Origin of the sequence: Massilia scottii (assembly GCF_030846495.1) — a bacterium.
GTDB classification, from domain to species: Bacteria; Pseudomonadota; Gammaproteobacteria; order Burkholderiales; family Burkholderiaceae_D; genus Telluria_A; species Telluria_A violaceinigra.
The window spans coordinates 113861-229203 of record NZ_JAVCWM010000011.1; the positions used below are offsets into that span (position 1 = coordinate 113861).

At 62.9% G+C, this 115343-nt stretch carries 93 protein-coding genes and 2 pseudogenes (1 of these 95 cut by a window edge); 37 read left to right on the forward strand and 58 right to left on the reverse strand.

What is annotated here, in order from left to right; translation table 11 throughout:
- The first annotated feature begins 245 nt into the window (after window positions 1-245).
- Window positions 246-701 (forward strand): SRPBCC family protein, encoded by a 456-nt coding sequence (locus RBA41_RS17180; protein ID WP_229413260.1) that lies wholly within the window; start codon window positions 246-248, stop codon window positions 699-701.
- On the opposite strand, the gene RBA41_RS17185 is transcribed toward RBA41_RS17180, so the two are convergent.
- The 10 genes from RBA41_RS17185 to RBA41_RS17230 form a co-directional block, all read right to left on the reverse strand.
- On the reverse strand, window positions 698-1153 hold the full coding sequence (locus tag RBA41_RS17185; RefSeq protein ID WP_099873536.1) for a hypothetical protein: 456 nt from the start codon (window positions 1151-1153) through the stop codon (window positions 698-700). The two genes, RBA41_RS17180 and RBA41_RS17185, sit on opposite strands and share 4 nt — an antisense overlap.
- A gap of 16 nt (window positions 1154-1169) precedes the next feature.
- A complete protein-coding gene (locus RBA41_RS17190) occupies window positions 1170-1628 on the reverse strand; it encodes a DUF2721 domain-containing protein (RefSeq protein ID WP_306625339.1) in 459 nt (152 codons plus the stop codon).
- A gap of 62 nt (window positions 1629-1690) precedes the next feature.
- Complete coding sequence (gene pip, locus RBA41_RS17195) at window positions 1691-2647, reverse strand: prolyl aminopeptidase (RefSeq protein WP_306625340.1); 957 nt, start codon at window positions 2645-2647, stop codon at window positions 1691-1693.
- Between the two features lie 96 nt (window positions 2648-2743).
- Window positions 2744-3370: a hypothetical protein gene (locus RBA41_RS17200; protein ID WP_306625342.1), complete on the reverse strand. Its 627-nt coding sequence runs from the start codon at window positions 3368-3370 to the stop codon at window positions 2744-2746.
- On the reverse strand, window positions 3351-4343 hold the full coding sequence (locus tag RBA41_RS17205) for a DUF1993 family protein (protein ID WP_306625344.1): 993 nt from the start codon (window positions 4341-4343) through the stop codon (window positions 3351-3353). Before RBA41_RS17205 ends, RBA41_RS17200 begins: the two co-directional genes overlap by 20 nt.
- A gap of 19 nt (window positions 4344-4362) precedes the next feature.
- Window positions 4363-5079, reverse strand: coding sequence for an AAA family ATPase (locus RBA41_RS17210; protein WP_306625345.1), 717 nt, complete (start codon window positions 5077-5079; stop codon window positions 4363-4365).
- 69 nt (window positions 5080-5148) lie between these two features.
- Window positions 5149-5889 (reverse strand): acetoacetyl-CoA reductase, encoded by a 741-nt coding sequence (gene phbB / locus RBA41_RS17215; protein ID WP_306625346.1) that lies wholly within the window; start codon window positions 5887-5889, stop codon window positions 5149-5151.
- A gap of 149 nt (window positions 5890-6038) precedes the next feature.
- Window positions 6039-7217 carry an acetyl-CoA C-acetyltransferase gene (locus RBA41_RS17220; protein WP_099881931.1) on the reverse strand — a complete coding sequence of 393 codons (1179 nt, stop codon included), beginning with the start codon at window positions 7215-7217 and terminating at the stop codon, window positions 6039-6041.
- Between the two features lie 64 nt (window positions 7218-7281).
- Entirely contained in the window at window positions 7282-7626 is a 345-nt protein-coding gene (locus RBA41_RS17225; RefSeq protein ID WP_306625347.1) for a hypothetical protein, read from the reverse strand.
- A 129-nt stretch (window positions 7627-7755) separates the two neighbouring features.
- Window positions 7756-8664: a LysR family transcriptional regulator gene (locus RBA41_RS17230; protein WP_306625349.1), complete on the reverse strand. Its 909-nt coding sequence runs from the start codon at window positions 8662-8664 to the stop codon at window positions 7756-7758.
- Between the two features lie 109 nt (window positions 8665-8773).
- On the opposite strand from RBA41_RS17230, the gene metE reads away from it, so the two are divergent.
- A complete protein-coding gene (gene metE / locus RBA41_RS17235) occupies window positions 8774-11077 on the forward strand; it encodes a 5-methyltetrahydropteroyltriglutamate--homocysteine S-methyltransferase (RefSeq protein WP_306625351.1) in 2304 nt (767 codons plus the stop codon).
- Between the two features lie 39 nt (window positions 11078-11116).
- Here metE and RBA41_RS17240 read toward each other — a convergent pair whose 3' ends face one another.
- Window positions 11117-11998 (reverse strand): hypothetical protein, encoded by an 882-nt coding sequence (locus tag RBA41_RS17240; protein WP_306625352.1) that lies wholly within the window; start codon window positions 11996-11998, stop codon window positions 11117-11119.
- The gene (locus RBA41_RS17245) at window positions 11992-16260 is read right to left on the reverse strand and encodes an RHS repeat-associated core domain-containing protein (RefSeq protein WP_306625354.1); all 4269 of its coding nucleotides are present in this window, start codon (window positions 16258-16260) and stop codon (window positions 11992-11994) included. Before RBA41_RS17245 ends, RBA41_RS17240 begins: the two co-directional genes overlap by 7 nt.
- Window positions 16261-16717: 457 nt before the next feature.
- Here RBA41_RS17245 and minC point away from each other — a divergent pair, with 457 nt between their 5' ends.
- From minC to minE, 3 genes are read left to right on the forward strand one after another with little or no spacing between them, the layout of a single operon-like run.
- Complete coding sequence (gene minC / locus RBA41_RS17250; RefSeq protein ID WP_306625356.1) at window positions 16718-17467, forward strand: septum site-determining protein MinC; 750 nt, start codon at window positions 16718-16720, stop codon at window positions 17465-17467.
- Window positions 17468-17494: 27 nt separating this feature from the next.
- On the forward strand, window positions 17495-18310 hold the full coding sequence (minD, locus tag RBA41_RS17255; protein WP_099873512.1) for a septum site-determining protein MinD: 816 nt from the start codon (window positions 17495-17497) through the stop codon (window positions 18308-18310).
- A gap of 1 nt (window position 18311) precedes the next feature.
- On the forward strand, window positions 18312-18563 hold the full coding sequence (minE, locus tag RBA41_RS17260) for a cell division topological specificity factor MinE (RefSeq protein WP_306625357.1): 252 nt from the start codon (window positions 18312-18314) through the stop codon (window positions 18561-18563).
- Window positions 18564-18602: 39 nt separating this feature from the next.
- Here minE and RBA41_RS17265 read toward each other — a convergent pair whose 3' ends face one another.
- On the reverse strand, window positions 18603-19094 hold the full coding sequence (locus tag RBA41_RS17265; RefSeq protein ID WP_306625359.1) for a hypothetical protein: 492 nt from the start codon (window positions 19092-19094) through the stop codon (window positions 18603-18605).
- Between the two features lie 243 nt (window positions 19095-19337).
- On the opposite strand from RBA41_RS17265, the gene RBA41_RS17270 reads away from it, so the two are divergent.
- Window positions 19338-20027, forward strand: a complete 690-nt coding sequence (locus tag RBA41_RS17270) for a response regulator transcription factor (RefSeq protein ID WP_306625361.1) — start codon at window positions 19338-19340, stop codon at window positions 20025-20027.
- Between the two features lie 43 nt (window positions 20028-20070).
- Here the strand turns inward: RBA41_RS17270 and RBA41_RS17275 are convergent, their stop codons facing one another.
- Complete coding sequence (locus tag RBA41_RS17275; protein ID WP_306625363.1) at window positions 20071-20700, reverse strand: hypothetical protein; 630 nt, start codon at window positions 20698-20700, stop codon at window positions 20071-20073.
- Window positions 20701-21068: 368 nt separating this feature from the next.
- Here RBA41_RS17275 and hemA point away from each other — a divergent pair, with 368 nt between their 5' ends.
- From hemA to RBA41_RS17320, 9 genes are all read left to right on the forward strand, one after another.
- Window positions 21069-22343 (forward strand): glutamyl-tRNA reductase, encoded by a 1275-nt coding sequence (gene hemA, locus RBA41_RS17280; protein WP_306625365.1) that lies wholly within the window; start codon window positions 21069-21071, stop codon window positions 22341-22343.
- Between the two features lie 89 nt (window positions 22344-22432).
- The gene (gene prfA / locus RBA41_RS17285; protein ID WP_306625367.1) at window positions 22433-23509 is read left to right on the forward strand and encodes a peptide chain release factor 1; all 1077 of its coding nucleotides are present in this window, start codon (window positions 22433-22435) and stop codon (window positions 23507-23509) included.
- Window positions 23510-23603: 94 nt separating this feature from the next.
- Window positions 23604-24077 carry a disulfide bond formation protein B gene (locus RBA41_RS17290; RefSeq protein ID WP_306625369.1) on the forward strand — a complete coding sequence of 158 codons (474 nt, stop codon included), beginning with the start codon at window positions 23604-23606 and terminating at the stop codon, window positions 24075-24077.
- Complete coding sequence (gene prmC / locus RBA41_RS17295) at window positions 24077-24898, forward strand: peptide chain release factor N(5)-glutamine methyltransferase (RefSeq protein ID WP_306625370.1); 822 nt, start codon at window positions 24077-24079, stop codon at window positions 24896-24898. The genes RBA41_RS17290 and prmC overlap by 1 nt, the downstream gene beginning before the upstream one ends.
- 48 nt (window positions 24899-24946) lie before the next feature.
- Entirely contained in the window at window positions 24947-26719 is a 1773-nt protein-coding gene (locus tag RBA41_RS17300) for a DUF885 domain-containing protein (protein ID WP_306625371.1), read from the forward strand.
- Window positions 26720-26924: 205 nt separating this feature from the next.
- A complete protein-coding gene (gene gshA / locus RBA41_RS17305) occupies window positions 26925-28532 on the forward strand; it encodes a glutamate--cysteine ligase (protein ID WP_306625372.1) in 1608 nt (535 codons plus the stop codon).
- 11 nt (window positions 28533-28543) lie between these two features.
- A complete protein-coding gene (locus RBA41_RS17310; protein WP_306625373.1) occupies window positions 28544-29587 on the forward strand; it encodes a histone deacetylase family protein in 1044 nt (347 codons plus the stop codon).
- Between the two features lie 21 nt (window positions 29588-29608).
- Window positions 29609-30106: a DUF3291 domain-containing protein gene (locus RBA41_RS17315; protein ID WP_306625374.1), complete on the forward strand. Its 498-nt coding sequence runs from the start codon at window positions 29609-29611 to the stop codon at window positions 30104-30106.
- A gap of 14 nt (window positions 30107-30120) precedes the next feature.
- Window positions 30121-30573 carry a GNAT family N-acetyltransferase gene (locus RBA41_RS17320; RefSeq protein ID WP_306625375.1) on the forward strand — a complete coding sequence of 151 codons (453 nt, stop codon included), beginning with the start codon at window positions 30121-30123 and terminating at the stop codon, window positions 30571-30573.
- Here RBA41_RS17320 and RBA41_RS17325 read toward each other — a convergent pair.
- From RBA41_RS17325 to RBA41_RS17345, 5 genes and pseudogenes are all read right to left on the reverse strand, one after another.
- The gene (locus RBA41_RS17325) at window positions 30548-31651 is read right to left on the reverse strand and encodes a PEP-CTERM sorting domain-containing protein (protein WP_306625377.1); all 1104 of its coding nucleotides are present in this window, start codon (window positions 31649-31651) and stop codon (window positions 30548-30550) included. The genes RBA41_RS17320 and RBA41_RS17325 overlap by 26 nt on opposite strands.
- A gap of 62 nt (window positions 31652-31713) precedes the next feature.
- The gene (locus tag RBA41_RS17330; RefSeq protein WP_306625378.1) at window positions 31714-32787 is read right to left on the reverse strand and encodes a PEP-CTERM sorting domain-containing protein; all 1074 of its coding nucleotides are present in this window, start codon (window positions 32785-32787) and stop codon (window positions 31714-31716) included.
- Window positions 32788-32902: 115 nt separating this feature from the next.
- Complete coding sequence (locus RBA41_RS17335) at window positions 32903-33352, reverse strand: FKBP-type peptidyl-prolyl cis-trans isomerase (RefSeq protein WP_306625379.1); 450 nt, start codon at window positions 33350-33352, stop codon at window positions 32903-32905.
- Between the two features lie 123 nt (window positions 33353-33475).
- A complete protein-coding gene (locus tag RBA41_RS17340; RefSeq protein WP_306625380.1) occupies window positions 33476-35356 on the reverse strand; it encodes a potassium transporter Kup in 1881 nt (626 codons plus the stop codon).
- A gap of 402 nt (window positions 35357-35758) precedes the next feature.
- Window positions 35759-36812: pseudogene (locus RBA41_RS17345) on the reverse strand (IS5 family transposase).
- Window positions 36813-37356: 544 nt separating this feature from the next.
- On the opposite strand from RBA41_RS17345, the gene RBA41_RS17350 reads away from it, so the two are divergent.
- From RBA41_RS17350 to RBA41_RS17360, 3 genes are read left to right on the forward strand one after another with little or no spacing between them, the layout of a single operon-like run.
- Window positions 37357-37632, forward strand: a complete 276-nt coding sequence (locus RBA41_RS17350; protein ID WP_306625382.1) for a hypothetical protein — start codon at window positions 37357-37359, stop codon at window positions 37630-37632.
- A gap of 54 nt (window positions 37633-37686) precedes the next feature.
- A complete protein-coding gene (locus tag RBA41_RS17355) occupies window positions 37687-38403 on the forward strand; it encodes a sensor histidine kinase (RefSeq protein WP_306625384.1) in 717 nt (238 codons plus the stop codon).
- On the forward strand, window positions 38400-39032 hold the full coding sequence (locus tag RBA41_RS17360) for a response regulator (protein WP_306625385.1): 633 nt from the start codon (window positions 38400-38402) through the stop codon (window positions 39030-39032). Before RBA41_RS17355 ends, RBA41_RS17360 begins: the two co-directional genes overlap by 4 nt.
- Window positions 39033-39111: 79 nt before the next feature.
- Here RBA41_RS17360 and RBA41_RS17365 read toward each other — a convergent pair whose 3' ends face one another.
- From RBA41_RS17365 to RBA41_RS17450, 18 genes are all read right to left on the reverse strand, one after another.
- The gene (locus tag RBA41_RS17365) at window positions 39112-39861 is read right to left on the reverse strand and encodes a thioesterase II family protein (RefSeq protein WP_306625386.1); all 750 of its coding nucleotides are present in this window, start codon (window positions 39859-39861) and stop codon (window positions 39112-39114) included.
- Between the two features lie 27 nt (window positions 39862-39888).
- Entirely contained in the window at window positions 39889-42270 is a 2382-nt protein-coding gene (locus tag RBA41_RS17370) for a penicillin acylase family protein (protein ID WP_306625387.1), read from the reverse strand.
- A 106-nt stretch (window positions 42271-42376) separates the two neighbouring features.
- Window positions 42377-44098: a carbamoyltransferase family protein gene (locus tag RBA41_RS17375; RefSeq protein WP_306625389.1), complete on the reverse strand. Its 1722-nt coding sequence runs from the start codon at window positions 44096-44098 to the stop codon at window positions 42377-42379.
- Between the two features lie 83 nt (window positions 44099-44181).
- A complete protein-coding gene (locus RBA41_RS17380; RefSeq protein ID WP_306625390.1) occupies window positions 44182-62907 on the reverse strand; it encodes a non-ribosomal peptide synthetase in 18726 nt (6241 codons plus the stop codon).
- Window positions 62904-63482 (reverse strand): GNAT family N-acetyltransferase, encoded by a 579-nt coding sequence (locus RBA41_RS17385; RefSeq protein ID WP_306625464.1) that lies wholly within the window; start codon window positions 63480-63482, stop codon window positions 62904-62906. Before RBA41_RS17385 ends, RBA41_RS17380 begins: the two co-directional genes overlap by 4 nt.
- On the reverse strand, window positions 63482-64546 hold the full coding sequence (locus RBA41_RS17390; protein ID WP_306625392.1) for a GntG family PLP-dependent aldolase: 1065 nt from the start codon (window positions 64544-64546) through the stop codon (window positions 63482-63484). The genes RBA41_RS17385 and RBA41_RS17390 overlap by 1 nt, the downstream gene beginning before the upstream one ends.
- Window positions 64547-64646: 100 nt before the next feature.
- Complete coding sequence (locus RBA41_RS17395; protein WP_306625393.1) at window positions 64647-67349, reverse strand: lyase family protein; 2703 nt, start codon at window positions 67347-67349, stop codon at window positions 64647-64649.
- Entirely contained in the window at window positions 67346-68458 is a 1113-nt protein-coding gene (locus RBA41_RS17400) for a cysteine synthase family protein (protein ID WP_374709563.1), read from the reverse strand. Before RBA41_RS17400 ends, RBA41_RS17395 begins: the two co-directional genes overlap by 4 nt.
- A complete protein-coding gene (locus RBA41_RS17405) occupies window positions 68446-69093 on the reverse strand; it encodes a hypothetical protein (RefSeq protein ID WP_306625396.1) in 648 nt (215 codons plus the stop codon). Before RBA41_RS17405 ends, RBA41_RS17400 begins: the two co-directional genes overlap by 13 nt.
- Window positions 69087-70346 carry an MFS transporter gene (locus tag RBA41_RS17410; RefSeq protein ID WP_374709564.1) on the reverse strand — a complete coding sequence of 420 codons (1260 nt, stop codon included), beginning with the start codon at window positions 70344-70346 and terminating at the stop codon, window positions 69087-69089. Before RBA41_RS17410 ends, RBA41_RS17405 begins: the two co-directional genes overlap by 7 nt.
- Window positions 70347-70376: 30 nt before the next feature.
- Entirely contained in the window at window positions 70377-71276 is a 900-nt protein-coding gene (locus tag RBA41_RS17415; RefSeq protein WP_306625465.1) for a GHMP family kinase ATP-binding protein, read from the reverse strand.
- A 19-nt stretch (window positions 71277-71295) separates the two neighbouring features.
- Window positions 71296-72693 carry an argininosuccinate lyase gene (argH, locus tag RBA41_RS17420; protein ID WP_306625398.1) on the reverse strand — a complete coding sequence of 466 codons (1398 nt, stop codon included), beginning with the start codon at window positions 72691-72693 and terminating at the stop codon, window positions 71296-71298.
- Window positions 72690-73907, reverse strand: a complete 1218-nt coding sequence (locus RBA41_RS17425; RefSeq protein WP_306625399.1) for an argininosuccinate synthase — start codon at window positions 73905-73907, stop codon at window positions 72690-72692. Before RBA41_RS17425 ends, argH begins: the two co-directional genes overlap by 4 nt.
- A 49-nt stretch (window positions 73908-73956) precedes the next feature.
- Entirely contained in the window at window positions 73957-74775 is an 819-nt protein-coding gene (locus RBA41_RS17430; protein ID WP_306625400.1) for a formyl transferase, read from the reverse strand.
- A gap of 48 nt (window positions 74776-74823) precedes the next feature.
- Entirely contained in the window at window positions 74824-75924 is a 1101-nt protein-coding gene (locus tag RBA41_RS17435) for a methyltransferase family protein (RefSeq protein WP_306625401.1), read from the reverse strand.
- The gene (locus RBA41_RS17440; protein WP_306625466.1) at window positions 75924-76895 is read right to left on the reverse strand and encodes a pyridoxal phosphate-dependent aminotransferase; all 972 of its coding nucleotides are present in this window, start codon (window positions 76893-76895) and stop codon (window positions 75924-75926) included. Before RBA41_RS17440 ends, RBA41_RS17435 begins: the two co-directional genes overlap by 1 nt.
- A 123-nt stretch (window positions 76896-77018) precedes the next feature.
- Window positions 77019-77918, reverse strand: a complete 900-nt coding sequence (locus tag RBA41_RS17445) for a cupin-like domain-containing protein (protein ID WP_306625402.1) — start codon at window positions 77916-77918, stop codon at window positions 77019-77021.
- Window positions 77908-78129 (reverse strand): MbtH family protein, encoded by a 222-nt coding sequence (locus tag RBA41_RS17450; protein ID WP_306625403.1) that lies wholly within the window; start codon window positions 78127-78129, stop codon window positions 77908-77910. The genes RBA41_RS17445 and RBA41_RS17450 overlap by 11 nt, the downstream gene beginning before the upstream one ends.
- A gap of 848 nt (window positions 78130-78977) precedes the next feature.
- Here RBA41_RS17450 and RBA41_RS17455 point away from each other — a divergent pair.
- Both RBA41_RS17455 and RBA41_RS17460 read left to right on the forward strand, forming a co-directional pair.
- Window positions 78978-79121, forward strand: a complete 144-nt coding sequence (locus tag RBA41_RS17455; RefSeq protein ID WP_306625404.1) for a hypothetical protein — start codon at window positions 78978-78980, stop codon at window positions 79119-79121.
- 77 nt (window positions 79122-79198) lie between these two features.
- A pseudogene (locus RBA41_RS17460) lies at window positions 79199-79303 on the forward strand (IS5/IS1182 family transposase); the annotation flags it as partial.
- Window positions 79304-79332: 29 nt separating this feature from the next.
- Here RBA41_RS17460 and RBA41_RS17465 read toward each other — a convergent pair.
- Genes RBA41_RS17465 through RBA41_RS33605 form a run of 4 tightly spaced genes read right to left on the reverse strand, consistent with a single transcriptional unit; the run spans window position 79333 to window position 81672 of the window.
- On the reverse strand, window positions 79333-79632 hold the full coding sequence (locus RBA41_RS17465) for a hypothetical protein (protein ID WP_306625405.1): 300 nt from the start codon (window positions 79630-79632) through the stop codon (window positions 79333-79335).
- A complete protein-coding gene (gene istB, locus RBA41_RS17470; RefSeq protein WP_306625407.1) occupies window positions 79629-80408 on the reverse strand; it encodes an IS21-like element helper ATPase IstB in 780 nt (259 codons plus the stop codon). The genes RBA41_RS17465 and istB overlap by 4 nt, the downstream gene beginning before the upstream one ends.
- An 18-nt stretch (window positions 80409-80426) precedes the next feature.
- Entirely contained in the window at window positions 80427-81482 is a 1056-nt protein-coding gene (locus RBA41_RS17475) for a Mu transposase domain-containing protein (RefSeq protein ID WP_306625410.1), read from the reverse strand.
- Entirely contained in the window at window positions 81391-81672 is a 282-nt protein-coding gene (locus tag RBA41_RS33605; RefSeq protein ID WP_306625412.1) for a helix-turn-helix domain-containing protein, read from the reverse strand. The genes RBA41_RS17475 and RBA41_RS33605 overlap by 92 nt, the downstream gene beginning before the upstream one ends.
- A gap of 916 nt (window positions 81673-82588) precedes the next feature.
- Between RBA41_RS33605 and rarD the strand changes: the two genes are divergently transcribed.
- Entirely contained in the window at window positions 82589-83455 is an 867-nt protein-coding gene (gene rarD / locus RBA41_RS17485) for an EamA family transporter RarD (protein WP_306625467.1), read from the forward strand.
- Window positions 83456-83518: 63 nt separating this feature from the next.
- Here the strand turns inward: rarD and RBA41_RS17490 are convergent, their stop codons facing one another.
- On the reverse strand, window positions 83519-84292 hold the full coding sequence (locus RBA41_RS17490) for a choice-of-anchor L family PEP-CTERM protein (RefSeq protein WP_306625414.1): 774 nt from the start codon (window positions 84290-84292) through the stop codon (window positions 83519-83521).
- 315 nt (window positions 84293-84607) lie between these two features.
- On the opposite strand from RBA41_RS17490, the gene ettA reads away from it, so the two are divergent.
- Complete coding sequence (gene ettA, locus RBA41_RS17495; RefSeq protein ID WP_099873477.1) at window positions 84608-86275, forward strand: energy-dependent translational throttle protein EttA; 1668 nt, start codon at window positions 84608-84610, stop codon at window positions 86273-86275.
- 134 nt (window positions 86276-86409) lie between these two features.
- On the forward strand, window positions 86410-86874 hold the full coding sequence (locus tag RBA41_RS17500; protein ID WP_306625415.1) for an REP-associated tyrosine transposase: 465 nt from the start codon (window positions 86410-86412) through the stop codon (window positions 86872-86874).
- A gap of 165 nt (window positions 86875-87039) precedes the next feature.
- Here the strand turns inward: RBA41_RS17500 and RBA41_RS17505 are convergent, their stop codons facing one another.
- On the reverse strand, window positions 87040-87597 hold the full coding sequence (locus RBA41_RS17505) for a porin family protein (RefSeq protein ID WP_306625417.1): 558 nt from the start codon (window positions 87595-87597) through the stop codon (window positions 87040-87042).
- A 203-nt stretch (window positions 87598-87800) separates the two neighbouring features.
- On the reverse strand, window positions 87801-88394 hold the full coding sequence (locus tag RBA41_RS17510; RefSeq protein WP_306625419.1) for an alpha-ketoglutarate-dependent dioxygenase AlkB family protein: 594 nt from the start codon (window positions 88392-88394) through the stop codon (window positions 87801-87803).
- A 56-nt stretch (window positions 88395-88450) separates the two neighbouring features.
- Between RBA41_RS17510 and RBA41_RS17515 the strand changes: the two genes are divergently transcribed.
- Window positions 88451-89032: a putative pterin-binding protein gene (locus RBA41_RS17515; RefSeq protein WP_306625420.1), complete on the forward strand. Its 582-nt coding sequence runs from the start codon at window positions 88451-88453 to the stop codon at window positions 89030-89032.
- Window positions 89033-89054: 22 nt separating this feature from the next.
- On the opposite strand, the gene RBA41_RS17520 is transcribed toward RBA41_RS17515, so the two are convergent.
- The 8 genes from RBA41_RS17520 to RBA41_RS17555 all read right to left on the reverse strand — a co-directional run bounded on the left by RBA41_RS17520 (window position 89055) and on the right by RBA41_RS17555 (window position 95231).
- Window positions 89055-89417, reverse strand: coding sequence for a hypothetical protein (locus RBA41_RS17520; RefSeq protein WP_306625422.1), 363 nt, complete (start codon window positions 89415-89417; stop codon window positions 89055-89057).
- 199 nt (window positions 89418-89616) lie between these two features.
- Window positions 89617-90123 carry a GNAT family N-acetyltransferase gene (locus tag RBA41_RS17525; protein ID WP_306625423.1) on the reverse strand — a complete coding sequence of 169 codons (507 nt, stop codon included), beginning with the start codon at window positions 90121-90123 and terminating at the stop codon, window positions 89617-89619.
- Complete coding sequence (locus RBA41_RS17530) at window positions 90120-90989, reverse strand: Rossmann-like and DUF2520 domain-containing protein (protein WP_306625424.1); 870 nt, start codon at window positions 90987-90989, stop codon at window positions 90120-90122. The genes RBA41_RS17525 and RBA41_RS17530 overlap by 4 nt, the downstream gene beginning before the upstream one ends.
- Window positions 90990-91568 (reverse strand): DUF924 family protein, encoded by a 579-nt coding sequence (locus RBA41_RS17535; protein WP_306625425.1) that lies wholly within the window; start codon window positions 91566-91568, stop codon window positions 90990-90992.
- Window positions 91569-91605: 37 nt separating this feature from the next.
- Window positions 91606-92352 carry an MgtC/SapB family protein gene (locus RBA41_RS17540; protein ID WP_306625427.1) on the reverse strand — a complete coding sequence of 249 codons (747 nt, stop codon included), beginning with the start codon at window positions 92350-92352 and terminating at the stop codon, window positions 91606-91608.
- A 21-nt stretch (window positions 92353-92373) separates the two neighbouring features.
- Entirely contained in the window at window positions 92374-92640 is a 267-nt protein-coding gene (locus RBA41_RS17545) for a hypothetical protein (RefSeq protein WP_306625428.1), read from the reverse strand.
- Entirely contained in the window at window positions 92640-94448 is a 1809-nt protein-coding gene (locus RBA41_RS17550; protein ID WP_306625430.1) for an aminopeptidase P family protein, read from the reverse strand. The genes RBA41_RS17545 and RBA41_RS17550 overlap by 1 nt, the downstream gene beginning before the upstream one ends.
- Before the next feature lie 96 nt (window positions 94449-94544).
- Window positions 94545-95231, reverse strand: coding sequence for a Crp/Fnr family transcriptional regulator (locus RBA41_RS17555; protein ID WP_374709565.1), 687 nt, complete (start codon window positions 95229-95231; stop codon window positions 94545-94547).
- A 154-nt stretch (window positions 95232-95385) separates the two neighbouring features.
- On the opposite strand from RBA41_RS17555, the gene RBA41_RS17560 reads away from it, so the two are divergent.
- From RBA41_RS17560 to RBA41_RS17620, 13 genes are all read left to right on the forward strand, one after another.
- Window positions 95386-97344, forward strand: coding sequence for an AMP-dependent synthetase/ligase (locus RBA41_RS17560; protein ID WP_306625470.1), 1959 nt, complete (start codon window positions 95386-95388; stop codon window positions 97342-97344).
- A 19-nt stretch (window positions 97345-97363) separates the two neighbouring features.
- On the forward strand, window positions 97364-98194 hold the full coding sequence (locus RBA41_RS17565) for an ABC transporter ATP-binding protein (protein WP_374709567.1): 831 nt from the start codon (window positions 97364-97366) through the stop codon (window positions 98192-98194).
- Window positions 98191-99087, forward strand: a complete 897-nt coding sequence (locus RBA41_RS17570) for a branched-chain amino acid ABC transporter permease (protein ID WP_306625433.1) — start codon at window positions 98191-98193, stop codon at window positions 99085-99087. The genes RBA41_RS17565 and RBA41_RS17570 overlap by 4 nt, the downstream gene beginning before the upstream one ends.
- Window position 99088: 1 nt before the next feature.
- Window positions 99089-100147, forward strand: coding sequence for a branched-chain amino acid ABC transporter permease (locus tag RBA41_RS17575; protein WP_099873449.1), 1059 nt, complete (start codon window positions 99089-99091; stop codon window positions 100145-100147).
- A 21-nt stretch (window positions 100148-100168) separates the two neighbouring features.
- The gene (locus tag RBA41_RS17580) at window positions 100169-101497 is read left to right on the forward strand and encodes an ABC transporter substrate-binding protein (RefSeq protein ID WP_374709566.1); all 1329 of its coding nucleotides are present in this window, start codon (window positions 100169-100171) and stop codon (window positions 101495-101497) included.
- 76 nt (window positions 101498-101573) lie between these two features.
- Window positions 101574-102395, forward strand: coding sequence for an ABC transporter ATP-binding protein (locus tag RBA41_RS17585; protein WP_099873445.1), 822 nt, complete (start codon window positions 101574-101576; stop codon window positions 102393-102395).
- 9 nt (window positions 102396-102404) lie between these two features.
- On the forward strand, window positions 102405-102758 hold the full coding sequence (locus RBA41_RS17590; RefSeq protein ID WP_306625435.1) for an MmcQ/YjbR family DNA-binding protein: 354 nt from the start codon (window positions 102405-102407) through the stop codon (window positions 102756-102758).
- The gene (locus tag RBA41_RS17595; RefSeq protein WP_306625437.1) at window positions 102755-104032 is read left to right on the forward strand and encodes a phenylacetate--CoA ligase family protein; all 1278 of its coding nucleotides are present in this window, start codon (window positions 102755-102757) and stop codon (window positions 104030-104032) included. Before RBA41_RS17590 ends, RBA41_RS17595 begins: the two co-directional genes overlap by 4 nt.
- 123 nt (window positions 104033-104155) lie before the next feature.
- On the forward strand, window positions 104156-104737 hold the full coding sequence (locus RBA41_RS17600) for a hypoxanthine-guanine phosphoribosyltransferase (RefSeq protein WP_306625439.1): 582 nt from the start codon (window positions 104156-104158) through the stop codon (window positions 104735-104737).
- A 376-nt stretch (window positions 104738-105113) separates the two neighbouring features.
- Window positions 105114-106775 (forward strand): glycosyl hydrolase family 18 protein, encoded by a 1662-nt coding sequence (locus RBA41_RS17605; protein WP_306625441.1) that lies wholly within the window; start codon window positions 105114-105116, stop codon window positions 106773-106775.
- Between the two features lie 78 nt (window positions 106776-106853).
- Window positions 106854-107879, forward strand: a complete 1026-nt coding sequence (locus RBA41_RS17610) for a cupin-like domain-containing protein (RefSeq protein ID WP_306625443.1) — start codon at window positions 106854-106856, stop codon at window positions 107877-107879.
- Between the two features lie 33 nt (window positions 107880-107912).
- The gene (locus tag RBA41_RS17615) at window positions 107913-110315 is read left to right on the forward strand and encodes a glycosyl hydrolase family 18 protein (protein ID WP_306625444.1); all 2403 of its coding nucleotides are present in this window, start codon (window positions 107913-107915) and stop codon (window positions 110313-110315) included.
- 94 nt (window positions 110316-110409) lie between these two features.
- Complete coding sequence (locus tag RBA41_RS17620; RefSeq protein ID WP_306625445.1) at window positions 110410-111879, forward strand: glycoside hydrolase family 19 protein; 1470 nt, start codon at window positions 110410-110412, stop codon at window positions 111877-111879.
- Between the two features lie 73 nt (window positions 111880-111952).
- Here the strand turns inward: RBA41_RS17620 and RBA41_RS17625 are convergent, their stop codons facing one another.
- From RBA41_RS17625 to RBA41_RS17650, 6 genes are all read right to left on the reverse strand, one after another.
- Window positions 111953-112906 (reverse strand): NAD(P)H-dependent flavin oxidoreductase, encoded by a 954-nt coding sequence (locus tag RBA41_RS17625; protein ID WP_099873430.1) that lies wholly within the window; start codon window positions 112904-112906, stop codon window positions 111953-111955.
- Between the two features lie 96 nt (window positions 112907-113002).
- Window positions 113003-113947, reverse strand: a complete 945-nt coding sequence (locus tag RBA41_RS17630; RefSeq protein ID WP_306625447.1) for an MBL fold metallo-hydrolase — start codon at window positions 113945-113947, stop codon at window positions 113003-113005.
- Between the two features lie 7 nt (window positions 113948-113954).
- A complete protein-coding gene (locus RBA41_RS17635; RefSeq protein ID WP_306625449.1) occupies window positions 113955-114398 on the reverse strand; it encodes a hypothetical protein in 444 nt (147 codons plus the stop codon).
- Window positions 114399-114605, reverse strand: a complete 207-nt coding sequence (locus RBA41_RS17640; RefSeq protein WP_099873426.1) for a DUF1289 domain-containing protein — start codon at window positions 114603-114605, stop codon at window positions 114399-114401.
- Window positions 114602-115048, reverse strand: a complete 447-nt coding sequence (locus RBA41_RS17645; RefSeq protein ID WP_306625451.1) for a thioesterase family protein — start codon at window positions 115046-115048, stop codon at window positions 114602-114604. Before RBA41_RS17645 ends, RBA41_RS17640 begins: the two co-directional genes overlap by 4 nt.
- Before the next feature lie 19 nt (window positions 115049-115067).
- Window positions 115068-115343, reverse strand: the 3' portion of a protein-coding gene (locus RBA41_RS17650; RefSeq protein WP_306625452.1) for a VOC family protein. The gene runs 90 nt beyond the window's last position; the window shows 276 of its 366 coding nt (coding positions 91-366); its start codon lies beyond the right edge, outside the window — the gene reads right to left on this strand; it ends in the stop codon at window positions 115068-115070.

A 115343-nucleotide genomic window follows, 5' to 3' on the forward strand; every position in this document is an offset into this window, starting at 1 on the left:
CTGCATATCAAGACGACATTACAACCTAGTTCTGTAGATGCAGGGTTCTAATCTTCGGCCCGGCGCCGGCCGCCACCTCGCGCACGCTTGGGCGTGCCTCCCTTGTCAGGGTCGCCGCTTTCCCGTAGGCTAGCCTTATGTTTCCGCGAATCCTATTTTGTTGCTTTCTTGCTTGTTCCACGCCCGCCCTGGCCCAATCCAGGCTGGAGGTGACGGTCAAGCGCGTCGATATGGCGGACCATCACATGTTCGAGGTCGCGTCCAGCGGCGAGGTGCGCGCCGCGCCGGCGGCCGTGTGGAAGGTGCTGACCAATTACGACCGCATGTCCGAGTTCGTGCCGGACCTGAAAACGTCCAAGGTCCTCTCGCGCACCGGCAACAAGGCGATCATCGAGCAGTTCGGGGTGGCCAGCTTCCTGTTCATCCGGCGCGACATCCACCTGATCGTGCAGGCGACCGAGGAAGCGATGACGTCCATCGACATCAGCCTGATCACCGGCGACATGCGCGTCTACGAGTGCCGCTGGGAGCTCGTTCCGGTACCCGAGACGGGCGGCACGCGCATCGTCTACAGCGGCAGGCTGGTACCCAAATTCTACGTGCCCGGCATGCTGGGGGCGAACATCATCCGCTCCGACATCGAGCGCATGATGAAGGCCGTGCTGGCACGGCTCGATCGCGGCGACAAGCCTGGCAATTAAGCCTGATAGCTTTGCGGCTCGCGCAGTTCGGCGAAGGTTTCGATGCTGCCGATCTTGACCGTCACGGGATTGAGACTCATTTGCGGCGCCATGGCGCGCCAGGCGAACTGCCATTCACGTTCTTCCGCTTCGGCGCTGCTCTTGGTGAAGGCGGCGCCCAGGGCTGCGCGCGCGCCGTATTCGACGGCGCCGTCGATTCCGGCCCAACTTGGCAGGGTGCGCTGCACGGCGCGGTGCAGGCGTTCGCCGAATTCCTCGGTGTTGTGGATCACCAGGCAGCAGTCGGCCGGCGAAAAAATCTCGAACAGGGCTTTATCCCAGGCTTGCGAAAACGACAGGGTCAGGCAGTTGTTGGCCGGGACCAGGCGGAACTGCCCCAGGGTCAGCGCAGCTTCCAGTTCGGCGCGCGGCGCGTAGCGGTACAGGGTGGGAGGACGTTGGTAATCGTGCATAAGAAAACTCAATCTGTTAGTTAGCGGCCGGCGGCGAACCGCGCGGGCGCACGTGACGGCGCGAACGCAGCGTCTTGGAGGCGACAAAAATCTCGCGCAGCAGGTACACGAAGCTGCCGATCAGGCACAGCATCCCGATCACGAACAGGCCGGCGATGTACTGGTCCAGCGCGACATTGGTGGTATCGCCCAGGAACAGCAGCGCAATGACCAGGCAAATCAGCAGGCCGCAGGCGGTACTCAGGGCGATGGCGTAGTTAACCAGGTGCCAGCGCCGGTACAGGACCTCGAGTTCGTCCATGTAGGCGTCGTGCCAGGCGATGTCGAGCCGGTCTTCCAGCACGCGCGAACGGTCGATGATGCGCGCCAGGCGGTTGGTCAGCACCATCAGGTTGGTGCACACGCCGGTAAGCAGGAACACCGGCGCAATGGCCAGCTGGATGACGTGGCCGATATCGGTGAGCTGGATATTCATAGGGCGCTGTAAGTTGATAATGCGTGTACAGCCGCTAGTGTAGCAGGGCCACCCCCGCCGTCCTAATCGAAGCGTCCGCTGCGCTTGAACTGCTCGGTGGCGCCCACCAGCGCTTTGGCGATGCCCGCTTCCAGCGCGCCATGGCCGGCGTCGGCCACCATGCGCAGGCGCGCACCCGGCCAGGCCTGGTGCAGGCGGTAGGCCGACAGCGGCGGACAAATGACGTCGTAGCGGCCCTGCACGATCACGCACGGCAGGTGCGCGATGCGGCCCACGTCCTGCACCAGCTGGTCTTCGCGCAGGAAGCCCTGGTTGGCCATGTAGTGCGATTCGAGCCGGCCCACGCCCAGGTCGAGCGTGTCGGAGGCGGTATCTTCCGGCTGCGGCAGCAGGAACACGCGGCGCCCCTCGAAACGGCTCCAGGCGCGCGCCGCCGGCCAGTACACGGCCGGATCGTCGCACAGCATGCGCGTGGTGTAGGCCGTGAGCAGGTCGCCCCGCTCGGGCTCGGGAATCGGGGCCACGAATTCGTCGTACAGTTCGGGGTAGAACCAGCGCACGCCGTGCAGGAACCAGTCGACTTCGGCGGCGGTGCACAGAAAAATCCCGCGCAGGATGAAGCCGAGGCAGCGCTCGGGATGGGCTTCGCCGTAGGCCAGTGCCAGGGTCGAGCCCCACGAGCCCCCGAACACCAGCCACTTGTCCACGCCGAACTGCTCGCGCAGCGTTTCGATATCCCCGATCAGCAATTGGGTCGTGTTCTCGCGCCACTCGCCCAGCGGAGTCGATTTGCCGGCGCCGCGCTGGTCGAACAGGATGATGCGGTACTGCTGCGGATCGAAAAAGCGCCGGTGCTGCGGCGACAGGCCGGCGCCGGGGCCGCCGTGCAGGAACAGCACGGGAATGCCTTTCGGATTGCCCACTTCCTCCCAGTAGATGGTGTGCAGCGCATCGACTTGCAGCATGCCGTGCCGGGTCGGCTGGATCGGCGGGAACAGGCAGGTCGGAATGACGGGCATGGGAGTCCTCTTGTAATTGACATCCGATTGTAGCGCACTGGCGCGCCGCTGCCGCCGGGCTTGGCGCAGCCGCCGCGGCGAGCGCGCCTGTCGCGCCTATCGCGTCTGTCCGGCCAGCGACTGCACCGCCGCCAGCGCGGCTTTCAGCTCGCCCCCCACGTGCTGTTTCCACAGGACGGCGGCGGCCGAGAACTTGCGCTCGCCGGTCAGCGCCGTGATCTGGCGCCGGATGTCCGCGTCGAGCATGCCGAACTGGCGCAGCTCGGGAGAGCGCGGCGCGCCGGATCGCCCGGTGGGGTCGCGCTCCATCAGGCAGGCATGCAGCTCGGGCAGCGGCTGCGGCGCGCCGCCGCCGTGCGCCAGGCTGGCCGACAGCCGTACATCGAGCGCCTCGCCCAATTCCAGCCCCTCGTCGGGCCAGTCGATCAGCTGCGCCACGTTGTAGATGGTGTCGACCTGGGCCTCGCGCACGACATCGAGCAGATCGTGCGGGTCCACGCCGCTGGCCAGCAGCCTGCCGACGGCGCCGCCATGGCGCTGCAGCGCGTCCGGCGCGGCTTCGTCGACGACGCTGCTCCACAGAGCGCGCAGCAGCAGTTCGTGCAGCAGCGAGCGGGCGTCGCCCTGCGCTACCTCGGCGGCGATGGCGGCCGCCCGCGCGGGAGGGACGCCGATGCCTTCGAGCCGGGACGCGGGCGAACGATCAGGCATTGGAGTAGACATGAAAACCGTCGAAATCGGCCTTGCCGATCGCAACGCCGCCCTGGCGCAGGATGGCGTAGGCGGTGGTCAGGTGGAAAAAGAAGTTCGGCAGCGCGTACTGCAGCAGGAACGCCTGGCCCGGCAGGGTGACCAGCGCTTCGCCGGCGCGGTCGCTGACGACGCGGCTGGCGGCGCCCTCGAACTGCGCCGGCGTGAGCGCGTCCAGGAAGCCGAGCACGAAGTCGATGCGCTGGCGCAGGCCGTCGTAGGTCGGCGCGAACGTGCCGCTGTCGCGCAGCGCGCTGGCGGGAAAGGCGCCAGTCTGCGACAGGACGCTGCCGGCCAGCGGGGCGCAGGCGCGCACGGCGAAATTGACCGCCACCTCGGCCTGCACGGCCAGGGTCAGCATGCCCGGCGCCAGGCGCGCGCCCAGCAGTGCCTCCGCATCCGGATGCGCCTCGGCCAGCACCAGCATGGCGCGCAGATGGCGCAGGTAGCGCCGGAACACGGGCACGCTGGCCTCGTACAGGTTGTCGTTCATGGATGGCACCTCGCGTGCGCGCTGCAGCGAATACTGCACTTCGATATCGTCTTTCATCTTGCCGCGCTCCCAACCCTGCGATTCGTAAAAGATGTCGGCGCGGGTGTCGGCGCCGGTAGAGAGCACGATCTGCGCGTGCCCGTGCTCGAACAGATCGTCCACCGCCAGCGCCAGCAGGCGTTTGCCGATGCCCTGCCCTTCGCGCGCGGGGTCGATGAACAGCGCCCAGATCGACCCTTGTTCGCGGTCGGCGCTGGCAAAACCGGCAATGACGCCGTCATCCTCGCACACCCAGGTGCGGCCCAGGCGCCCCAGGTAATCGCGGTACATGGCGACGGTGACGCGGCCCGGATCGCGCAGGCGGTTCTCGGTGACGGCCAGGCGGATGGCCGACATGGCGGCGATGTCGGCTTCGGTCGCCAGCCTGAAGGTGAGCGTGGAGGTGGTATTCAAGTTGATCGTGTTCCTGTGGTCAGTCATCGGCGAGCAGCTGCTGCAGGCGCCGTGGATAATGGTTGAGAAAATCGCGCGTGACGGCGAAATGTTCGGTGTCTTCGTACTCCACTTCGGTGATGCCGCTGCCGTCGAACTGCAGGATTTTCGCGTTCGGGTACGACAGCAGGATCGGCGAATGGGTGGCGATGATGAACTGGCAGTCCTGCCTGACCAGCTGGTCGATGGCCGACAGCGCGGCCAGCTGGCGGTTGGGGGAGAGCGCCGCTTCGGGCTCGTCGAGCAGGTACAGGCCGCCGGCGGAAAACTCCAGCATCACGTCCATGAAGGCTTCACCGTGCGAACGGATGTGCTTCGATGGCTTCAGGCTGCCGACCTGGTCGATGTAGGTAAAGACGTTGAACAGGCTTTCGGCGCGCAGGAAGTAGGACCAGGCCGGCTTGCGGAAGCTCTTCACGATTTTCAGGCAGTCCTGCAGCGGCGAGGCCTCCTGCTGCCCGCGCGAGACGTTGCGGGTACCGCCTTCGCTGGGCAGGCCCATCGCCACGGCGATCGCTTCGAGGACCGTCGACTTGCCGGCGCCGTTTTCGCCGACGAAAAAGGTGACGTCGGCGTGCGGCTCGATCACGCCCATGTCGCGCACGGCGGGAATATTGAAGGGGTAACTGTCGAAATCGATCCCGGCATCATCGGCGATCGAGATTTCGCGTAAATAGGGTTTGGCGCTGAAGGCCATGATGATCCTTGTGAAAAAAAGCACCACCCGCAGGCAGTGCTTTTCGGTTCCTGCAACTGCATGCGGCGATCAGGACATGTGCTGGCCGCCGTTAATGGCGATGTTGGCGCCCGTAACAAAAGCGGCTTCGTCCGACGACAGGTAAGCAACCAGACCGGCGACTTCTTCCGGCTTGCCCAGGCGCGCCATCGGAATTTGCGGAATGATCTTGGTGTCGAGCACTTCTTTCGGAATTTCCATGACCATCTTGGTGCCGATGTAGCCTGGCGAAATGGTGTTGACGGTCACGCCCTTGCGCGCCACTTCCAGCGCCAGCGCCTTGGTGAAGCCGTGCATGCCGGCCTTGGCGGCCGAGTAGTTGGTCTGGCCGAAGGCGCCCTTCTGCCCGTTGACCGACGAGATGTTGATGATGCGGCCCCAGCCGCGCTCGACCATGCCATCGCACACCGGCTTGGTCATGTTGAAGACGGAGTCGAGGTTGGTGGCCATGACGGCGTCCCAGTTCGGCTTGTCCATTTTCTTGAACGTCATGTCGCGCGTGATGCCGGCGTTGTTGACCAGCACGTCGATCAGGCCGACTTCGTCCTGGATCTTCGATACGCAGGCCTGGGCCGAATCGTAGTCCGCCACGTCGCACTCATAGGCCTTGAAGTCGTAGCCCATGTCCTTGGTGGTCGCCAGCCATTCCACGACCTTCTTGTTACCAGGGGAATACGTGGTGACGACCCGATACCCGAGAGCGGCCAGCTTGAAACAGACCGCCTCGCCCAAACCGCCCATACCGCCGGTCACTAATGCAACTCTAGCCATTTTGTCTTCTCCTGTTTTTGTACACCAACTCCAACCAAATCGCGGGGGCGGATTGGACCCGCCCTGCTCCGCTTGAGCGCCACTGAGCGGTGCTCAGCAGCGCTCATTGTCGCGCCGTTTCACCCCATCGCGCTTGCGCGCAACGATGCTCAGTCGCGTTCCACTGCCAAGGCAACGCCCATGCCGCCGCCGATGCACAGGCTGGCCAGCCCGCGCTTGGCGTCGCGCCGGACCATTTCATGCAGCAAGGTCACCAGCACGCGGCAGCCCGACGCACCAATCGGGTGCCCCAGTGCAATTGCGCCGCCGTTGACGTTGATCTTGCTGGTATCCCAGCCCATTTCCTTGTTGACGGCCACCGCTTGCGCGGCGAAGGCTTCGTTAATTTCCATCAGGTCCACGTCTTCGTGGGTCCAGCCGGCTTTTTGCAGGCACAGCTTGGTCGCCGAGACCGGGCCCATGCCCATGATGGTCGGGTCCAGCCCGGCCGACGAATAGGCCTTGATGCGCGCCAGCGGCTTCAGACCCAATTCCTTGGCCTTGGAAGCGGACATCATGATGACGGCGGCGGCGCCATCGTTCAGGCCCGAGGCATTGCCTGCCGTTACGGTACCAGCTTTGTCGAAAGCGGGGCGCAGGCTGGCCAGCGATTCGAGCGTGGTGCCGTGCTTCGGATACTCGTCGGTGTCGAACACGACGGTGCCCTTCTTGGACACGATTTCGAAAGGAATGATTTCATCCTTGAACTTGCCGGCCTTTTGCGCGGCTTCGGCCTTGAGCTGCGACTGCAGCGCGAATTCGTCCTGCTCGGCGCGCGAGACGTCGTATTTCTTGGCGACGTTTTCGGCGGTCACGCCCATGTGGTACTGGTTGAAAGCGTCCCACAGGCCGTCCACGATCATGGTGTCGACCAGCTTGGCGTCGCCCATGCGGAAACCGTCGCGCGAGCCGTTGAGCACGTGCGGCGAGGCGCTCATGTTTTCCTGGCCGCCGGCGATGACGATGTCGGCGTCGCCGCACTTGATGGCCTGGGCCGCCAGATGGGTGGCCTTCAGGCCGCTGCCGCAGACTTTACCGACGGTAAACGCGGGCACCATGTTCGGCAAGCCAGCCTTGATCACGGCCTGGCGGGCCGGACCCTGGCCAGCGCCGGCGGTCAGCACCTGGCCGAGGATGACCTCGTTGACTTTGGCCGGATCGAGGTCGATCTGGGCCAGCAGGTGCTTGATGACGTGGGCGCCCAGTTCGGCGGCGGGGATTTTCGCGAGCGCGCCGCCAAATTTACCGACTGCGGTACGGCCAGCGGCCACGATTACGACGTCTTCCATGTGAATCTCCGATGTACTGTGTTCTGGCGCGGTGGCCAATAGGTTTCAAGTGAGCGGCCTGGCACTAGGTGCCGGTCGCCGTTCCCGGCTGAGCTGCAGCCGGCGGCGCGGCCAACTGGGGCCGACCGAAAATTGCAAACTGCCATGCATCGCGCGGAACCGGGGTCAGCCAGTTGCTGGCGCCGCCCGCACATTGCCACTGCCGGGTTGCGACGGTGGCCGTGGCGAACAGGGTTCTTATCGAATCGACATTTACTTCCGCCGCGGACACGCCGGCGTCCATGGCTGCGTGGACGCTGCGCTGATACATGCCCGCTTGGGTGTCGAACAGTTCCCGCATGGAGCGGAACAACAGGTCAGAACTTGAAAACATGGTTTCCCTTTTCGGATGGACGGTCTTTGACAGCACTGGGCGTGACAAAGTCTTCCATCTTAGTTTCCAGATTCCGTTCGAGTTTGAGCAAAATCAATCTTATCAGCTTATTCACCGAAAACAATCGGGGATTGCCCTGCGGCCGCAAATTACCCCAGCCGGATATCAGCTAAGCAAGGTAATGCCGTCGAGCGTGCGTGCGCACTGCTCGCGGATCACGCCCACGAAGTCGCTTACGTAGGCCTTGGCGGCCAGGGCTGGCGGCACCGAGACGAACAGGTCGCTCCACAGGCCGAACTCGCCCACCGGGCGCGCGAGCACGTAATCGTAGTCGACGTAGTTCTTGATGGCCCAGTTGGGCAACGCGGCCAGGCCGCGCCGGCTGGCGACGAGCTGCAGGATGGCCACGGTCAGCTCGGCCGTGCGGCGCTCGAAGCGCACATTGGCCGGGCGCAGCACTTCGCGGATCAGGTCGATGCGCTCTTCCGGCACCGGATAGGTGATCAGGGTTTCGCCCTCAAAATCGGCCGCTTCCAGGCGGCGCTGGGTGGCCAGGCGGTGTTTCTGGGCCAGCACCACCAGAATTTCGAAGCGGAACAGGGGAAACACGGTGTAGTCGGGGCCGCCCGCCGAGCCGATCACCAGGTCGGCCAGGCCGCTGCGCAGCAGGTCGACCGGTTCGCTGTGAAAGCCCGACACCAGGTCGATCTCGACGTCCGGCCAGCGCTGGCGGAACGCATCCATGACCGGCATCAGCCAGTCGAAGCAGGTGTGGCATTCGAGCGCCACGCGCAGCTGGCCCTTGTCGCCCTGCGACAGGCGCGCCACGTCGCGCTCGGCCTGCTCCACCTCCGGCAGCACCTGGTCGGCCAGATCGAGCAGGCGCATGCCGGTGGCGGTAAACGCGATCGGCAGCGACTTGCGCTCGAACAGGGGAGTGCCGTAGCGCTCCTCCATCAATTTGATCTGGTGCGACAGGGCCGACTGGGTCAGGTTCAGCAGCTGTGCGGCACGCACCAGGCTGCCGGAAGAGCGCAGCGCCGTGAGCGTGCGCAAGTGTCGGAGTTCTAGCATGGTCTCGTTCTATGAAAATTTTTCATGCGGAACTGCAAAAGGTTTCGTTTTGATTATATGACACTTTGCCGCAAACTTTACACACGAACAATGAAATCTCGATGACATGATGAAAACGCTACAAACACACGTGCTCGGCTTCCCCCGCATCGGCGCGCGCCGCGAATTGAAAACCGCCCTCGAAGCCTTTTGGGGCGGCACCAGCGGCGAGGCGGAACTGGAAGCGGCCGGCGCCGCCCTGCGCGCGCGCCACTGGGCCCTGCAGGCCGCGGCCGGGCTCGACCTGGTGACGGTGGGCGACTTCGCCTTCTACGACCAGGTGGCCAGCCACATCCAGCTGTTCGGGTGCGAACCGGCACGCTTCGGTTTCGACAGCGCCGCCACGCCCCTGACGCGCACCTTCGCCATGGCGCGCGGCGAGCGCAGCGATTGCTGCGGCGGCCGGCAGCATGACCAGCACAATCACCAGCAGGGCGGCCACGCGCTCGACATGACCAAGTGGTTCGACACCAATTACCACTATCTGGTGCCGGAATTCGGCCCCGACACCGCCTTCACCCTGGCCGCCGAGCGCCTGCAGGCGGAGGTGGCCGAAGCCCAGGCGCTCGGCCACCGGGTCAAGGTCAGCCTGATCGGCCCGCTCACCTTCCTGTGGCTGGGCAGCGCGCGCAAAAGCGGCTTCGACCGTTTGAGCCTGCTCGAAAAGCTGCTTCCGGTCTACACTGCCTTGTTGATACGTCTCAAGGCCCAGGGCGTGGAATGGGTGCAGGTCGATGAGCCCATCCTGGGCCTGGACTTGCCGCAGGAATGGCGCAACGCCTTCGAGATCGCCTACTGGCTGCTGGCGCAGTCGGGCGCGCCCATCATGCTGGCCACCTATTTTTCGCCGCTCGAAGAAAACCTGGGCCTGGCCTGCCGCCTGCCGGTGGCCGGCCTGCATGTGGACGGCGTGCGCGCGGCGCATGAACTGACCAGCGTGTGCGACTGGCTGGCCCTGCCCAAGGTGCTGTCGGTCGGCATCGTCGACGGACGCAATATCTGGCGCACCGACCTCGACGCCGCCATGGACGTGCTGGCGCCGCTGCTGGAACGCCGCGGCGAACTCTGGCTGGCGCCATCGTGCTCGCTGCTGCACGTGCCTTTGAGCCTGGCCGATGAAAGCGCGCTCGACCCCGAAGTACGCTCGTGGCTGGCGTTCGCCACCGAAAAACTCGACGAACTGGCGACCCTGAAAGCGGCCCTGGGCGGGGATGACGCGCCGCAGCTGGCCGCGTCGCGCGCGGCCATTGCCAGCCGCGCCCGCAGCACCCGCGTGCACAGCGACGCCGTGGCGGCCCGGGTCCAGGCCTTGCCGCGCGGCGCCGACCGGCGCGGCGCACCGTTTGCCGTGCGCCAGGCGCTGCAGCGCGCGCGTTTCCGGCTGCCGGCCTATCCGACCACGACCATCGGCTCGTTCCCGCAGACGGCGGCGATTCGCGCCGCGCGCGCCGCCTTCCGCCGCGGCGCCCTGCCGCTGGCCCAGTATCAGACGGCAATGCGGGCCGAAATCGCGCACGCGGTGGCGCGCCAGGAAGCGATCGGGCTCGATGTATTGGTGCATGGCGAAGCCGAGCGCAACGACATGGTCGAGTATTTCGGCGAGCAGCTCGACGGCTTCGTGTTCACGCAGCACGGCTGGGTGCAGTCGTACGGCTCGCGCTGCGTCAAGCCGCCGGTGCTGTATGGCGACGTGGCGCGTGCGCGCGCCATGACGGTGGAATGGACCGTGCATGCGCAGGGCTTGTCGGCGCGGCCGGTCAAGGGCATGCTGACCGGGCCGGTCACGATCCTGCAATGGTCGTTCGTGCGCGACGACCAGCCGCGCGCGCTGACCGCGCTGCAGATCGCGCTGGCCATGCGCGACGAGGTGGCCGACCTGCAGGCGGCCGGGATCGGCATCATCCAGATCGACGAGCCGGCCCTGCGCGAAGGCTTGCCGCTGCGGCGCGCGCGCTGGGACGATTACCTGGCGTGGGCCACGCGCGCGTTCCGCATCACGGCCGGCGCGGCGCAGGATGCGACCCAGATCCACACGCATATGTGCTACGCCGAGTTCAACGACATCCTGCCGCAGATCGCCGCGCTCGACGCCGACGTGATCACGATCGAGACCAGCCGCTCGGACATGGCGCTGCTCGACGGCTTCGGCGAGTATCGCTATCCGAACGAGATCGGGCCGGGCGTGTACGACATCCATTCGCCCAAGGTGCCGGACACGGACGCGATCGAGCGCCTGCTCAGGAAAGCGGCGCAGGTGATCCCGGCGGCCAACCTGTGGGTCAATCCCGATTGCGGCCTGAAAACGCGCGGCTGGGCGGAGACCGAGGCGGCGCTGGCGAACATGGTGGCGGCGGCGAAACGCATGCGGGCCTGATGCAGGTGGACCAGATGCGTTGCCGGCGGGCGCCGGCGATCAGAGCCGGATTTCCGGATAGTCGCCGAACCAGAATGCGAGGGCCTTCTTGTTGACGCCATCCGCGCCGGTCCAGAAATCGACGGGGTAGGCCCAGTCGGAGCTGTGCGATTTTGATGGCGCCAGCCCAGGATTGGTGAAGTGCGTGAGGTAACCCTTGTGTTCCTCCGTCTCCAGGATGCCCGCGATGCCCAACGCTTCCACCAATACCCGGCACTGATCGTTGGTGGCCTTGAAACCCTCGATTTTTTTCAGCTCTTTATGAAGATCCTTGGGTTTGGTCTTCGCATCCGCCGAGCGTAAGGTATCGAGAATGGCATTAAAAATACGGAAGTCATCCGCCGCCGGCTTTTGTTGAGCGAGCTGCAGATGCTGGGCCAGGTGGAACTGGATGACGTAAGGCACCTTCAGCAGCCCGATCGATCCATATTTGTAGCGATCCACGTTCCAGTCGGTGGTATCCATGTCCTTATAGACAGGAGCGGCGGAGCATACGGCGCAAAAGCCCGGGGCGGAGTATTTTGTAAAGCCGTGGTCAGGCATCGTCTGCATCATCGCAAATGGCGCGAGAGCGGCCCGGAAATCAGGGCGCTCCGCCGTAAAACTTGACAGGAAAAGATCGGTCACGTGCGATTTCTTGCACTGCTTCGCATACTCAAAGCACTTCCGAACCGCCTCGTCATGTTTCATGTCCACGGGGTCGAATGCCAATCCATGCTCTTTCAGGTAAGCGAATTCCTCGTCGGAAGTGACGCCCCGTATATCGATCCATTGCTGTTCGTCCGGCTCCAATGGGCGTTTTAAACGGGCATACGATTGCGATACGCTGTCATATTGCGCCAATAATTTAAGCGCTTTCTTGTCAACCGGTTTGTTCAACATTTTGTTCCCTTTAATGGTGTGCCCGACACTTGCCCCATTTGACTCGGTACCCGCCCGTTCAAAAAGGCCTTGCCCGCCTTGATTTTTGCAGGAGCGCTTTTCTTTTTGGGGTCGACCCCGCCGATTGCATTGCCCCGTACGCGATTCCCATTCTTTTTCCTGCGGCCGATGGTTCCCGTTTTATCGATGGCGATCCCCTCGATCCCCTGGGCAGTCAGCTTCGGCGTGCCCGGCGCGGTAATCCGGGTCATGGTGTCGCCCTTTCCGAAGCGAAAGCCATCCTTGCCTGTGTTATTGCCATGGCGTCGCGCCACATCCGCCATGGTCTGCTTGTCGCTCGCGCGGCCGTGGTAATACACTTTTCCCGAGCTGTCCGTTAAATGATAATTCCAGTCCCAGCCGAGCGGGTCGGCCCAGCCGGTCGGGTTGGGCACGTAGGCAAACAGATTGGTGCCGCCTTCCAGCCCGATCGGATCGGGGCTGATGTAGCGCCCGATATCCGGATCGTAAAACCGGAACGTGTTGTAATGCAGCCCCGTGCTCTGGTCGGCATACTGGCCCGGATAGCGCAACGGCTGCTCGATCCTCGACGCCATGGCCGTTTCGTCACCGATGTCGGCCTTGCCCCATGCCGTATAGCTGGCCGTCCAGGCCATCTCCCCACTTTCGTCCGTGACCTCCAGCGGCGCACCAACCAGATCCGTGTGAAAGTGGTAAATGCGCGAGCGCGGCTGCTCGCCGCCCGCCGCCGCCAGGGCCATGCCCTGGCCGATGGCCGTATCCACGCGCGCCAGCGGCGTGAAACCTTCATCCGGGCTGTAGATATAACAGCTGAGGGCGCCGTCGCGAATTTCCTGCACCATGCGCAAGCCTTGCCAGACGAAGCGGCGCCGTCCCTCAGCAGGGCTTGCTCCCGCCGTGCCGCGCAAGTCGGTCTTGGCGATGCGCCGCCCCAGAGGATCATAATCGAACAGCGTTTCCGCCGTCCCCCACGCGTCCTGCGTACTCACCTTGATCAGACGGTCGTCCGCATCGAACGAAAAATGCTGGACCTGGTTTGCGCCCTTGCGTTTGGTAAGCAGATTGCCCCAGGGATCGTAGTCGAAGCGCAGATCCTGCCATGCCTTGAGGCGGTTGCCTTCAATCCGGCCGCCGCTCTTGCGCGCCACGTCGTCGAGCAGGTTGCCCGCCGCATCCCAGGCGAAGGTTTCCAGGCGCTGCTGCGCGACCCGGTTCTGCTTGAGCATGCGGCCCGCCAGATCGTACTGATACTGGATGGCGCCGCGTATATTATCGCGCTGCTCTCCCAGTTCGCCAATCGGGTCGTAGCGGTAATTGCGCCACAAAAGACCAAGCCCGGCGCCATGCGCCTCCGTCTTGCGGGCGGAAGCCTGCCACAGGCGCCGCCCCAGTTTGTCGTAACCGAGTTTTTGCATGAGGACGCCCTGCGTGTGGGCGACTTCGCGGTGCAGGTCGTCGCGCTCGAAGTCGCTGATGACGCGCTCGCCCATGCGGATCTGGTGCACGTGGCCGGAGCCATAGGTGAGCGTATCGATACGCTGCTCATGCGGCAGGCGCAGGCCCGTGATGTTGTCGAGTTCGTCGAGTTCATAGTCGACCCGGCCTTCGGCGCCCTCTTCCGCGATCAAGCGCCCGGCGGCATCGTAGCCGAAGCGCAGTGCGCTTTCGGTGACGCCCAGCGCGGCGCCGGCCTCGGTCGGCATGCGCGCGGTTCCGGTCAGAAGGTCGCCTGCGCTCCACTCGTAACGGCTGATGGCGGTAGCGGTCTGCTTGACCAGCAGCCGGCCCACCTTGTCCCGCGTGAACAGCGTGGTGCGCAGGGCGCGCCCGGCTTGCCCCGGCGTGGGCGCACCGTGTTCGTCGAGTGCGATGATCTCGCCGGCGCGATCGTAATGGCGGTGCCGCTCGACCCCGTCCGGGCGTACTTCGCGCTCAAGGCGGTCGCCCGCGTCGTAGCTGAACAGATAGCGGGCGTCGGGGGCCGTCGCCAGTTCCACCGGGCGTCCGCGAACATCGTAGCGGTAGCGCGCGATGTGTCCGGCCGGGTCGACCGCCTCGATGACCTGGCCACGCGCGTTGCGCTTCCAGTGCCGGGTCTGGGTCGCATTGCGGCGCGCGAACGTCACCAACCCTGCGGCGTCGTACACATATTCTTCGACACTGCCGTCGGCCAGCTCGATGCGCGCCGGCTCGCCCGTTGGCAGGTTCTCGTAGCGCGTGACCTGGCCCAGTGCGTCGGTGAACGATGCAAGTTCACCGTTGATGTCGTACGTGTAGTGCGTGGTTTTGCCGGAGCAGTCGGTGTACGAGAGCAACTGGCCGCGCTCGTCCCAGCGCAGCTGCTGGCGCCCGCCACGGGCGTCCACGTGCACCAGCGGCAGCGCGCTCACGCCGGCCTCGTCGTATTCGTAGCGCTCCTCGCGTCCAAGCACATCCGTGGTGCGCAGCAGGCGCCCCGAAAAGTCGTACTCCGCCTGCCAGCGCTGGCCATCGGCGAAGGCAAGCTGGGTCACGCGCATGCTGTGGCCATCGTAGCCCGTGGTGGTGGTGCGGCCGAGCGGATCGGTTTCGCCGACGAGGCGGCCCATGGCGTCATACTCAAACACGACCTTGCGCTCGCCAGGCAGATCGAGCGTGGCCGGCGACCCCGCGTCGGTGTAGCTGATGCGGTAGACGCCGCCATCGAGGTCGGTGCATTGCACGACCTGGAAATGGGCATCGTAGATCCAGTGGGCGCTGCGTCCCAGTTCGTCGGTGGCCCGGGTCTGGCGGCCCGCCGGGTCGTACGCGAAGCGGGTGTGTTCGCCTTCGCTGTTGCCGCATTCGACAACGCGCGGCGCGCCGTCGATGATCTCCCAGCGGTATTGGCACACGAAGCCGAGCGCGCTGGTGTGGCTCGTCATCAGGCCGTCGGTATAGCTGAACTGGCGCGCCAGATTGCCGTTGGCGTCATGCACGCTGATCAGCTGGCCGAGGCTGTCGTAACCGTAGCGCACCAGCCAGGCCGGCGCGCCGCCGCGCACGCGCTCGATGCCTTCCAGGCGCCCGGACTGCGCGCCGTACGCCAGCCGCACCATCTGGCCGTCGCTGGTTTCGATCGACTGCAAGCGCTGCGCCGCGTCGCGGGCATAGTGCTGCCATTGGCCGCTACGGTCTTCGATCCGCAGCAGCGGGGCCGGCGCGCCGCCCGTCATGTCGAGCTGGCCGAAGTCGTAATACACATCGTTCACGTCGTACATGATGAAGCGGCCGTCGGCGCTGCGCGTCAAAAAGCACTGCTCGCTCTCGCTGAACTCCGCATGCCCGGGCTGCATCATGGGAAAACCGGTTTCGCGGCCCTGGCCGTCGCTGTACCAGACTTTGCCGTCACGCGCCTGCAGCCATACTTCCCAGGGCAGTACCCAGCCGCGGCCCAAGTCCCCGACGCGCTCCAGGTTGCTGCCATAAAAACGCGCGCCGGTCAGGGGAATCTGGCCGGGCAGGACGAAGTCGGTTTCCTCTTGCGCCAGCAGCAGTTTGCGGCCGGTGGTGACGTCGACCGGCTCGCCCAGCAAGCCCCCGATGGCGCGTCCGACCACGGGCGCGATGACGTAGCGGCTGAGCGCTTCGCCGGCGGCGAAGCCGGCCAGGAAGCGGGCCGCGCAGGGCAGTACCGCGCGCGTCAGCCCCCCGCCCGCCTTGCACAGCAGCTTGCCGATGCCGCCCACCGCGCCGGCGGCGGTGAAGGCCCAGTCGACCGCGGTGCGCAGCCCGGGCGGTATTTCGTCGGCCACGGGGAGATAGGGTTCCTTGCCGCCGCCGATGAAGACATTCGAGGAGCCGCCGGAAATCTTGGCGCCGCAGGTGATCGCGTCATCCTTGCGCGCGGCCGGCAAACCGTTGATGAAGACGTTGCCCGAGCCTTCGGCCACCAGCTGCACCGGGTTGTGCATGCTGCACGCCGCTGTACTGATTTTGGCGTAGGTCGCCGCCAGGCCATTGGTCCAGACGTTGAGGGAACCGGTCACCAGCGTTCCCGTCACGGTCGTACTCATTTTCCCGATCGCCTCGCCCAGACTGAGGATGCCCGACGCACCAAGGCCGGCGGCGAGGCCGGCGAGCAGGGCGACACCGAAACCGCAGGTGAAGGTGGCGAACGCCACCGCGGCGATCAGGGCAATGCCGATGAGCGCACCGATCAGAAAACCGGTCAGCGCATTGGTATGGGAGATGGGATCGGTGATGCGGGCAGCTTCAAACATGCTTTCCTCGATGTGGGAGATAAGAGCAGGCGCGACAATGTCCGGCCCGGCTGCTGGCGCAAACAGGCGTCTGGTGCCTGGACCTCCGGGCTGGCCGCGAGCAGCGCATCCCGGGTGCACAAGCACCGCAAACATTGCAATTATATAATAATAAATTTACATATAATCAATGTCTGAACGCCTGTTGCAGCAATGCCGGCCGTATCCCGCCGCACGCGCGGGGCGCATGCGAAATGAGGCCGGGCAATGACGGACTAGTCGTCCTGAGAGGCGCTACAGCAGCGTCGGCCGGGATATCCTTATTGAACAAAAGTGCTCGCTGCGCACCGCAAAAACCGGTTTGAAGTTGCCACGCGGAACATAAGTGGCAAGCCTCCCATAACCGCAATTTTCACAGTAGAATGCACGAGCCTGCGCCACTTTGGGCGGTGATCCGCCCATCCCTCACGACTCGTCTATGCTCAAAAGCCCGTCCCAACTGCCTATTGAAATCAAGATTTCCACCGTGGTGGCGATCTCCACGATTCTGTATTCGGCCGACCCGCTGGCGATCGACGCGGCACTCAAGCAGATGACGGGCGGCTCGGCCGATTTCTTCGAAGACGAATTCGCCGTGATCGATATCAGCGCCCTGGCCGAGAACGCGCCGCGCATCGACTGGGACAAGATGGTCACCTTGCTCAAGAAATATCACCTGAACGCGGTAGCGGTGCGCGGCGCCCCGGCGGCCATGCACGACGCGATCCGCGCGCGCGGCCTCTCGCTCGACGACGGCGCCAGCGGCGACAAGGAGCGCGCCGAAGCGGCAGTGGCGCCCGCGCCCGCGGCGGCGCAAGCGCCGGCGAGCGCCATCGTCACGCCCGGCACCATGATCATCGATACCCCGGTGCGGGCCGGCCAGCGCGTGTATGCGCGCGGCTGCGACCTGATCGTCACGGCGGTGGTCAACAACGGCGCCGAGATCATCGCCGACGGCAGCATCCATATTTACGCCTCGCTGTTCGGGCGCGCGCTGGCCGGTGCCTCGGGCAATGCGGATGCGCGCATCTTCGCCATGGCAATGCAGCCCGAGCTGGTCTCGATCGCCGGCGTCTACCGCACCTTCGAAGAAGGCTTTGCTCCCCAGCTGGCGCGCCAGCCGACCCAAATCCGCTTGATCGGCGACCGAATCGATATACTGTCGATCAGCCCGGCCTCCCGCGTTTAAATACCAGATACGAAAAAAGGACCCCCTGTGGCACGAATTATTGTTGTGACTTCCGGCAAGGGTGGCGTCGGCAAGACGACCTCCAGCGCCAGCTTTTCCACCGGCCTGGCCACGCGTGGCCACAAGACCGCCGTGCTCGACTTCGACGTGGGCCTGCGCAATCTCGACCTGATCATGGGTTGCGAGCGCCGCGTCGTGTACGACCTGATCAACGTCATCAATGGCGAAGCTTCGCTCAACCAGGCACTGATCAAGGACAAGCATTGCGACAACCTGTTCATCCTGCCGGCCTCGCAGACGCGCGACAAGGATGCCTTGTCGGAAGAAGGCGTCGAACGCGTGCTGCACGACCTGATCAACATGGGCTTCGAGTACATCGTCTGCGATTCGCCGGCCGGCATCGAGCATGGCGCGCTGATGGCGCTCACGTTCGCCGACGAAGCGGTCATCGTGACCAATCCGGAAGTGTCGTCGGTGCGCGATTCGGACCGCATCCTCGGCATCATCCAGGCCAAGTCGCGCCGTGCCCAGACCGGCGCCGAACCGGTCAAGGAGCACCTGTTAATCACGCGCTACTCGCCCAAGCGGGTCGAGAACGATGAAATGCTGTCGTACCAGGACGTGCAGGAAATCCTGCGCATTCCGCTGATCGGTATCATTCCCGAGTCCGAATCGGTGCTGCACGCATCGAACCAGGGCAACCCGGCGATTCATTTCAAGGGCACCGACGTGGCCGAGGCATACGAGGACGTGGTGTCGCGCTTCCTCGGCGAAGACTTGCCGCTGCGCTTTACCACCTATGAAAAACCAGGCATATTCCAGCGCATCTTCGGAGTGAAGTGACATGGCCCTGCTTTCATTCCTGTTCCCCTCCAAGCCGAAAAGCGCCACGGCGGCCAAGGAGCGCCTGCAGATCATCATCGCGCGCGAACGCGGCCACCGCACCGGCCCCGATTTTCTGCCGGCGCTGCACCGCGAACTGCTTGAAGTGATCTCGAAGTACACCCGCGTCAGCCCGGACGACATCAAGCTGTCGCTGGACCGCCAGGGCAACCTGGAAGTGCTTGAAGTAAACGTGGTGCTGCCGGATACCTGATCCGGACGCCAAGGCGGCGCGCCAAGGCGGCGCCGGACGCTAGGCGGTGCGCGCCGCCAGCAATTGCTGCGCCACCGTGGTGCAGGCGTCCACATGATCGTAGCCGAGCTTGCGGAACACCGTAAACCCGATCGCTGCCGAAGCGACCTGTCCGGCCAGCGGCACGAAGCGCGCGGCCGACTTGGCAAACACCCTCAGCCCGGTACGCTTGAGCAATTGCACCGCCAGCTGGCGCGTGATCAATTTACCCACCATCATCCCGCCCACCCCCGCGGCCGCCCCGTAGACGATGCGCTTGTAGGCCGGCTGCAGGTGCTCGACCTGCTCGGCGGTCAGGCCGAATGCCGTGTTGACGTCATTGACCAGGCCGGTCAGCATGGACAGGTCGGACATCACGTCCAGCCCCGGCACCGGCAGCGCCGCCACGCCGGCGGCGACGGCGGCGCGGTTGCGCACCATGCGGCGGCATTGTTCGCGGACTTGCAAAATCGCTCCCGGATTTTCCGGGATCAGTGTCCAGTCGACGTTCATGGCTCTCCTTTCGATATGTAAATTTCTTTCAAGACTCAAAATGTCGATTGAATTCGGCGTTTTTCCAGTGTACCGTGTTATCAGACGGGGGCATGGCACGACAGCTCAGTTCGTTGCCTCGTGTAAATTAATGTGTTTCACTTTAGTGTTGCTTTGGAAAAGTCTGTTATATTCAAAGTAACTATTCAGTAGCAATAGTAGAACGCCACCGACAACACGTTTTTACGTACGACACATGCCACCATGAGAATTGCCGTCCTAGACAATGACCGCAGCCAGGCGGACCTGATATGCCAGGTTCTTACCTCCGCTGGACACGTCTGTCAGTCGTTTGACAGTGGGAAGGATTTGCTGGGACAGCTACGCAAGGACAGCTTCGACATGCTCGTTCTCGACTGGCAGGTAGCCGACATGAGCGGCACCGAAGTGTTACGCCGGGCCAAGGAAAAGCTGCCGGGCACCACGCCGATGATGTTCCTCACCAGCAGCTCGGCCGAGGACGATATCGTGGCCGGCATCACCGCCGGGGCCGACGATTACATGGTCAAGCCGCTGCGCCGGGGCGAGCTGGTGGCGCGCGTTCAGGCACTGCTGCGGCGCGCCTATCCGGCCCAGAACGGGGCGGAACAGCTGCAGTTCGGACCCTACATTTTCGAAACCCGGCCGGGTCGCCTGCTCATGGACGGGAACGTGATCGAGGTCACCCACAAGGAATTCTACCTGGCACTGTTGTTTTTTCGGAATATCGGCCGGCCGCTGTCGCGCGCCTATATTCACGAGGCGGTGTGGATCCGCGAAACGGCCGTGCCGTCGCGCACCATGGATACCCATGTGTCGCGTGTAAGAAACAAATTGCAGTTGCGGCCGGAGAACGGATTCCGGCTGGTGCCGGTGTACAGCTATGGATATCGGCTGGAAAAGCTGGGGGCGTGAACCCGTGCGCGGCATACGCGCCATCGGCCGACTCCGCGTGGCGCTAACGCGGCCGGCAAGTGGCCCATGTGGCAGGCAGGGGATCGAAGCGAGCCAGCCATAGCACCAGTTGAGGATCAATCCACCCGATCACTTCCGTCCCCTTGGCGTGCCAATCGGGCAGGTCGGGAGTCAACCATATGAGTGGCTCGTGGTGGAATACGCGATTACGCAAATCGCGCATCTGATTCAGCGCTGAAGAGACGGCCTGCCGCTTGCGCAGCGCTTTCGGGCAGCGGGGAAAAACCAAGCGCAGATCTTTCCGGACGACCGTTGTATAGACGCCATTGAACAGCGAACTCCAAAAACCACAGGCCAACTCCGCGACAATCTTGTCGGGCGTGCCGATTTCGCCTCGCCGGTGCAGCTTGTCCTTCGCCCGCGTGACCTCGTTGGTCTGCCGCGCAAAGGCCGGATCGCCCGCCAACGCCTCCCACCAGTCGGGCCGTTGATACCGCGCGGACATGCGGCGGTGAATTCCGTTTCTGAGTGCAATTTCCAGAACACGCAACATGGGCGTCATGGCTCCCGCCAGCAGCATATTGTTCACATAGGCCGACGCGGCCTTGTGCTCATCGCCCGCGCACGAGGCCCGGTAACGTCCCAGCCGGGCAGTGGAAAAAGTGTCGCTCAAGGTCGATCCAGTTCATGTTGACCCCTGCTTGATTTTTGTGCACACGGTGCTATAATTTGTTGGCAGCCCTAGGAATGTCCTCTCCCAGCCACCCTTACTGGTGATGACACTAGGTAGGATTTTGGTCCCGTTCACCGGGGCCACCCAAATTCCAGACAAACCCGCCTTCCGGCGGGTTTGTCATTTTTTAGACCGATATTGCCAGGAACAGTTCAGTTAGCCCGGCATTGAACGCCTCGGCAACAAGCCCCCGAGGTTCCGCTTCATCGCCCGCCAGCGTTGCCCTCCCGCACCAAAACTACCCCCTTTCGGTAAGCCATTGACGCATCACGGTATAATGTCGGTATAACTCCGTACACTGTAAAGCCATGCAACTGCTCGCCGTCGGCCTCAACCACACCACCGCACCGGTCTCGCTTCGCGAGCAGCTGGCGCTCGCGCCTGACCAGCTCGGCCAGGCGGTGCAGGCGGCGCGCGGCTGGTTTGCCCGCATCGATGCCCGTGGCGGCGACGAAGCGGCGATCCTCTCGACCTGCAACCGCACCGAGATGTACGCCGCCAGCGATGTCGCCAATCCGCTCGATGCGAGCGCCCACTTCCTGGCCGATTACCACAAGCTCAACTTCGCCGAACTGCGCCCGCACCTGTACATGCTGCCGCACGATGCCGCCGTGCGTCATGCATTCCGGGTCGCCTCGGGGCTCGATTCCATGGTGCTGGGCGAGCCGCAGATCCTCGGCCAGATGAAAGACGCGATGCGCCTGGCCGACGAAGCCGGCGGCCTGGGCACCTATCTGCACCAGCTGTTCCAGCGCAGCTTCTCGGTGGCCAAGGAAGTGCGCACCACCACCGAAATCGGCGCCCACAGCGTGTCGATGGCGGCGGCCGCGGTGCGCCTGTCGCAGCGCATCTTCGACAAGATCTCCGACCAGAACGTGCTGTTCATCGGCGCCGGCGAAATGATCGAGCTGTGCGCCACCCACTTCGCGGCCCAGAACCCGAAAAACATCACCATCGCCAACCGCACCATGGAGCGCGGCGAAACGCTAGCGCACCGCTTCAACGGCAAGGCGATCCGCCTGGCCGCGCTGCCCGAGCAGCTGGCGCAGTTCGACATCGTCATTTCGTGCACCGCCTCCTCGCTGCCGCTCATCGGCCTGGGCCTGGTCGAACGTGCGATCAAGGCGCGCCGCCATAAACCAATGTTCATGGTCGACCTGGCCGTGCCGCGCGATATCGAGGCCGAAGTCGGCCGCCTCGACGACGTGTTCCTGTACACCGTCGACGACCTCGGACAGGTGGTCCAGACCGGCCTTGAAAGCCGCCAGGCCGCCGTGGCCCAGGCCGAGGCCATCATCGAAACGCGCGTGAAGTCGTTCATGCACTGGATCGACGACCGCGCCATGGTGCCGGTCATCCAGGACCTGCAGGAAAACAGCGAAGCGATGCGCCTGTTCGAACTCGAACGCGCCAAGAAAATGCTGGCGCGCGGCGAGGATGTCGACGCCGTGCTCGACGCCCTGTCCAAGGGCCTGACCGCCAAGTTCCTGCACGGCCCGCAGCAGGCGCTGCATCGCGCCCAGGGCGACGAGCGCGCCCGCCTCGCAACGTTGCTGCCGCAATTGTTCCGCGGCCGCCGTTAGCGCCCCGGCTTGTCGTTGCGCCGCGCCGCCGTCCTGCGGCCGCGGCTCCCGCCGTTCCCTGCCGTTCCTTACCATTTACCGAGCACCCTATGAAACCATCGATGCTGGCCAAGCTGGATCAACTGGCCAACCGCCTTGTCGAACTTGACGAATTGCTCATGAGCGAAGGCGCGACCTCGAACATGGACGCCTACCGCAAGATGACGCGCGAGCACGCCGAAATCGGTCCGCTGGTGGCGCTGTACAAGGAGTACCAAAGCGCCCAGAACGATATCGCCGAAGCGCAGGAGATGCTGTCGGACCCGGACATGAAGGACTTCGCGCAGGAAGAAATCGAAGGCGCCAAGGGGCGCGTGGCGCAGCTGGAGATGGACCTGCAGAAGATGCTGCTGCCAAAAGACGTCAACGACGAGCGCAACATCTTCCTCGAAATCCGCGCCGGCACCGGCGGCGACGAGTCGGCCCTGTTCGCCGGCGACCTGCTGCGCATGTACGTCCGCTTCGCCGAGCGCAATCGCTGGCAGGTCGAGACGGTGTCGGAATCGGTCTCGGACCTGGGCGGCTACCGCGAAGTGATCGTGCGCCTGATCGGCAACGGCGCCTACTCCAAGCTCAAGTTCGAGTCGGGCGGACACCGCGTGCAGCGCGTGCCGGCCACCGAAACGCAGGGCCGCATCCATACCTCGGCCTGCACCGTGGCGGTGATGCCCGAGGCGGACGAAGTCGAAGACGTCAACATCAACCCGGCCGACCTGCGCATCGATACCTACCGCGCCTCGGGCGCCGGCGGGCAGCACATCAACAAGACCGATTCGGCGGTGCGCATCACCCACCTGCCGACCGGGATCGTGGTCGAATGCCAGGACGACCGCAGCCAGCACAAGAACAAGGCCTCGGCGCTGAAGGTGCTGGCCGCGCGCATCAAGGACGTGCAGCTGCGCGAGCAGCAGTCGAAGGAAGCGGCCACCCGCAAAAGCCTGATCGGCTCGGGCGACCGCAGCGAGCGGATTCGCACCTATAACTTCCCGCAGGGCCGCATGACGGACCACCGCATCAACCTGACCTTGTATAAACTCGACTTCATCATGGATGGGGAACTGACCGAACTGACCAACGCGCTGGCCGCAGAACACCAGGCCGAATTGCTGGCGGCGCTGGGCGATTAAGCAGTTGGTAAGCTGTCCGTTGTAGACTGCGCATGCGGCGTACCCGCGCTGCATGTCAAGAGACGCCAATAAAAACACTTCTAGGACTTATCCGATGCCAAATAACCGCACGATCCTGATGTCACTCTCCGCCATCTGCTTCGCCCTGATTGGCGCGGCGCTGTACCTGCAGCACTACAAGGACATGCTGCCATGCCCGCTGTGCGTGATCCAGCGCTACGCCTTCTTCTTCTGTGGGCTGATCTGCCTGGCGGCGGCGTCGGCCAGGCAGTTCAAGCTGTGGAGCTTCTTCGGCCTGGCCGGTTCGCTGACCGGCCTTTTCTTCGCCGGCAAGCAGCTGTGGGTGCTGGCCCATCCGGGCCGCTCGTGCGGCATCGATCCGATGCAGACCATGCTCAACCAGGTCCCGACCGCGATTTACCTGCCCTGGATTTTCGAAGCCGACGGCCTGTGCGAAGATGCGGTCGACAAGCTGCTCGGCCTGACCATTCCGCAATGGTCGACCCTGTGGTTCGCCATCATCAGCGTCTCGCTGCTGGTCGTGCTGGCGCGCCGCAGCCCACGCTGATGGTCGCCGCCGGCGCCACAGTCGGCGCGCTGCAGGCACTGCTGCCGCTCGACCCGCTGGAAAACCGCATCCTGGCCTGCCATGCGCTGGGCATCACGCGCATCGGCATGATCACCCAGTCCGAACGGGTGCTCAGCGCAGCGGAGGCGGCCGCCCTGAACGCGCTGGTCGAACGGCGCATGCAAGGCGAGCCGATTGCCTACATCGTCGGCCGGCGCGAATTCTACGGCCTCGATTTTGCCGTCGACGCGGCGGTGCTCATTCCCCGTCCCGACACCGAACTGCTGGTCGAACTGGCGCTCGAACGCCTGCCGCTGCGCGGGCGCATGCTCGACATGGGCACCGGCAGCGGCGCCATCGCGGTGGCCGTGGCCCACACCCGGCCCGACGCCGGCGTCACCGCCCTCGACGTCAGCGCCGCCGCGCTCGAGGTGGCGCGCGCCAACGCGCTCGCCAACCGCGCCGCCGTGCGCTTCGTGCAAAGCGACTGGTTCGCAGCCATCGATGGCGAATCGTTCGACCTGATCGTCTCCAATCCCCCCTACATCGCCGACGGCGACGCGCACCTGGCCCAGGGCGACCTGCGCTTCGAGCCGGCGGGGGCGCTGACCGACCATGCCGACGGCCTGTCGGCCCTGCGCACCATCGTGGCCGGCGCACCGCGCCATCTGCCGCCCCAGGGCTGGCTGCTGATGGAGCACGGCTACGACCAGGCGGCCCAGGTGCGCGCCCTGCTGGCCGATGGCCGCTACTCCGAGGTGCAGAGCTGGCGCGACCTGGCCGGCATCGAGCGCGTCAGCGGTGGACGGCGCGCCGCGTAAGTTTCTGCGGTGCCGCGTACGCAACAGTGCCTTTGCTAAAATGACCAGATGCGCAAACTGATCGCCATCTGTGTCCTGATGCTCGCCCCGCTGGCCGCCGGCGCGGCACCCGTGCTTGCGGCCGAACGCACCCCCGACCAGCAGGCGCGCGCCCTGTTCGACAGCGACTGGCAGTGGCGCCTGCAAAACCAGCCCGAATACGCCACCGCCCTGGGCGACTACCGCTACGATGCCACCCTGAGCGACACCACCCTGGCCGCCAGCCGGGCCGCCAATGCGCACCAGCGCAAGATGCTCGAACAGGCCAGGCAGATCGAACGCGACAAACTCACCGGCCAGCAGCAGCTGTCCTACGACCTGTTCGTGTGGGAGAAGGAGCAGGCGGTCAAGGCGGCCGCGCTGTATCCGTTCCAGGCGCAGCCGATCAGCTATTACGCCGGCATCCACATCAACCTGGCGCAACTGGCCGCGCAAATGCCGTTCGCCACCGAGACCGACTACCGCAACTACCTGGCGCGCCTGGACGCGGTGCCGGCCCATGTATCGGGCCTGATCGAACAGCTGCGCGAAGGAATGCGTACCGGCTGGGTCGCGCCCAAAGTGTCGGTGCGCGCCGTGCCGGCGATCCTCAAGCAGCTGCGCGAAAACGCGGTCGACGGCGCGCTGGGCCTGCCGTTTCGCCAGATCCCGGCCACCATCGACAAGCCGGTGCGCGACGCCCTTGCGCTGGCCGGCCCAGCCGCGCTGCGCAACCGCGTGGCGCCGGCGCTGCAGGAGCTCGAAGAGTTCATCCGCACCGACTACCTGCCCGTGGCGCGCGAGTCGATCGCGGCCAGCGCGCTGCCGTCCGGCCTCGATTATTACCTGCTGGCGGTGACGCGCCAGACCACCATCGACATGGCCCCGGCCGATATCCACGCGCTGGGCCTGAAGGAAGTGGCGCGCCTGCGCACCGACATGACGGCGGCGATCGCGCGCACGGGCTTTAGCGGCGGCTTCGCCCAGTTCATCGTGTTCGCCAAGACCGACCCGCGCCTGTTCTACACCAGCGCCGACCCGCTGCTGGCGCGCTACCGGCGCATCATCACGCGCGCCGGCGCGGCCATGCCCAAGCTGTTCGCGGCCGTGCCCGCGCAGGAGGTGCAGGTCAAGGCGGCTTCCGGTCCGGGCACCGAGAAACAGGGCGCGGCCTGGTACGAGGCCGGCAACGCCGAGCGTCCGGCGGCCTTCGTGGTCAACACCTCGCTGCTGGAGACGCGCCCAATGTGGGAGATGGAAACGCTGGCCCTGCACGAAGCGCTGCCAGGCCATCACCTGCAGGTGGCGCGCGCCGCCGACATCGCCGACCTGCCGGCCTTTCGCCGCCATGGCTGGCACGCCGCCTACGGCGAAGGCTGGGCCCTGTATGCGGAGTCGCTGGGCCAGGAGATGGGCTTTTTCAAGGATGCGTTTTCGGCCTTCGGCCACCTGAACGCCGACATGTTCCGCGCGGTGCGGCTGGTGGTCGATACCGGCATCCACACCCAGGGCTGGACGCGCCAGCAGGCGATCGACTACATGAACGCCAACACCGCCAACGCGCCTTCCGACAACGAGCTGGAAGTGGACCGCTACATCGCCTGGCCGGGACAGGCGCTCGGCTACAAGGTCGGACAGCTGAAAATCCGCGCCCTGCGCGAGAAGGCGCAGGCTGCGCTGGGCGACAAATTCGACATCCGGCGCTTTCACAGCGTGGTGCTCGATAACGGGCCGCTGACCCTGGCCCTGCTCGAACAGCAGGTCGACGCATGGATCGCGGCGGCCAGAAAACCGGCTTCGTAAGCGCGTGATGCGCCCCCGCCCACCGCCTTGGCGCGCCGCCTTGGCCCACCGCCTTGGCGCGCAGCCCGGGCATTGCATATAAAATAAGCCTTGTAGTAAAAACCACGCCCCACCCCAGCAGGAAAATCGAGCCGCAGGCGCGCTCGCCGGATTTCGGTTAATCTCGCAGCACTTACCTATTTGGCAGTACAAGAAAGGATTCACCGTGTCGAACCAACTGACCCGCCGCCTGGCCCTGCTCGACGATGATGAACACCGCGCCCTGCTGGGCCAGGGGCTGCGCGGCATCGAGCGCGAAACCCTGCGCGTGGACCGCGCCGGGCGCCTGGCGCGCACGCCGCACCCGGAAGCGCTGGGCGCCGCGCTGACCCACCCGCAGATCACCACCGACTACGCCGAAGCCCTGCTCGAATTCATCACGCCGGCGGAACACGACATCGGCACCACCCTGCACAAGCTCGACGCCATCCACCGCTACGCCTACACCAAGCTGGGTGACGAAATGCTGTGGAGCGAATCGATGCCGTGCGAGCTGCCCGACGAAGCCGACATCGACATCGCCTGGTACGGCAAGTCGAACATCGGCATGCTCAAACACGTGTACCGGCGCGGCCTGGCGCTGCGCTACGGGAAAGCGATGCAGTGCATCGCCGGCATCCACTACAACTACTCGCTGCCGGAGCAGATGTTCCAGCTGTTTTCAAACAGCGAAGGCGTTCCCGAGGAACGGCGCTGCGCGCTGCGCGACTTCCAGTCCGAAAGCTACATCGCCCTGATCCGCAACTTCCGCCGCTACAGCTGGCTGCTGATGTACCTGTTCGGGGCCTCGCCGGCGCTGTCCACGGGCTTCCTGCGCGGCCGCGAACACCAGCTCGAAACGCTGTCCGGCGACACGCTGTACCTGCCGTATGCGACCAGCCTGCGCATGAGCGACCTCGGTTACCAGAACGATGCGCAATCGGGCCTCACGCCGCACGAGAACTCGCTCGAGAGCTACGTCACCAGCCTGATGGACGCGGTGAACCGTCCGTACCAGCCGTACGAGGCGCTCGGCACCAGGCGCGATGGCGAGTGGATCCAGCTGTCGACCAACGTGCTGCAGATCGAGAACGAATACTATTCGACCATCCGCCCGAAACGCGTGATCCGCACCGGCGAGCGTCCGGTGCAGGCGCTGTGCAAGCGCGGCGTGCAGTACATCGAAGTGCGCTGCCTCGATGTCGACCCGTTCGAGGCGATCGGCATCAGCGTCGAAACGGGGCGCTTCATGGATGCCTTCCTGCTGTTCTGCGCCCTCGACGAGAGCCCGCTGATCAACCAGATGGAAAGCCAGGTCCACGCCCGCAATTTCGCGCGCACCGTGAAGGAAGGGCGCCGTCCCGGCCTGACCCTGACGCGCCACGGCGAAGAGATCGCGCTTGCCGCTTGGGCCGATGAGCTGATCGGGCGCATCGCCCCGGTCGCGGCGCTGCTCGACAGCCAGCATAGCGATGCCCGGCATAGCGACGATGGCGTGCATGCGGCGTCGCTGGCCGCGCAACGGGCCAAGATCGCCAATCCGGCGCTCACGCCGTCGGCGCGCGTGCTCGACGAAGTGCGCGCGCTCGGTTCCTCGGCCGCTTTCGGTTTGCGCCAGAGCGCGCTGCACGCGGCGGCGTTCCGCGACAGCCCCTTGATGCCGGCCGAAGCGGCGCTGTTCGACGAGATGGCAGCCACCTCGCTGGCCGAACAGGTCATCATCGAACAGACCCAGACCGGCAGCTTCGACGCTTTCGTGGCCGCCTACAACAGCAGCACATTATGCGGCGACTGAGGTGACCGAGCGTGCTGACCTTTTATAACGAGCACCATGCCCAGCACCGCGGGCGCCACGAGATGTTCCGTGGCGCCCTGGTGCCGTGCTTCGAAAAGCCGGAGCGGGTCGACATGGTGCTGGCCGAATTCGAGCGGCGCGGCCTGGGCAAGGTGGTCACGCCGCACGGCGTGTCGCTGGTCTCGCTCGAACGCATCCACACCCCGCGCTACCTGCATTTTTTGCGCAATGCCTGGAGCGAGTGGGTGGCGCTCGACGAAGCGAACGCCGACAAGGATGCGTTTCCGTCGGTGTGGCCGATCCGCGGCATGCGCACCGATATCGAGCCCGATAATTTTGCCGCGCGCATGGGCCTCTATTCGATGGACAGCGGCACGCCGCTCACCGCCGGCACCTGGATCGCGGCCAAGACCGGGGCCGACTGCGCGGTCAACGCGGCGCATGCGCTGCGCCTGGGCGAGCGCGGCACCTTCGCGCTGACCCGCCCTCCCGGGCACCATGCGGGCGCCGATTTTTTCGGCGGCTACTGCTTCCTGAACAATGCCGCGCTGGCGGCCCAGCACCTGCTCGACGACGGCGCCAGGAAAGTCGCGATCCTCGATATCGACTACCACCACGGCAACGGCACCCAGAGCATTTTCTACGGGCGCAACGACGTGCTGTTCATCTCGATCCACGCCGATCCACGCGCCGAGTATCCGTTCTACCTGGGGCACGCCAGCGAGACCGGCGACGGCGAGGGCATGGGCTACAACATGAACCTGCCGCTGACGGCCGGATCGACCCCGGCGCAGTGGTTCCTGGCGCTGGAGTCGGCCTGCATCAAGCTGGCCAGCTTCGCGCCGGACGCGCTGGTGGTCTCGCTCGGCGTCGATACGTTCGCGGGCGACCCGCTGTCGTCCTTCGCGCTGCAAAGCAGCGATTTCCTGCGCATCGGCGAACGCATCGCGCATACCGGCCTGCCGACCGCGTTTGTGTTCGAGGGCGGGTATGCGGTGAACGAGATCGGCATCAATGTCGTGAATGTATTAGAAGGTTTTGAAACCGCTAACTGACCCTCCTCAACGAAAGAGCCCATGTCGCTTTACCAGCTGGCCCAACTCAATGTCGCCCTGATGAAAGGCCCCATCGATTCGCCCGTGATGGCCGATTTCGTCGCCAATCTCGACCGCATCAATGCGCTCGCCGAACAGTCGCCCGGCTTCGTGTGGCGCCTGCAGACCGAGGACGGCAACGCGACCGCCCTCAGTCCTCTCGGCGAAAACGAGATCATCAACATGTCGGTCTGGGACGACGTGGCGGCGCTGAACCACTACGTGTACAAGACCGCGCACGTGGAGATCATGAAGCGGCGCAAGGAGTGGTTCGAGCGCATGGCCGAGGCCTATACGGTGCTGTGGTGGGTGCCGCGCGGGCAGCGTCCCACGGTGGACGATGCCATCGCCAGCCTGGCGCATTTGCGCGCCCACGGCCCCAGTGCGCGCGCCTTTACCTTCAGCCGCGCCTTCGCCGCGCCCGACGCGCCCGAACACGCGCCGGCACCGCCGTCCGGCGACGCCTGCCCCGCACTGTGAATGAAAGGAATACGATGATCAATTGGGAATGGCGCCACTTCGACGAGCTCTCCGGCGCCGATCTGTACGCGGTGATGGCCAGCCGCCAGGATGTGTTCATCCTGGAGCAGACTTGCCTGTATCCGGACCTCGACGGCTACGACCAGGGCGCGCACCACCTGCTTGGCTGGCACACGGTCGATGGCGCGCGCGTGCTGGCGGCGTACTTGCGCTGCATTGCCCCCGGCGTGAAGTTCGATGACATGTCGCTCGGGCGCGTGCTTACCACCAAAGGCGCGCGCGGCGGCGGCAGCGGACGCGCGCTGGTGGCCGAGGGCATCGCCTGCGCCGAACGCCAGTATCCGGGCCAGCGCATCCGCATCGGCGCCCAGCAGCATCTCGAAGCGTTCTATGCCAGCTTCGGCTTCGCGACGGTGAGTGAGCCCTACGACGAAGACGGCATCATGCACATCGATATGCTGCGCTGAGGCCGCGCCGCCACGCCAGGCCCAGCAATGCCAGGCCCGCCAGCAGCATGGCCTGAGCCTGCGGCTCGGGCACGGGGCTGGTCAGCGCCAGCAGCAGGCCGCCGCAACCCTCGCTGTCATGGCAGCCGTAGGCGGCGATCTGGCCCAGGTCGTTGATGCCGGCGGCGCTCTGCACGGTCCAGCCGAGGGCCGGATCGATCAGCGTGTTCAGGTCGCTCATGCGACCATCGGCATAGATAAACGCAAAGAAAGGCACTTGCAGCGCGCCGCCCAGGTTGCCGACTACCTCGCCCCGGTTGTTGAGCGCGGTGCCCCAGGCGGCCAGGCCATACATGCTTCCCAGCACCTGCGTCATGCCGTTCGTGTACAGGTAGGCGCTTTCGGGCCCGTGCCAGTCGGTGCCGGTGATCTGGCCAGCCTGGTTGACGGCGTTGGCGGTGCTGCTGCCCGACGGTGAATAGTTGAGGGCGCTCATGACGCCGTTCTCGTACACAAAAGCGGTCTGGGGCGGATGGAACTCGTCCTGCCCCAGCGAGCTGCCCACCACGCGGCCGGCGTTGTTGATGCCGCTGGCCCAGATGCTGGCACCACCGAGGTTGCCGATGTCGCGCAGCTGTCCACCCTCCCCCACGAACGCGCCCCAGCCAGTGGCGGGCGCATGAAAATTGCCCGCCACCTGGCCCCGGTCGTTGATCGCCGTGCCGTGCGTCAGCGTGCCGCCGCCGATGGTGCCCAGGTCGGTCATCACACCCTTGCTGTAGATGAAGGCGTGTTCGTCGCCGCTGGCGGTGAGCGCGCCGCCGGTCACCTCGCCGAAGCGGTTGAGCGCCGTGCCGGTGCTGCTGGCGCCACCCAGGGTGCCCAGGTCGATGCCGCCGCCGGCCGACCACAGATATGCCTGCCCATTGCGGGTGCCGACGATCTGGCCGGCATTGTTGATGCCGGCGGGACTCATTGCATCGGGCAACACGGTCACGGTGTAGGAGCGAACCGCGGTAGGCACGGCGGCAGGGGCGGCCGCTGCGGCGCCGGCCGACAGCAGCAGCGCGAGGGCAAAAGCAGGATGGGAAGTGGACATGGCAAAATCCTCGAAGATGGACCAGCTGCCATCGTGCGCGCACGGCCGCCGCGCGCCCTGTGTTATGTCATGCGTGCGGTGCGCAGGCGGCACCAGCCGACCAGTCCCAGGCCGGCCAGCAGCATGGCCCAGGTGCCCGGTTCGGGCGTGGCACCCGGGTGCAGCAGCAGGCCGCCGCACTCGCTGCCGCCGTTGCGGCAGCCGTAGGCGGCGATCTGGCCGCTGTCGTTGATGCCGGTAGCGTTGTGGACGGTGTAGCCGAGTACCGGATCGATCAGCGTGTTCAGGTCGATCAGCCCGGCGCCCTCATACAAAAAGGCGAGCGAGTCGGCGTCGCCGGGACTGTCCGAGCGCCCCACCACCTGGCCGCCCAGGTTGACCGCATTGGCGTAGCTGCGCCGCCCGCCCAGCGTGCCCAGGTCGGTCATCTTGCCGTTGGCGTAAATGAAGGCATGCTCGCTGCCCTGCACCCAGGCATTGCCGACCACGGTGCCGGCAGCGTTGATGGCGGCGGCGGCGCTGTAGCTGCCGCCCAGGGTGCCGAGGTCGCTCATCTTGCCGTTCGCATACAGGAAGGCGTGCGCCAGATAGGGCGAGGTATCGTCCAGCGCCGACACGCCGACCACGTGGCCGGCATTGTTGATGCCGGCCGCGTAGGCGAAGCCGCCGCCCAGGGTGCCCAGGTCGGTGCTGGCGCCGCCGCTGTACAGGAAAGCCCGGTAGGCGGGCGTGGCGGTCAGGTACTGCCCTGCCACTTGCCCCGCATCGTTGATGGCGGTGCCCAGGCTGTCGGTGCTGCCGGGGATGGCCAGTTCGGCCAGCGTGCCGCCCGCATAGCGGAAAGCGCGCGCCTGCCCGCCCGGCAGGCTGGCGTGGCCGGTGGCCTGGCCATGCCGGTTGACGGCCGTGGCCGAGCTGGCGGGGCCGCCGAAGGTGCCGATCTCGGTCAAGATGCCGTCCGACCAGAGGAAGCCGCGATGGCCGCCGTCGCCGGGGCGGTCGCCGACGATCTGGCCGGCATTGTTGATGCCGAGAGGATTGGTATTGAGGGGCAGCGGCGTGACCGCATAACGCGACGCGGCAACGCTGGTCAGCGGCGCGAGCACGAGGGCAAGCAGGAAAATGCGAGGAGACATGGCTTGATCCTTTCAGGCTGTGAAAGGATCAAGCATCGGCCGACTTTGCGCGCTTTATTTGAGGCGCATCAGTCGCGCGCCGATGCGGTCAGCATCGGCGCGGCGTACACCACACTTACTTGACGGCGACCAGTTCGATGTCGAACACCAGGCCGGCGTTCGGTGGAATGGCGCCCCTGCCGCTCGGGCCGTATGCCAGGCTCGACGGAATCGACAGGGTGCGCTTGCCGCCCACTTTCATGCCGGGAATGCCCTGGACCCAGCCTTCGATCAGCTCGCCCTTGGCCAGCGTGAACTCCACCGGTGCCTTGGAAGTTTCGAAGTTCGCGCCTTTATTGTCGGGCTTGCTCGAATCGTAGAGATAGCCGCTGTAGTTCACGCTGATTTTTTTGCCGACCACGGCTTCGGCGCCGGTGCCGGCGACCGTATCCTTGGTGCTCAGGGCGGTCGGGCTGGTGACGACCGTGATCGGCGGCACCTGGACCGGGCTGTCGTCGGAACTGCCGCAAGCGGTCAGGGCAAAAGTGGCAACCAGGGCGGCGGCGAGAGTAAGCTTGAGTTTCATGAAATCCTTGGGCGGTGACGGAAAAAGTTGCCAAAGTTTAGCAGCAGTTGCCCATCGCCGCACTATTCGTCTCGCATCAAAAGTGTGGGGTTTATGTATCGACTTGTATCCTGTCGACGACTATCAGATTTCGACCTGGGTCCCCAGCTCGATCACCCGGTTGGGAGGAATCTGATAGTAGTCGGCGGCGCCGCGGGCATTGCGCGACATGGCCACGAACAGGTGCTCGCGCCATGGCGCCATGCCGCCGCCCGGAGCCGAAATGACGGTCTGGCGCGCGATGAAGAAGGACGTTTCCATCATCTCGAACGGCAGGCCGTGCTCCTCGCACTGGACCAGCACCTTGGGAATATCCGGTTCATCCTTGAAGCCGTAGAACACATTGATCTGGAAGCAATTGTGTCCCAGCGCGGTGACCCTGACCTGCTCGGCCGCCGGCACCCACGGTTCTTCCAGCATGTGCACGGTGAGGAATACCACGCGCTCGTGCAGCACCTTGTTGTGCGACAGGTTGTGCAGCAGCGCGTGCGGCACCCCGTCGCTTTCGCCGCGCAGGAAAATCGCGGTGCCGTACACGCGCGTCGGCGGCGCCACGAACAGCGACTGCAGGAACTCGTCGAGCGGAATGGCGTGCGACTGCAGGTTCTCGAACACCAGCTGGCGCCCGCGCTTCCAGGTCATCATGGCGGTAAACAGGATCGCGCCCAGCAGCAGCGGGAACCAGCCGCCGTGGAACAGTTTCAGCGTGCTCGACGAGAACAGCATGATGTCCATGACGATGAAAAAGCCGGTCGCGCCGAAGCACAGCACCAGCGGCAGATGCCAGCGGTAGCGGGTCACGAAAAAGGTCAGGATGGTGGTGCACAGCATGGTGGCGGTGACCGCGATGCCGTAGGCGCCGGCCATGTCGTCGGACGACTGGAAAATGAACACGCCGATCAAGACGACCACCAGCTGCAGCCAGTTCACGGCCGGGATGTAGATCTGGCCGATTTCGCTTTCCGAGGTGTGCAGCACGCGCATGCGCGGCATCAGGCCGAGCGCGATGGCTTGCTTGGTCATCGAGAAGGTGCCGGAAATGGTCGCTTGCGAGGCGATCACGGCGGCCATGGTCGAGAGCAGCAGCAGCGGATAAACACTCCAGCTGCCGAGCTGGTTGTAGAAGGGATTGCTCACGTGCTCGGGATGCATGATCAGCAGTGCGCCCTGGCCCATGTAGTTCAGCGCCAGCGCCGGAAAGGCGATCAGGAACCAGGCCGCGCGGATCGGTTTCTTGCCGAAGTGGCCCATGTCGGCATACAGCGCCTCGGCCCCGGTCAGCGCCAGCACCACCGCGCCGAGCGCGACGAAGGCGGTGAAGCGGTTTTCCAGCATGAAGCGCAAGGCGTGCAGGGGATTGAGGGCGGCCAGGATCTGGGGCGCCTCGATAATGTTAACCACGCCCATGACCGCCAGGGTGGCGAACCAGACCACCATGACCGGCCCGAACCAGCGCCCGATGCCGGCCGTGCCGCGCCGCTGCAGCGAATACAGGGCCACCAGCACGATGGCGGAAACGAGCAGCACCACCCAGCCGGGCAAGCCGGGAATGGCGACTTCCAGCCCTTCGATCGCGCCGAGCACCGAAATGGCGGGGGTAATCACGCTGTCGCCATAGAACATGGTGGCGCCGAACACGCCCAGCACCATCAGCGGGAAATACCATTTGGAGGCCTTGGTCACCGAGTTCAGCGCCAGCGCCATCAGCGCCATGATGCCGCCCTCGCCGCGGTTGTCGGCACGCAGCACCAGGGTGACGTACTTGAGCGAGACGATCAGGGTCAGCCCCCAGAAGATCAGGGAAATAATGCCAAGCAGGTTGGGGGTGTTCAGGGCCAGGCCGTGGTCCTCGTGGAACACGGCCTTGAGGGTGTACAGGGGACTGGTACCGATATCGCCGTAGACGATGCCGACGGCAGCCAGGGTCAGGGCCGCCAGGCTGCTCTTCTTGTGTTGCGCTGTCAAGATTGCACCATATTCTTGTTTTGGTGCATTGCACAATAGAAGATGACCATGGAAAAAGCAAGCACAATTCGTTGCATCATTAATACCCTTGGTTACAGCAAGAATGTCCCTTGCTGACGAAGACGCCATGATAAACGCAGTGCGCCGATGAGTGCGCTCCCAATGGCACACCGGCATCGCCGGCGAATCGGCGCTGGCCGGCAAGCTTCGCCTGTCTGCGAGATAATGTTTATCTAACAGGCTGTTGAAAAAGCCACCAATACCTTCGGGATTTATCGGTGAACAGCGGCAATTTTTCACTCGCAAACCCGCATGACGCCTCGGAAGCGCTTTCTGGCCGGTTTTCAAGGTGCTTTTCGCGTGTTTTCGTGCCGTTCGGCAATCTCCGGGCGGATTTCCGCCCTATACCGCCGACAAACGCCAACCAAAGATCGTCGCCATGCGCGTCAAATTGTAGGCCGCGAAGGTGAAGATTGTTTGCGCCTTGACCTTCGCCAGGCCGACGAAACGCGCCTTGCGCAGACCACCTACCGTCTTACTCCAACCGAAGATCTGCTCGACCAATTTGCGCTTGTTCAGGCTTGCTGCGTAACCGTCGTGGCGCGTCGTGCGTCCGTCGATGGCGCTGTTTTTCTTCTGGGCGACTTGCGCTGTGATCAGTTCACGCAGCTCCTTGACGAACGCGGCGACGTCGTAGCCCTTGTCGCCGCCCAGTGTGGATCCGGCCTTGGTCATGCTGCGCTTGGCCATCGTCAACGCCGCTTCGCGCTCCGCCGTTCCGGTCGCAAGTGTGGTTTCGGCATCGACCACAAGGGCCATTGCGGTTCTCCATCAGCGCATGGCTCAGGTCGCTCATCCGCGACTTGTCACCCTCGCTTTTCTTGTACAGCCGCGCGTCCGGGTCGGTGGTCGAATGATGCGTGTCGCTGGAACGCTGCTCACCCTTGAAATCGACGGTTGGATTGCGCCCGCCATCCTCGGGCGGCGTGCCGCTGCCGTCCTTTTTGACAAAACGTTTCATCGATGCCCATGCTTCAACCTGGGTGCCATCGACCGTGAAATGTTCGTCCGAAATCACGTCTTGCCATTGCGCGACGAGCAAGACCTGGGCGAAGAAACGCTGCGCCATACTTTCACCGAACAGGCGCTCGCGGCTGGCGCTGAATGTCGAGTGATTCCAAACTGCCTCGTCGATATTCATGCCGACAAAGCAGCGATAGAGCAAGTTGTATTCAATGTGCTGGACGAGCTGGCGTTCGGAACGGATCGTGAACAAAATTTGGATCAGACTGGCTCTGAGCAAACGCTCGGGCGCTATCGACGGACGTCCACGACGCGAGTACAGCGGTGCAAACTCCGCACTCATGCTCTGCAAAATTCCATCGACGAGAATGCGCAGCTTGCGCAGCGGATGCGACTCAGGAATGCGCTCTTCCAGCGATCGGTAGCTGAACATGGCGTGCTCGGTGACGTCGGACTAGCGCATGGTTTCGAAGGGGAAAGTTGCTTTCATTACACAACGTTGACGCTCACAGCCCCGTTGACAGGGCGCTGGGATTTTTCAACAGACTGTTAAATCCGCACAAAGTATCGTTGACAATTAAAAACAATGAGTGATATATTTTGCACATTGATTGGTAGCGTTACCAATCAATGTGCAGGTGGTGGAACAGCCGATCATGGATGTGTTGCCCGAGGCGGCGGCAGGGTGGAGTGCAGACGCGGCGCCGTGCCGGGCCGCGGGCTAAAAACGATCATCAAGAAAATCAACGAGGAGACGCAATGTTGTATCCGAAGACAAGAAGGACCCTGGTCAGCCTGGCCGTTGCCAGTGCGTGCGGGCTGATCGGTATGTCCGCCCATGCCCAGGCTCCGCCCCCGGCCAGCGAAAGCGAAAAGGAAGTCATTCCGGAAGTGAAGGTCACCGCCACCCGCTACCCTACCTCGTTGCTGAACCCCCGCTGGCGGTCACCGCCTACAGCCAGGACAACCTGAACCGCATGGGCGTCACCAGCGCCAAAGACCTGGCCAATGAAATTCCCTACGTGACGTTCCAGGCCACCGGCGACTCGGCGGTGCAGATCACCATCCGCGGCGTGACCTCCTCGAACACCACCGAAATCGGCGCCCCCGCCGTCGGCTTTCACATCGACGGCCTGTCAAGCTGTCTTTTTCCTGCACGCAATATGGCGGTCGACTTTTGTCCGCATGGAAAAGTATGCTTGGACGATTCAACGTGCGGTTTTTTCATTGCCGAGAAGCTATGCAAACTTTAAACGAGGCAAGCTGGCAGTTCAATATAAATACCCTTTGAAACTATACAGAATGTCATGATAATGAAAAAAAACGCTCGCATGGTTTATAACCCAATAGTCTCTCTGGAGGAATCACAACAGCAGCTACGGCAACTCGCTGCGCGTAATGAAACAGCAAGAGAGGAAAAACTGAAGTACTTGTCACGCGAGATTCATGACGAACTCGGGCAACGCCTGTCTGCCTTGCGCATGGGGATATTAGTGTTCGGAATGCAGTGTAAGCAGGATGATGCATTGCAAGCCGGGATCCAACGCTTGATCATGCTAGCCGACTCTACTGTTTTGGCGGTCAGGAACCTGATTTCATCGCTAAGGCCGCCGGCGCTGGACATGGGAATCGTGCCGGCACTGGAGTGTTTCATCAAAGAATTCAACGATGCCAACCCTACTACTGTATGTACATTGTTTGCAATTGAAAATGACATGGACCTGGATGAAAAACACACGACTGAAATCTTTCGCATAGTGCAAGAATCCTTGACTAATGTTAGCCGCCATGCCGAAGCAAGCAGAGTGGATGTGAGCTTGACGTGCACGAAAAGCCATTATTTTTTCGAGGTGGGCGATAACGGTAAAGGATTTGACCCCTCGCTGCAGAAAAAACAATCTTTCGGCTTGATCGGTATACGAGAACGGGTATTGATCTTGAACGGTCAACTTGATATTTCCAGCAAACGAGGAACAAAAATCACCGTATCCATCCCCAGAAATGCTGTATCGGGCAAGCCATGATCCGCTTGTTAATTGCAGATGATCACGCACTTATACGGGAAGGATTGAAACAGCTGTTCACCTTAGAAGATGAGGTGGAAGTTGTGGCTGAAGCATCCCATGGCGGACAAGTGCTTGATGCGTTACGCGCCGGCGGCATCGATCTGGTGCTGCTCGACATTACCATGCCGGGTATCAGTGGGGTCAATCTTATTCAAAGGATACTTGCCCATGCATCCTATCCACCAGTTTTAGTGCTCACCATGCATAATGAACCGCCCATCGCGCGGCGCATTCTGGCGGCAGGCGCATCAGGGTATCTTACCAAGTACAATAAACCTGACATCCTGATGGCGGCCATCCGCAAAGTGGCTGCGGGAGGACGTTTCATTGATCCAGAGATGGCAGAACAGATGGTGTTCGAAGCAAGCAGCCCAGCTCAGCGTTTGCCTCACGAAGTTCTGTCGAATCGCGAATTCCATATCCTGCGCTTGCTCGGTCAAGGTAATAGTGTCAACGAAGCAGCGGAAGAATTATCAATCAGCAATAAAACAGTGAGCACTCATAAAGCCAGATTAATGCAAAAAATGCGCTTCCAGAACAATGCCGAAATAGTTCGTTATGTGGTGACCTATAATCTGAAAGAATAAAACAAGCCAGCATTTAAATGGCATGCGCGACCCGGTACCGATGGTGGTGATGTTGCCATCATCGCTACCGGTTTTGCTGTCACGCCGGCTGTGATTTCCTCCACTTCCCCATCAAACAGGCAAGCACCTCGGCACTGCGTTCCTGGATAAAAAAATGCCCGCCGGAGAATTGGAACTGATCGTATCCGGCATCGGTCTCGTCCCTCCAGCCACTGAAGCTGTCGGCCTGCGCATAGTCATCCGCCGTGCCAGCCAACGCGATAATCGGCATAGACAAACGAGGTCCGCTGGAATAGGCATAAGTGTGCGCCAGTTCGAAATCAGCCCGTAACATAGGCAAGACTAATTGCATCAATTCTTTGTGCGCCAAGACTTCGGCCGGGGTGCCATTCATTTGTTTCAGGAGGTCCATCAATGCATTGTCATCGAGAACATCGCGCCGCTGCCCGCTAAAGTGCGCTGGAGCGCTGCAACCCGAAACCACTAAATGAACCGGAACCGGCAAGCCGTGGCATTGGCAGTAACGTGCAACCTCAAACGCCAGAATCGCGCCCAAACTGTGGCCGAACAGGACAAAGGGGATATCGGCATGGCATGCGACGACCCGGGCAAGGGTCTCAATTAACAGCGGCATGGCTATCCTGGGCTGCTCGGACCATCGCTCGCCACGGCCCGGCAACTGAATGGCGCAGACTTCGATATCCGGTGCCAACTGTGCCTGCCATGCCATGAAATCGGCGGAATTCCCCCCCGCATGGGCGAAACAGAATAGTCTTAGCCGCGGCCGCGCGAGCGGCTGGCCGCCCAGCCAGCGATTATTGTGCATCATATTGATCTGCTCCTTTCAGCGCTGCCATCAGGGCGAAAAAGCCAAGCGGTAGCGGGCAGGCCCAGGCAGGAACGGTGTCATATCGCCCCTGACCCAGGATGCATGACCCGCAAGGAAGAACCGGCTCAGCGGGTGGGCGCTCTGCCCGCCCGGCATATTGAAAATACCGTTCTCCTCGGCGCCGGGCGACACCACCATACGCTGCGACTGCCCGAAGTCGGGCCCGGCCACCCTTGGCATATGCGAATCGCCCGGTACGGCTTCCGGTGCCACCGCCAGCCAGCGGCCCAGCAGCGGCAGGCTTGCTGCAAAAGGGTGGGCGATCTTCAGCGTATTGCGCTCGCCCCACTTGGCCTGATTGAGCGCGATGCCTTGGTCTTTGAGGGAAGCAATTGTCCTGTCGATCGCCATCAGCTGCACCGCGCTCCAGCTATGCGCGCCGGCCGGCAGCCATGCGCCAGGCTGATCTTCAAGCAGACGGGCGACCAGGGCAGGCCAGCGCGGATTCGCCAACTCATAGTCGCCCCCTCCGTCAATCTGCTTCAAACGGGCATTGGTACCGTTAAAAATCACGTCGTACAGCTGATACAGGAAGCCGCGCGCGAGGGTATAGCCCACCGAATCCAGGCTCGCATGTCCACTCCAGCTCTCCAGAAGCAAGCGGCGGAATTCGGCCCGCTCCGGCCGTCCTGCCAGCGCGCCGCCATCGAGCACGCGCAGGGCCTGATCGCGCCAACGTTGCATGTACAGGGCACGATCATCGAGCATCAGCTGATACGCGGCCCGTTCATCGGTCTTGCCCAGCGCAGTGAGATCGTCGCGTATCTGGCCGGCTCTGGCGCCGATATCTGCGCCACCATCGCCGATCAAGCGATAGGCATCGCCAGCCAATTGCCGATTGTTGGCCGTCCACAGCTGCCCGCCGGGCGGATCGACCGCGCGCGGATAGTCGGCCGCAGGCAATAGCGACCCCCAACCAGCGGCGCCATCCGGCGGCCCGGCCAACGCAGCCCGGCGATCCGGCAGCGCGCCGGCGATGGTCCAGCCGATATGGCCGGCGCGGTCGCCCACCACGATGTTTTGGGCCGGCATGCCGGACCGGCTGGCCGCGGCCAGGGCGCCGCCGATGTCGCTGGCCTCAGCGATGTTGCCGATGCCCAGATTGACGCCACCCGCGGACTGCGCCACCCAATGCATGGCATAGTAGCGGCCGTCGATTTCCCGTACCGGGCCGAGCGAGGTCTTCAACACCGTCAAGGCAACTGGCGGCGCCCCCCGCACCTTGATCGTTTCGACCGTACTGGCCGCCACCTGCCAGGCGCCATCGACCTTGAACCTGCGGCTTGCCGCGCTCTCCCGCTCTAGCGCAACCAGATTAAAGCAGTCCGCATACGCGACCGTGAAACCCCATGCCACCTGTCCGTTGCTGCCAGCCACCATGAACGGCAAGCCGGGTAGCGTGACGCCCGCGATCCGCCTCGCCTTGCCGGTTTTGGCGGGATAGTCGAACACGGCGCGATACCAGGTATTCGGCAAACCGAGCATCAGATGCATATCGCTGCCGACAATGGCAGCGCCATGTGCGCTGCGCAGACCCGCGATGGCCCAGTTGCTACTACCGACCGAGGAGCGATAATCAAGCGACGCGCTCTTGCTCACGACCTTGCCGGCCGCGCCAAACCAGACCGGCGCGACGGCCGGCTGCGGCACCGCCGCGGCGACCACGCCAGCCGCGTCCAGCGGCGCATCGAACTGGCTCGACGATGGCAACAGCCAGGCCAGTTGTTCCGGTGTGGTTTGCTGACGCAACCATTGACGGGCGATCTGGCGCGCAGGAAGCGTGCCTTGCAACTGGAAATACATTGCCCAAATGACCAACAGGGAATCCTCCGGTCGCCAGGGCGCCGGTTGCTGGCCGAACAGCGCATACTCGAAGGGCCGCGCGGACAAGGCAGCCAAACCATCGTTGACACCCTTGGCATAGCGTTGCAAGCGGGCCTGGTCCTCGGGCGGCAGGTGCGCAAACAGCGTGCCAGCCTGATCGCGGAAGCGATACAGCCGGTGTTCACGATCGAGCTCCAGGCCAGCCGAACCGAACAGCTCGGACAGTTCGCCGGCGCCGGTCCTGCGCAAATAATCCATCTGAAAAAAACGATCTTGAGCATGCAAATAACCGACGCCATACGACAAGTCCAACTGATCGTGGGCCTTGATGGTGGGAACCCCGGCGGCATCCCGATCCACGCTCATCGCCGCACTCAGCCCAGGCACCCGGACATTGCCTTCCAGTTGAGGCAAGCTGGCGCGCAAAAAAACTGCCGCGCCCACCAGCACCGACAGCACGACCAGAAAAATAACGCCCAGCAAGTACTTCCCCCACCGCCAAGCTGTCTGTGTTTTCAATATCATTACGCATTCTTTCGATTAAATAATTGTGCGGCGACCACCGGACGGGCCGAGTCTGGCGGCGGGTCCCGGACCTGCTGCCGGACTGAAACTCAGGCACAGGTAGCACTTAATGTTTGGACACTAGATAGTTGCCGAGCGCCAGATAGTCGATATCGGTTTTCATGAAGGTGCTGATCGCATCCTGCGGCGTGCAGACGATGGGTTCCGAATCGTTGAACGAGGTATTGAGCAAGAGTGGAATCCCGGTCAAGGCCGCGAACTCGGAAATGAGCCGGTGGTAGGCAGGATGGTCCTGCGCATACACGGCCTGGGCACGCACCGTACCGTCAAAATGCACTACCGCAGGGATCAATTCGGCTTTGCCCGGCTGCACGGTGGAGGTAGTGAGCATGTACTTGCCGGCAGTGACACGGGTGCTGCCGCAAAACCATTGCTCGGCGTGCTCACCCAGGATACTCGGGCAAAATGGCCGATACAGTTCACGGTGCTTGACTTTCACATTCATCAGTTCGCGCACATCCTTGTTGCGCGGATCGGCCAGCAGGCTGCGGCTGCCCAGAGCGCGCGGCCCCCATTCCATGCGGCCGCTGAACCAGCCGACGATGCTACCGCCGGCCAGCACTTTTGCCACCTCCCTGGCGATGTCGACCTTTTTGTAAGCCAGATTAGTGCGCTTCAAGACCGTCTCGATCTCCTGGTCCGAGTATTCGGGGCCGAGATAAGCATGATTGAATACATAGTCGCGCGGCTGGCCCAGAATCTGGTTCCAGATCAAATAGGCGGCGCCCAATGCCGTGCCCGAATCGTTCGAGGCCGGCTGCACGAACACATCGTCGAATAAATTTTCGCGCACGATGACGCCATTGGCCGCACAATTGAGTGCAACACCGCCGGCCATGCACAGATTGCGGTAGTTTTCGCGGTCAAAACGGCGCAAGATATGCAGCAGGATCTGTTCGGTCAGCAGTTGCAAGCCGGCCGCCACATCGACATAAGCTTGCCAATTGCGGGCGCTAAAATCCACCGGTTCATGCCGCCTCGGCAAATCGAACAGGGCTTCCAAGGTGGAGAAATCGGGCGATTCGTGGCGCAGCACCGCCATATCGACCGTCATGTTTTCCTTGTCGGTCACCAATTTCGAAAACAGGCCGATCGTCTTGGCGCTGTCGCCGTAAGCCGCCAGTCCCATTACTTTCGACGCATCGTACTGGCTAAACCCCAGATACTTGGACAGCTTTTCCCACACAAAGCCGAGCGAGTTTGGAAACAGAAAATCGTATTCCTTCCTCAACATGTTGCCGTCACCGTAATAGAGCGAGGTACTGGCCCATTCACCGATACCGTCAATCACCAGCACTGCCGCCTTGTCAAATGGTGAGACGTGAAAGGCGCTGGCGGCATGGCAATCGTGGTGTGGCAGAAAATGAAACTGTCCGCTGAAGCCGGCCTCCTCCATCAATTGCTGTTTTGAAGACAGGACACCTTCGGCGAAACTCAAGCCGCCCTGCAAGGTTTGATAGCTTTCCTTTTCCAGGGCCCAGCCCTGCGCCCCGTCGCCGGCGGCGCGCCAGGCGGCCACGCCCTTTTGCAGCATCTCGGGGCTGAAGGAATAGCCGATATGTTCACAATCCTGCAGAGTGATGGCGGCCGCATCCAGACACTTCTGAATCGACTTCCAGGGCAATTGCCCGGTCGTCTCGGGCGTGGACAGCTTGCCGTGCTTGACGCGGTTCAGGCGCTCTTCTTCGATTGCCATGACAACTTGTCCGTCCTTGATCAGACAAGCGGCCGACTCATGATATGCAGCATTGATGCCTAATATGTACACGTGAAATCCTTATGATTTTGAACTTGAGAAATGTTTACCCGTGCCGCGCCTCGGTGCTCTTCCGACGCGCGGCAACCTACCGTTTACTCGTTTTCGATCAACAATGTCTCCAAATAACGGATGGTGGGATTCTGGTAAAACGCGCGCAGCGGAATTCTGACCCCGTAGCGCTTGTTGACCTCGGAAACAATTTCGATTGCCTTCAACGATTGACCGCCCAGCACGAAGAAGTCGTCAGTCACGCCGACCTTCTCCACCTTCAGCAAGCGTTCCCACATCGCGCTCAACTCGCGCTGCAACACGGTGCTGGCAAGTTGCTTGTCCAATCGCGCCTCGGCCTGGATCAGCGGCAGATTTTTCGCATCGATTTTGCCGCTATCGGTCATGGGCACCACCGGAATAAAGTGGATCAGATTTGGCACCATATAATCCGGCAGCGACTCTCTGAGCCAGGCCCGGATGCTGTCGCGGGTCAAGTGCGCCGGCCCGCCATGGTCGGCCGGCTCGATCATGACGGGATCCCCTGTGGCGACGCCGCTGGCGTACACCACCTGCGCCACGCCGAGCGCGGCGGCAAGCCGGCGGCACTGCTGGCGCATGAACGCCAAGGCTGGCGCCCCCTCGCGCATCGCCCCGCTCGCACCATCATCGAAGACATACAGAACATTCGGAACGGCGCCCTTCGCTTGCCGGCTCAGTTCATCCTGCACCAGGGAAGCCGGCTCGGCACTGCCAAGCAGCAGGGCGACATCGATCATCATCGGCATGGCCGCCACACTGGCCACGAGCGCATCGCTGTGGTCGGTCCATACCAGCTGGCACGCCGGAAATTGCCTGGCCAGCGTACCCCGCGCTATGGCTGGCGGCATGGTGCTGCCGGCAGACGGCGCCGTCGGAAATGCGTCGACGGCGGCCAGCAATTCGGGCCGCTGCGCCAGGGTGAAGCTGTAGTACGGCGCTGTCTTGCCCGGCACCACAAACTGATTGCTGACGCTGTCCTGCTCGACATAAGCAATCAGGCGGCCGCCACCCTGGGCATCTTCCACGTATTGAATGGCGGCAACAGCGATGCCGGGATGGCTACGCAGCGCGCTGGCGATTTCTTCCAGTTCGACCCGGTTGCCATTGATCTTGAATTGCTTGTCGTAACGGCCGTGGAAATACACCACGCCGTCCCGGTCGATCCGGCCCAGGTCACCAGTGCGGTACAGGCGGCACGGCACGCCGCCGATCTCATGCTTGATGAAGGCGCCGGCAGTGGCCGCATCATCATTCAGATAGCCACGCGCCAGTCCCGGCGAGGCAACATGGATTTCACCGATGATGCCGCGCGCCACCGCTTGCCGGTGCTGGTCCAGTATCAAGACGGTGGCGTTGCCGACCGGGCTGCCGATCGGCACGGTATCGCCAACAAACGCGCCGCTGCAATCGAAACGGCAAGCGTCGACGGTGACCTCGGTAGGACCGTAATGGTTAGCCAGCGAACAGGAAAATACCCGCGCAAAGCGCTCCACTAGCGTGCGGTACAGGGCCGCTGCGCCACAGATGACTTGCCGCAGCGACGGCAAGGCCCCTACCTGACCCTGCTCTCGCGCCTCGATCAGCGCTTCCAGCATCGCCGGGACAAATTGCAGCACGGTGATGCGTTCACGCTCGACCATGTCGCCGTAACCCTTGCCGCTTTTGGCTGCATCATCGGCCATCACCACCACGGCAGCGCCGTAGGCCAAAGGCCAGAACACATCCTGAATGAAGACATCGAAGGTGAACGGAGTATGGAACAGCACCCGGTCGTCGCCAGTCAGGCCGTAGTTCGCCTGTATGTCGGCCAACATATTAGTGACGCCGGCGTGTTCAATTTCGATTCCCTTGGGCACGCCGCTGGAACCGGAGGTGTGCAGGATATAGGCCAGTTGACCCGCCTGCGCTGCGGCAGGATTGCCGGCGGCATAACCGGCCAGGGCGGCGCCCACTTCGTCGATGCACACTACCGCGTGCGGAAAGGCATTGAAGGCGCGCCGTTTGGCGCTGTCGGTCAGCACCCAGCGCGCGCCGCTGTTGCGCAAGATCGCCGTCACCCGCTTGTGCGGATACTGCGCGCCGATTGGCACGAAGCAGGCACCCGCCTTGAGGATGGAGTAAAGCCCGGCGATCATGTCGAACGTGGGGTCGAGCATGACGGCGACCTTATCGCCCTGCTCGACGCCCAGCGAAAGCAGGTAATGCGCCAGTTGGTTGGCCCGGGTATTGAGCTGATGGTAGGTATAGCTCACCCCATCGGCAACGATGGCGGTGCGCTCCGGCGTGCTGCTAGCCTGCGCCGCCATCAGGCTGTGCATGGTGGCCTGCTTGTCGTAGGCGACCGGATCGCCACACACCACCGCGGCTTCCTTGCCGTCCGCCTCGACCATCGTATAGGCATGCAGGGGCAGATCGGGGTCGTCCAGCACCTGGCCCATCAGAACTGTCATATTTTCCAGCATCAGCTCGACGCTGGACCGATGGAACAGGTCGGCGTTGTAGATACAACTGAACATGACGTCGCTGCCAAACTGGTCCACCACAAAATTGAGGTCGAAACGGGACGATTTGTTTTCCGTATCGACCACATCCTCCAGGCTCAAGGTCAGGCCGTCGAATTGCAGCCGTCCCATCAGGTCGGTTTTATTGTTTTGCACGCCGTACATGATCGAGAACAGTTTGGGGCGCGACAGATCTTTTTCGTGCTGCAACTGCTCGATCACCAGGTTGGACGGATAGTGATAATGCTCGAACGCTTCCAGGCTGCGCTGCGATACCTGGGCCAACAGGGCGCCGAAGGTCATGCCGGCATCGATTGTGCAGCGGATCGGCATCGGCGTGGCAAACAAGCCGAATAGCGGCTTCAATTTATCGTCGGCGCGGCCCGCGATCGGGCAACCGATCACGAAGTCGGCCTGGCCGCTGATGCGGTACAGGTAATAGTCGAGTATCGCCAGCTGCAACATGAACAGCGTGACATCGTTCTTCTTGAGGAAAGCTTCGATCTTGCGTACAACCTTGCGCGGCAGCCAGGTCCGCAGCGCATCGCCCTGGTACGACATCAGGTTCGGACGCGGATAGTCGGTCGGCAAATCCAGCGGGGGCGGCAATTGCGCATACATCGTCAGCCAATACTGTTTATGCTCGTCAAACGCGCCCGAGCGCAATTGCTGATGGGTCCATTGCACGTAGTCGAAGTAACTCACTTCGAGCACTGGCACATTCGCCACCCGCCCCGCCAGGACGGCGTTATACAGTTCGCTCAATTCCAGCATCAAATTGATCAGCGAACCTTCGTCCCAGATGATGTGATGCACGACGAAAATCATCTGATGGAAATCGCCGGCGTAACTGGCCACATGCAGACGGAACAGCGGTCCGTTGGCGAAATCGAAGGGCGCCGTGCCAAAGCGCGCGCCCAGCCGGTTCGCTTCATCGATGGCGTCGCGGCCCGCCAGCGTGCTGCGGTCGAGGAAAACATCTTCGGCGCGCAGCACGATGGAGGGATCGACGATCTGCACCGGCGCGCCATCACGGTAATCGAAGGTGACGCGCAGCACTTCATGGCGGTCCAGAATATGGCTCCAGGCCGACAGGAAGGCAGCGCGATCGAGTTTGCCAGTGAAAAACAGGTCGGCGATGCTGATGTTATATACCGGGCTGGCCGGGTCCATCTGGTAGGCATACCATTCGGGAACCTGGCATGGCGCCAGTTCGTAGTGCGCGCGTGGCGGCAACTTTTCGATGGACGCCGGCACCACCACCGCCACCGTTGCCCGCAAACCGTCGATGGCATGCGCTACGGCGCGCAGCTGCGGCGTCTGGAACAGCGTGCGCAGCGGCAAAGCCACACCGAACAGAGTACGGATGCGCAATACCAGTTCGGCAGCCAGCAGAGAATGGCCGCCCAGTTCAAAGAAACTGTCCAGGGCGCCGATCCGGTCAACACCGAACTGCTCTTGCCACAGCAACACCAGGCGTTCCTCGGTGGCGCCCTTCGGCGCCACATAGTCGTGCCGGTTGAAGATATCCAGATCGCTGGGTTTGGGCAGCCGTTTGCGCTCGATCTTGCCATTGGCGTTGAGGGGAAACTCGTCCATCAGCACAAACCAGGCTGGCACCATATAGCCGGCCACCCGCTGGCCGACGAAACTGCGCAATTCTCCGCTGGTGGGCGCCGGATGCACATGCGGGATCACATAAGCGAGCAGATAGAGCCTGTCCTTGTCGTCGCGCGCAGCCACTACCACTGCCTGACGCACGTTGTCGTGCTCGCCGATGGCTTTTTCGACCTCGCCGATCTCAACCCGCTGACCGCGGATCTTGATCTGAAAATCTTCCCTTCCGACAAACTCCAGCACGTCGCCGGGCCGATAGCGCGCCAGGTCGCCTGTCTTGTAGATGCGCCGGCCCGGTTCGGCCGAGAACGGATCGGGCAGGAAGGTTTCGGCGGTGCGCACGGGTTCGCCAAGATAACCGCGCCCGACGCCCACACCGCCCAGATATACCTCGCCCACCACACCCATGGGTACCGGGCGCATCTGGGCATCGAGCAGATAGGTTTGCAGATTCGGTAACGTGCCCTGGATAGGCACGTAGGGGAAGGACCCGGTCAGCGGCGCCCGTATCCACAGGTGGCTGGTGTCGTCCGAACACTCGGTGGCGCCATAGGTATTGACCACCGGAATATGCGGCAGACAGGCAAACCAGCGCGCGCACAGGGCCGGTGTCAGCGCTTCGGCATTGCTGACGTACAGCCGCAGCCGGTCCAGCCGGTAGCGGCCGGGCGACATTTCCAGCTCGTCGATCAGAATTTTCATGTGCGAGGGCACCGACTCGAACAAGGTCACGCCATCGACCGCCATCTGGGCCAGCAACTGCTGCGGGTCCCAAGCGGCGTCGCCCGGCATCACGGCGGTACGCCCACCCACCAGCAAAGCCAGCAGATATTGCCATACAGATACGTCGAAAGTATTGACTGCCATTTCGGCGATGACATCGTTCTGGTCGACCGCCAAATCGCGTATCTTGGCAAGCAAATGGTTGCGCATGCCCTGCTGCTCGATCATCGCCCCCTTGGGTTGCCCGGTCGAGCCGGAGGTATAGATGACGTAGGCCAGCGACGATGGCGTCACCGGCAGACCGGGCAAGCTGTGCGCCGGCGCTGCGTACGGCAACGCGCCCAGCTCCAGCAGAGGCACCCTGGCCGCCAGCTGGCCGGCCTTATCGCGCGTGGCCGCTTCGCACAGCACGTAACGCACCTTGCCGATATCGACAATACGGTCGAGCTTGGTAACGGGGTCTTCCGCATTCAGGGGTGTGAACGCCACGCCGGCCTTGAGCACGCCCAGCATCGCAACCAGATAGTTGATGTTACGGCCGAGCAGCAAACCGATCAAGTCTTCATCGCGGGCGCCGCTGGCGAGCAGATTGTGCGCCACCAGCCCTGATGCGCGGTCGAGCTCGGAATACGTCATCGCTTCCGCCGCGCAGTTCACCGCGATGCGTTGTGGATGCAGGGCTGCTTGGCGCGCGAAGATATCGCGCACATAGCGCGGCTCCGGAAACACCAGCGCGGTTTGGTTCAAGCCGCGCAGCTGATGCTCCTGTTCGGCGGCACTGAGCAAAGGCAGCGCGCGCAGCAAGCTGCCTGTCTCCCTCGCTATGCCGCCCAGCAGGTTCGTGAAATGATCCGCCATGCGCCTGACGGTGGCTTCCTCAAACAAATCGGCGCTAAACTCGAAGCCGCAATGCAGACGCCGGCCCTGTCTCCAGGTGGCCAGATACAGGTCGAACTTGGCCGTGTAGTGGTCCGGCTCGATGCTGCTGGCCTCCAGTGCGTCAAATACCGGCAAGGCCAGGGCATCGGCATCTTGATACGAGAACATGGTCCGGAACAAGCCGCTGCCATCGCGTTCGCGCAGCGGGTTGATGTCGGCAGCGATTTCCTCGAGGGCGACATCCTGATGGGCGAACGCATCCAGGCAAGTCTGGCGCACCTGCTTGAGCAGCGCGGCGAAGGTGAGCGCACGGCCGGTGCGGATACGGATCACCAGCGTGTTGACGAAGAAACCAAGCACGGCTTCCCATTCGGGACGGCCACGTCCCAGGGCGGGTACGCCAACGAGCAATTCTTCCTGCCGGTCATAGCGCGCCAGCACGGCGGCATACGCTGCCAGCAGCAGCATGAACATCGACACCTGATGGCGTTCGCTCACCAGTTCCAACTGGCGCGACAAGGTTTCATCGAGTTCGAATGCGAATGCGCTGCCGCGCTGGCTCAATTGCTGCGGCCGGTTGAAATCGGTTGGCAGCTGCAAGGTCGGCAGCTGGCCGTCCAGTTGCGCACGCCAGTAAGCAAGCTGCCTGACGCGTTCTCCCTCGTCAAGCATACGCCGCTGCCACACCGTGAAATCGCGGTATTGCAGCGGGCGCGGAGCGTGGTCCGATGAGAAAACAGGCAGTGCGCCGTTTCCTGCCCGGTTGTAGTGCTCGGCCAGAGTTTGCTGGAACAGGCCGACGGACCAGCCATCGACAATGATGTGATGGAAAATCGATACCAGCACATGCACGTGCGGTTCCACGCGCACCAGGGAAAACCGCGCCAGCGGAGCTTCGGCCAGATCGAAAGGCGTTTCCAGGGCGGTCAGCACCAGCGCCGCTAGCGCCTGTTCGGCGTCCGCACGGGACAGGGCCGACAGGTCCACCTCGACCAATGGCGAGCAGTCCGGCGCGACCACTACCTGCATCGGCGTCTCGGCGTCCACCACGAAGATGGTGCGCAGGGATTCATGGGTATGCACGGTGTGTTCCAGCGCCAGACGCAAGCGCTGCCGGTCCAGCGCGCCTTCCAGGCGCAGCAGATCGGGCAGATTGTAGGCCGTGCTGTCCGGCGCCATCTGATGCAGATACCACAGCCGGTATTGGGCGCCGGAGAGCGCAAGCGACGTCGCGGCGATGCGTTCTATGACTGGCTCGGCGCGCCAGGTCGGTCCATGGCGGGTCCCCGTTCCAACCTGGGCATCGTCGCGCTGTGCGCGCAAACGGTCCACCAGCAGCGCCAATCCACGCACCGTCGGGGATTCAAACAGGGCCGCCACCGGCAAGCGCACTGCGTACAACGCTTCGACCCGGTTGTTGATGCGGATTGCCAGCAAGGAATTGCCACCCAAACTGAAAAAATTATCATCGGCACCAAAGCTATCGCTACCCAGCAGCTCATGCCACAGCGCCAGCAAGGCGGTCTCGGTCGGGTTCAGCGACGTCGTTGCCACGGCCGCGACAGACGCCGGCGGGGCCGATGGGTCGTTGGCAGCGAGCAGTAGCGCGCGACGGTCGACCTTCTGGTTGACCGTCAGCGGAAAGGCTTCCAGCACCACCACCCGGGCCGGCACCATATGCGCCGGCAGCCGCTGGCGCACATAATCGACAAAGACGGTGCCATCGGTCCCGGCGGCGACCCATTGCTCGGAAGACTTATCCAGCGTCACGTAACCGATCAGCGGGTTGCGCAGCTGGCGCCCCGCCTCGGCCAGCACAATGGCTTGCGCCACCGTGGGATGCGACTCCAGCACGAGCGCAATTTCCTCCGGTTCGATCCGGATGCCATCGACTTTGACCTGAAAGTCGGCGCGGCCCAGATAATGCAGCCTGGCGTCAAGATCGTAATGCACCAGGTCGCCTGAGCGGTACAAGCGCCCGCCTTCGCCACGCGCGAACGGATCAGGCACAAAGCGCTCGGCGGTCAGGGCCGGGCGCCCATGATAGCCATGGGCCACGCCGGCGCCACCGATATAGAGTTCGCCCGGCAGCCCGGCCGGCACCGGGTTCATGAACGCGTCCAGCACATGCAGATGCACGTTGGCCACCGGGCGGCGCAGATATACCTCGTCGTCTCGCTGGGTGTGCTCCAGGTCGATGGCATCGACAATGCTGCCAATCGAACATTCGCTGGGACCGTAGATGTTGCATAGTGCCACCTGGCCTGCCGTGGCACGCTGCCACAGGCGAATCGCCTCGATGGTGAGGCGCTCGCCGCCTACGCTGATCAGGCGCACCGGCCCCCATGCGGCAGCAGCGGGGTCTTGCGTGGCCAGATATTCGCCCAAGACGCGCCAGTACGCCGTTGGCAGCGTAAGCACACTGATCGCCTCGCTGCGGCAGGTTTCCAGCAAGGCTGGCACCGAGCGTTTGACGTCATCGTCGCCGATATACAGGGACCCGCCCGCGCATAAGGGCAGGAAAATTTCCTCGATCGAGGCATCGAAGGTCAGCGGCGCAAACAGCAGGCCACGGTCGCCGGGCCGGTACTGGAAACGCTCGATGACCGTGGCGATATAGTTGACCAGGCCGCGGTGATGCTGCACCGACGCCTTCGGCCCACCCGTGGTGCCTGATGTATAAGTAAGGAAGACGCCGTAGCCGGGCAGCACATCGACCAGCGGCGGCGCCACCGGGCAATGCCGCCATGCTTGCTCCGCCAGCATGAGGCGCTGCCCGTCGAAATCGCCAAGCGGACAATCGGACGAGGTCAAGACATGACGGCAGCCGCTGTCTTGCATCAACAGCGCCAGCCGTGCCGGTGCCAGCTGAACGTCAAGCGGGAAGCAGAGCGCCCCAGCCTTGAGCACGGCAATGATGGCGATGACCGCCTCGGCGCTGTGGGCCGCTTGCACGCCGACCACGGTACCCGGGCGCACCCCTGCCTCCAGCAGGTAATGGGCAAGCTGATTGGTCTTGGCCGCCAGCGCGGCAAAGCTGACGATGCCGGCAGGCGTGACCAGGGCCGGACGCGCTGGCCACAATACGGCCTGGCGGTCGACCAGCAGATGCAGCAGCTGCGGGCTAGCGTGAGCGCCGTCATCGCTGGCGGCGGGAAATACATTGGCATGATCGACCGGCACGCTGTTACGCAAACGTTCGACCGCATCCATTTCGTGCGGCGTCAGGAATGCCAAAGCGCCTATACCAGCTGCCGGATCGCTGGCGATACTTTCCAGCAGCAACCGGTAGTTTTCCAGCCAGCGTGTCACGGTGTGACTGTCGAACAATTCGTCGACATAATTGCACGACAATACCAGGCCGGCGGCCGTCTCGCTGAACGTCACCGACAGCGCCGCGACCGGCGCTTCCGGCGCACCATCCATGAGCGCCACGCTCAGACCGGAATGCTGCGCCGCGTCTTCCCGCACCAGCAGGGCGGACTGGAAATCGAACACCGTCTGAAAGAGCTGGTCCGCGCCCTGGGTACACTGTTGCGCTATCTGGTCGAATGGCAAGGCATGGTGGGCGTAGACCTGATGCAAATTTTGCTGGGTCTGACGCAGCAAGTCGAGATAACTGGCGTGCGGGTTGATTCTGGCCCGAACCGGCAACATATTGACGAAGAACCCGACCAGGTCTTCCAGCTCGGGCCGCCCGCGATCGTTGAAGGGCATACCGACCATGAAATCGGCTTGGCCGCTCAAGCGGTGCAGCCAGATGAAATAACTGGTGATCAGTACCTCGTACAGCGATGCGTGCTGCTGCCGCGCCAGCGCCTTCAGCTGCGCAGCGGTGTCGGCCGGCCAGGCCAGCGTCAAGGTACGCCCGCTTCTGCGCACCGGATTGGCCGCGTCGGGCGCGACCGGCAACGGCGCCTGCGCCGGCAAGGCATGTAGATACCCGCGCCAAAAGTCGAACAGGCTATCCTGCGCCTGGCTCAGCTGACGCTTCGCCCACAGACTGTAATCGCGGTACTGGATCGCCAGCGGGCGCAGGTCGGCTGCCCGCCCGCCGAGCTGGGCCGCATAACAGGCCAGCAGATCGCGCAGGAAAACCTGGGCGGACCAAGCGTCCACAATGATGTGGTGAAAGCTGGCGGCCAGAACAGAAGTGTCGGCCGCGGTTTGAATCAGCACCAGTTTAAATAATTGACCGGAAGCCAGATCGAACGGCTCCACCGCCAACCGTGCCAGATAATCCTGAACGAAGCTGGCCTGAATCTGCTGGGGATTACCGCTCAGGTTTACTTGCAGCAAATTGAGTGGCCATGCCTCTCCCGCCACCGCGCCAGGGGCCAGCAGTTCTTGATAGGCGTCGCCCTCCTCTTCCAGCACCCGGGTGCGCAAAATCTGGTGGCGCTCGACCACTGCCGACAAGGCTGCGCGAAACAGCGCGGTATCTAGCACGCCATCGATGCGCAATGCACCGACCACGTTGTAATCGACACTGTTGCGCTGGAATGCCTGCATCAGCCACAAGCGCTTCTGGTAGGGCGACAAGGGCGTGCGCTGTTCCGGCTGCGCCAGCGCGATCGGTGCATAGGCCGCGCTTTCATCGAGTTGCCGCGCCAGGGCGGCAAGATCGCCGGCGCCAAAGAAGTCCTTTAGCGCGATGTCGCGGCCCAGCCGTGTCTCGATCAACGACACGGCGCGTGCCGCCAGCAAGGAATGACCGCCCAGGGCGAAAAAATTGGCCTGGGCGTCGGTCACCGGTTCGCCCAGCAGAGTGCCCCAAATGTCGGCCAAGGCATGTTCGGTCACCGTGCGCAAAGCCACACGCGGCACGCTGGCGTCCTGGCGCGGCGCGGGCAGACTGGCATAGTCCACCTTGCCATTGCTGGTTAGCGGCAGCGCGTCCATTTCAATGATGAAGCCGGGCACCATAAACTGCGGCAAATGGGCGCCGATCTGCAGCGTGAGTCGGGCGGCCGGGGATAAACCGTCACCGTTGTTGTTCTCGAAAACCACATAGGCAACCAGGCGCACGCCCTGCCGATCGTGTGGCAGCGCCGTGACGACGGCGTCCTGGACACCAGGCTGCGCCTTGATGACCTGGATAATCTCACCCAGTTCGACGCGGTATCCGCGTATCTTGACTTGCTGGTCGACCCGGCCGATATAGTCGAGCGTGGCGGCGCCGTTCCAGCACACCAGGTCGCCGGTCCGGTACATCCGCGCGTCCGGCACGGTGGAAAAGGGATCGGCCACCAGCTTATCGCCGGTCAGCGCCTCATCGGCACGATAGCCACGCATCAGCGAGGCACCGCCGATATAGAGCTCGCCTACCGCGCCGCGCGGCATCAGCTGGGCATGACGGTCCAGCACATACACGCTGACGTTGTCGATGGGCGCGCCTATCGATGGCAAGCCAGCATCCGCTGCCGGACCGACTTCGCCGGCGGTGGCGACCACACTGTTCTCGGACGGGCCATAGTGATTGACCAGGCGATAGCTGGCTCCGGCCGGCGCGTGGCTGGTCAGGCGCTCACCGCCTGTCAGCAAAAATTGCAAGCTGGCCGAGCCGGTCCAGCCATCGGCCATGACCGCATGCGCCAGCGGCGTCACCAGGAAGCAGTGGGTAATGGCGTTCCCGATCAGCCACTGGACCAGAGGGCGCGACGATTGCCGTTCCGCCTCGGGAACAAACCATACGCTGGCACCAGCGCACAGATACGGCCAGATTTCCCATACCGCCGCATCAAATCCGATACCGGCGCTCTGGCTGGCTCTCACTTCTGCACGCGCCGTCGTCAAGCCGTAGGCACGCCGATGCCATTGGCACAGATTGGCCAGGCCCCGGTGCGGGATCGCCACCCCTTTCGGCAGACCGGTGGTCCCCGAGGTGTAGACGATGTAGGCCACATCGTCGGGCGTGGCGTTGCTATCGAGATTGCTGTCCGCTAGCGCGGCCGATGCCGCCAACGCGCCGTCCAATGACACGAGCGCACAGCTATCAGGCAATTGACCCGGTGCCGAGGCGGCATCGGCAATCACCAGCCGCGCGGCACTATCGGAAAAAATCCGCTCCTTTCGCTGGTCGGGATAGCGCGGATCGACCGGCACATAGGCGGCGCCCAATTTCAGCAAGGCCAGTGCCGCCGTCACGAACGACGGTCCCGGCGGCAGGCACAGCGCGGCCGTTGCGCCGTTTTGCACGCCGCGTCCGGCCAGATAGCGGGCCAGCCGGTTGGCGGCCGCATTCAATTCGCTGTAGCTCATCGCTGCGCCAGTGTCGGCCACCAGGGCAAGGCGCTGCGGATAGTCGCGCGCGGCTTGTTCGAATTGGAGAAATACAGGCCGCTCGTCCAGCGCGGTCTGGCGACCATGGCCGAGCTGCAACAGCGCTTCCCTCCCGGCGGCACAGGTCAGGCGCAGCGTGGCCAGTGTCGCTTGAGGCGATTGCACCACCTGTTCCAGGATCAGCAGATAAGCGTCGAGCAGGTACCCGGCCATGGCATCGCTGAACAGTGCGCGGCGATAATTGAGCCCGATGCGCATGCTGCCATCGCCAGCCGGGCTGCAGCGCAGCGTCAGATCGAATTTCGCGCTACGGTCGGCACGGCGCAGCAGGTCCAGACGGGTATCGCCTAGCGTTGCCGGCAATGTATTGTGCTGCTCGAAATCGAACATGGTCTTGATCAGCTCAGCGGTGCCGTCGCCGCGCGCGCGCCCCGCCAGTTCGACCAGCTGCGCATAGCTGACGTGGCCATGGCGGAACGCCTCGGCGCAGGCATCGCGCAGCTGGAGCACTTGCTGGGCGAATTGGCCGTCATCGGAAAAATTCACGCGGATTGGCAGGACGTTGACAAACATCCCGATCATATTGCTCAGCTCAGGCAAGTCACGGCGGCCGTAGGCCAGCCCCAGCACGACCTCGCCATCGCCGCTGTATTTGGCCACCAGCAGCCCGTAGGCGGCCATATGGACGGTTGCCTCGGTCACGCCCCAGCGCAAGGCCAGCGCCCGGACCGCGTCGGCCTGTCCCGCGCCAAGCCAGCGGCTGATCTCGGCGCCCTTGCTGGCTTGACCGCTGGATGAGGCCAGCGCCGGCTGTCCGGAGCGAACCAGACCGGTGCCATGGATCTGCAAGGCGGCCAAGCCGCCCGGCAATTCACCGGCCAATTTTTCTTTCCAAAAACCAAGCGCCGCCGCATCGCGTCCGCGCACCGCATCGGACTGGCTCCACAGGCTGTAGTCGGCGTACTGAAGCGCCTGATCGTCGGCCTGTGCCACTGGCGCCAGACCAGCAGCCAGGCCCGCGTAACAGGCGTCGAGCTCCTCGAACAGAATCACGATGGAGCGGCCGTCGGCCACAATGTGATGCATATTTAACAGCAAATAACCATCATCCCGGGCGACGGGCAGGAAACCGAGCTTGAACAAGGGTCCAGTTTCAAGATTGAAGCAGTGCGCCTCCCACGCATCGATGCGCGCGAACACCGCCGCGTCGAGCGTATCGTGAGCGCCGTCAACTGCAGGCGCGTCCAGCGACAGGATCTCGATGTGCACCGGTTGCGGCGCCTGTATGGTTTGCCAAGGCTGGCCATGCTCCTTGACGAAACAGCTGCGCAGCAACTCGTGCTTGGCCGCCAGCATTGTCATCGCGGCGGCCAGACGATCCAGATCGAGTGCTCCCGTAACGCGTACCGCACCGCAGATGTTGTAATCGGTACTGTCCGGGTCCAGCTCTTGCAGCAACCACAGACGCTGCTGCTCTGGGCTCAACGGCAAGCGCTGGGTACGCGCCGCGCGTGTCAGCGGCGTGACGGCCTGCCCCATGCTGCGCAAATGTGCGGCCAGGGCGGAAACTGTTGGGAAGGAAAAAATGTCAGCAATCGACACCGCGATACCCAGCTGCGCGCGGATGCCGGCAGCCACCCGCGCCACCAGAAGGGAATGGCCGCCCAGGGAAAAGAAATTGTCTCCGGCGCACACTGTGCCGCAACCCAATACCTCGTGGTACACGGCGGCGATTTCCTGCTCATAGGGATGGGCGAAGAGCGCCGCGTCCGGAGCGCCCGACGGTGCCGGACGCGGCAGCAAATGACGGTTGATTTTCCCATTGCTATCCAGCGCCAGCGCGTCGACCACAACGATCACGGCCGGCACCATGTGCGGGGGCAGCTTGGCACCCAGGTAGGCACGCACTGCCGGTTCGCCGAGTTTCCCGTCGCCGGCCACGTAAGCAGCCAGCTGGCGACCGACTTGGCCATGCTCCTGAGCAATGACTTTGCACTGTTTTACCTGCGGATGAGCCGCCAGGAGCGCTTCCACTTCACCTAACTCGATACGATAACCGCGCACCTGCACCTGATCGTCGTTACGTCCCAGGAAATGCAGCCGTCCGGCGTCGTCCAGACGGACGATGTCGCCGCTGCCGTACATGCGCGCGCCGGGCCGGGCCGCGTAAGGATTCGGGATGAAGCGGGCCGCTGTCAGCGCCGGGCTGCCATGGTAGCCTAGCGCGAGGCCCGCGCCGCTGACAAACAGTTCCCCGCTTACGCCGCGCGGCAGCACACGCAGCTGCGCATCGAGAATGTACAAGACCTGGCCACGGATCGGCAGACCGATATCGGGCAAACGGGCCGGCCGGGCGCCGATGTTGGCAGCGGATTCGGATTCGCCGGCAGGCTCGACCGCGCCACTGGTGGTGACCACCGTGTTCTCGGTCGGCCCGTAGGCGTTAACCAGATGGAAACCTTGCGCCGTACGAGGACGCGTCTTTAATTGATCGCCCCCGGTCAGCAAATAGCGCAGTGTGCCCTGCCCCGCATGGCCGGACTCGACCAGAAAGGATTCGGCCAGCGGAGTCGGCATGAAGCAATGGCTGATCGCCTGCTGCGTCAGCCAGCCGGACAAGGCCGTCATGTCGCGCTTGCAGTGCGCGGCCGGTTCCGCCAGACTGGCACCGGCACATAAATACGGCCAGCTTTCCCATACCGCCGCGTCGAAGCCTGGGCCAGCCAGCAAAGCCGCCCGTGCCGTGGTATCGACGGCAAACGCGTCGATATGCCACTCAACAAGATTTTTCAAGCCGGCATGCGTGACCAGCACGCCCTTGGGCTGCCCGGTCGAGCCGCTGGTGTAAATACAATAGGCGGCTTGTCCTTCCGTCAGGGCGATGCGCGGAATGCCGCGCGCGGCATAGAACGCCTTGGCGGCCTGGCCCAATTCGTCCGCCAGCAGCACGCTGAGGGCCGTTGCCGGCAAGCGCGCGGCGGCATCGCGGGTGCTCAGCACAAAAGCCGTGCCGCTATTGCCGAGCATGAACGCGATGCGTTCGGCCGGATAGCTCAAATCGACCGGCACATACACCGCGCCAGCCTTCAACACGGCCAGTGCCATCACGGCTTGCCACGCACGCGATGTTACCGCGATCGCCACCCGGTCGCCCGCTGCCGTGCCCTTTTCAATCAACCATTGCGCCAGGATGTCCGATTCGCGATCCAACTGCTCGTAGTTGAGGGTAAGCTGGTCGCTATGGAGCGCCAGCCTGCCCGCATGCTTCATGGCCGCCTGGCGGAACCAGTCCACCACGGTGACAGCCACGCCCTGTGCTGCCCATCCGACAGCGTTGGCGCCGCCATCGAGGCTACAGCGGATGCCGGCCTGTTCGGCGGCATCGATATACGGCACATCGCCCAGGCGCTGATGCTGTCCACCCACCAATTCGCGTATCGCACAGGCAAAGTTGGCGGCAAGACGCGCAACCATCGCTTGCGTATACAGATCGGCGCGGTACTCGACGCTGCCGCGCAGGCCCGCTTCATCCTCGACCATCGCAAACGACAGATCGAACTGCGCCCTCAGGCGCTGCGGATCGATCGACGTGAGCACCGCATCGCCCAAACTCAGCTGTCCACCCTCCTCGCCCAGCACAAACGGCAGCAGGCGGTCGGCGTGCGCCGCACTCTGGCCCTGGCCAGTGCGCGTTTGCAGCAGAGAAAACACCACCTGCACCAGCGGATTGGCGCCCTGTCCCGGCACCGCCAGCGCCGCGCTCAACACCGGCAAGGGAATATCCTGGTGGCGAATGCCGCCCAGCACGGCCTCCTGGACCGCAACGGCCCATTCATCGACTGCGAGGTGATCGGCCAGTGCCACCCGGATCGGCAGCACGTTGGCGAAATAGCCGATCGTGGCGGCGTCCACCGTGCGGCGCCGGCCCAGGGTCGGCATTCCCAGTACCACCTCGTTTTGCCCGGCGTAGCGCCCCAGCAGCAAGGCACAGGCACCGAACAGCACCTGATACGTGGTCAAACCGTGCTGCCGCGCAAAGCTCCGCAGACCCTGCACGGTGACACGATCCAGTGCAAAACGGTGTTTTCCGCCCGTCGGCGGGCCAGCCTCTGCCGACACGGCAGAGAAGCTGGAACGCGCCGGCATGGCGCTCAGCCGGCTGCGCCAGTAGGCCAGTTGCTGCTGAGCTTCGCTGGAGCCGAGCCAGTCGCGCTGCCACGCGCTAAACGCGGCGTAACTTGGTGCTGGAGCGGACAGCGGCGCAGGCAAACCCCTGCCCCGGAGCAGACTGAGATAATGTTGTTTCAACTCTTCGATGAGGAGATCGAACGACCACAAGTCGACAGCGATATGGTGGATGGCCAGCGTGAGATAGGCCGCGCCGGGCCCGGTCGTCATAATGCAGCGCCAGCTGTATTGGCGCAAATCGAATGGCAGCGTCAGCGCCGCGCGCGCCGCCTGCAAGGCTTGTGCATCGTCCGCATGCGAACTCATGGCCAAGTCACACGCGTCGGCGCTGTCGGCCATCGGCTGGCCATCGACTTCCACGAAGCGCACCCGCAAGGCGTCGTGGCGCGCCGCGAGTGCCCGCAATGCCTGCGCCAGCAGATCGCGGTCGAGCGCGCCGTCCACCCTGGCGACAAAACCTTCGTTGTACGCATGGCTGGCGCGCTCGGCCTGCTGGATCAGCCATAGCGCGGCCTGCCCCGCCGTAGCCGGCCATGGACTTGCCCCGGCCGCCAGCGGCGCACCGGTTGGCACGACCGGATCGGTATCCTGCGTCAATCCGCCCACCGCCGCCACTACATCGGCCAGGTTGGCGTCGCTAAACAGCAGATCGGCTGGCACATCCACTTGCAGGGCTTCGCCGATGCGGTGCTTAAGCTGCATCAAGGCGAGCGAATCGAGACCGAGCGCGGTCACCGGGCGAGTGCGGTCGATCGCATAAAACGGCACTTTTAGCGTATCGGCGATCAGGCTAAGCAGGAAACCGTTGATGATTTGCTCGCGTACCTCGCCCTGCGCGGAAGCAAGCAAGGCTTGCAGCTCGGCATACGGCGACGCGGCTGGCCCGGCCACCACGGTGCTGTCGGCCACACCAGCGTGGCTATCCCATAATACCTTTAACTGACCCTGCGCCAAAGCGGCGCGGGTGCCACTGCGCTGTACCTTGCCGCTCGATGTTTTCGGGACCGAACGTTCCTTGATCAGCACCACCCGCGCCAGTGTCAGGCCGTACGCTGCTGAAATCCGGGTGATGATGGCTTGCGCGATGTGCGGATACAGAGCGGACGCGCTCTGACGCCGGAGCTCGGCGACGATGCAGGCCGCCGCCGGACCGTCATCGTCGAGGGCGAAAGCGGCGGCACCGTCCTGGATGACATCGGGATGAGCCTGCACAGCGCTCGCTTCCAGATCGGAAGGATAATAGTTATCGCCCCGCACAATGATCACATCCTTGCTGCGGCCAGTGACAACCAGTTCTTCTTGATGAAAAAAACCCAGGTCGCCGGTGCGCAAAAATGGCCCGGCGCCGTCGGCCGTATAATTGGCAAAGGTTTGCGTGCTTTGATCCGGACGGTTCCAATAGCCTTGGGCCACATGCGCGCCCTTGACCCAGATCTCGCCGACTTCTCCCGCCGGGCGCACTTGCCCGCTGTCGGGGTCCACCACGGCCACCCCGCAGCCGTCGACGGGGCGGCCGCAACTGACGCGCCGAAATACCTGGCTGCGGCCAGCCGTCAGCATGCTCTGTTCAACGATGGCATCGGCCTGCACGCCCTGGGAACCGGTGACGATCAAGGTCGCTTCCGCCAAGCCGTAACAGGGCCGAAACATTTCTTGACGAAATCCGCAGGCGGCGAACGCGGCGGAAAAGTTTTCCAGTGTCGCCACGGCGACCGGCTCGGAGCCGCTGATCGCAACCTGCAGGCAGGACAGATCGAGCTCGGCCAGTTGTGCAGGGGTGACCTTGTCGGCGCACAATTGCCAAGCGAAATTGGGCGCCACCGTCAGGGTGGCTTTCAGGCGGGCGACCGCCTGTAGCCAGGACAGAGGATTGGCCAGGAAATCCATCGGCGCCATCAGATAGGTGGCATAGCCGGCATAAACGCCCTGCAATAAGGTCATCAATCCCATGTCGTGGAATAATGGCAGCCATAACAGCGTACGGGTACCGGCATGGTTGCCGCAGGTGCGCATGATCATTTCTTCATTGGCGAGCAGATTGCCGTGAGAAACCATGATGCCCTTGGGCGTGTCGGTGGAGCCGGAGGTGTATTGCAGGAAGGCGATATCGTCCCGTCCCAGCGGCGGCGCGTGCCAGTCGGACGTGGTGGAAGTATCGGACGCAGCCGGCAATTCGTCGACGATCACGACCGTCATCGCTTGCAAGGCCGGGCTGGAGTCGATGAACGCCGCCACCGATGCTAGCTGCTTGCGGCACAGCAAGAGGATGCTTGGCCGGGCATCGGCGATGATCGCCTGCAACCGCTCGACATGGTGGTTGTTACGCGGCGCATAGGCCGGCACGGCGATGAAGCCGCCATACAGGCAGCCGAAAAATGCGGTCGCATAGTCCATGCTCTGGGGGCAGATAATCAGTACCCGGTCGCCCCTGGCGCCGGACGCCGCCAGCCTGGCTGCCAGCAGACGGGCAGCGCTATCGAGCTGGCCGAAAGTCAGCTGTTTGTCCCCTTCCCGCCGGTTCAGATAACGGTAGGCCAGCTGGTCGGCATCGGCCTTGGCGCGGTATTCGCACAGTTCAACAAAATTGTTCAATATCATTGTGCATCCTTCTTGCTCAATCCGGCCGCTTCCCGCTCTTGCCACTCCTGGCGCAGCAAAGCGTAGCTGTACTCGTCCGACCAGGCTCCCTTGAAAAAAACGTTTTCCCGGTAGTGGCCCTCGCGGCGAAAACCTTGCGTGTCGAGCAGACGCTGGGCGCGCAGGTTGAGCACATCGACGGTTGCCACCAGCCGGTGCTTGCCGAGTTCGGCAAAAAGCAGCGTGATCACCCTGGATACGGCTTCCCGGGCATAACCGCAGCGCTGACCGTCGGTATCGAAGGTGACGCCCAGCTCGGCCTGCTGGCCGTCGTCGAAGAAATGCACCGCCACGTCGCCCACCAGTACGCCATCTTCCTGGCGCGCCACGGCGATTTGAAACCAGCTGTCGGGATGATCGAACGCCATCCCTTCCTGCTGCGCGAAGAACGCTTGCGCATCCTCGGCCGTATAAGACGACCAGCTCTGGTAACGCGCCACCTCTGGATGATTGCGGTAAGCTGTGAACGCGGGCAAATCGCGTCGGGTGAAGGGGCGCAGCATCAGGCGCGCGGTGCTTAAGGGAAAAACATTCATCATCGTGCTTCCAGTGTTGCAGTTGAAGTGGATGCGTCGGCACGCAGTATGGCGGCCATCGCCGCCACGGTGTCGCGCAGCGCCTGGTCGTCTATCATGTAATGCACCACGGCGCGAATCACGCCGTCGCCCAGCACCCCCATGCGGATGCCGCGTGCCTGCAAGGCGCGCAGAAAGGCGTCGTTGCCCTGCCCGGCGACGTCGAAGAACACCATATTGGTCTGGATATGCCGGAAACGCAGCGTCACACCCGGCAATTCATGGATGGCCTGGGCCAGCCAAACGGCGCGGCGGTGATCGTCGACCAGACGCTCGACCATCGTGTTCAGGGCCACCAGACCGGCGGCGGCCATGATGCCGCCCTGGCGCAAGCCGCCGCCCAGCATCTTTCGATAACGTTTGACGCCATCGATCAGCTTGGCACTGCCGCACACCATCGATCCATACGGAGCGCCCAGGCTTTTCGAAAGGCAGAACTGAAGCGAGTCGACATGCTCGACGATCTGCGCCACCGGTATGCCCAGGCTGGCCTGGGCATTGAAAATGCGCGCGCCATCCATGTGTACCTTCAGGCCATGCTGATCGGCCAGCTCGCGCACGCGGCGCAGGTAGTCCAGCGCCAGTACCTGCCCGCCGCTCAGGCAATGGGGATTTTCCAGGGCGATCACGGCGGCGGGCGCGCATTGATAGTCGGTACTGTCGCGGATGGCACCGCGCAGCAGCGCAACCGGTACCGAACCGTCGCTGCCGGTGGGCACCGGATGCAGCACCACGCCGCCAGCCACGGACAGGCCGCCGGCCTCGTAATTGTAGAGGTCCGACTGGTCGCCCAGGATTACCTCATGGCCGCGCGGACACTGCGCCAGTAGCGCGGTCAGGTTGCCCAATGTTCCGCTGGTAACGAATGCGGCGGATTCCTTGCCCGTCATGGATGCCGACAGCGCTTCCAATTCGCGCACCGTGGGGTCTTCGCCATAACAATCGTCGCCCACCTCGGCGGTAAACATCGCCTGGCGCATTGCCGGCGTTGGAAGGGTGACCGTATCACTAAGAAAATCTATCACTATCTGGCTTCCGTTTCTATTCGGGCCGGCAGGTGTCTGCCGGTGTATGCATGCGCCCGTCTCGCGGGCGCCACTGGGTTCTTGTCTGTGGCGCTGCGGCTCAGGACCCCGGCTGGCTTGCCGCCGCTACCCGCTCTCGGCGTCGCAGGGTTGCCGCCCGCCACCCGGCTTGCTGCCGACGCAGGGTATCGGCGTCCAGCCGCAGCCGCTCCCGCGCGCGCGCCAGGCCCGCTGCGACCGCGCCCGGGCCGCCGCCATAGGCAAGCCGGGCACTAGCGGCCCCGGTGTCGGCATATGATGCAGCCGTCAAGCCAGCCAGGGCGATGACCGCATCTTGGCCGGCATCCATCGTCTGCGTGATCAGCGCGCCAACCTGGTGGTGCGCTGCGTGAAAGCTGATCTGCCGCTCCCGTACCAATTGATTGGCCACTTGGGCCGCCACCACCAGTCCCTGTTCCGCCGCCAGACGCATCTTGCCGGGGTCGCCAGACATGTCGGCGATCATCAGGCGCAGCAGATCGCAGCTTTCCTCGAACGCCAATACCGCCTCGCCGCAGCGGGCCAGCGCCTCGGTCCCCACCTCTACCGAGTTGCTGAACGGCGTGCGCTGGGTGGCAAAAATTGCGCTATTGAGCACCCCGGCCACCTGCGACAGTTTGCCCTTCACATTTTCCAGCAAATAGGGATTCTTTTTTTGCGGCATCAGTGATGAGCTTCCGCTCAATTCATCGGACAAAGACAGAAAGGCGGTCTCGCGCATAGTCCACAATTGCAGGTCGTGCGCCAAGCGGCTAAGCGTGGTGGCGCCAATGGCCAGTGCTGACAACAGGTGCAGCGCCAGATCGCGGCTGGCCACGGCATCGAGGGCGCTGTCGGCGCTGCGTTCAAAGCCCAGCAGTGCGGCGCTGACTTCGGGCAGGATGGGAAAATCCGTGCCCGCCCCGGCACCCGCACCCAGCGGACAGACCGACAAGTCATCCTTGATACGGGCCAGCGCGGCCTGATCGCGTTGCAGCGCGCACTCGACCGACCACAGGTAGTAGCCGACGCTGCCCGGCTGTGCCGCCTGGTATTGGCTGTAGACTGGCAGAGGCCAGTCTATGGTCTGCTGCGCCTTGTCCAGCAGCGTTGCGCGCAGGCGCCACAGCTTGCAGGCGCTGGTCTCGAACCAGCGCCGCACCTGAAGCTTGGCGATGCAGGCGTTAATGTCGTTGCGGGAACGGGCCGTATGCACCACCCCGCCAATATCCATGCCCAGGCGCTCAATGAGCAGTTGTTCGTACAGCGCGTAGCCGCCGCGCGGCGCTACTGCGTCGATGATCGCGGCATAACCCTGGTCGCGTTGCAGCGCCAGTTCGCGCAGCACCGCGCCCGCCTTGGCCGGCGCGCAAATGCCGGCCTCGGTCAACATGAGCAGATGCGCCTCGTCGATGGCGGCGAACGCGTCAAATTCGGCCAGCCGTGCGGCGCGGCTGGCTGGCTTGCGGACAATCGCCAACGCTTCCGGATGCAGGCTGTGACGCAGACGCCCGGTGCCAGGGTCGTTGTCGTCGCCCTCGCCGGCAATGCGCACCGTCACCAGCCCGTCCAGCTCCTCCAGCGCGCGCTCCAGTTCGGCACGCTGGCTGGCGCCGGCGATGACCAGGCCGATACGGTCGCGGTAATCGCCATCCTGACCGATGCGCTGGCCGTTGCGCTTTAAGCCGATAAAGGTCATGGAGACGGACGGAAAGCGGTCAGTGGGCTTGAGCGCCAGCTCGAGCAGCACGCCTTTGCGCTGCGGCAGCACGAAACGGATGGCGGCAACATCGTGGCGACGCGGCTGCCAGTCCGACGTGCCGCCAAGGTACAGATCGACCACGGCGCCCAGAACATCGATGCCGGTGGCCCGTTCGATGGCTTGCGGGATCATGCCGCCGGCCAGGCGCGGGTTGATTTCGATGATGACCACCTGGCCGGCGCTGACCCGGCATTCCACGTGCGCCGGCCCGAAGCGATGGCCGACCGCGCGCAGCGCACTCAAGGTCTGGGCCACGATGGCGTCGCGCAAGGCAGGCACGATCGGTGCCGGAAAATCGTGCCCCTTTTCCACGAAGTGCGGCAAGGGTCCCAGATGTTTGCCGGTCACACCCAGTACCTGGTGGCCCAGCGCCGCGCCCAGGCCGATCACTTCGACGGAAAATTCCGGGCCTTCAATATACGCTTGCACCAGCAGCTTGGGCTGCATGGCCATGCCGCGTTCATTGCTGCGTGCCTGCAAAATGCCGTCACCATGGACCAGCAGCTGGGCGGCGTCATGCACCAGCCGCACGCCGACACTGCCAGAGCCCATGGCCGGCTTCACCACCCGGGGATAAGACAGCGCGCGCGCCACGTCACGCAAGTGCGCGTCGCTGGTCACTTCCACCGTGTCGGCGGCGCCGATGCCGGCTTCGCGCAGGCAGCGGTATAACAGGCCCTTGTCGCGGCAACGCCGGATCGCCGCCGGGTCCGCGCCCGGCAGGCCGAGCCGGCCGGCCACCTCGGCGGCGATCTCAATGTAGTATTCCGAAGTCGAAAAAACCGCCGCCACATTCGGATACGCGGCCAGCACGTCCACGATCCGCGCCGCATCGCTGGTATCGGCCAGCACCGGGAGCACCATGTCCTCCTGCAAAAAGCTGTAGAGCTGCGGCTGGCTGGTAAGAAACAGCACGTTGACACCACGCAGCAATGCCTTTTGCAGGCAGAGCCGGCCGGTACCGGTCGTGTTGCTCTCGATGAAAACAAAGGTCTGCACGGGACCGCTATCGATAACCGTCATGCGCTCACCGCAGGCTGGTCGGCGCGGATTTGCTCAAGGACCGTGCCGGCAGGCCGTGGCTGCCCCGTTACCTGCTCATAACTGCGCCGCTCCCAGTCCAGATACGCCCAGGGGCCGCTGGCCGTTTGCGCACTGCGCGCCTTGGTTGGCTGCGCCGCCAAAACCAGGCCGGCATAGCCGCCGTCATGCAGCCAAGCGTCGTCATAAACGGTGTCGGCGTAGCGGTGGCCTTCATCGGGCGCGATGAAGACCACGGTCTTGTTCTGCTCGCGCAGCCACTCGGCCACCATGAATGCCGCGCCGGAGGTCGGCCCGCAATACAAGCCGTACTGGGCATGCAGACGGCGGGTGCTGGCATAAGCCTCGGCCGGCGACACCCAGTGCACCTGATCGTAACAGCGGTGATCCAGATTGTTGGGATAGATGGAATTGCCCAGCCCGCGCAGCATGCGCGGTCCGACGGGCAGCCCGAACAGCACGCTGCCAAAGGTGTCCACCCCCACCAGTTTGATCGAGGGATCGATCTCGCGCAGCGCCTTGACAGTGCCACAGGTGGAGGCGCCCGAACCCACGGTGCCGACCAGGACAATGTTTTTGCCCAGCGTACGAATCAGCTGTTTGGCAAAACAGCGGTAGGCCAGCTGGTTGTCCAGATTGTCATATTGGCGCGGCCAGAAGCTGCCCGGATTGGCGCGCAACTGTTCCTGCAACGCTTCCAGGCGCAGTACCTGCACGTTCGAGCCGGCCGCATTCGCGCCCACAATCTGCACCTGGCCGCCGAGCTGGCGCAGACGCGCTTGCAGGCGTGCATCGATGGCGGCGTCGCTCACAATGTGGAAAGGGATGCGCTTTTCGGCGCAGACGATGCCCAGTCCCATGGCGAAGGTGCCACTCGACGTTTCCAGCACCGGCATGCCGGGATCGAGCTGGCCGTCGGCGATTGCCTTCTCGACGATGTATTTGGCCGGCACCAGCTTCATCAGACGAAATGCGGCCGCCACCAGCCCCGGACGCAGCTGAATCAGGTCCGGATGCTCCAAGGCACTGGAAAAACTGCCGTACATCGGCGCGCGAAGCTGATCGGAAATCGAATTCATTATGTAGTCCATGTAATTGGTTGATTGAGCATCCACAGATAGGCATCGACTTCGGGGCAGATCCCCTGCGCCGCCCGCAGCCATGAAGCGGCGCGCAGTTGCTCGACCAGATCCGTTTGTCGCGTGGCATGTGCTTGGCGAATGCTGCGGTAAGTCCATTCGACGCCACGTGCAATGGCGCCCTTCATTTCGTCGGCGAACTTGCTCGGCTCCAGCACGTGGCGCGGCAGACCGGCATGGGTGGAGGGCGGCGTCGCCGCCGTCAGCGGCGCCAGTGCCTGCATCTCGAAGCGGCCCAGATGGTTTTTACAGACATCGAGCAGAAAGCTGGCCCCGGACGGCGCCGTGATGCACACCTGGTAGCGCCCCACCGGCACCTGTCCGGTGCCGCCCACTTTGGCGCCGGGCAGGCGAAAATAGGAAATCGACCCGTTTTCGACCAGTACCACTTCCAAACCCCGATAGCGCAGCATCGACGGGTGAAAAAAATCGGTAATCAGCAGTCGCTGCGCGTCGAGCCGGTGCACCCAGTAACAAGTGGGCGCCAAGGCGCTCACCATGCCCCTGAAGGCCGTGTCGAGACGTTGCAGCTGGTCTGCACTGAGCCGCTCGAATGGCGCCTCGCGATAAAGCAAGCGTTTTAACATGGTTGTGCGCCTTTTTTCTCGACCTGTCTGGCCAACATGAAAATCAGGAAAGCGCACACGGCAATGAGCGCCGTCGATGCCATCACCTGATAAATGGCCATGTACTGGGCTAGATAGCTGTAGAGGAAGTACATGATGGCAATGGTCAGCGACATACCCAGGCCAATCAGCGACAGGAAGGATGCCCGTACCCGGCTCGGTAGTTGTGCGTTGAAGTGGTTGTTGGCCACCACGCCGACGATGGGATTGAGGATCATCACCAGGAAAAAACCGCCGAAGTCGATGGCTGTCACATTGAAGAACATCAAGCCGAGCATGACGGCGGTGACGAGGGTGCTCAACAGCACGACAGGATAAAAAGACAGGAAAGACATGCTCCGTTGCAGCACCAGGTATGCCAGGCCGATCAGCAACTGCGCGGCGCAGTAAAACCAGGTGATGCGCTGTACGCTGAAGCCATTTTCACTGAACAAGGCTTGACTGAAGGTGAAAAACGGCGTGGTGCAGGCGGCAAAGACGATGAAACCAAGAATCGGCAAGCCGATGGCACGCCAGTTTTGCCGTATGTAGGTGAGCAATTCCGCCGTCAAGTGTTTCCTGGTGCTGCCCGTGACAGCAGATTCTAGCGGCGGCTCGATGGCAAACGACCATGCCGCCAATGCCAGCGCATAGATGACGACATAGCCGGCATATACCGCGTCCCATGACACTGCCTGCAGCAGCCCGCCCGCCAGCACCGCGAACGCACCCGAGATCAGTCCCAGGGCATTGGCCTTGAGTTGTATGCGGTTGAAGTCACCGGTCCGCTGTTCGGCCACCAGGCTGTCGTAGAGCAGCGCCGTATCCGAACCGTAGACCAGGGCCAGCGCCAGCCCCAGCAAGGCATACAGGCCAAGAAAAGGCAGGAAACCATCGCTGACCAGTACCCCGAGCCCGAACAGACAATAGGCGAGCAAACCCAGCAGCACCGACCATTTACGGCCGATCGCGTCGCCGAACAGGCCGGCCGGCACTTCCGTCACAATATTTGCGAGGAAAAAAACACCCTGCAACATGCCGATCTGGTAGGCGCTGAAGCCCTTGTGTATCAGGAACAGCACGAAGATCGCGCGGTCAACTGGCGCCAGCGTCAACATCCGGTAGACGGTGTAGACCAGGGCATTGCGGTGCACCAGGGTTGCGCCCCCCCCCGGCCCGGCAGGGATGACATGGGCGACGCCATCGGACTTCACGCCCGAGTCCGCGCTCGTCATCGAGCCACCCCAAGGCACCGGCCCGGAGCGCTACTTGACCGTATCGTATACATTGACGCTCCCATGTACCGCCAGCATGCCGCTGGCGTTGTGAAGATTGCGCTGATGATCCGGCTTGCGCATGTCGTACAAGATGCCGATGCAGGTGCCGCTGTGCGAGGTGACTAGCCCAATACCGTTAGTGGCCAGACAGGTTTCATGCACCACTCCCAGATATTTCTTGGGATTGATTTCTTGATTGATATACGCGCTACGGGTCGAGATCCGGGCGATCTCATCGAGGTCGCCATCGCGGAAAGCCACCACTATGCGGTCGAGCAACTGGTTAAACTCATTCCGATAGGCGTGATTGTGCCGCTCGGCCAGCCCGCGCTGGTGGTAGTCCACGGTGTCGACGGTACCGCCCTCGTCCAGCGCCAGGATCTGCACATCGGACAATCTGCCTAGACGCGACCAGAGCTTGCCCTTGCGCTGCAAATACACCACCGACTCCGGATACATGACGCCGTCGGTCGGTTCGATCTCGCTCATATAACTGCACAAGTCGCTCAACGGCAACTCCTTGCCCATATAGGTTTCCAGCGCCCGCGCCGTCGCCAGCAAATCGGCCGAAGAACTGCTCAGTCCTTTGCCGCTGGGTATGTCGCAGTCGATATAAAACGTGCCCCCCACCGCTTGCCCATAGTGCTTAAGGATGCGCCTGGCCATGGCGGCGGCCTTGGTCTTCACGCTGGGTACGGTGACGATCCTGGTCCTGTCAAAGTCGGGCACAAAATAACTGACCGAATATTTTTGAATGGGTAAGGTAACGAGAAAATCGACGTCGTCTTCGTGCAGCACGCCTTGCAGCAGCTCACCGAACGAGCAATACGAAATGCCCGCCGCCGTTTTCGTACCCGATGGAAATGGTAAAACCATAGGCTCCGACATAATCAAGGGGGACCGTTCGTCATCTCGGCTGGTGCGCGTCGAGCAGCGACTGCAATTGGCTCAGCAGCACGCCTAGTGCCTGGCCGCCGCAGGAACCGTAGGAATTTTTCCGCGTTACCATGTCATCGACCGTGACGGCGCGAATATCTTCTGTAAACAAGGCACTGGCGGCGGCAAAATCGGTGTAGGGCAGACGCGAGATATCGAGCTGGCGGCTGTCGGCTAATTTGACCAGTTCGCCGACGATGCGGTGCGCCTCGCGAAACGGCAAGCCCTTGTTCACCAGATAGTTGGCGTATTCCGTGGCGATGATATGGCCGCCCTGGGCTGCCAGGCGCATTTTTTCCGACACCGGTTTCATGCTGCGTACCAGCTCAGTCAAGATGCCCAGCGAGGACATGCAATTGTCCAGGGCAGCGAACCATGCCGTTTTGTCCTCCTGCAAATCCTTGTTGTAACCCAAAGGCAAGCCCTTGAGCAGTGTCATCAGGGTCATGGCGTTGCCAATCACCGATGCCGACTTGCCGCGCACTAGTTCGGGCACATCGGGATTTTTCTTTTGCGGCATAATCGAGCTGCCCGTGCAATAGCCGTCCGCCAGGACCAGGAAGCCGAATTCCTGGCTGGTGAAGGAAATGATTTCTTCCGACAAGCGCGACAGGTGAATCATCAGGTTGGCCGCGTGGGCGCCGAATTCGACCAGGTAATCGCGGTCGGAGACGGAGTCGATACTATGCAGGGTAGGCTCGCGAAAACCCAGCAGGCCGGCGGAATACTGGCGGTCGATCGGCAGGCTGGTACCTGTCGATGCGCAGGCGCCAAGGGGACTTTGGTCGGCCCGCGCCAGGGCATCGATGAAACGGCTGTGGTCGCGCTCCAGCATGACTACATAGGTGGCCAGCCAGTGGGCGTAATACGTGAATTCGGCCCGCTGCAAGTGGGTATACGATGGCATCACCAGGTTTGGATACTGCTGGCAATGCTCGAGCAAGGCACGTTGGAAGATGTCGATCGCATTGGCCAGTTCGCGTGTGGAACGCATGAAAAAGATGCGCTGAGCGGTGGCTTGCTGATCGTTACGGCTGCGCGCCGTATGGGTCTTCTTGCCCAGTTCGCCGACTTTCTTGACCAGCAGCGCTTCCAGGTTCATGTGGATGTCTTCCAGTTCCACTTGCAGCTTGATATCGCCGTGGCGCCATTCCTGGCGGATCTCGTCGAGCGCGCGGGCCAAGGCCGCGTGCTCGGCACTTTGCAGCAAGCCCACCGAGCGCAGCATTTCAATATGGGCATGGGTGCCGTCGATGTCCGACTCGAATAAGCGCGACTCGAGCGGCAAACCGGTGTTGAACGCCACCAGGCTGGCGGTCATCGTTTCGCTGAAACGCCCTGCCCATGGATTGGCCAGTGCCGTGCTCATGCCGCACGCTCCTGCGCGCGCTGGCTGCGGGCCGCCTCGACACCAATGCGCATGCCGATGGTATTGAGGAAGCCGGACGCGTCCTCGCCGCTGATCTCCAGACCGGCATGCAAGGTGACCATGTCGCGCGAATACAAGGTGTTTTCAGACTCGACCGATGATACCGTGCACGAACCTTTGTACAGCTGCACGCGGGCCGTGCCGCTGACATACTGCTGGGTCTGATCGACCAGGGCCTGGATGCAGCGGCGCTCGTCGCTGAACCAGAGGCCGCGATACACGATATCGCCATAGTCGTCCGACAAGGCATTGCGCAGGCGCTCGACATCGCGGCTAAGCGTGATCTTTTCCAGCTTGCGGTGGGCCGCATGCAGGATCACCAAGGCGGGATTTTCAAAAACGCCGCGCACCTTCAGCCCATTGATGCGGTTTTCAATGATGTCCTGGAAACCCACACCGTTGCGCGCGCCGATCTTGTTGAGCTGCTGGATCAGCTCGACCGCGCCCAGCTCGGTGCCATCGATGGAAAACGGCACGCCCTGGCGGAAGCCGATAGTGACTGTCTCGACGGCGTCGGGCGCCGCAGTAGGCGGTGTGATCCAGTTCACGTCTTTCCACTTGAATTCGTTGCCGACGCTCTCCAGATAGTCGCCCTCGGTAGTGACATGCACCAGGTTTTCATCGTGGCTGAGCAAATTATCGACACTGCTGTCGACGGGAATATCGTGCCGCTGGCAGTAGGCGAACATGTCTTCGCGCGACTTCAGCGACCAAATACGCCAAGGGGCGATGGTTGGCAGCTCGGGCGCGAGAATTTTCGCCGTCATTTCAAAACGCACCTGATCGTTCCCTTTTTGCGTACAGCCATGCGACAGCGCATCGACGTCGTGCTTGCGTGCATATTCGACCAGCCCTTTGGCGATCGCGGGCCGCGCCAATGGCGTGCCCAGCAGATAGTCGCGCTCGTAAGCGGCGTTCGCTTTTAGCGCAGGGAACACGAAATCGTTAATGAAGGTGTCGCGCAGATCTTCGATGACCAATTCGTCGGCGCCGGCGATCTTGGCGCGCCGCGCCAGACGCTCCCAGTCTTCTTCTTGTCCCACGTTGGCGCAATAGGCCGTCACGCGGCATTTGAATTCATGCTTCAAAAAATGCAGCGCCGTGGAGGTATCCAGACCGCCCGAGTAAGCCAGCAAAATATGTTTGGGATTCATGTTTATTCCTGTTCAGTTGGAAAAATCGCTAACGGTGACGAAAGGCGCACTACCCGATCAGGTAGTTGTCACGCTTGCCCCGGGTGCGGTTGATGTTGTCGATGACTTCGGAAAATTCGATGCCGAGGTTATATTTTTTGCCATCGATCTGCATGGTGCAGCCGCCACTACCGGAAAAGCTGAAGACGCGCAGCATGTTGATCAGATCGCGCGCCACATAGGTCGCGTACGGATCGATCTCCAGCGCCTGATTGGTTTCGGAGATTTTTTTGCGGGTGCCGCCATGCAGCTGGCGAAACACTTTGTAATCGCCCGCTTCCAGCGCCGGCCACGTCAGTTGAAACAACTGCACCGATGCGGCAACATGCTTGTCATAGATGATGTCGCCGGTATCGGTGCCCTCGATCGTGACCAGTTTTTGACTGATAACCGGTCCCGCATCGACCTCGGAGGCGATCCGGTGGATGCTGACCCCGGCCGGAGTGCCATCGAGCACCGCCCAGGCGTAGTAGTAAAAGCCCTTGTTGTAGGGCAGATATCCCGGATGCAGATTGACCGCATCCTTGCTCGGCAATTTGATGAAGCGGTCGTCGAGGATGTAATCGAAGTAGATCGATACCAGAAAATCCGGTGCCAGCGGCGTGATCAGTTCGTCAAACCGGCTACGCGCCTGGGCGATCTCGATCACGGGAATGCGATGGCGCGCGCACAATGCCGCGATCTCATCGAGCTGGGTGGCGTTGTTGCGGGGGTGGACGATGGCGGCCACCACCTCCGCCTGATCCCGGTCGATCAGGTACTGGAGTACCTGCAATCCCGCCGCGTTATCGATACACAGCAAAACCTTGTCACAATTATTATCATTCATGCAATATTCCATTACGATAGCTTGGGGGTGCTAAAAGCGGCGCGGCGCCTAGCGAGCGAGGTCGCGGTACTTCAGGACGTAACAGATACCAAAACCGGAAGGATCAGCTTTCGGGCTGGTCACTTCCTGGCGCACGATGTCGTAACCGGCTTCCTCGAAGATCTGTTCCCATTCCTTCTTCGGCAGCAGCAGCTGGTTGGTGAACGGATGTAGCAGGAAGTACGGGTTGTAGTAACCGCGTCCCATCGGCGACTGCATCACGTCGCGGTTGTCGATGTCGTAATCGACTTCCATCACCATCAGATAGCTGTCGGCGAATTTTTTGCCCAGTCTGGACAAGTAATCGATGAAGGCGGGACGGCCGATCTGGGAGACGATTTCCTGCAATACGAAGCCGAACAGGATGAAATCGGGCTGATCCACGATCTCGTAATCGAGGGCATCGACATTGACCAGGCTAACTTGATCTTGCAGCCCCATTTCGGCAACTTTCCTGACTCCCGCCTCATAAGCGTTCTTGTCGGGTTCGATGCCAATCGCGCGCACGCCGTCGAGGTCCCTGGCCAGGGTGCACAGGTAAAGCGCATTGCCACAACCGAAATCGACGATATGTTTGGCATCCGGCTTGACCGACTTGATAAAGGCTTTGGTGATGGGAATGGTGTCAAATTTCGAAATCTGGCAGCTGCCCACGCCGACCCACTTGCCGTCGCGTTTATACCCATTGATACCCTCTTGCAGCATGGGGCCGATGTTGGAAAAAATATTGTCGTAGCCGCCGATCAGGATATTCAGCCATCCTTCGTAATGCTTGATGCGCGAACCGTAGGCAGACAATTGAAACGATACCGTCTCGCCCTGGGTTTGCTTGAGCAGCAAGCCTTCAACGGTCAGATACTCGAAGACGGTGCGCAGCAGATACGGATCTAGCGCGCGCTTGGCCGCAATCTGCTCCAGGCTCTTGGCGTCGAGCAGATCGTCGAACACGCCCAGCTTGAGCATCTGGAAAATCACTTTGGCGCCGACGAATCCTTTGACATAGTCCAGCGTCTTCGACACTTCAGGCTGATACCAGCTCGCATTCAGAATGTCATCAACGGAAAGTTCTGCTTCGTGTACAGTGTTGCGAACAAGTGCTGCGCTGCTCATTAAGTCCTCCTAAAAGTGTTGAAATAGTCGGCCAGCACCGCAAACAAACGATTGTTTTCCGCTTCAGTGCCGATACTGATTCTGATGTGGTTCTCAAGGCCGAACTGGGCCGCATCTTTTACCTGGATGCCGCGGCGTGCCAGAAACTGCACAGCGGTATCGACCTGATCATGCTTGACGAGAATAAAATTCGTTTCCGAGGGCAGCACCTGATAACCCAGATCGCTCAGTGCCTGCCTCACCCGGCGGCGTTCATGCAGCGTGGCGCGGATATGTGCGTCGCGCACATGGTCGCTTTCAATGGCAGCTTCCAAGGCATGCAGATCAAGCACGCCGACATTGCAAAACCACTGTTTCTGTTTCATGGCCGCGATGAGAGCGCAAGGCCCGAACACCACGCCGAGCCGCAATCCCGCCAGACCATAAGATTTGGAAAAGGAACGAAATACCAGCCGGTCGTCCGCATACGCCAGGCTGTTGCCGCGGAAAGATGCGTAATCGATATACGTTTCATCGATCAGCAGCTTGCCGGCGCGCTGCTGGAGTAGGTCGAGCTGCTGCGCTGTCAGGGCCTGACCAGTCGGGTTTGAGGGATTGGCGAGAATAACAAAGTCGTTTTTCGTGATCTGTTCCAAGTCCTCTTGCCTGAGGCTCAGGTCTTCGTCCAAGCCGATCTCGAGATGCGCCAGCCGGTTGACCTTGATGCGTCCCCGGTAGCCGTCGAAGCCGGGCCAAGCCGTGACAAAACGCATGTTTCCAAACTCGGCGCTGACACGGTCAAAACATTCGTCGATACCGCGCACCAGCATCACATTCTCTTGCGGGTAGCCGAAATGAAGTGCCAGCTTCTGCATGACGCGTATTTCTGTTGAAAACGGATAACGGTTGACGTATTCCAGCGCCGAACCAATTCCCTGCTTGACACTGCTTGCAACCAATGCCGGGTTTTCGTTATAGGCCAGGCCAATCATGCCGAGGGACTGATGCAGGCCAGACGCGGACTGCACGCCATTGATTTCAGCGTTACTCAAGATGTCATCCTTTAATATCGTTACCAGCATCTTTTGAATCTGCTGCGTTATGAAGCCCTGCAATCAAGGTGCCCTTTCCGATCGCGGAGGCGGGTTCAGACCCGCGCGTTCGTTATCCATATTCTTCCAACGCCACCCCTCAACAGCCCGCTTTAGCACTTCTCCAAAAAACTCGGGGACAAGTTTAAATAACTGCGGATACGAAATGAAAAATGTCGAGACGGAAATCGACACATCCATCGAAATGACGCAATGCCCCCAGTTGCGCGGAATATGCAAGCTCTCTCCCGGCTCGATAATTACCTCATAAGGGGTGCAAAAGCGGAAATTGGGATATTTATCGAAATCAGGATTTTCCAAATCCACAGGGCTGAAAGTGGCTCTCTCAAATTCGCCAATATAGAGATTTTTGCTGGCCTGATCCGGAGGAAACAAGTACACCTTCTTGCGTCCCATTACCTGCGTCAGGAAGTTGGGCATGGGATCGATATGCATCGGCGTATGCGTACCGCTGGGCCCGATCCACAAATAGGAATCCATATGCGCCCCGGGAATGTGCTGAATATGCCGCTTGACATACGGATGAACACGGAGATCCTCGCGCAACCCGGGAAAGGTTTTACGGAATGGATGCGAAGCCATGTAGTACATTTGATCGGGCTTATCGCGCAGAATATGAATCAGATCGCCTAGTTTGAGTTCTTGAAAACGCAGGTTCTTAACATAGCCTTGCGGGCTGTTATTGCCCGGCCCACGCTGGCCCGGCTCAAAACATTCGACGCCGATGGTTTCATTCCCAAAATTTTCCGCAAAGTAGTCGAGCGACCATTTCTGCATTGCAGGCCAATGTTCAAGCGCACCTGCGATTTTGACTGGGCGCTCCTTGTCCATAAAATGTTTCTGAAAATCTTCTTCTTTAGGCTGGACCAGCGTTTCTATCGACAAAATTTCATCATACGGCATGCTCGTCCCCGATTGCGGCCTGCTGCTTCAAGTGTTCCCGTACGCTGCGCGGCGTCATGTCGGTCCAGAGCTGCTCGACACGTTCCAGGCATTGCTGTTTTGACCCGGCTTCCCCGACGGTCACCCAACCGGCCGACAAACTGCGCCCCTCCATCCAGACCGAATACTGGTCTTCATTGTTCTTCACTACGAAATACAAATCTTCACTCACTCTCGGCTCCCTGCATATAAGAAACACCAGTAAATATCCCCTAAATTGGCAGGGGGCTTGCATTCAATAAAAAAATCAAACAGCCTAAATTCACCTGATTTTCAACAGGCACCGCTACGGCATGCACATGCCGCAAAGAAAATTACGGATTTGTGCCCGTAAGCTATATAAATAAATGTTCGGCACTTTTCTGATGGTGTCGATGGGCTTTGAAAAACGCGTAAATCTGGGCTTTGCACGCGGTTTTTGTCAAACGATCAGATGCCACTGGGACGGGGCTGGCTTGACTTTCTTGCGTTGTGTGCGCCAGACCCGCTGGGGATGGGTTTCCCCAGTGGGAGCCCACGCAGTGCGGGGTCTGGGGCAGCGCCCCAGGGCAAAACCATGCGCAATGGCGCCAAGATTTGCGCGCTTTTACAAGCCCGCTAACAGATGGTAAATAATAATTATTTTTTCCAAAAAGACATATCAGGAAAATCCTGTTTCCGTGTCATCCTAAAGGAAAAATTTTGTAAGGATTGCCCTACCTGTCGAGTTTCGTGTGATCATATTTCTTTTCGCAGCATGGCACCCAACAAAACGCCTCGCTAGTCGAGGAGGCGGCTGCGGCTGAGCAAGCCCTCCAGGACCAAGCCGATGAGCTTACAAAGACCGTTAGCTCATTTATGCTCGGTGTGACTGAGGGGAGTTCTTCTACTATGCGGCTGAATCACTGAGAACGGCCATGGGCAGATCATCCGATTGCGTCGGATGATACGGCATACGTTGCGTTAATAAATCGCTGTCTGACTGAGATTCAATTTGGCCCGTTATAATTAAGCTCCCAGCATAAAATACAGGATAGGCGAATGGATTTGACGCAATTGACGTTAGTAGAGTTGCGAGGCCTTCTCAAAGCTATCGGTCGCAAGATTAAGCGTAGAGAACAATCTGAAGGTGATGCGGCGGTAAATGAGATAGATGCCATCGCGCACCGCTTAGGGAAGCGCTGATTTATTCACCCGGCGCCGTACCGGACTTGTGCGATACCTGAGACAATAACGGCGCCTCCACGACTACCAAATCGATCATGCAGAAGAGTTTTTCCGATCTCGAGTACGCCGCTAAGAAGAAGCTGACACGCCGTGACGTGTTCCTGGCAAAGATAGACAAAGTGACGCCATGGTCGCAGTTGGGTGTGTTAGCGCCGGCGTCAATCCGCCTTCAGATGGCGGCGTTTTGATCGCTGAGGCGTAGAACGACGAAGGGGCCAGCAGGCCCCTTGTGTTTTGATGCGCATTGATCTGGCCAGAATGGCGGATCGTCGTTGCACGGTGTGCGAGTGACGCTCTGGCGGTCGGCGCGCATTTGATCCTGGATCTGGTGCAGATAGTGGGCGTAGATCAGCTCGCGCAATTCGTCCAGCAATTCCACCACGGCGAAGGCCTGCTCCGGTGTCCAGTCTGATGCAATGCCGAACGGCAGGGTGCGCTCCTGATCGGACGCGCGGTGATGCCGGCTCATGCGCCAGCTCCGGCACGCGCGGCTTTCTTGCCTTTGCGTTGCTGCGCGCGCGCTTCGTTGCGTTCGCGCGCCTCCTTGAGCCGGTACGATTCGCCTTCGACGGCGATCACTTCGGCCCTGTGCATCAGACGGTCGACCAGCGAAACCACGCAGGCGGCGTTGGGAAACACTTCCGACCACTCGGCAAAGGGCCGCTTGGTCGTCACGATCGTGCTGTGGTTCTGGTAGCGCCGGCTGATCAACTCGAACAGCAGGTCGGCGTGGCGATTCGAGTAGGACAGGTAGCCGACCTCATCGATCACCAGGATGTCGGGTTGGGCATAGCGACGCAGGCGCCGACGCAGCGTCGAATCGCTGTCGAGTGCGGCCAGCTCGCCAAGCATCTGACTGGCTGTCGCGAACAGTACCGTATGCCCCTGCACGAGGGCCTGATGCGCCAGGTTCATTGCCAGCGTCGATTTACCCGCGCCGTTCGGCCCAAGGAACACGATATTGCTGGCGTCCTTCATGAAGGACAGCGCCATCAGTTCTTCGATGGCCACGCGCTCGATGCGCTTGGGCCAGGCCCAGTCAAAGTCCGTCAGCGCCTTGAACTTGCCAAGATGGGCGTCGCGCAAGCGGCGCACCAGCGAGCGGCGGTCGCGCTCGTCTTCCTCCCATTGGATCAGCGGCGCCACCCAGTCGGCTGCGCCCACCTCGTCCCAGTGTTCCAACAGTCCGTTCAGGCGCAGCGCCAGCGCGCGGACACGCATTGGCTCAAGATTGTGCTTGCTCATCGTCGTTTGCTCCCTTGCTCAGTTGATCGTCGCTGTCAAGCCGGTGCGGCCGCACCGGCGTGTCCTTGCGCCGCACATGCTCCGGCAGCACCCGGGCCACCGGCGGTGGACTGCCGCGTGCAGTGCGGCGCCGTAGCGATCGAGCAGACGCAGCAAGGCGGCCGACAGCGAGCCGATGTTCGTGCCGCGCTCGGCCGCCTGCACCAGCAGGTCCCGGCAGGCCGGTACTGCGCGCGTCAGGCTGTTGACGCCGCGGTGCTGGCGAGCCTCGCGCTTCACCGCCACGAGGGCTTCGATGTGTTCCGGCAGCTCGACCTGCACCTTGCCGTCATAGCTGCGTGCATGGCTGGCGATCACGGCGACGCCGTCGAACACGCGCACCAGTTCCGGGCTGGCACGCACGGTCAGCGTGCGCCGCACACGCGTGTGGGGGATGGAGTAGTCGTTCAGGTCGACGCGCACATAGGGCGTCTTGCCGGCCTTCACCGCGACCACCTCCTCGGTCGCATACGGGGTTGCCGGCAAACGCAACAGGCGGGGCTGCTCGCTTGCCAGGGCGTCGCGCACGCGCATGCCGGTGTCCTCCGGCCAAGGGCGGTTCGCCGCCTGCGCGTGACACCAGTGCGCCGCTTGCGCATTGAGGTCGGCCAGGTCGCTGAAGGCGCGCGCTGCAAAGAAGGCGTCGCGCACATACCGAATGGCCCGCTCGACGCGGCCCTTCTCCTTGCCACGTGCTACCGCCACCGGGCGCGGCTCGAACCGGTAGTGCGCGGCGAGAGCCAGCAAGGCCGGATGGAAGCGGATCGCATCGCCCTGGCGTTCCAGCACCGCGCTCTTCAGATTGTCGTACAAGAGTACGCGCGGCAGCGCATCCCAGGTCTCGCATGCGCCCACGTGGCCACGCAGGAAGTTTTCCATGCGGGCGTCGAGAAGAAGCGCAGGTAGATCGCGCGCGAGTACGACAGCACCATCACGAAGGCCATCAGCGGCCGGCGCACCCTGGTAGCCGCGTTCGCGCACCATCGCGTGCAGGCGGCTGGCCGTCAGCGTCGGAATCTTCTCCAGCGTCTGCAAGATGAACGGCAGGTAGGGGGTCGACCATCGATCGGCGCACCGGCCCGAGTCGCGGCAAGCCGGACTGCGCCAGCACCCGCCGCACGGTATCGCGATGAACATGCAGTTGGCGCGCGATGGTCCCGCAGCGCCATTTTTCAACGTGGTACAGGCGCACGATGTGCGCTTCCAACTCGCTCGCGACCGTCATGAGCAGAACCTCCGCAGTCGAACCGATACACAGGACGGGAACCGCGACGGCGCAACGGGCCGGTGCGCACAAATGGCGGCAGCGGCCGGGCACAGCAATGGCACAGCGGCATGCCGGTGCCGGTTGGCGCACTGGCAACTACGAGGGCCGCTGCGACATCCGTCGAGTCCTGCCTCAGTACAACATCGGTGGCAAGCGCGAGTGAACCCTGATGCGTCACTTTTTCGCGGCGCTCACGGTGGCTGCGCGAACGCGCCGCATGGGCAAAGCGCCCTTGGCGGGATTTCTGCTAGCGCCGTCCGGCCTCGCGCACCTTGGCGCGGCGTACCTCCTGGGCGCAACAACGGCAGTAGCGCTGGCCACGATCGCAACGGCGGCAAATGAGTACCTGCTCCCTGCAGCAGGCGCACAAGAACAATCGGCCTGTCGATTCCATCGGCGCTCCCGGCGAGACACCGAAGGCTCTCGACAGCGCACGTAAGCCATGGAATACTAGGCATTCATGCGTTGTGCCGGACACCTATCCGGGGCGAGGCTGGGGGCGCGGCACTGGTTCGACTCGCGAGGTCAAATGAAGCCGGTGTCGCGTCCGTTTCTTCGGTAATATGCCTTTTTAGCGGATCGACATTCGGCTCTGTACGATGTTGCGGTGCGGTGCGCCCCTTCAATCGCCCTCCGGGCTCCTTCCGGCGCCCACCGCACCGCCTTTCCCAGTACAAATTCCAGCGAGAACGACGAACCATAAAACCGTGGTTAAATTACACGATCAGCCGACGCCGCCAAATTGAAGCGGTTTCTGACCGGCGTTCACAGTCATGCGGGTTTGCGAGTGATAAATTGCCACTGTTCACCGATAAATCCCGAAGGTATTCGTGGCTTTTTCAACAGCCTGCTAATGAATCTCTGATTGTCACTCATGCGTACCGGCATCCTGTCCGCCGCCCTGGCCTTCCTGTGCTGGGGTCTGTTTCCCTTGTATTTCCATGCCCTCAAGGAAGTGCCGCCGGCCCAGATCATGGGTCACCGCGTGCTCTGGTCGCTCCTGTTCCTGGTGATCGTGCTGACCATCCGCCAGCAGTGGAAATGGCTGGGGGCGCTCAGGCAGCAGCCGCGCGTGGTGGCCAGTTTCGCCCTGAGCGCGCTGCTGCTCAGCTTCAACTGGCTGCTCTACATCTGGGCCGTCAACAGCGGCCATGTGATCGAAGCGAGCCTGGGCTACTTCATCAATCCCCTGTTTAACGTGATGCTGGGCTACCTGGTGCTCAAGGAAAGGCTGCGCATCGCCCAGTGGGCGGCGATCGCGCTGGCCACCTGCGGCGTGCTGTGGCTGACCTGGCAGGCCGGGCGCATGCCCTGGATCGCCCTGCTGCTGGCGGCGTCCTTCGGCGGTTACGGCTTGCTGCGCAAGACCGCGTCGCTGGGCGCGCTGGAAGGCTTGTCGTTTGAAACCATGCTGCTGTTCCCGTTCGCGCTGGGCTTCGTGATCTGGCTGACCATGACGGGCGATAACGCCTTTCTGAACAGCCCGTCGAACGGCACGCGCTGGCTGCTGATCGCGTCCGGGCCGATCACGGCCATTCCGCTGCTGCTGTTTGCCAGCGGGGCGCGCAAGATTCCGCTGTCGGTGCTGGGATTGCTGCAATACATCGGGCCGACCATCCAGCTCAGCCTGGGCATCTTCCTGTTCCACGAAGCCTTTACCCAGGAGCGCATGATCGGCTTTGCGATCATCTGGAGCGCGCTGGCCCTGTATGCGGCGGAGGGACTGCTCAAGCGCAGATAAGCAGGCGGCGGCAGGACGAAAAAATAGCGGCCCAGGCCGCTATTTTTCATTCCAGCGACGCGCTTACGCCGCTTTTTTGCGCTTGGCGACGGCCAGACCGGCCAGGCCCAGACCCAGCAGGGCCAGGCTGCCTGGTTCAGGCACGCCGACCGGGTCGGCGGCGAAGGTGCCGCCCTGGATGAAGACGCCCGAATCGAGGTTCGCATCGCCGCGGTCCTGGATCAGGAATTCAAAGGTGTTCACGCCAACCAGGCCGAAGGCTTTGGCGGTCATGACCGTGGTCAGGCCATCGTAGCCGGTGTCGACGGTCTGATTGGCATTGTCGCGGTAGTAACCGGCATTGATATTGTTGTTCACGTTATTGATCGACACGACGCCGTTCGCGCCAGGAACCAGGGCGATGTTCACGCCGTTGAGCTTGAGTTCGAACAGGTCGTTGTACTCGGTGCCGACGAATTCATTGTATTCCTCGGACGCGAAGACATAGTTGAAGAACACATTGCCGGTGGTGCTGGTGAAATTGAATTTCAGCGAGGTGGTGGTGCCGTCGCCGGAGCAGCTGCCGCCGTTGTTGCCGCCGACCGCGCAAGCGGTGCGGCCGGTGGTCAGCAGGACGCCCTGGCCGAAACCGATGTTGCCGCCGTCGGTGAAGGTGCCGCTGGCGGCCGAGGTGGCGCTGGCCAGGGTGGCGTTGGTGATGCTCACGCCGGTGCCGCCCAGGGCGTTGGCCAGGGTGCTTGCGTTGGTGGTATTGGTGACGACCAGTGCGTGTGCCGAGCTGGTGGCCAGAAGAAGAGCTGCGGCCGACATCACGCTGCGGATCAAGTTAAATTTCATTGTTTGTTCTTTTCAGGTAAGAGTTGGAATTCTGTTTTATCTGAGCGCGGTGCCCGATGAAAAATTAAGCAATTTCCATACCTGAAATAAAAGATGCGCCAAATCAATGACTTGAAGAAACATTGCGCCATACCATGTTTGCAAGTGTAAAAAAATCCGACACCTGGAAGCAAGAATACTTGCACCATGCATAAATTGGGTAGCGCTCGCGGCCCCCGCTTGCGGCGCACGCCAGCGGGGCGGCACAGGAAAGGACCAATCCGGAGGCGACTTATTGTATCCTGTTGACCTTCCGTCCCCATTTCAAGAAACTCAATGGCCAATTACGTCTATACCATGAATCGCGTGGGCAAAATCGTCCCGCCCAAACGCCAGATCCTCAAGGATATTTCCTTGTCGTTCTTCCCCGGCGCCAAGATCGGCGTGCTGGGCCTGAACGGCTCCGGCAAGTCGACCTTGCTGAAAATCATGGCGGGCATCGATACCGACATCCAGGGCGAAGCCGTGCCGATGCCGGGCCTGAACATCGGCTACCTGCCGCAGGAACCTGTGCTCGATCCCGAGCAGACGGTGCGCCAGGTGGTCGAATCGGGCCTGGGCGAAGTGTTCGAGGCGCAAGCCAAGCTGGAAGCGGTGTACGCGGCCTACGCCGACGAAGACGCCGACTTCGACGCGCTGGCGACCGAACAGGCGCGCCTGGAAGCGATCATCTCGACCTCCGACGGCGGCAACCTGAACCTGCAGCTGGAAATGGCCGCCGACGCGCTGCGCCTGCCGCCGTGGGACGCCAAGATCGGCATCCTGTCCGGTGGCGAAAAGCGCCGCGTGGCGCTGTGCCGCCTGCTGCTGTCGAAACCCGACATGCTGCTGCTCGACGAACCAACCAATCACCTCGATGCCGAATCGGTCGACTGGCTCGAACAATTCCTGCTGCGCTTTCCGGGCACCGTGGTCGGCATCACCCACGATCGCTACTTCCTCGACAACGCCGCCGAATGGATTCTCGAGCTCGACCGCGGCCACGGCATTCCGTGGAAAGGCAACTACAGCTCGTGGCTGGAGCAAAAGAGCAACCGCCTCAAGCAGGAAGAAGCGACCGAGTCCTCGCGCCAGAAAACCATGGCCAAGGAACTCGAATGGGTGCGCCAGAATCCGAAAGGCCGCCAGGCCAAGAGCAAGGCCCGCCTGGCGCGCTTTAACGAGCTGTCCGAGCACGAATACCAGAAGCGCAACGAAACGTCCGAGATCTTCATTCCGGTGGCCGAGCGCCTGGGCAATGACGTGATCGAATTCAAGAACGTATCGAAGTCCTTCGGCGACCGCCTGCTGATCGAGAACCTGTCGTTCATCGTGCCGCCGGGCGCCATCGTCGGCATCATCGGCCCGAACGGCGCCGGCAAGTCGACCCTGTTCAAGATGATCACCGGCAAAGAGCAGCCCGACAGCGGCGAAGTCGCCATCGGCCAGACCGCGCGCGTGTCCATCGTCGACCAGAACCGCGACGACCTGGCCAATACCAAGACCGTGTTCGACGACGTGGCCGGCGGCGCCGATACGCTCACCGTGGGCCGTTTCGACATGCCGTCGCGCGCCTACCTGGGCCGCTTCAACTTCAAGGGGTCGGATCAGCAAAAGATCGTCGGCAACCTGTCGGGCGGGGAACGCGGCCGTCTGCACCTGGCCAAGACCTTGCTGCAAGGCGGCAACGTCCTGCTGCTCGATGAACCGTCGAACGATCTGGACGTGGAAACCCTGCGCGCGCTGGAAGATGCCCTGCTGGAATTTGCCGGCAGCGTCATGGTCATTTCCCACGATCGCTGGTTCCTGGACCGCATCGCGACCCACATCCTGGCGTTCGAAGGCAACTCGCAAGTCACTTTCTTCGATGGTAACTATCAGGAATACGAAGCCGACAAGAAGAAACGCCTGGGCGAAGAGGGCGCCAAGCCGAAGCGGATCCGCTACAAGCCGCTGACGGTGTAAGACCCGTCCCATCGCGCGCCATGCAGCCCGGCGCGCGATGGCGCAATGCCTTTTTGCAGCACAGCTCGTTTCAGAAGTCCCTCACTTTTGCGCTAATCGACCTACAAGCACGCCATGCCCGGCACACTGGACAGATGAATGACTATCGCGCCAACCGGGTCGCCGGGCACAGTTACTTCTTCACGGTCCGCTTGTCCGAGCGCGGCAGCACCCTGCTGACCGACCATATCGCCGCCTTCGGCGAGGCGATCCGCCAGGCGCGCAGCCGCAAGCCGTTTCATGTCGATGCCTGGGTTGCCCTGCCCGACCATGCCCACGCCATCTGGACCTTGCCGCCGGGCGACGACGATTGCGCCGCCCGCTGGCGCGCCGTCAAGATTGCGTTTTCCAAATCCCTGAGCAAGGCGCGCGCGACGCGGGGCACCGAGATCATCTGGGAACCGCACTACCAGCAGCATCCCGTCGGCAGCGACGACTATGCCGGCCTGGTCGACTATATCCACCACAATCCCTTGCGTCACGGCCTGTGCGGCGCCCCGCAGGAGTGGCAATGGTCGTCGGTGCACCGCTTCATCGCGGCGGGGATGGTGGCGTACTGAGGGGCGGCAATCCGGCCCGTAAACAGACAAAGCGCCTTCCGATGGGCACAGCAAGCGGAGGGGGCGCTTGCTGCACACACTGGAAGGCGCCGTGCCTGTTCCGGTCTGCCCTTCTGTCAACAGCGGCCCGGGCTTCGCGCAGCGCGCAAAGCCACGGGCGCTTGATCAGAAGCTGTAACGAGCACCAACGGTGATGGCGTCTGCCTTCGAACCGAAGTCCTTGCTCTTGCCATAGCGCTCATATTCCAGCGTCAGGGCGACCTGCTTGCTCAGGTTGTACTGGCCGCCAACGGCCCCGTACACGCCTGTCTCGCTTTCCTTGTAGCGCAGGTTAGGCGAACTGCCTTCCACCTTGGTATAACCAGCGCCGAGCTTGCCGTAGACCGAAAACATCTCGTTGACAGGCATGGTGGCCTTGCCGGCGATGTAGGCGCGCTTGCCGTCGGTGGTGCCGCTGCGGGTGTCATTGCCGATCTTGTAGTTGAAATCGGCCTTGGTCAGGTCGGTGTAACCGGCTTCCACGCCCCACATCGGGGTGATATCGAGGCCGCCGAACACTTTCAGCGATGGCTTGTAGCCGTCGCCGTCGAAGTCGCTACCGCCAATTTTGAAACTGTGATCGGACGATGCGACGCCCACACCAACGTAAGGGGCCGGGCTTTGCGCCTGGGCAGCGGTCATCGCGGTAACGCCGGCGACCAATGCAAAAATGAGCTTTTTCATGCGGAATCCTTTGTGTGAAACAGTCTGTTCCGCAATTCCCAATGAATTGCGAGGTAACCAAGATAGCATCACCGAATGTGCGCATGAAGGGGCATTCCGTAAGACTTGTAAGGAAATGTAACGCGAAAAATAGCCCGCAGTTGAAATAACTGACTGGAGGTTCAGCTATATGTATTTTTCACTTGAGCGAACTTAGGCACAAATTAAAAGATGAAGCGGAACGTTAGGTTCACGCGCGGGCCAATGGGGCGCGTCGACTTGTTAATTCCGTGCTGCCAGTGCTTTTGTGTATTGTCTGACATCACCAGTAAAGTACCGTCTTTTAAGACTAGCTTAAGTGTCTGTCTGGTCTGTTTGTGACGCAGGATAAAGGTTCTTTCAGCTCCGAAGCTGAGCGATGCGATCACCGGATGGGGGCCGAGCTCGGGTTCATCATCGCTGTGCATGCCCATGCTGTCGCGCTCGTTTCGATAGTAATTGAGCAGCACGCTGTTGAAGCGCTGCCCGCAGACGGCCTCGACCGCTTCCTTGAGTGCCAGCTGCAGCGGCGTGAACGGCAGCGGTTCGAGGCGCAGGCCGGAATACGTATAGGCCGCCTCGCCGTGCCAGGCGGTCAGGCGCGGCTGTGGATGCTGCTTTCCCCATAGGGTGATCGATTGGGCGCGCCAGGCGGTCTCGGCAACGAGGCGCGCAAGCACCTCCGCATTACTCAGATGAAAAGGCAGCTGGGGCAGGACCGATACCGTGCCATCGTCGAGCGGAAAGGGGCTTAACTGGCTTTGTTGAAACAGGTCCATGGGGGGCGGCTTGGCGATATGATGGCAGGATGACACGATAGAGGAGGTATTTTCGCATGAAAAAACGTCACTTCCTGGGCGCCGCCGCGAGCGCGGCCGCCCTCCCCGCCCTCGCTGCCGGCACGCCGGCCAGGCAGGCACCGGGACCAGCCCTGCTGACCCTGACCGGCGAGCTGGCGCGCAGCAACCGCGGCCCGTTCGACCCGGTGCTCGACCAGATGATGCACAAGCAAAAGATCAGCTTCGACAAGGCGTTCGGCCTCGATTTCGGCGCGCTGCTGGCCCTGCCGGCGGTTGGCATCCGCCCTACCCTGGAATACGACGCCAAGCCGCATGCGCTGCGCGGCCCGCTGCTGCTCGATGTGGTCGCGGCCAGCGGCACCCGCCTGCGCGCCGACGGCAAGCTGGTGCTGCGCGCCGTGGACGGCTATGCGGTCGCGCTGCCGGTGGCGCAGGCGCGCGCGCAGCGCTTCATCGTCGCCACCCATCTCGACGGCAAGCCGATGGCGCTGGGCGGGCTGGGGCCCTTGTGGGCCGTGTACGATGCGGATCGTTTTCCCGACATGGCTGCCAGGCCGGTGGCCGAACGCTTCGGCGCCTGCCCGTGGGCCCTGTATCACATCGAGGTAGCGCAATGAGGCCGCCAGCGGCGGCAATCGCTCAGGCGTAGGCTTCGGCCAGCGACATCACGCGCGGCGTGACGGTGATGCCGACGTTGCCGAACAAGGTATCGATAGCCTTCAGATTGGCCTCGCACTCTTCGGTTTTCCAGCCCTTGAAGATGTCGGTGCCATCTTTCTGGAAGTGCAGGTCGAGCACCTTGCCGCGGTCCTTGTGGGTGTAGGCCTCGCTATGGGTGTTCTGGAAGCCCAGCTCGGCCAGGCCGGCGAGGATCGAATTCGGGGGATTGTCGGGGTCGGTTGCGAGGAAGACGCCGAAGGTCTTGCCGGGGGGCTTGGCGGCGATATCGACTTCATAAATGCCCGGCGCCTTTGTCACAGACGTACTTTTCAAAAATAGCATGCTGGTCTCCCTCGTCGACGTAAGCAGCGGCATGGGATTGCCTGCCGTTTTGGCAAGTCTTCCGCAACATCACCGTAACGGTCTAGCTTATTGCGATTTTTTGCGTTTGTCGATGCATGGTTGCATCTTTTCGCATTAATGCATCAGCCGCGTTGCATAAGCGCCGGCCGCCGGTTCGCCGGCCGCCAGCTTGACCACTTTACCGTGGCGCCGGCCTCAGCCAGCCCATCAAGGTGTCGTCTTCGATCTCCCCGCGCGCATTCCTGACCCGGCCGCGCAGGCGTCCTTCGTCGATGAAACCGAGCGAGGCATACAGCGCGCGCGCCTTCACGTTCGATTCGCGCGCGAACAGCTCGACCCGCGTAATGTGGGGCATGCGTTCGCTCACCTCGGCCAGCAGCGCGCCGAACAGGCCGCGTCCCACGCCCTTGCCCTGGCACCCGGGCGCCACCGCGATGGTCAGGTCGGTCAGCAGGTGGGCCAGCGCGGCAATGCCAATGCGCGAGGCGTGAATTTCGCCATGGATCACGCCATCTTCTTCGTAGACGAATTCGACGCCGTCGGCGGCCGCTTTTTGCATGAAGCCGCTCACATAGGCGTCCGTGACCTCGTCCGGGGTGCGCGCAATGCCGTCAGGGATGCGCGCCACCGCCTTGTACAGCGCCACCAGCTGCGCATGGTCCTTCGCGTCGGCTGTTCTGATCATGCCCGGTCCTTGCCGTTGCTGGCGGCGTTGTTGCGCGCGTTGTTGTCTTTCTTGCGGCGCGCCAGATCCTGGGTCGGCGCCACCAGCGCCGCATACAGCGCCCCGCTCGGCCCGTCCCACGCGGCCAGCGCGGCCTGCTGGCGCGCCACCGTGTGCATGTCGCCGCGCGCAATCGGCCCGCTCAGCGCCGCCGCCGCGCCCAGGCGGAACACATTGGCCATGCTTTCCGACGCCAGCGGCTGCGCCATGGCGCGCGCCACCGGTTCCGGCACGCCCGCCGCCTGGTAGGCGCGCAGCGCGGCGTCGAGCACCGTCACCAGATAATTCGATGCAAACACCGAAGCCGCGTGATACACCGTCTTCGCTTGCGCGTCGATGGCTACCGGCTGCGCACCGATCGACGCCAGCGCCGGCATGAGCACGGCCAGTGCATCGGCGTCGCCCTCGGTCCCGCAAAAGGTGCCGTCGAAGTGCTGCGCCACCAGCGCCGGATCGGCAAAGCTGCGGATCGGATGCACGCTCGCCACCAGCGCCCCGGCCGCGCTGGCCGCCGCCAGTTCGGCCGAGGACTTGGCGCCGCTGCAGTGAAACACGATGGCGCCCGTGAGCGCCTGCGCGCCAGCCAGTTGCGCGCACACGGCGCCGATCTGGTCGTCGCCGACAGCCAGCATCCACGCGTCTGCCGGCCGCATGGAGGCCAGGCCGGCCAGCGCGCGCCCGGCGCCCATGAACCCGACGGCATCGAGCGCACTGGCGTGCGAGCGCGTCAGCACGTCCTGCACGGCAAAGCTGCCGCGCGCGCCGAACAGGCGCCCCAGCACCCGTCCCACATGGCCGGCGCCGATGATGTTGAGCGTGCGCGCCACCTAGAAGCCCGACCCCGGCTGCTTGAGGTAGTCGATTTCTTCCGGTGTGGAGGCGCGCCCCAGGATCGCATTGCGGTGCGGGAAGCGGCCGAAACGCGCGATCACGCCGCGATGGCGGTGCGCGTAATCGAGCGCGCCCTCGAACGCCTCGCCGTACTGCGCCAAATCGGAAAAGAGTTCGACCGCGCGCTCCTGCATGCGCGCGTCCTCGGCGTGCTCGAACGGCATGTAGACGAACCAGCGCTGCAGCGGGGTGAGCGTTTTATCGGCGCCGCTGTCGACCAGCCGCATCGCCGCGGCCAGCGCCAGGGCGTCGCCGGAAAACGAGGCAGGCTGGCCGCGCCAGGCGTTGCGCGTGAGCTGGTCGAGCAGCACGATGCGCGCCAGCGTTCCCTGCGGCCCCTCGTCGTCCCACTCGCGCAGGCCGCCGGCGAGCGCGTGTTCGAGCAGGGCGCCGAAGCGCTCGGCCACCTCGGCATCGAACGCGTCGCTCTTGCGGAACCAGACCTCGCGCGCCTTGCCGTGCCCTTCGGCGCCGGCGGGCAGGAACCAGAAATCGAGTATGTCTTGTGCCGTCATGGCAGCTCCTTGCGTTCAGCTTGATGTGCAGCCCGGCTTAATTGCGGGCGTGCGAGATTTGAAAACTGTCGATGCCGTTGAACTGCGCCAGTTCGGCCGCCAGTTCGGACAGCGGCGCACCGCTTTTCTTCGACAGCGCCAGCGCCACGAAGCGCCATTCCTGCATGTTGTTATCGCTGCCGATGGTGAGCGAACCGCCGGCAATCGCATAGCCGCGTTCCAGCGCGATGCGGCGCAGCGCATCCTCGCGTGGCACGAAGTCGTGCTTGAAGCGCATCATCACCGCCACCGCATGGCGCGAGGGCAGCCAGGCCTCGACCTTGGACAGGTAGATCATGATCATCGCCGAAAAGAAGGCCAGCCCCATCGCGGCCAGGTAAAACCCGACGCCGACCAGGATGCCGATCACCGACGAGGTCCAGATCGAAGCGGCCGTGGTCAGGCCGCTGATGTTGAAGCCTTCGCGCATGATGACGCCCGCGCCCAGGAAGCCGATGCCGGTGACGATGCCCTGGATCACGCGGGTGGGGTCGACCGCGGCCAGCAGCGAAGCGCCATGGCCGCCGAACCAGAAGCCGGGATAGCCGCCGACGATGGTCAGCGCGGCCGAGGCCATGCACACCAGGCCATAGGTGCGCATGCCGGCCGCGCGCCCATGGTAGGAGCGTTCGTAGCCAACCAGCAGCCCAAGAATGAGCGCGCCCAGCAGATTGAGGAGGATCAGTCCATTGGTGGCGATTTCCGGTTGCGACCAGTAGGCCGACATCAGCTCCGTGAACGACATGCGGTTTCCTTCAAGGTGACGCTAGGGGGCCGGCTTCTTTTTCACCAGCTGCTTTTCGAAGGCGACATCGAGCTTGCTGACGCGCCGCGCTACCTGCGGTCCGAGCTTGTTGACGAAGGCGACGAAGTCGTCGAGGTCGAGCGGAGCGCACAGGGGCGGCTCGCCCGGCGCTTCCGACAGGAAGAACAGGCCGTCGCCGGTGCGGGCCATCGAATAGCCGGCGTTCCCGCTGCGTACCTTGAGGCGGTCGACGGCGGCGCTGGCCCGGGTTGATCGTGCGGTCGACATCAGATCTCCTGTGTGCGTTGTTCGAGCCAGGCGGCGGCCGCACCGCTCACATGCGGCGCCAGGCGCGCACGCACGGTGGCATGGTAGTCGTTGATCCAGGCGATTTCGTCGGCGCGCAGCAGCGGCATGTGCAGGCAGCGCGTGTCGATCGGGCACAAGGTCAAGGTTTCGAAGCGCAGCCAGTCGCCAAATTCGGTGGCATCAAGCGCCACGTTCAGCACCAGGTTTTCGATGCGGATGCCCCAGCGGCCGGGCCGGTAGATGCCCGGTTCGACCGAGGTGACCATGCCTTCCTCCATGGCGGTGTGCGGCTCCGGCATGGCGCTTGCCGAAATCGACTGCGGTCCCTCGTGCACGTTCAGGAAAAAGCCGACGCCATGGCCGGTGCCGTGGCCGTAGTCGATGCCGGCGGCCCAGATCGGCGCGCGCGCCAGCGCATCGAGCATCGGCGAGCGGGTACCGCGCGGGAAGCGCGCCGACGACAGTGCGATCACGCCCTTGAGCACGAGCGTGAAATCGCTGCGCTGCGCTTCGCTGGTGGCGCCCACCGGCACCACGCGCGTGATGTCGGTGGTGCCGCCCAGGTACTGGCCGCCGGAGTCGATCAGCAGCAGGCCGTCGCCTTCGATGACGGCGTGCGCCGCCTCGCTGGCGCGGTAGTGGATGACGGCGCCGTTGGCGTTAAAGCCGGCGATGGTGCCGAAACTGGGGCTGACAAAACCGGGCCGGCGCGCGCGCGCGGCCGTGATGTGGCGGTCGATGGCCACTTCGGTGAGCGGCGCGCGCGCCGGGTTGGCCAGTTCGGCCTCCAGCCAGGCGAAAAATTCGCACAGCGCCGCGCCATCGTGCTCCATGGTGGCGCGCACGTGGGCGGCCTCGGAGGCGGTTTTTTTCGATTTGGCGAAGGTGGTCGGGTTGACCGCCTCGATCACCTTCACGCCCGGCGCGATCGCATCGCGCATGCCGGCCGTGATGCGGCGCGGGTCGATGAGCAGCGCCGCGCCGGGAGGCAAGGCAGCCAGGGCGCCCGCGGCACCGGCATAGGGCGCCAGGGCGACGCCGTCAAGCAGCAGGCGCGCGCGCAATGCGGCGTCGACCTTGGCTTCGGCCACGAACAGGGTCGCGCCATCGGGTGCTATCAGCGCATGCGCCAGGAATACCGGGTTGTAGCTCACGTCGGCGCCGCGCAGGTTGAACAGCCAGGCGATGTCGTCGAGGGTGGAGATGAAGTGGCGGTCCGCGCCCAGTCTGGCCATGGCGGCGCGGGTGGCGGCCAGCTTGTCGGCGCGGCTGGTGGAGGCGAACGGCGCGGCGTGCTCGGACACTGGCTGCGGCGGCAGCGCGGGGCGTTCGCTCCAGAATGAGTCGAGCAGGTCGATATCGGTGCGCAGATGGACGCCGCGCGCGCTCAAGGCGTCGGCCAGCAGGCGCGCGCCGGACAGGCCGAGCACGCGCGCGTCGACCGCCACCGTCTGGCCCGGGGCCAGGTTGGCGGCCAGCCAGTCGATGTGCAGCAGGCTGGCGCCGGACGGGATTTTCATCAGTTGCACGCTGCTGCCGGCCAGTTCGGTCCCGGCCTGGGTCCAGTAGCGGGCATCGGTCCAGCAGCCGGCAAAGTCGCTGGTGGCGATGAAGGTGCCGACCGAGCCGGTGAAACCGGTGAGCCATTCGCGGCCCTGCCAGCGGCCGGGCAGGTATTCGGACAGGTGCGGGTCGGATGAAGGGATGATGCAGGCGTCGACCTGCGCGCGCTGCATGGCGGCGCGCAGCTGCGCGAGGCGCTCATCGCGCGCGGTGGATATGGGCATGGGCAGCGTTGAATCGGGTGATGTCATTGTGTCTTATGATACCTCTATCGCGCCTGGCCGTGGCGCGGCATGCGTGCGCAGGTGGACAAGCGGGCTTCATGCCTGGAAGTGGCGCAGCCCTTCCAGGTCGAGCACGCGGATGCCGCCGTAATCGAGCCGCAGCAGCCCTTCCTTCTCCAGCAGCTGCAAGGCCTGGTTGGCGCGCTGGCGCGAGGCGCCCGACAGGTAGCCGATTTCTTCCTGCGAAATCTGCACCAGTTTCTCCAGTCCCGGATACAGGTGCGAGTTGAACATCGCGGCCAGGCAGCGCGCCACGCGGGTATCGATGTCGAGCATGCGGTCGTTTTCGACCAGGCCGATGAACTGGCCCAGGCGTTCGTTCAGCTGCATCAGCAAAAAACGCGTGAACGGCAGGCTCACTTCGAGCAGCCACTCGAACGTTTCGCGCGGCATACGGGCCACACGCGTGTCGCGCAGCGCCATCACATCGTATTTGCGGGTCTGGTCCTTGAGCAGCGAGCCTTCGCCGAACCAGCCTCCGGTCGGCACGCCGGCGAAGGTCACGTTTTTACCGGATGGCGAGAAATTGTTGATCTTGACCAGGCCATCGATGATCCCGACCCAGTTGTCCAGCGCCTCACCCTTGCGGCATACGAAGCCGCCCTTGGGCACGAACTGCTCGAAGCAGTCGGCTTCGACCCGGATCATCTCGGCGCTCGTGAGGGTGCGGGCCCATATGGTCGAGCGCAAGTGTTCAATTAATGTCTGTGTCTGGTTTGTCATTGTGCGCCGCAGCATCGAAAGTCGCGAATTAGAGGGCGAATTGTCATCCAAAAGACAACCTGCCCGGCCAACGCGAGCTAATATCATCACACAAAAAGCGCGCCACCCCGCATTTGCCGTTGCGGGAGGGGGGCCGGACAAACAAAAGGGGACGCTGGTGGATACATCCGATGGCTCGCAATTGCAGACTTTCCCGCGGCGACTGCTGGCGCACGCCCAGGCGCGCCCGCAGCGCCCCGCCTTCCGCGAAAAGCACCTGGGCATCTGGCAGACCTGGAGCTGGCTGGAGGTGAACGCCGAGGTGCGCGCCCTGGCCTGCGGCCTGGCGTCGCTCGGTTTCACGCGCGGCATGAACCTGGCCATCATCGGCGACAACCGTCCGCGCCTGTACTGGGCCATGCTGGCCGCCCAATGCCTGGGCGGCGTGCCGGTGCCGCTGTACCAGGACGCGCCGGCGGCCGACATGGCCTACGTATTGAACGACGCCGACATCGGCTTTGCCATCGTGGAAGACCAGGAGCAGGTCGACAAGCTGCTCGAACTGCAGGCCCTGTGCCCGCAGGTGCGCCACATCGCCTTCGACGACGAACGCGGCATGCGCCACTACAAACAGGCCGCCCTGACCTCCTTCGCGGCGCTGCAGGCACTGGGCCGCGCATGGGACCAGGCGCACCCCGGCGCATTCGACGCGGCGGTGGCCGCCGGCAGCGGCAGCGACATTGCGATCATCCTGTACACCTCCGGCACTACCGGCAAACCGAAAGGCGTATGCCAGTCGCATGCCGCGCTGATGGCGGCCGGCGTGGGCGGGGTCGGCTTCGACAAGCTGACCGACCGCGAAGACATCCTGTCCTACCTGCCCATGGCGTGGGTGGGCGACTGCCTGTTCTCGCTGGCGCAGGCGATGGTGGCCGGTTTCACGGTCAACTGCCCCGAGTCGGGCGACACCGTGCTGACCGACCTGCGCGAGATCGGCCCGACCTATTACTTTGCGCCGCCGCGCGTGTTCGAGAACATGCTCACCACCGTGATGATCCGGATGGAAGACGCAAGCACCATCAAGCGCAATATGTTCCACCACTTCATGGACGTGGCCAAACGCTGCGGCGCCGATATCCTGGACGGCAAACCGGTGCCGGCGTTTGACCGCGCGGCGTATGCGCTCGGCCACCTGCTGGTCTACGGCCCGCTCAAGAATGTGCTCGGACTGTCGCGCGTGCGCGTGGCCTACACCGCCGGCGCGGCGATCGGTCCGGACCTGTTCCGTTTCTACCGCTCGATCGGGGTCAATCTCAAGCAGCTGTACGGCTCCACCGAAACCTGCGCCTACGTGTGCCTGCAGCCGGACGGGAACATCAAGTTCGACAGCGTCGGCCTGCCCGCGCCCGGCGTGGAGGTGCGCATTGCCGCCAGCGGCGAGGTGCTGGTCAAGTCGGCGGCCACGATGGCGGGCTACTTCAAGCGCGAGGACGCGACCGCCGAAGTGATCGACACGGACGGCTACTTCCACACGGGCGACGCCGGCATTTTCGACAGCGAAGGCCACCTGAAGATCATCGACCGCGCGGCCGACGTGGGCAAGATGAACTGCGGCGCGATCTTCGCGCCCAACTACATCGAGAACAAGCTCAAGTTTTTCCCGTTTATCAAGGAGGCGGTCGCCTTCGGCAATGCGCGCAAGCAGGTGTGCGCCTTCATCAATATCGACATGGAAGCGGTCGGCAACTGGGCCGAGCGGCGCAACATCGCCTACGCAGGCTACACCGACCTGGCCGCGCACGGCACCACCTACGACCTGATACGCGACTGCGTGGAGAAGGTCAATGCCGACCTGGCCGGCGAAGCGCTGATGGGGGCGACCCAGATCCACCGCTTCCTGATTTTGCACAAGGAGCTCGATCCGGACGACGATGAGCTGACGCGCACGCGCAAGGTGCGGCGCAAGTTCATCGCCGACAAATACGCGGTGCTGATCGATGCGCTGTACACCGACAAGGCCAGTCAGTTCATCAGCACCCAGGTCAAGTTTGAAGATGGCCGCGTGGGGACGGTGAGCGCCGATTTGCGCATCTGCGGGGCCACCACCTATCCCGCCATGGAAAAGGCTGCGTGAGGAGCGCGTTGCGATGAACATGAATGAACTCAATGAGCCAGCGGACAATGAACCAGGGACGAAGGGATCGACGCGCAAGATCGGACCGGTGATCCTTGACCTGAACAACATCTCGCTGTCGTTCGGCGGGGTCAAGGCGCTGACCGACATCTCCTTCAACGTCCGGCAGCACGAGATCCGCGCGATCATCGGGCCCAATGGCGCGGGAAAAAGTTCGATGCTGAACGTGATCAATGGCGTGTACCGCCCGCAGCAGGGCGAGATCGTGCTGCGCGGGGAGCACCGCAAGAACATGGACTGCTACAGCGCGGCCAAGGCGGGCATAGCGCGCACCTTCCAGAACATCGCGCTGTTCAAGGGGATGACGGTGCTGGACAACATCATGACGGGCCGGAACCTGAAGATGAAGTCGAATTTCCTGATGCAGGCCCTGTACTGGGGCCCGGCGCGGCGCGAGGAAATGGCACACCGCGAAAAGGCGGAAGAGATCATCGATTTCCTGGAGATCCAGGCGATCCGCAAGACGCCGGTGGGGCGGCTGCCGTACGGGCTGCAAAAGCGCGTGGAGCTGGGCCGGGCGCTGGCGGCGGAACCCGATATTTTGCTGCTCGATGAACCGATGGCCGGGATGAACGTGGAAGAGAAGCAGGACATGTGCCGCTTCATCCTGGACGTGAACGACCAGTTCGGGACCACCATCGTGCTGATCGAGCATGACATGGGCGTGGTGATGGATATTTCGGACCGGGTGGTGGTGCTCGATTACGGCAAGAAGATCGGGGACGGGACGCCGGATGAAGTGCGCAGCAATCAGAACGTGATCAACGCGTACCTGGGGGTAGCGCAATGAATTTTTTCTTTGAGGTTCTTATCGGCGGCCTGCTCTCCGGCGTCATGTACGCGCTGGTGGCGATCGGTTTCGTCCTGATCTACAAGGCCTCCGGCGTATTCAACTTCGCCCAGGGCGCGATGGTGTTCTTCGCCGCCCTCACCTGCGTCGGCATCATCGACAAATTCGGCGTCTCGATCTGGCTCGCGATCCCGCTTACCATCGTGGTGATGATCGCGCTCGGCCTGGCCATCGAACGGATCGTCCTGCGCCCGCTGGTCAACCAGCCCGAAATCACCCTCTTCATGGCCACCATCGGCCTGGCGTTCTTCATCGAAGGCCTGGCCCAGCTGCTGTGGGGCTCGCAGGTGCACAAGCTGGACCTGCCGATCGACGACGTGCCGATTCCCTTCCTGCTCGATAACTACAACATCATCGTCTCCCAGTTCGACGTGACCGCCGCCGGCATCTGCGCGGTGCTGGTCACCGCGCTCGCGCTGCTGTTCTCGAAAACCAAAGTGGGCCGCGCCCTGCGCGCCGTCGCCGACGATCATCAGGCCGCGCTTGCCGTCGGCATCCCGCTGCAGCGGATCTGGGCCGTGGTGTGGGCCGTGGCCGGACTGGTCGCGCTGGTGGCGGGCCTCCTGTGGGGCGCGCGCAACGGCGTGCAGTTCGCGCTGACCTTCATCGCCTTGAAGGCGCTGCCGGTGCTGATCCTGGGCGGCTTTACCTCGGTCCCGGGCGCCATTGTCGGTGGCCTGATCATCGGCGCCTCCGAAAAACTGGCCGAGGTCTACATCGGCCCGATGGTCGGCGGCGGCATCGAAGGCTGGTTCCCGTACGTGCTGGCCCTGCTGTTCCTGCTGGTGCGGCCGGAAGGCCTGTTCGGCGAAAAAATCATCCGGAGAATCTGATATGTTTTACCGCGAAGCCGGACAATTCAAGACCACCTACGAGTCGGACGGGCAGATCTTCCCGATCCGCCAGGACCGCATCGCCCTGGGCGGCCTGCTGCTGCTGGCGCTCGCCATCGTGCCGGTGTTCGCCTCGCCCTACATGCTGTCGGCGATCCTGATTCCCTTCCTGATCTTTTCGCTGGCCGCGCTCGGCCTGAACATCCTCACCGGCTATTGCGGCCAGCTCTCGCTCGGCACCGCGGCCTTCATGGCGGTGGGCGCGTTCGCGTCGTTTAACTTCATCGCGCGCCTGCCCGGCATTCCGATGCTGCTCGCCTTCGTGCTGGGCGGCCTGTGCGCGGCCATGGTGGGCATCGCCTTCGGCCTGCCGTCGCTGCGCATCCGCGGTTTTTACCTGGCCGCGTCGACCCTGGCCACCCAGTTCTTCGTGGTCTGGTGCCTGACCAAGATTCCCTACCTGACCAACTACAGCAGCTCGGGCGTGATCACGGCCCAGAAGATCGTCATCTTCGGCTACCAGTTCGATACCCCGGCCAGCAAGTACGTGCTGGTGCTGGCGATCGTGGCGCTCATGGCGCTGCTGGCCAAGAACATGATCCGCTCGAACGTGGGCCGCTCGTGGATGGCGGTGCGCGACATGGACGTGGCGGCCGAAGTCATCGGCTTTCGCCCGATGCGCACCAAGCTGCTGGCGTTCGCGGTCAGCTCGTTCTACTGCGGCGTGGCCGGCGCACTGTACGCCTACGCTTATCTGGGCACGGTCGAACCGGAGGCGTACAACCTCGATCTGTCGTTCCGCATCCTGTTCATGATCATCATCGGCGGGGTCGGCTCAGTGCTCGGCTCCTTCCTCGGCGCGGCTTTCATCGTGCTGCTGCCGGTCTTTTTGAATATTCTGGCGCACAGCCTGTCGCTGCCAACCTCGGTGGCGTCGAACCTGGAACTGATGGTGTTCGGCGCGCTGATTATCTTTTTTCTGATCGTGGAGCCGCATGGCCTTGCGCGCCTGTGGCAAGTAGGTAAAGAAAAACTGCGGCTTTGGCCGTTCCCGCACTAACGCATTCTTCCGGAGACGACAATGAATCACGTAAAACACAAGATGAAGAGCCCTGCATTCAAGAACCTGCTGCTGTGCGCCACCCTGATCGGCGCATTCAACCAGGTGCAGGCGGCCGACCAGTTCATTGCGCTGCCGTCCTACCGCGTGGGTCCGTACGCGGCCGGCGGTTCGGGCTTTTACGGCGGCGCGATCGATTACTTCAATCTGGTCAACGCCAACGGCGGCGTCAATGGCGTCAAGATCCAGTGGGAAGAATGCGAGACCGAGTACAACCCGTCGCGCGGCATCGAGTGCTACGAACGGCTGAAAACCAAGAACGGCGGGGCCAGCATGGTCGAACCGCTGTCGACCGGCATCGCCTACGGCGTGCTCGATCGCCTGGTGCAGGACAAGATCCCGATGACGACCCTCGGCTACGGCCGCTCGGACGCGGCCAACGGCAAGGTCTTTCCTTACGTGTTCCCGCTCATTACCAGCTACTGGAACCAGGCGGCGGCGATGATCAAGTACCTGGCCGACAAGAACGGCGGCTACGACAAGCTGAAAGGCAAAAAGATCGTCCACCTTTACCACGACTCGGCTTTTGGCAAGGAACCGCTGCCGGTGCTGGAAGCGCAGGCAAAGCAGTACGGCTTTGAGTTGATCAAGATCGCGGTGGCGCCGCCGGGCAGCGAGCAGCAGTCGCAGTGGCTGCAGATTCGCCAGGCCAAGCCGGACCACGTGATCCTGTGGGGCTGGGGCGTGATGAATTCGGTCGCGATCAAGACCGCGCAGCGTAACGGCTTCCCGCGCGAGAAGATGCTGGGCGTGTGGTGGGCCGGTTCCGAAGAAGACACGATCCCGTCGGGCGATGCGGCCAAGGGCTACACCTCGATGACCTTCAACACGCCGGGTAACTATCCGCTCATCGACGAGATCCGCAAGAAGGTCTACGCATCGGGCAAGGGCAACCTGGCCGACCAGGCGCGTATCGGCTCGGTGTACCACATGCGCGGCCTGACCGCCGGCATCCTGTGGGTCGAAGCGATCCGCGTGGCGCAGGACAAATTCGGCAAGGGCAAAATCATGACCGGCGAGCAGATGCGCTGGGGCCTGGAAAACCTGAACGTGGATGAAGCGCGCCAGAAAGCGCTGGGTGCCTTCGGCATGTTCCCGACCGTGAAAACCAGCTGCGACGACCACGAAGGGTCGGGCGCGGTCAAGGTCCAGCAGTGGGACGGCAAGAAGTGGATCGCCATCACGCCGAACTGGGTGGTGGGCGACAAGGCCCTCACGCGCAAGCTGGTCGAGGACTCGTCGAACGCCTACGCGGCCGAGAAGAAGATCACACCGAGCTGCATGAAGTAAGCCTATGAAGTAAACGTTCCCTTACCCCCGCGCCAGAACAGCGGCGCGGGGGATTTTTACACCGCGCGAAGAGCCTATGACCACCATCACTGCCAGCCAGCCTTACCTGTCGGTCAATAACATCGAAGTCATTTACGACCACGTGATCCTGGTTTTGAAAGGCGTGTCGCTGCAGGTCCCGAAAGGCAAGATCGTGGCCCTGCTGGGCGCCAACGGCGCCGGCAAATCGACCACCCTGAAAACCATTTCGACCCTGTTGCGCGGCGAACGTGGCGACGTGACCAAGGGCGAGGTGCAGTTCAAGGGCGAGCGGGTCGACCATCTGACCCCGAATGAGCTGGTCAAGCGCGGCCTGTCGCAGGTGATGGAAGGGCGCCACTGTTTCGGCCACCTGACCATCGAAGAAAACCTGCTGACCGGCGCCTACACACGCAACATCTCGCGCGCCGAACTGAAAGCGGCGCTGGAGGCGGTGTACGCGTATTTTCCGCGCCTGAAAGAGCGGCGCTCCAGCCAGGCTGGCTACACCTCGGGCGGCGAGCAGCAGATGTGCGCGATCGGGCGCGCGCTGATGGCCAAGCCGTCGATGATCCTGCTCGACGAACCGTCGATGGGCATCGCGCCGCAGATCGTCGAAGAGATCTTCGACATCGTCAAGGACCTGAACCAGAAGGAAGGCGTGTCGTTCCTGCTGGCCGAGCAAAACACCACGGTGGCGCTGCGCTACGCCGACTTTGGCTACATCCTCGAAAACGGGCGTGTGGTGATGGAAGGCGAGGCCAAGGAACTGGCCAGCAATGAAGACGTCAAGGAGTTCTACCTTGGCGTGGCCGGGGCCGAGCGCAAGAGTTTCCGCGACATGAAATTTTACCGCCGCCGCAAACGCTGGCTGGCCTGAGAGATCACGATGGAATTTGAAACCGCAAAAGCGCTGTGCCGCACCTTCCCCGGCGCGACCGAAGACCTGAAGTGGGAAACGCGGGCGGTGTATTCGGTGGGCGAGAAGATGTTTGCGATGTCGGACCACGCCGTGCCGGCCACGGGCATCTGCTTCAAGGTGGACGACGAGCGCTTCCTGGAGCTCACCGACCGCCCCGGCATCATTCCCGCGCCTTACCTGGCACGGGCGAAATGGGTGTACGTGGAAAACGCAAAGGCGCTCAGCGACGCGGAGGCAGCGGCGCTGCTGCGGCGCGCCTACGAACTGATTTTCGCCAAACTGACCCGCAAGCTGCAACGCCAGATCGGAGAACAAGCATGAAGGTGGACCCCGTCGATATCCTCGACACGCTCGACGCACTGGAGACCCGCAACCCGCAGGAGCGCGAACGCGACCTGATGGCGCGCCTGCCGCAGCTGATCGAGCGCGCCCGCAGCGCGCCGGGCTGGGCACGCATCCTGGAGGGCGTGGACGGCGCGGCCATCAACAGCCGCGCCGCGCTGGCATCGCTGCCGATCACGCGCAAGGCCGATCTGAAGGCGCTGCAGAAGGCGTCGATGCCGTTCGGCGGGCTGGCGGTGACGCCGGTGGGCGCACTGTCGCGGGTGTACGTGTCGCCAGGGCCGATCTTCGACCCGGAAGGGCGCGGCCAGGACTGGTGGCGCTTTGCGCGGCCGATGTACGCGGCCGGCGTGCGTTCGGGCGGGCTGCTGCAGAACTGCTTTTCGTATCATTTCACGCCCGCGGCCTTCATGGTGGAAGGCGGCGCCGCGCGCATCGGCTGCGCGGTGATTCCGGCCGGCGCCGGCCAGACCGAAATGCAGGTGCAGGCGATTGCCGACCTGCGTCCGGACACGTACGTGGGCACGCCGTCGTTCCTGCGCATCATCATCGAAAAAGCGCGCGAGATGGGGGCCGATATCAGCAGCATGCAGCGCGCCCTGATGGGCGCGGAGGCGCTGCCGGAATCCCTGCGCACGTGGTTTCGCGAAAATGGCGTGCCGCATGTGTTCCAGACGTATGCGTCGGCCGATATCGGCAGCATGGCGTACGAGACGGCCACCGGCGGCGTGCTCAATCCGGGCATGGTGCTCGATGAGGATGTGGTGCTCGAGATCGTGCGGCCAGGGAGCGGCGAGCCGGTGGCGCCTGGGGATATCGGCGAAATCGTGGTGACCTTGTTTAATGCGGACTATCCGCTGATCCGCTTTGCGACCGGGGATATGTCGGCGCTGCTGGTGGACGCGGAGCCGTCGCGCTGCGGGCGCACCAACAGCCGGATTCGCGGCTGGCTGGGACGGGCCGACCAGACCACCAAGGTGCGCGCCATGTTCGTGCATCCGTCGCAGGTGAACAATATCGTGCGGCGGCACCCGGGGATCTTGAAGGCGCGGATGGTGGTGACCGGCAGGATGGCCAATGATGTGATGACCTTGCACTGCGAGGTGGCCACGGCGCCGGACGCGCAGCAGGCGGCGGCGATTGTGGAGTCGATTCGCGAGGTGACCAAGCTGCGCGGGGAAGTCAGGTTCGAGTCGCCGGGGACCCTGGCTGATGATGGGAAGGTAATTGAGGATTTGCGGGACTACAGCTAAGGCTGGTGGCGCCGCCTTGGCGCGGGAACGACGGGGCCCCTCCTGTGGCACAAATCCAACTGGACTCATTGTGCAGTGCACTTTGCAGGATAATTGCCTGGTGTCCTTTTTGAGCCTATCGCCATGCAAGAATTTCATACCGCCCGTGCCCGCGCCCTTCTCGACAATGCGGAGGAAATCTTCGACGCCGCCGCCGTACAGGCCGCCGTGCGCCAGGTCGCCGACAAGCTCAACAGCCGCTTCGGCCAGCCCGACAACGCCGCCTTCCCCCTCGTGCTCGGCGTGATGGGCGGCGCGGTGGTGTTTACCGGCAGCCTCCTCCCGCAACTGCGCTTCCCCCTCGAATTCGACTACATCCACGTCAGCCGCTACGGCGACGACGACCAGGGCGGCAATGTCGTGTGGAAAGTTATACCCCGGCCGAGCGTTGCCGGACGCATCATCATCGTGCTCGACGATATCCTCGACGAGGGCGAAACCCTGGCCCATGTCAAGCAGCGCCTGCTCGACATGGGCGCGGCCGAAGTCGTCATCACCGTGTTCGCCGACAAGGCCCTGAAACGCAGCAAACCCATCAAAGCCGATATCGTCGGCCTCTCCATTCCCGACAAGTTCGTGGTCGGTTTTGGCATGGATGTGTATGGCTACTGGCGCAACTTGCCTGGGCTGTGGGCAATACGCGCGGAAGACCTCAAGCCGCGGTGATTTTCCACAAAACCGTGACGCGCACGACAAAATCGCCGCGACCGCTCGCGGCGCCGTTAATACCAATCTAAACGGGTACTAAAGCGGTACTACTATCGTCGTGTACAATTTGATATCTCTCTGATATCCCGCCTTTCTCCGCCTCACCATTTGACAATTTGTTTCCCGTATATGCATCCTCGATAAAGGCATACCTTGCTTAGATGAGACATTCTTTCGCAAATCTAACTGGTATTTCATTTTAGTTAACCGCATAAAACCACTTGACTACCAATTCTCCGGGGCTCAATCTGGCTCACCGTTTTTCCGATTGATCGGCGTAGTTTCCGATTGCAACTGATCGTAAAACGGACACCACATCGACCAAGGAGACAACATGGAATACAACACAAAAAGCGGCCTGCTGATCGCCCTCATGGGCGGCATGCTCGCCGCATGCGGCGGTAGCGGCGGCGAGAAATCCGACATTCAGGGCAGCATGACCAAAACGGCAGCCGCCGTCGTCGCCTGCGCCGACTGGAATGCAACCACGATCTACACCGTCGGTAATTGCGCGGTCTACCAAGGCAAAGTGTACAAAGCCAAGTGGTGGACGCAAAACAATATCCCGGGCACCGAACAGTGGGGCCCATGGGAACTGACGACCGATACCCCAACGCCGACGCCAACCCCGCCGACCCCGACGCCGACCCCGCCAACGCCAACGCCGCCGACACCAACGCCGCCAACGCCAACCCCGGTCGGCGGACGTGAAATCGGTTCCTACTTCGCGCAGTGGGGCGTGTACGGCCGCAGCTACGAAGTGGCCGACATCCATACCACCAAGACACCAGTGAACGGCGTGCCGACCAGCGTGGCCGACCAGCTCACCTTCATCAACTATGCCTTCGGCAACGTGTACGCCAAAAACGGCGGCTACGAGTGCGACATGGTGACCAAGGCCGAAACCGGCAACACCACGCCGCCGCCAGCCGACGCCGGCACCGGCGGCGACGCCTACGCCGATTACCAGCGTTCCCCTGCGCGCACCGTCGACGGCAAGGTCATCCCATGGGATGCCAAGCTGACCGGCAACTTCGCCCAGCTCAAACTGCTGAAGCAGGCCCATCCGAACCTGAAAGTGTTCATTTCGCTGGGCGGCTGGAGCTGGTCGCGCTACTTCTCGGCCGCTGCCAAGACCGACGCCCTGCGCAAGCAGCTGGCCAGGTCGTGCATCAAGCAGTTCATCGCGGGTGACTTGCCGGTGCAGGATGGACGCGGCGGTCCGGGCGCGGCCAAGGGCGTGTTCGACGGTATCGATATCGACTGGGAATACCCGGGCGGTGGCGGCCAGTCGTACAACACGGTCGACACGGTCAACGACAAGCGCAACTTTACCTTGCTGATGGCCGAGTTCCGGGCCCAGCTCGACGCGCAAGGCAAGATCGACGGCAAACGCTATCCACTGACGGCCGCCATCGGCGCCGGCGGCGAGAAGATTGCCCAGACTGAACCTGCGCTGTATAGTCAGTACATGGACTGGGTCAACGTGATGACGTACGACTTCCACGGCGGCTGGGAAAACACCACCAACTTCCACGCGCCGCTGTACCGCGATCCCGCTGACCCGGCGACCGGCAACCTGACCAAGTACAACACCGACGACGCGATCAAGACCCTGATCGCAGCCGGCATGCCGAAAAACAAAATCCTGCTGGGCGTGCCGTTCTACGGCCGTGGCTGGAAAGGCGTGAGCCCCGGCCCGCGCGGCGACGGTTTGTACCAGGCAGCGACCGGTCCGGCAGCCGGCCAGTACGAAGCCGGCATCGACGACTACAAGGTTCTCGTGAACAAGGCCGGCACCCGCTGGACTCATCCTGTGACCAAGCAGTTGTACCTGCTGACGACCAACAGCGAATGGTGGAGCTATGACGATCCGGCCACCATCGGCGTGAAGATGCAGTACATGCGTGACCAGGGCCTGCGCGGCGCGTTCTCATGGGAGCTCGACGGCGACGCCAACGGTGCCCTGACCAGCGCAGTATGGAAGGGCCGCTAAGCGGCTAAGCGGAGGTGCCGGCTGCTTTTCACAAAGGCGGCCGGCATCTCCATGCCCGCAACCTCCTGGAGAAACCTCTTGAAAATTCAATCGAACGTACAGCCGACCATGCAGGTCAACGACGACTGGCGCCGCTGGATCGGCGAAAACCTGATGCTGGGCACCTCGCCCGAGGCGATTGCCTCCATCCTGGTCAAATCGAACGTGTCCCCGGCGCATGCCCGGACCGAAATCGACGCGGCACTGCGCAGCCCGTACCTGCAGGCTGCGCGCAGGCTGGCCAATCGGGTCAACAAGCGCGACTGGGTGCTGGCCATCCAGTCGCAATTGAACCAGCTGTACGACGAGGGGATTGAACGACGGGAGCGGCTCTCCGGCGAGGACTTCGTGCAAGCGTATTACCGCACCAACAGGCCGGTGATCATCACCGGCATGCTGGAGCATTTCCCGGCACGCCAGACATGGAATCTCGACTATTTTGCGCAGCGCTTCGGCGAGCGCGTGGTCGAGGTGCAGTTCGGACGCGAAGCCGATCCGCAATATGAGCTCAACAGCATTGCCCACAAGCGCAAGATGCCTTTCGGAGAATATGTGGAGATGGTCCGCACCAGCGGACGCACCAACGACTTCTACATGACCGCCAACAACGATTCGCTCAACCGCGACGCGTTGAAGGAATTGTTCGACGACGTAGGCACCCTGCCCGAGTACCTGACCGACGATCCTGCGCGGCGCGGCTTCTTCTGGTTCGGCCCGGCTGGCACGGTCACCCCGTTCCACCATGACCTGACCAATAACTTCATGGCCCAGATCATCGGACGCAAGAAGATCAAGCTGATGGCGCCGTGCGATACGCCAAGGGTCTACAACCACCGGCACTGCTTCACCGAGGTGGACGCCCGCAATATCGACCTGGCGCGCTTTCCCGCCATGGCCGAGGTGCAGGTCCTCGAATGCGTGCTGGAACCGGGCGAGATCCTGTTCCTGCCGGTCGGCTGGTGGCACTACGTGGAAGGGCTCGATATTTCGGTGACGCTGTCGGCGACCAATTTCCGATGGCCGAACGACTTCTACAGTAACTATCCCCCCAATCACGATTTCTGAGGGGGAACACAATGAATAACGGAGATAATAAGAATGACTATCAATCGTTTGATGGGCGCCCTTCTCGGCAGCGCCCTGGTAGCCTGCGGAGGCAGCAGCGGTCCTGATGCCGCTCAAGGCCAGGGCGGCGAATCGAAGCGCCAGCTGGCGCAGGTGGTGGTGTGCAGCGCATGGTCCGCCACCCAGGTGTACACGGCTGGCGCCTGCGTCAGCCACCTGGGCAAAACCTACACCGCGAAGTGGTGGACACAAAACAATGTGCCCGGCACCGAGGAATGGGGACCGTGGGCGCTGTCGACGACACCGACGCCTACCCCGACACCGACACCAACACCGACACCAACACCGACTCCGACTCCGACGCCAACGCCGACTCCGACCCCAACTCCGACGCCGACGCCAACGCCGACGCCTACTCCGACCCCGACCCCGACGCCAACGCCAACGCCGACGCCCACCACGGTCGCCTGCCGTCCTGACGGCCTGACCTCCAAGGTCACGAACGTGCCGTACTGCGGCGTGTACGACGCCAATGGCCGCGAAGTGCTCGCGCACGGGCTGAACCGGCGCATCGTCGGCTACTTCACCAGCTGGCGCACGGGCAAGGATGGCACGCCTTCCTACCTCGTCAATAACATCCCGTGGGACAAGATCACCCACGTGAACTACGCCTTCGCCGCGGTCGACCCCGCCACGTCCAAGCTGCTGCTCGGCAGCGGGCCGACCAATCCGGACACCGGCCTGACCTGGCCCGACAATCCGGCCGCCGCCATGGACCCGAGCCTGCCGTACAAGGGCCACTTCAACCTGCTGGCGCAATACAAGCGCAAGCATCCCGGCGTGAAGATCATGCTGTCGGTTGGCGGCTGGGCAGGCAGCGGCGGCTTCTACACGGCCACCACCAATGCCGACGGCTCGCTCAACAGCGCCGGCATCGACACCCTGGCCGACTCGATGGTGGCGTTCCTGCGCCAGTACCGCTTCTTCGACGGCATCGACATCGACTACGAGCACCCGACCACCAACAACGAGGCCGGCAACCCGCTCGATTTCGGCATGTCGAAACCACGCCTCGCCGGGCTGATGAAGAGCTACAACGTGCTGCTCGAACGCGTGCGTACCAAGCTCGACACGGCAGCGGTGGCCGACAAGAAGTACTACCTGCTGACCATCGCCGGTTCCGCTTCAGCCTGGGTTCTGCGCGGCGAAGAAAACCTGTCGGGCCTGAAGTATCTCGACTATGCCAGCCTGATGAGCTACGACCTGCACGGCGGGTGGAACCAGTACGTCGGTCCCAACGCGCCCCTGTTCGATGACGGCAACGACGCCGAACTGCGCGCCGGCAACGCCTACCAGTTCGCCAACATCGGCTACCTGAACGTCGACTGGTCCTACCGCTACTACCGCGGCGCGCTGCAAGCCGGGCGCATCAACCTGGGCGTGCCGTACTACACGCGCGGCTGGAAGAACGTGAACGGCGGCACCAATGGCCTGTGGGGCACCACCGCGCTGATCAGCTCGACCGTGACCTGCGCTGGCGTCAAAACCTGCGGCGAAGGCGCGGTCGGCATCGACAACCTGTGGCACGACCTCGACGTCAACGGCAAGCCGATCCCCGGCGGCGGCAATCCGCTGTGGCACGCGCTGAACCTGGAAAAAGCGATCCTGCCGGACTACCTGGACGCCTACAAGGTGACCGACAAGACCCTGCGCGGCACCTACCAGCCGAACTACAGCGCGACCATGGCGGCGCCGTGGCTGTGGAACCCGACCACGAAAGTGTTCCTCTCGACCGAGACGGCGCAATCGATGGATGCCAAGGCACGCTACATCGTCGACAACAACGTCGGCGGCATCATGATCTGGGAGATGGCGGGCGATTACGCGTGGGATGCCAGCAAGAACGGCGGCAAGGGCCAGTACGTGATGGGCAATACCCTGACCACCAACACCTTCAACACCTTCAAGGCGGCAGGGCCGTACGGCAACAAGCGCGCCGAAACCGCGATGCCTGCCAGCAGCGCCAAGGTGAGCATCGAGCTGGGTGGCTGGAAGATGGGCGACAGCAACTTCCCGATCAATCCGGTGATGACGGTGACCAACAAGTCGGCCACCACCATTCCGGGCGGCAGCGTGGTGGAGTTCTCGTATCCGGTGGCGGCGCCGGCCAACATGAGCGACCAGTCGGGGTATGGACTGAAAGTGACTGCGGCCGGGTACAACGGGCCGAACAATATCGGCGGCTTCAAGGCGAACTTCAACCGCGCGCAGTTCACGATTCCGGCATGGCAAGCGCTGGCGCCGGGCGCATCGGTGGCGCTGACGCTCAACTACCAGCTGCCGATTTCGGGGCCATCGGCCTACGTGATCACGGTCGGCGGCAAGCGCTATGCGCTGGCCGACGAGTATCCGGAACTGCCGGTCGCGCTGCCGTAAGCATCGCCTGATCCTTCAGGCCAAAAAACCCGGGAACGCCAGCGTGCGTTGCCGGGTTTTTTCTGCCTCTTATCCTATTTTCTGGAACATAAATATGAAACAACAATTATCGATGCTGGCAGCAGGACTGCTGGCGGGCATGCTGGCCGGCTGCGGCGGCAGCAGCGGTGGCGGCGAATCCACGGGATCGGAGAGCGCGTCGCGTTCGATGGTCAAGGCAAGCGCCACCTGCCCGGTGTGGAGCGCCAGCGCGGTGTTCACCGTCGGAATGTGCGCGAGTCATCAGGACAAGGTGTACAAGGCCAAGTGGTGGACACAAGGTAATGTGCCGGGAGCGGAACAGTGGGGGCCGTGGGAATTGAGTGCGGGGACGCCGACGCCTACTCCGACGCCTACGCCTACTCCGACACCGACACCGACACCGACGCCGACTCCTACGCCGACGCCGACTCCTACCCCGACACCGGGTGGTGTTCCGACGAAGGCGCAGGCCGAGGCGCGCGAAGCGCAGCTGACCGACAATGCCTTCTTCCGCAGCATCAAGGCATCGATCCGCACGCTGGACAACGCCGGTGTCGAGCAGGTGGTACCGGGACGCAGCGCCAATCCGATCAACGTGAAGCGTGTCGAACGCCTGCTGCCGGCAACCAGGTGGGATCATTTCTTCGCGGTGCGCGAACCGAGCTATACCTACCAGCGTTTCCTGCAGGCGGTGGCCAAGTTTCCAGCCCTGTGCGACGACTACAGCGACGGGCGCGATGCCGATGGCATCTGCCGACATGTGCTGTCCACCATGTTCGCGCACTTCGCGCAAGAAACCGGCGAACACAACGCGAGCAGCACGATTCCCGAGTGGCGCCAGGGTTTGAAGTACCTGCGCGAGCTGGGCTGCGACGAAAACGGCGCCGGCTGCGGCTACAACGCCGAGTGCGCCGATCCCGTGTTCAATTCGGTCTGGACCTGCGGGAAGAATGCGGACGGCAGCTTCAAGAAGTATTTCGGGCGCGGCGCCAAGCAGCTGTCGTACAACTACAACTACGGGCCGTTCTCGCAGATCATGTTCAAGGGCGACCAATCGGTGCTGCTGCGCGAGCCGGACCGGGTGGCGTCGACGTGGCTCAACCTGGCATCGGCGACGTTTTTCTTCGTCTATCCGCAGCCGCCCAAGCCATCGATGCTGCACGTCATCGACGGCACCTGGGTACCGAATGCGGCCGACCGCGCGGCGGGAGCTGGCAACAATTTCGCCACGACGATCATGATCATCAATGCCGAGTGCGGCCAGGGGACGGAAAAGGCGGCCGCGCAGAACCGCATCAACTACTACAAGCAGTTTGCGGGCGAGTTGGGCAGGAATGTGGGTGCGGAGCAGTTATCGTGCGCCACGATGCAGCGCTTCGGGCCATCGAGTTCGGCGTCGTACAGCATTTACTGGGAGAAGAACTGGAATGAAGGCGGGCAAAACCAGTGTCAGCTGGTGAGCTACCAGACGCCGTACAGCGCGCTCATTACGGATAACTATGTCAAGTGTGTGCAGGATAACTGGAAGGTCAAACTGCAGTGATACGTCGTTCCCGCGCCAAGGCGGCACTCGGCGCGGGAAGTCGTTTCTGCCAATGGCAGGAACGACGGGGCGGTTACAGCGCCAGCCGCGCACGCGCGGCATCATATTCCTGCTTCAGGCGCGCCACCATCTCGGCCACCGTCGGAACATCGTTCATCATCCCCACGCCCTGCCCCGCGCCCCAGATATCGCGCCACGCCTTGGCGCTACCCGAACCGAAACTCATCTTCGACTTGTCCGACTCCGGCAAGGCATCCGGATCGAGGCCGGCATTGATGATCGATTTTTTCAGGTAGTTGCCGTGCACGCCGGTGAACAGGTTGGTGTAAATGATGTCCGCCGCCGCCGATTCCACGATCGCGTCGCGGTACTCATCGGTCACGTTCGATTCCTTCGTCGCCAGCCAGCGCGAGCCGATATACGCAAAATCGGCGCCCATCGCCTGCGCCGCCAGAATCGCGTCGCCCGTGGCAATCGATCCCGACAAGGCCACCGGGCCATGGAAGAATTTGCGCACCTCGCCAACCAGCGCGAACGGCGACAAGGGACCTGCATGCCCGCCAGCGCCGGCAGCGACCAGAATCAGCCCGTCGACACCGGCTTCCAGCGCCTTTTCGGCATGCCGGATCGACACCACATCGTGCATCACGATGCCGCCGTAGCTGTGGATTGCGTCCAGCATTTCCTTCGGCGGCGCGCGCAGCGAGGAGATGATGATCGGTACCTGATGCTTGACGCACATCGCCACGTCGTGTTCCAGACGGTCGTTGGACTGGTGCACGATCTGGTTGACGGCGATCGGCCCGACCTTGGCGCCCGGATTGGCGGCTTGGTAATCGGACAACTCTTTCTTGAGGTCGGTCAGCCAGGTATCGAGCAGCTCGGCCGGACGGGCGTTGAGCGCGGGGAAGGAACCGACGATCCCCGCCTTGCATTGCGCCGCCACCAGCGCGGGCCCGCTGGCGATGAACATCGGCGATCCAATGACGGGAAGGGTGAGGTTTTGCAGCGCGGCGGGCAATGCCATGTCGGTCTCGCAATCGAAAAAAGTGGATGGAAGCAATTCCCAACCATTATAAGGCGAAAAAAGAACGATCGTGCTTGAAAATCGGCAGCAGCGTGTTTACAAGTCGCTGTTGACCAGATCCTCGCCGTCGCGCTTGGCAGCGCCAGCCCGCACCAGCGATTGCACGGCCCAGTCGGCCATCTGCGAGGAGGTCTCGAAACGCTGCAGATGCCGCCCGCGCGCGCCTTCGAGCACGGGGATGGCGGCGAACATGGCCGTCACGTCAGCCAGGCTGATGCGCTGGCGTTCGAGCAGCAGGAACTTGAGGATGACCTTGACCGCGTTTTCGGAATTGCGCAGCGGATCGGCTTCAAGGAAGTTCAGGCGGGTAAACGCCCTTTTCAGTGCCGGCTGGACGTCGGTGAACATGGCGCCGTGGCCGGGAATGACGAGGCGGGCGTCGAGGCTGCCGATCAGGTCGAGCGTGGCGCGCGCTTCCAGGAAACCCGATTCGCCGTCGAGCTCGGGGAAAATCACGCCGAAACCGTTGCGCCACAAGGCGTCGGCCGACATCACGATGCCTTCGCTGGGGCAAAAGAAGATCAGCGAATGCGGATGGTGGCCAGGCGCGCCCAGCGCTTGCCACAGCTTGCCGCCCAGTTCCAGCTCGTCGCCCGGCGAGACGGTGAAATCGACCCCGAAGCGGTCGCACTGCTGGCCGGTGGCCTTGAAGCTGAGCGCGTCCTCGTCCCAGGCGGCGACGTTGGCGGCCTCGGCCACCGGTATGCCGATGCGGCAGCCGTAGCGCGCCTTGAGCGCCGCATTGCCGCCGCAGTGGTCCGAATGCAGGTGGGTATTGATGACGCGCCCCAGGGGCCGTTCGCCGAGCGCGTGGCCGACCAGCGCCAGCGTCTGCGGCACGTGGGTTTTATAGCCGCTGTCGATCAGGGTGGTTTCGCCGGAACCGGTAAACAGCACATTATTGGAAGACAACCAGCCGCGCTCGAACACCTGCATCGACGCCGGCAGCCGCGCCGGGTCGGGATTTAACATTGCACTCATGGGTAACTCATTTTTTCATCTGGAACGCGAGCGAGATCTTGGCGAACTCGATCAGGACGGCTTGCGAGCCGCCATTGAAGGTGGTGAAGGAATTGCCGGTTCGCACAACCATGCGCGGCGGGAACAGCCAGGAAGCGTAGGGAATGCCGATCATCTTGGCGCCGCGCACATCGTGCCATTCGACATGCTTGTCGTACAGCCAGGTCTGGCGAATGCCGGTGGCGTCGATGGTCGTGGTGGCGCGCAGGAACCAGTAATAGCTCACGCCCAGCATCACGCCGGCGCCCAGCAGCAGCGCCTTGACGCCCAGGCCGAACGACATCAGCGGAAAGCGCCACGCCACGCTGGCGCCGTACAGCACCAGCACCAGGGTGACGACGGTGGCGAAGACCTTGAAGCCGGCCCCGTAGGCGGGGCCGGTGACCGCTTGCTGCGGCGTGTAGAAGTTCATTTAGTCAAAGTCCAGTTCGGCTTCGCGGCGGCGGATCTCGGCCCAGACCGCGCGTTTGTACTCATCCGGAGCGTTGCCCCAGGCGACGATTTCATCGAGGGTGCGCAGGCAGCCGCGGCACAGGCCCTTACCGGACGCGGTATCGGGCGCCATTTCGCACAGGCTGATGCAGGGGGACGGCACCGGCGTCTGCAGTTCGGGATTCATGCGGCCCCGATCCCGGTCCCGGCGCCGGTGGCAAGCTTGGCGGCCACCCGGGCATTGAAGCGGGCGGGATCGATCACGTGACGCTCGTGGGTGCCTTCGCAGATGCGGTCGACACCGTCCCAGGCTTCGATGCGAAACAGCACGCGCCGGCCCGCGACTTCGAGCACTTCACCCTTGATTGCCAGCGTCATGCCGGGCGGGGTCGGTGCGAAATGCGAAAAATGCACCATGGTGCCCACGCTTTGCTCGCGCGGCCAGTCGGTGAACGGCATGATGCCGTGCACGCAGGCCAGTTCCATCATGCCGACCATATAGCCGGTGGCGAGCACGTCGGGCATGTCAAGGCAGAAATCGGTGTCGTGGTACAGCTGCGGCACGGTGGCGCGCGCTGGGACGGTGTAGCTCCACTCGAAGCGGTAGCCGGGTTGCAGATCGGGACTCATGCTCGGATTATGCCTTCTTTTAACGTTGCTCGATGAGCTCGACCTTGTTCCCGAAGGGATCGTTCACGGTGGCGCGCCGCAGGCCGGCGACCATCTCTTCCAGCTGGACCTGGACGCCAGCGTCAGCCAACGCACCGACGAACTCGGCGAAACCGTCGACGATGAGGGCTGGATGCGCTTTTCTGGCGCTCTGGAAGGCACTGTCGGCACCCAGGTGCAGCTGGGCGGCGCCGCACTGGAACCAGGCTCCGCCGCGCACCGCCAGGTGGGCCGGCTTGGGCACTTCGGCCAGGCC

Coding starts and splice junctions, on each gene's coding strand:
- RBA41_RS17440 (WP_306625466.1), bottom strand. CDS start 76,895: ATGATTGGCCTGGCCTATAACGAAAACCCGGCATTGGTTGCAAGCAGT.
- RBA41_RS17585 (WP_099873445.1), top strand. CDS start 101,574: ATGACCACCATCACTGCCAGCCAGCCTTACCTGTCGGTCAATAACATC.
- RBA41_RS17570 (WP_306625433.1), top strand. CDS start 98,191: ATGAATTTTTTCTTTGAGGTTCTTATCGGCGGCCTGCTCTCCGGCGTC.
- RBA41_RS17290 (WP_306625369.1), top strand. CDS start 23,604: ATGCCAAATAACCGCACGATCCTGATGTCACTCTCCGCCATCTGCTTC.
- RBA41_RS17405 (WP_306625396.1), bottom strand. CDS start 69,093: ATGTTAAAACGCTTGCTTTATCGCGAGGCGCCATTCGAGCGGCTCAGT.
- RBA41_RS17515 (WP_306625420.1), top strand. CDS start 88,451: ATGAAAAAACGTCACTTCCTGGGCGCCGCCGCGAGCGCGGCCGCCCTC.
- RBA41_RS17590 (WP_306625435.1), top strand. CDS start 102,405: ATGGAATTTGAAACCGCAAAAGCGCTGTGCCGCACCTTCCCCGGCGCG.
- RBA41_RS17335 (WP_306625379.1), bottom strand. CDS start 33,352: ATGAAACTCAAGCTTACTCTCGCCGCCGCCCTGGTTGCCACTTTTGCC.
- RBA41_RS17385 (WP_306625464.1), bottom strand. CDS start 63,482: ATGAATGTTTTTCCCTTAAGCACCGCGCGCCTGATGCTGCGCCCCTTC.
- minC (WP_306625356.1), top strand. CDS start 16,718: ATGCTCAAAAGCCCGTCCCAACTGCCTATTGAAATCAAGATTTCCACC.
- RBA41_RS17365 (WP_306625386.1), bottom strand. CDS start 39,861: ATGATGCACAATAATCGCTGGCTGGGCGGCCAGCCGCTCGCGCGGCCG.
- RBA41_RS17615 (WP_306625444.1), top strand. CDS start 107,913: ATGACTATCAATCGTTTGATGGGCGCCCTTCTCGGCAGCGCCCTGGTA.
- RBA41_RS17555 (WP_374709565.1), bottom strand. CDS start 95,231: ATGACAAACCAGACACAGACATTAATTGAACACTTGCGCTCGACCATA.
- RBA41_RS17625 (WP_099873430.1), bottom strand. CDS start 112,906: ATGGCATTGCCCGCCGCGCTGCAAAACCTCACCCTTCCCGTCATTGGA.
- RBA41_RS17350 (WP_306625382.1), top strand. CDS start 37,357: ATGGGCGTCACCAGCGCCAAAGACCTGGCCAATGAAATTCCCTACGTG.
- RBA41_RS17465 (WP_306625405.1), bottom strand. CDS start 79,632: ATGAGCCGGCATCACCGCGCGTCCGATCAGGAGCGCACCCTGCCGTTC.
- RBA41_RS17645 (WP_306625451.1), bottom strand. CDS start 115,048: ATGAGTCCCGATCTGCAACCCGGCTACCGCTTCGAGTGGAGCTACACC.
- RBA41_RS17425 (WP_306625399.1), bottom strand. CDS start 73,907: ATGAATCCCAAACATATTTTGCTGGCTTACTCGGGCGGTCTGGATACC.
- pip (WP_306625340.1), bottom strand. CDS start 2,647: ATGCCCGTCATTCCGACCTGCCTGTTCCCGCCGATCCAGCCGACCCGG.
- rarD (WP_306625467.1), top strand. CDS start 82,589: ATGCGTACCGGCATCCTGTCCGCCGCCCTGGCCTTCCTGTGCTGGGGT.
- RBA41_RS17640 (WP_099873426.1), bottom strand. CDS start 114,605: ATGAATCCCGAACTGCAGACGCCGGTGCCGTCCCCCTGCATCAGCCTG.
- RBA41_RS17180 (WP_229413260.1), top strand. CDS start 246: ATGTTCGAGGTCGCGTCCAGCGGCGAGGTGCGCGCCGCGCCGGCGGCC.
- RBA41_RS17540 (WP_306625427.1), bottom strand. CDS start 92,352: ATGTCGTTCACGGAGCTGATGTCGGCCTACTGGTCGCAACCGGAAATC.
- minE (WP_306625357.1), top strand. CDS start 18,312: ATGGCCCTGCTTTCATTCCTGTTCCCCTCCAAGCCGAAAAGCGCCACG.
- istB (WP_306625407.1), bottom strand. CDS start 80,408: ATGAGCAAGCACAATCTTGAGCCAATGCGTGTCCGCGCGCTGGCGCTG.
- phbB (WP_306625346.1), bottom strand. CDS start 5,889: ATGGCTAGAGTTGCATTAGTGACCGGCGGTATGGGCGGTTTGGGCGAG.
- RBA41_RS17355 (WP_306625384.1), top strand. CDS start 37,687: ATGATAATGAAAAAAAACGCTCGCATGGTTTATAACCCAATAGTCTCT.
- RBA41_RS17435 (WP_306625401.1), bottom strand. CDS start 75,924: ATGAGCAGCGCAGCACTTGTTCGCAACACTGTACACGAAGCAGAACTT.
- RBA41_RS17600 (WP_306625439.1), top strand. CDS start 104,156: ATGCAAGAATTTCATACCGCCCGTGCCCGCGCCCTTCTCGACAATGCG.
- RBA41_RS17505 (WP_306625417.1), bottom strand. CDS start 87,597: ATGAAAAAGCTCATTTTTGCATTGGTCGCCGGCGTTACCGCGATGACC.
- RBA41_RS17565 (WP_374709567.1), top strand. CDS start 97,364: ATGAATGAACTCAATGAGCCAGCGGACAATGAACCAGGGACGAAGGGA.
- RBA41_RS17415 (WP_306625465.1), bottom strand. CDS start 71,276: ATGTCGGAGCCTATGGTTTTACCATTTCCATCGGGTACGAAAACGGCG.
- RBA41_RS17490 (WP_306625414.1), bottom strand. CDS start 84,292: ATGAAATTTAACTTGATCCGCAGCGTGATGTCGGCCGCAGCTCTTCTT.
- RBA41_RS17455 (WP_306625404.1), top strand. CDS start 78,978: ATGGATTTGACGCAATTGACGTTAGTAGAGTTGCGAGGCCTTCTCAAA.
- RBA41_RS17370 (WP_306625387.1), bottom strand. CDS start 42,270: ATGATATTGAAAACACAGACAGCTTGGCGGTGGGGGAAGTACTTGCTG.
- RBA41_RS17190 (WP_306625339.1), bottom strand. CDS start 1,628: ATGAATATCCAGCTCACCGATATCGGCCACGTCATCCAGCTGGCCATT.
- RBA41_RS17510 (WP_306625419.1), bottom strand. CDS start 88,394: ATGGACCTGTTTCAACAAAGCCAGTTAAGCCCCTTTCCGCTCGACGAT.
- RBA41_RS17200 (WP_306625342.1), bottom strand. CDS start 3,370: ATGTCTACTCCAATGCCTGATCGTTCGCCCGCGTCCCGGCTCGAAGGC.
- RBA41_RS17630 (WP_306625447.1), bottom strand. CDS start 113,947: ATGAGTGCAATGTTAAATCCCGACCCGGCGCGGCTGCCGGCGTCGATG.
- RBA41_RS17315 (WP_306625374.1), top strand. CDS start 29,609: ATGTCGCTTTACCAGCTGGCCCAACTCAATGTCGCCCTGATGAAAGGC.
- RBA41_RS17545 (WP_306625428.1), bottom strand. CDS start 92,640: ATGTCGACCGCACGATCAACCCGGGCCAGCGCCGCCGTCGACCGCCTC.
- RBA41_RS17445 (WP_306625402.1), bottom strand. CDS start 77,918: ATGCCGTATGATGAAATTTTGTCGATAGAAACGCTGGTCCAGCCTAAA.
- RBA41_RS17525 (WP_306625423.1), bottom strand. CDS start 90,123: ATGATCAGAACAGCCGACGCGAAGGACCATGCGCAGCTGGTGGCGCTG.
- RBA41_RS17500 (WP_306625415.1), top strand. CDS start 86,410: ATGAATGACTATCGCGCCAACCGGGTCGCCGGGCACAGTTACTTCTTC.
- RBA41_RS17300 (WP_306625371.1), top strand. CDS start 24,947: ATGCGCAAACTGATCGCCATCTGTGTCCTGATGCTCGCCCCGCTGGCC.
- RBA41_RS17410 (WP_374709564.1), bottom strand. CDS start 70,346: ATGACGAGCGCGGACTCGGGCGTGAAGTCCGATGGCGTCGCCCATGTC.
- RBA41_RS17220 (WP_099881931.1), bottom strand. CDS start 7,217: ATGGAAGACGTCGTAATCGTGGCCGCTGGCCGTACCGCAGTCGGTAAA.
- RBA41_RS17575 (WP_099873449.1), top strand. CDS start 99,089: ATGTTTTACCGCGAAGCCGGACAATTCAAGACCACCTACGAGTCGGAC.
- RBA41_RS17595 (WP_306625437.1), top strand. CDS start 102,755: ATGAAGGTGGACCCCGTCGATATCCTCGACACGCTCGACGCACTGGAG.
- RBA41_RS33605 (WP_306625412.1), bottom strand. CDS start 81,672: ATGACGGTCGCGAGCGAGTTGGAAGCGCACATCGTGCGCCTGTACCAC.
- RBA41_RS17395 (WP_306625393.1), bottom strand. CDS start 67,349: ATGACGGTTATCGATAGCGGTCCCGTGCAGACCTTTGTTTTCATCGAG.
- RBA41_RS17320 (WP_306625375.1), top strand. CDS start 30,121: ATGATCAATTGGGAATGGCGCCACTTCGACGAGCTCTCCGGCGCCGAT.
- RBA41_RS17400 (WP_374709563.1), bottom strand. CDS start 68,458: ATGGACTACATAATGAATTCGATTTCCGATCAGCTTCGCGCGCCGATG.
- RBA41_RS17635 (WP_306625449.1), bottom strand. CDS start 114,398: ATGAACTTCTACACGCCGCAGCAAGCGGTCACCGGCCCCGCCTACGGG.
- RBA41_RS17360 (WP_306625385.1), top strand. CDS start 38,400: ATGATCCGCTTGTTAATTGCAGATGATCACGCACTTATACGGGAAGGA.
- RBA41_RS17620 (WP_306625445.1), top strand. CDS start 110,410: ATGAAACAACAATTATCGATGCTGGCAGCAGGACTGCTGGCGGGCATG.
- argH (WP_306625398.1), bottom strand. CDS start 72,693: ATGAGCACGGCACTGGCCAATCCATGGGCAGGGCGTTTCAGCGAAACG.
- RBA41_RS17265 (WP_306625359.1), bottom strand. CDS start 19,094: ATGAACGTCGACTGGACACTGATCCCGGAAAATCCGGGAGCGATTTTG.
- prmC (WP_306625370.1), top strand. CDS start 24,077: ATGGTCGCCGCCGGCGCCACAGTCGGCGCGCTGCAGGCACTGCTGCCG.
- RBA41_RS17270 (WP_306625361.1), top strand. CDS start 19,338: ATGAGAATTGCCGTCCTAGACAATGACCGCAGCCAGGCGGACCTGATA.
- RBA41_RS17430 (WP_306625400.1), bottom strand. CDS start 74,775: ATGAATGATAATAATTGTGACAAGGTTTTGCTGTGTATCGATAACGCG.
- hemA (WP_306625365.1), top strand. CDS start 21,069: ATGCAACTGCTCGCCGTCGGCCTCAACCACACCACCGCACCGGTCTCG.
- RBA41_RS17230 (WP_306625349.1), bottom strand. CDS start 8,664: ATGCTAGAACTCCGACACTTGCGCACGCTCACGGCGCTGCGCTCTTCC.
- prfA (WP_306625367.1), top strand. CDS start 22,433: ATGAAACCATCGATGCTGGCCAAGCTGGATCAACTGGCCAACCGCCTT.
- RBA41_RS17185 (WP_099873536.1), bottom strand. CDS start 1,153: ATGCACGATTACCAACGTCCTCCCACCCTGTACCGCTACGCGCCGCGC.
- RBA41_RS17520 (WP_306625422.1), bottom strand. CDS start 89,417: ATGCTATTTTTGAAAAGTACGTCTGTGACAAAGGCGCCGGGCATTTAT.
- RBA41_RS17380 (WP_306625390.1), bottom strand. CDS start 62,907: ATGATATTGAACAATTTTGTTGAACTGTGCGAATACCGCGCCAAGGCC.
- RBA41_RS17245 (WP_306625354.1), bottom strand. CDS start 16,260: ATGTTTGAAGCTGCCCGCATCACCGATCCCATCTCCCATACCAATGCG.
- ettA (WP_099873477.1), top strand. CDS start 84,608: ATGGCCAATTACGTCTATACCATGAATCGCGTGGGCAAAATCGTCCCG.
- metE (WP_306625351.1), top strand. CDS start 8,774: ATGAAAACGCTACAAACACACGTGCTCGGCTTCCCCCGCATCGGCGCG.
- RBA41_RS17550 (WP_306625430.1), bottom strand. CDS start 94,448: ATGCCCATATCCACCGCGCGCGATGAGCGCCTCGCGCAGCTGCGCGCC.
- RBA41_RS17210 (WP_306625345.1), bottom strand. CDS start 5,079: ATGGCCTTCAGCGCCAAACCCTATTTACGCGAAATCTCGATCGCCGAT.
- RBA41_RS17605 (WP_306625441.1), top strand. CDS start 105,114: ATGGAATACAACACAAAAAGCGGCCTGCTGATCGCCCTCATGGGCGGC.
- RBA41_RS17325 (WP_306625377.1), bottom strand. CDS start 31,651: ATGTCCACTTCCCATCCTGCTTTTGCCCTCGCGCTGCTGCTGTCGGCC.
- RBA41_RS17240 (WP_306625352.1), bottom strand. CDS start 11,998: ATGTTGAACAAACCGGTTGACAAGAAAGCGCTTAAATTATTGGCGCAA.
- RBA41_RS17330 (WP_306625378.1), bottom strand. CDS start 32,787: ATGTCTCCTCGCATTTTCCTGCTTGCCCTCGTGCTCGCGCCGCTGACC.
- RBA41_RS17580 (WP_374709566.1), top strand. CDS start 100,169: ATGAATCACGTAAAACACAAGATGAAGAGCCCTGCATTCAAGAACCTG.
- RBA41_RS17535 (WP_306625425.1), bottom strand. CDS start 91,568: ATGACGGCACAAGACATACTCGATTTCTGGTTCCTGCCCGCCGGCGCC.